The sequence below is a fragment of the Aquimarina sediminis genome, assembly GCF_002895435.1.
GTDB lineage: Bacteria > Bacteroidota > Bacteroidia > Flavobacteriales > Flavobacteriaceae > Aquimarina > Aquimarina sediminis.
Genome location: NZ_POYJ01000013.1, coordinates 1 through 115,343 on the forward strand (window position 1 = coordinate 1; position 115,343 = coordinate 115,343).

General features: G+C 33.7%; 105 protein-coding genes, 2 tRNA genes and 2 pseudogenes (1 of these 109 running past the window's edge). 74 read left to right on the forward strand and 35 right to left on the reverse strand.

Going from position 1 to position 115,343, the window contains the following annotated elements; genetic code table 11:
* Positions 1-1,772 precede the first annotated feature (1,772 nt).
* The 7 genes from C1X07_RS20945 to C1X07_RS20975 all read left to right on the forward strand — a co-directional run bounded on the left by C1X07_RS20945 (position 1,773) and on the right by C1X07_RS20975 (position 12,659).
* Positions 1,773-2,897: an RHS repeat-associated core domain-containing protein gene (locus C1X07_RS20945; RefSeq protein WP_241507310.1), complete on the forward strand. Its 1,125-nt coding sequence runs from the start codon at positions 1,773-1,775 to the stop codon at positions 2,895-2,897.
* Between the two features lie 11 nt (positions 2,898-2,908).
* Positions 2,909-3,292, forward strand: a complete 384-nt coding sequence (locus C1X07_RS20950) for a hypothetical protein (protein ID WP_103072004.1) — start codon at positions 2,909-2,911, stop codon at positions 3,290-3,292.
* Positions 3,293-4,245: 953 nt separating this feature from the next.
* Entirely contained in the window at positions 4,246-4,557 is a 312-nt protein-coding gene (locus C1X07_RS20955) for a DUF6660 family protein (RefSeq protein WP_128755347.1), read from the forward strand.
* 81 nt (positions 4,558-4,638) lie between these two features.
* Positions 4,639-8,973, forward strand: a complete 4,335-nt coding sequence (locus C1X07_RS20960; RefSeq protein ID WP_103072006.1) for a CusA/CzcA family heavy metal efflux RND transporter — start codon at positions 4,639-4,641, stop codon at positions 8,971-8,973.
* 3 nt (positions 8,974-8,976) lie between these two features.
* Positions 8,977-10,200 (forward strand): efflux RND transporter periplasmic adaptor subunit, encoded by a 1,224-nt coding sequence (locus C1X07_RS20965; protein WP_103072007.1) that lies wholly within the window; start codon positions 8,977-8,979, stop codon positions 10,198-10,200.
* 5 nt (positions 10,201-10,205) lie between these two features.
* Positions 10,206-10,619 (forward strand): Fur family transcriptional regulator, encoded by a 414-nt coding sequence (locus C1X07_RS20970; protein WP_103072008.1) that lies wholly within the window; start codon positions 10,206-10,208, stop codon positions 10,617-10,619.
* A 60-nt stretch (positions 10,620-10,679) separates the two neighbouring features.
* The gene (locus C1X07_RS20975; RefSeq protein WP_103072009.1) at positions 10,680-12,659 is read left to right on the forward strand and encodes a heavy metal translocating P-type ATPase; all 1,980 of its coding nucleotides are present in this window, start codon (positions 10,680-10,682) and stop codon (positions 12,657-12,659) included.
* 23 nt (positions 12,660-12,682) lie between these two features.
* On the opposite strand, the gene C1X07_RS20980 is transcribed toward C1X07_RS20975, so the two are convergent.
* A complete protein-coding gene (locus C1X07_RS20980; protein ID WP_103072010.1) occupies positions 12,683-13,564 on the reverse strand; it encodes an AraC family transcriptional regulator in 882 nt (293 codons plus the stop codon).
* Positions 13,565-13,666: 102 nt separating this feature from the next.
* Between C1X07_RS20980 and C1X07_RS20985 the strand changes: the two genes are divergently transcribed.
* From C1X07_RS20985 to C1X07_RS20995, 3 genes are all read left to right on the forward strand, one after another.
* Positions 13,667-14,032: a DUF983 domain-containing protein gene (locus C1X07_RS20985; RefSeq protein WP_103072011.1), complete on the forward strand. Its 366-nt coding sequence runs from the start codon at positions 13,667-13,669 to the stop codon at positions 14,030-14,032.
* A gap of 32 nt (positions 14,033-14,064) precedes the next feature.
* Positions 14,065-14,889, forward strand: coding sequence for a helix-turn-helix domain-containing protein (locus C1X07_RS20990; protein ID WP_103072012.1), 825 nt, complete (start codon positions 14,065-14,067; stop codon positions 14,887-14,889).
* A gap of 101 nt (positions 14,890-14,990) precedes the next feature.
* The gene (locus C1X07_RS20995) at positions 14,991-15,722 is read left to right on the forward strand and encodes a cysteine hydrolase family protein (RefSeq protein ID WP_103072013.1); all 732 of its coding nucleotides are present in this window, start codon (positions 14,991-14,993) and stop codon (positions 15,720-15,722) included.
* Positions 15,723-15,975: 253 nt separating this feature from the next.
* On the opposite strand, the gene C1X07_RS21000 is transcribed toward C1X07_RS20995, so the two are convergent.
* Positions 15,976-16,048: transfer RNA gene (locus C1X07_RS21000), tRNA-Phe, on the reverse strand.
* A 99-nt stretch (positions 16,049-16,147) separates the two neighbouring features.
* Between C1X07_RS21000 and C1X07_RS21005 the strand changes: the two genes are divergently transcribed.
* The 8 genes from C1X07_RS21005 to C1X07_RS21040 all read left to right on the forward strand — a co-directional run bounded on the left by C1X07_RS21005 (position 16,148) and on the right by C1X07_RS21040 (position 24,546).
* Positions 16,148-16,879, forward strand: a complete 732-nt coding sequence (locus C1X07_RS21005; RefSeq protein ID WP_103072014.1) for a type III pantothenate kinase — start codon at positions 16,148-16,150, stop codon at positions 16,877-16,879.
* Positions 16,876-18,120 carry a hypothetical protein gene (locus C1X07_RS21010; RefSeq protein ID WP_103072015.1) on the forward strand — a complete coding sequence of 415 codons (1,245 nt, stop codon included), beginning with the start codon at positions 16,876-16,878 and terminating at the stop codon, positions 18,118-18,120. The genes C1X07_RS21005 and C1X07_RS21010 overlap by 4 nt, the downstream gene beginning before the upstream one ends.
* 20 nt (positions 18,121-18,140) lie before the next feature.
* Positions 18,141-19,511: a tetratricopeptide repeat protein gene (locus tag C1X07_RS21015; protein ID WP_103072016.1), complete on the forward strand. Its 1,371-nt coding sequence runs from the start codon at positions 18,141-18,143 to the stop codon at positions 19,509-19,511.
* Positions 19,511-20,071, forward strand: coding sequence for an LPS export ABC transporter periplasmic protein LptC (gene lptC / locus C1X07_RS21020; protein ID WP_103072017.1), 561 nt, complete (start codon positions 19,511-19,513; stop codon positions 20,069-20,071). The genes C1X07_RS21015 and lptC overlap by 1 nt, the downstream gene beginning before the upstream one ends.
* Positions 20,072-20,080: 9 nt before the next feature.
* A complete protein-coding gene (locus C1X07_RS21025) occupies positions 20,081-20,275 on the forward strand; it encodes a hypothetical protein (RefSeq protein ID WP_317046141.1) in 195 nt (64 codons plus the stop codon).
* A gap of 3 nt (positions 20,276-20,278) precedes the next feature.
* Positions 20,279-21,568, forward strand: a complete 1,290-nt coding sequence (locus C1X07_RS21030) for a hemolysin family protein (RefSeq protein WP_103072019.1) — start codon at positions 20,279-20,281, stop codon at positions 21,566-21,568.
* A gap of 16 nt (positions 21,569-21,584) precedes the next feature.
* Positions 21,585-22,283: a lysoplasmalogenase gene (locus tag C1X07_RS21035; protein ID WP_164914216.1), complete on the forward strand. Its 699-nt coding sequence runs from the start codon at positions 21,585-21,587 to the stop codon at positions 22,281-22,283.
* Between the two features lie 142 nt (positions 22,284-22,425).
* A complete protein-coding gene (locus C1X07_RS21040; RefSeq protein WP_103072021.1) occupies positions 22,426-24,546 on the forward strand; it encodes a peptidylprolyl isomerase in 2,121 nt (706 codons plus the stop codon).
* 106 nt (positions 24,547-24,652) lie between these two features.
* On the opposite strand, the gene galE is transcribed toward C1X07_RS21040, so the two are convergent.
* Together galE and C1X07_RS21050 are read right to left on the reverse strand one after the other, a co-directional pair.
* Positions 24,653-25,669 (reverse strand): UDP-glucose 4-epimerase GalE, encoded by a 1,017-nt coding sequence (galE, locus tag C1X07_RS21045; RefSeq protein ID WP_103072022.1) that lies wholly within the window; start codon positions 25,667-25,669, stop codon positions 24,653-24,655.
* A 40-nt stretch (positions 25,670-25,709) separates the two neighbouring features.
* Positions 25,710-26,165 (reverse strand): GAF domain-containing protein, encoded by a 456-nt coding sequence (locus C1X07_RS21050; RefSeq protein WP_103072023.1) that lies wholly within the window; start codon positions 26,163-26,165, stop codon positions 25,710-25,712.
* 442 nt (positions 26,166-26,607) lie between these two features.
* Between C1X07_RS21050 and C1X07_RS21055 the strand changes: the two genes are divergently transcribed.
* Positions 26,608-27,372 (forward strand): M15 family metallopeptidase, encoded by a 765-nt coding sequence (locus C1X07_RS21055; protein ID WP_241507305.1) that lies wholly within the window; start codon positions 26,608-26,610, stop codon positions 27,370-27,372.
* Positions 27,373-27,469: 97 nt separating this feature from the next.
* Here C1X07_RS21055 and aceA read toward each other — a convergent pair whose 3' ends face one another.
* Together aceA and aceB are read right to left on the reverse strand one after the other, a co-directional pair.
* Complete coding sequence (gene aceA / locus C1X07_RS21060; protein ID WP_103072024.1) at positions 27,470-28,747, reverse strand: isocitrate lyase; 1,278 nt, start codon at positions 28,745-28,747, stop codon at positions 27,470-27,472.
* Positions 28,748-28,838: 91 nt separating this feature from the next.
* Entirely contained in the window at positions 28,839-30,437 is a 1,599-nt protein-coding gene (gene aceB, locus C1X07_RS21065) for a malate synthase A (RefSeq protein ID WP_103072025.1), read from the reverse strand.
* 119 nt (positions 30,438-30,556) lie between these two features.
* Between aceB and C1X07_RS21070 the strand changes: the two genes are divergently transcribed.
* On the forward strand, positions 30,557-32,038 hold the full coding sequence (locus tag C1X07_RS21070; protein ID WP_103072026.1) for a helix-turn-helix domain-containing protein: 1,482 nt from the start codon (positions 30,557-30,559) through the stop codon (positions 32,036-32,038).
* A 120-nt stretch (positions 32,039-32,158) separates the two neighbouring features.
* On the opposite strand, the gene groL is transcribed toward C1X07_RS21070, so the two are convergent.
* The 7 genes from groL to miaB form a co-directional block, all read right to left on the reverse strand.
* On the reverse strand, positions 32,159-33,799 hold the full coding sequence (gene groL / locus C1X07_RS21075; protein ID WP_103072027.1) for a chaperonin GroEL: 1,641 nt from the start codon (positions 33,797-33,799) through the stop codon (positions 32,159-32,161).
* A gap of 81 nt (positions 33,800-33,880) precedes the next feature.
* Positions 33,881-34,156: a co-chaperone GroES gene (locus tag C1X07_RS21080; RefSeq protein WP_103072028.1), complete on the reverse strand. Its 276-nt coding sequence runs from the start codon at positions 34,154-34,156 to the stop codon at positions 33,881-33,883.
* A gap of 156 nt (positions 34,157-34,312) precedes the next feature.
* Positions 34,313-34,642 (reverse strand): preprotein translocase subunit SecG, encoded by a 330-nt coding sequence (gene secG, locus C1X07_RS21085; RefSeq protein WP_103072029.1) that lies wholly within the window; start codon positions 34,640-34,642, stop codon positions 34,313-34,315.
* Positions 34,643-34,649: 7 nt separating this feature from the next.
* On the reverse strand, positions 34,650-35,615 hold the full coding sequence (locus tag C1X07_RS21090) for a hypothetical protein (protein WP_103072030.1): 966 nt from the start codon (positions 35,613-35,615) through the stop codon (positions 34,650-34,652).
* A gap of 131 nt (positions 35,616-35,746) precedes the next feature.
* A complete protein-coding gene (lptE, locus tag C1X07_RS21095; RefSeq protein ID WP_103072031.1) occupies positions 35,747-36,253 on the reverse strand; it encodes an LPS assembly lipoprotein LptE in 507 nt (168 codons plus the stop codon).
* 4 nt (positions 36,254-36,257) lie between these two features.
* On the reverse strand, positions 36,258-37,520 hold the full coding sequence (locus tag C1X07_RS21100; protein WP_103072032.1) for a sigma-54 interaction domain-containing protein: 1,263 nt from the start codon (positions 37,518-37,520) through the stop codon (positions 36,258-36,260).
* Positions 37,521-37,573: 53 nt separating this feature from the next.
* Complete coding sequence (miaB, locus tag C1X07_RS21105) at positions 37,574-39,019, reverse strand: tRNA (N6-isopentenyl adenosine(37)-C2)-methylthiotransferase MiaB (protein WP_103072033.1); 1,446 nt, start codon at positions 39,017-39,019, stop codon at positions 37,574-37,576.
* Between the two features lie 131 nt (positions 39,020-39,150).
* On the opposite strand from miaB, the gene C1X07_RS21110 reads away from it, so the two are divergent.
* The 8 genes from C1X07_RS21110 (at position 39,151) to C1X07_RS21145 (ending at position 49,540) form a co-directional block, all read left to right on the forward strand.
* Positions 39,151-39,930, forward strand: a complete 780-nt coding sequence (locus C1X07_RS21110) for a hypothetical protein (protein WP_103072131.1) — start codon at positions 39,151-39,153, stop codon at positions 39,928-39,930.
* A 108-nt stretch (positions 39,931-40,038) separates the two neighbouring features.
* Complete coding sequence (gene topA, locus C1X07_RS21115) at positions 40,039-42,555, forward strand: type I DNA topoisomerase (RefSeq protein ID WP_103072034.1); 2,517 nt, start codon at positions 40,039-40,041, stop codon at positions 42,553-42,555.
* A 9-nt stretch (positions 42,556-42,564) separates the two neighbouring features.
* Positions 42,565-43,728 carry a formimidoylglutamase gene (locus C1X07_RS21120; RefSeq protein ID WP_103072035.1) on the forward strand — a complete coding sequence of 388 codons (1,164 nt, stop codon included), beginning with the start codon at positions 42,565-42,567 and terminating at the stop codon, positions 43,726-43,728.
* A gap of 110 nt (positions 43,729-43,838) precedes the next feature.
* Complete coding sequence (gene porK, locus C1X07_RS21125; protein ID WP_103072036.1) at positions 43,839-45,212, forward strand: T9SS ring complex lipoprotein PorK/GldK; 1,374 nt, start codon at positions 43,839-43,841, stop codon at positions 45,210-45,212.
* A gap of 77 nt (positions 45,213-45,289) precedes the next feature.
* Complete coding sequence (gene porL, locus C1X07_RS21130; RefSeq protein WP_103072037.1) at positions 45,290-45,919, forward strand: type IX secretion system motor protein PorL/GldL; 630 nt, start codon at positions 45,290-45,292, stop codon at positions 45,917-45,919.
* Positions 45,920-45,967: 48 nt separating this feature from the next.
* A complete protein-coding gene (gene porM / locus C1X07_RS21135) occupies positions 45,968-47,515 on the forward strand; it encodes a type IX secretion system motor protein PorM/GldM (protein WP_103072038.1) in 1,548 nt (515 codons plus the stop codon).
* Positions 47,516-47,534: 19 nt separating this feature from the next.
* A complete protein-coding gene (gene porN / locus C1X07_RS21140) occupies positions 47,535-48,425 on the forward strand; it encodes a type IX secretion system ring subunit PorN/GldN (protein WP_103072039.1) in 891 nt (296 codons plus the stop codon).
* A gap of 68 nt (positions 48,426-48,493) precedes the next feature.
* On the forward strand, positions 48,494-49,540 hold the full coding sequence (locus tag C1X07_RS21145; protein WP_103072040.1) for an NAD(P)/FAD-dependent oxidoreductase: 1,047 nt from the start codon (positions 48,494-48,496) through the stop codon (positions 49,538-49,540).
* On the opposite strand, the gene C1X07_RS21150 is transcribed toward C1X07_RS21145, so the two are convergent.
* Positions 49,532-49,918, reverse strand: a complete 387-nt coding sequence (locus C1X07_RS21150; RefSeq protein ID WP_103072041.1) for a DUF983 domain-containing protein — start codon at positions 49,916-49,918, stop codon at positions 49,532-49,534. The two genes, C1X07_RS21145 and C1X07_RS21150, sit on opposite strands and share 9 nt — an antisense overlap.
* Positions 49,919-49,975: 57 nt before the next feature.
* On the opposite strand from C1X07_RS21150, the gene C1X07_RS21155 reads away from it, so the two are divergent.
* The 7 genes from C1X07_RS21155 to C1X07_RS21185 all read left to right on the forward strand — a co-directional run bounded on the left by C1X07_RS21155 (position 49,976) and on the right by C1X07_RS21185 (position 59,019).
* Positions 49,976-51,898 carry an ABC-F family ATP-binding cassette domain-containing protein gene (locus C1X07_RS21155; protein WP_103072042.1) on the forward strand — a complete coding sequence of 641 codons (1,923 nt, stop codon included), beginning with the start codon at positions 49,976-49,978 and terminating at the stop codon, positions 51,896-51,898.
* Between the two features lie 217 nt (positions 51,899-52,115).
* Positions 52,116-52,574 carry a MarR family winged helix-turn-helix transcriptional regulator gene (locus C1X07_RS21160; RefSeq protein WP_103072043.1) on the forward strand — a complete coding sequence of 153 codons (459 nt, stop codon included), beginning with the start codon at positions 52,116-52,118 and terminating at the stop codon, positions 52,572-52,574.
* A 166-nt stretch (positions 52,575-52,740) separates the two neighbouring features.
* A complete protein-coding gene (locus C1X07_RS21165; protein WP_103072132.1) occupies positions 52,741-53,907 on the forward strand; it encodes an efflux RND transporter periplasmic adaptor subunit in 1,167 nt (388 codons plus the stop codon).
* A 2-nt stretch (positions 53,908-53,909) separates the two neighbouring features.
* Positions 53,910-57,140: an efflux RND transporter permease subunit gene (locus tag C1X07_RS21170; protein ID WP_103072133.1), complete on the forward strand. Its 3,231-nt coding sequence runs from the start codon at positions 53,910-53,912 to the stop codon at positions 57,138-57,140.
* Positions 57,109-58,476, forward strand: coding sequence for a TolC family protein (locus C1X07_RS21175; protein WP_103072044.1), 1,368 nt, complete (start codon positions 57,109-57,111; stop codon positions 58,474-58,476). Before C1X07_RS21170 ends, C1X07_RS21175 begins: the two co-directional genes overlap by 32 nt.
* Positions 58,477-58,571: 95 nt before the next feature.
* Positions 58,572-58,754 (forward strand): CPXCG motif-containing cysteine-rich protein, encoded by a 183-nt coding sequence (locus tag C1X07_RS21180; protein ID WP_103072045.1) that lies wholly within the window; start codon positions 58,572-58,574, stop codon positions 58,752-58,754.
* A gap of 192 nt (positions 58,755-58,946) precedes the next feature.
* Positions 58,947-59,019 (forward strand) — tRNA-Met (locus tag C1X07_RS21185).
* Positions 59,020-59,436: 417 nt separating this feature from the next.
* On the opposite strand, the gene C1X07_RS21190 is transcribed toward C1X07_RS21185, so the two are convergent.
* The gene (locus tag C1X07_RS21190) at positions 59,437-60,258 is read right to left on the reverse strand and encodes an IS982 family transposase (RefSeq protein WP_103072046.1); all 822 of its coding nucleotides are present in this window, start codon (positions 60,256-60,258) and stop codon (positions 59,437-59,439) included.
* A 495-nt stretch (positions 60,259-60,753) separates the two neighbouring features.
* On the opposite strand from C1X07_RS21190, the gene C1X07_RS21195 reads away from it, so the two are divergent.
* The 14 genes from C1X07_RS21195 (at position 60,754) to C1X07_RS21250 (ending at position 68,745) form a co-directional block, all read left to right on the forward strand.
* Positions 60,754-60,936 carry a hypothetical protein gene (locus C1X07_RS21195; protein WP_128755348.1) on the forward strand — a complete coding sequence of 61 codons (183 nt, stop codon included), beginning with the start codon at positions 60,754-60,756 and terminating at the stop codon, positions 60,934-60,936.
* Between the two features lie 59 nt (positions 60,937-60,995).
* Complete coding sequence (locus tag C1X07_RS21200; RefSeq protein ID WP_103072048.1) at positions 60,996-61,178, forward strand: hypothetical protein; 183 nt, start codon at positions 60,996-60,998, stop codon at positions 61,176-61,178.
* Positions 61,179-61,199: 21 nt separating this feature from the next.
* Positions 61,200-61,325 carry a hypothetical protein gene (locus tag C1X07_RS25410; RefSeq protein WP_262494925.1) on the forward strand — a complete coding sequence of 42 codons (126 nt, stop codon included), beginning with the start codon at positions 61,200-61,202 and terminating at the stop codon, positions 61,323-61,325.
* 161 nt (positions 61,326-61,486) lie between these two features.
* Positions 61,487-61,699, forward strand: coding sequence for a hypothetical protein (locus C1X07_RS21205; protein ID WP_103072049.1), 213 nt, complete (start codon positions 61,487-61,489; stop codon positions 61,697-61,699).
* Positions 61,700-61,957: 258 nt separating this feature from the next.
* Complete coding sequence (locus C1X07_RS21210; RefSeq protein ID WP_103072050.1) at positions 61,958-62,716, forward strand: hypothetical protein; 759 nt, start codon at positions 61,958-61,960, stop codon at positions 62,714-62,716.
* 35 nt (positions 62,717-62,751) lie between these two features.
* On the forward strand, positions 62,752-63,045 hold the full coding sequence (locus C1X07_RS21215; protein ID WP_103072051.1) for a hypothetical protein: 294 nt from the start codon (positions 62,752-62,754) through the stop codon (positions 63,043-63,045).
* 166 nt (positions 63,046-63,211) lie between these two features.
* Entirely contained in the window at positions 63,212-63,493 is a 282-nt protein-coding gene (locus C1X07_RS21220; RefSeq protein WP_206604263.1) for a helix-turn-helix domain-containing protein, read from the forward strand.
* Positions 63,494-63,886: 393 nt separating this feature from the next.
* Positions 63,887-64,975, forward strand: coding sequence for a hypothetical protein (locus C1X07_RS21225; protein ID WP_103072052.1), 1,089 nt, complete (start codon positions 63,887-63,889; stop codon positions 64,973-64,975).
* Between the two features lie 92 nt (positions 64,976-65,067).
* Positions 65,068-65,505, forward strand: a complete 438-nt coding sequence (locus tag C1X07_RS21230) for a hypothetical protein (RefSeq protein ID WP_128755349.1) — start codon at positions 65,068-65,070, stop codon at positions 65,503-65,505.
* A gap of 9 nt (positions 65,506-65,514) precedes the next feature.
* Positions 65,515-65,715: a hypothetical protein gene (locus tag C1X07_RS24800; protein WP_128755350.1), complete on the forward strand. Its 201-nt coding sequence runs from the start codon at positions 65,515-65,517 to the stop codon at positions 65,713-65,715.
* A gap of 34 nt (positions 65,716-65,749) precedes the next feature.
* Positions 65,750-66,028: a hypothetical protein gene (locus C1X07_RS21235; RefSeq protein WP_103072054.1), complete on the forward strand. Its 279-nt coding sequence runs from the start codon at positions 65,750-65,752 to the stop codon at positions 66,026-66,028.
* 3 nt (positions 66,029-66,031) lie between these two features.
* Positions 66,032-66,412: a hypothetical protein gene (locus C1X07_RS21240; protein WP_103072055.1), complete on the forward strand. Its 381-nt coding sequence runs from the start codon at positions 66,032-66,034 to the stop codon at positions 66,410-66,412.
* A 715-nt stretch (positions 66,413-67,127) separates the two neighbouring features.
* The gene (locus C1X07_RS21245; protein WP_103072056.1) at positions 67,128-68,378 is read left to right on the forward strand and encodes a WG repeat-containing protein; all 1,251 of its coding nucleotides are present in this window, start codon (positions 67,128-67,130) and stop codon (positions 68,376-68,378) included.
* A gap of 112 nt (positions 68,379-68,490) precedes the next feature.
* Positions 68,491-68,745 (forward strand): hypothetical protein, encoded by a 255-nt coding sequence (locus C1X07_RS21250; RefSeq protein WP_103072057.1) that lies wholly within the window; start codon positions 68,491-68,493, stop codon positions 68,743-68,745.
* Positions 68,746-69,427: 682 nt separating this feature from the next.
* Here the strand turns inward: C1X07_RS21250 and C1X07_RS21255 are convergent.
* The 13 genes and pseudogenes from C1X07_RS21255 to C1X07_RS25110 all read right to left on the reverse strand — a co-directional run bounded on the left by C1X07_RS21255 (position 69,428) and on the right by C1X07_RS25110 (position 81,555).
* Entirely contained in the window at positions 69,428-71,431 is a 2,004-nt protein-coding gene (locus tag C1X07_RS21255; protein WP_103072058.1) for a flavohemoglobin expression-modulating QEGLA motif protein, read from the reverse strand.
* Positions 71,412-72,458 (reverse strand): glutathione synthase, encoded by a 1,047-nt coding sequence (gene gshB, locus C1X07_RS21260; RefSeq protein WP_103072059.1) that lies wholly within the window; start codon positions 72,456-72,458, stop codon positions 71,412-71,414. The genes C1X07_RS21255 and gshB overlap by 20 nt, the downstream gene beginning before the upstream one ends.
* A gap of 259 nt (positions 72,459-72,717) precedes the next feature.
* Positions 72,718-72,867 (reverse strand): hypothetical protein, encoded by a 150-nt coding sequence (locus C1X07_RS25100; RefSeq protein ID WP_164914217.1) that lies wholly within the window; start codon positions 72,865-72,867, stop codon positions 72,718-72,720.
* Positions 72,868-73,097: 230 nt separating this feature from the next.
* Positions 73,098-73,274 (reverse strand): hypothetical protein, encoded by a 177-nt coding sequence (locus C1X07_RS25105; RefSeq protein WP_164914218.1) that lies wholly within the window; start codon positions 73,272-73,274, stop codon positions 73,098-73,100.
* A gap of 89 nt (positions 73,275-73,363) precedes the next feature.
* Positions 73,364-73,780 carry an NUDIX hydrolase gene (locus C1X07_RS21270; protein ID WP_103072061.1) on the reverse strand — a complete coding sequence of 139 codons (417 nt, stop codon included), beginning with the start codon at positions 73,778-73,780 and terminating at the stop codon, positions 73,364-73,366.
* Positions 73,781-74,042: 262 nt separating this feature from the next.
* Positions 74,043-74,825: an RMD1 family protein gene (locus tag C1X07_RS21275; protein ID WP_164914219.1), complete on the reverse strand. Its 783-nt coding sequence runs from the start codon at positions 74,823-74,825 to the stop codon at positions 74,043-74,045.
* 10 nt (positions 74,826-74,835) lie between these two features.
* Positions 74,836-76,179: an NADP-specific glutamate dehydrogenase gene (gdhA, locus tag C1X07_RS21280; protein ID WP_103072063.1), complete on the reverse strand. Its 1,344-nt coding sequence runs from the start codon at positions 76,177-76,179 to the stop codon at positions 74,836-74,838.
* Between the two features lie 80 nt (positions 76,180-76,259).
* Positions 76,260-76,565 (reverse strand): hypothetical protein, encoded by a 306-nt coding sequence (locus C1X07_RS21285; protein ID WP_103072064.1) that lies wholly within the window; start codon positions 76,563-76,565, stop codon positions 76,260-76,262.
* Between the two features lie 5 nt (positions 76,566-76,570).
* The gene (locus C1X07_RS21290) at positions 76,571-77,545 is read right to left on the reverse strand and encodes a deoxyhypusine synthase family protein (protein ID WP_103072065.1); all 975 of its coding nucleotides are present in this window, start codon (positions 77,543-77,545) and stop codon (positions 76,571-76,573) included.
* Positions 77,535-78,482, reverse strand: coding sequence for an agmatinase (speB, locus tag C1X07_RS21295; protein WP_103072066.1), 948 nt, complete (start codon positions 78,480-78,482; stop codon positions 77,535-77,537). Before speB ends, C1X07_RS21290 begins: the two co-directional genes overlap by 11 nt.
* 19 nt (positions 78,483-78,501) lie before the next feature.
* Positions 78,502-79,953 carry an arginine decarboxylase gene (locus C1X07_RS21300; protein ID WP_103072067.1) on the reverse strand — a complete coding sequence of 484 codons (1,452 nt, stop codon included), beginning with the start codon at positions 79,951-79,953 and terminating at the stop codon, positions 78,502-78,504.
* 1,233 nt (positions 79,954-81,186) lie between these two features.
* Positions 81,187-81,336 (reverse strand): annotated as a pseudogene (locus C1X07_RS21305) (transposase); the annotation flags it as partial.
* A gap of 54 nt (positions 81,337-81,390) precedes the next feature.
* Entirely contained in the window at positions 81,391-81,555 is a 165-nt protein-coding gene (locus C1X07_RS25110) for a hypothetical protein (RefSeq protein WP_164914220.1), read from the reverse strand.
* 507 nt (positions 81,556-82,062) lie between these two features.
* Between C1X07_RS25110 and C1X07_RS21315 the strand changes: the two genes are divergently transcribed.
* The 3 genes from C1X07_RS21315 to C1X07_RS21325 all read left to right on the forward strand — a co-directional run bounded on the left by C1X07_RS21315 (position 82,063) and on the right by C1X07_RS21325 (position 83,416).
* Positions 82,063-82,257 carry a cold-shock protein gene (locus C1X07_RS21315; protein WP_103072069.1) on the forward strand — a complete coding sequence of 65 codons (195 nt, stop codon included), beginning with the start codon at positions 82,063-82,065 and terminating at the stop codon, positions 82,255-82,257.
* Between the two features lie 201 nt (positions 82,258-82,458).
* The gene (locus C1X07_RS21320; RefSeq protein ID WP_103072070.1) at positions 82,459-82,803 is read left to right on the forward strand and encodes a hypothetical protein; all 345 of its coding nucleotides are present in this window, start codon (positions 82,459-82,461) and stop codon (positions 82,801-82,803) included.
* Between the two features lie 73 nt (positions 82,804-82,876).
* Positions 82,877-83,416 (forward strand): helix-turn-helix domain-containing protein, encoded by a 540-nt coding sequence (locus tag C1X07_RS21325; RefSeq protein WP_103072071.1) that lies wholly within the window; start codon positions 82,877-82,879, stop codon positions 83,414-83,416.
* Here the strand turns inward: C1X07_RS21325 and C1X07_RS21330 are convergent.
* Complete coding sequence (locus C1X07_RS21330) at positions 83,411-83,617, reverse strand: hypothetical protein (RefSeq protein WP_128755351.1); 207 nt, start codon at positions 83,615-83,617, stop codon at positions 83,411-83,413. The genes C1X07_RS21325 and C1X07_RS21330 overlap by 6 nt on opposite strands.
* Before the next feature lie 202 nt (positions 83,618-83,819).
* Between C1X07_RS21330 and C1X07_RS21335 the strand changes: the two genes are divergently transcribed.
* From C1X07_RS21335 to C1X07_RS21360, 7 genes and pseudogenes are all read left to right on the forward strand, one after another.
* On the forward strand, positions 83,820-84,674 hold the full coding sequence (locus C1X07_RS21335; RefSeq protein ID WP_103072073.1) for a prohibitin family protein: 855 nt from the start codon (positions 83,820-83,822) through the stop codon (positions 84,672-84,674).
* 166 nt (positions 84,675-84,840) lie between these two features.
* Complete coding sequence (locus C1X07_RS21340) at positions 84,841-85,731, forward strand: mechanosensitive ion channel family protein (protein WP_103072074.1); 891 nt, start codon at positions 84,841-84,843, stop codon at positions 85,729-85,731.
* A 419-nt stretch (positions 85,732-86,150) separates the two neighbouring features.
* Positions 86,151-86,501, forward strand: a complete 351-nt coding sequence (locus C1X07_RS21345; RefSeq protein WP_103072075.1) for a cupin domain-containing protein — start codon at positions 86,151-86,153, stop codon at positions 86,499-86,501.
* Positions 86,502-86,519: 18 nt separating this feature from the next.
* Entirely contained in the window at positions 86,520-86,687 is a 168-nt protein-coding gene (locus tag C1X07_RS25115) for a hypothetical protein (protein ID WP_164914221.1), read from the forward strand.
* 49 nt (positions 86,688-86,736) lie between these two features.
* Entirely contained in the window at positions 86,737-87,783 is a 1,047-nt protein-coding gene (locus tag C1X07_RS21350) for a beta-1,6-N-acetylglucosaminyltransferase (RefSeq protein ID WP_103072076.1), read from the forward strand.
* An 8-nt stretch (positions 87,784-87,791) separates the two neighbouring features.
* Positions 87,792-87,986, forward strand: coding sequence for a general stress protein CsbD (locus C1X07_RS21355; RefSeq protein ID WP_103072077.1), 195 nt, complete (start codon positions 87,792-87,794; stop codon positions 87,984-87,986).
* Positions 87,987-88,029: 43 nt separating this feature from the next.
* Positions 88,030-88,311: pseudogene (locus tag C1X07_RS21360) on the forward strand (co-chaperone GroES); the annotation flags it as partial.
* Between the two features lie 148 nt (positions 88,312-88,459).
* On the opposite strand, the gene C1X07_RS21365 reads toward C1X07_RS21360, so the two are convergent.
* The 6 genes from C1X07_RS21365 to C1X07_RS21390 form a co-directional block, all read right to left on the reverse strand.
* Positions 88,460-89,581 carry a sensor histidine kinase gene (locus tag C1X07_RS21365; RefSeq protein WP_103072078.1) on the reverse strand — a complete coding sequence of 374 codons (1,122 nt, stop codon included), beginning with the start codon at positions 89,579-89,581 and terminating at the stop codon, positions 88,460-88,462.
* A gap of 41 nt (positions 89,582-89,622) precedes the next feature.
* Complete coding sequence (locus C1X07_RS21370) at positions 89,623-91,416, reverse strand: alanine racemase (RefSeq protein WP_103072079.1); 1,794 nt, start codon at positions 91,414-91,416, stop codon at positions 89,623-89,625.
* Positions 91,398-92,489 (reverse strand): DUF1611 domain-containing protein, encoded by a 1,092-nt coding sequence (locus C1X07_RS21375; RefSeq protein WP_103072080.1) that lies wholly within the window; start codon positions 92,487-92,489, stop codon positions 91,398-91,400. The genes C1X07_RS21370 and C1X07_RS21375 overlap by 19 nt, the downstream gene beginning before the upstream one ends.
* Positions 92,490-92,534: 45 nt before the next feature.
* Positions 92,535-92,717 (reverse strand): hypothetical protein, encoded by a 183-nt coding sequence (locus C1X07_RS21380; RefSeq protein ID WP_103072081.1) that lies wholly within the window; start codon positions 92,715-92,717, stop codon positions 92,535-92,537.
* Positions 92,718-93,745: 1,028 nt separating this feature from the next.
* Positions 93,746-94,978, reverse strand: coding sequence for a type II toxin-antitoxin system HipA family toxin (locus C1X07_RS21385; RefSeq protein ID WP_103072082.1), 1,233 nt, complete (start codon positions 94,976-94,978; stop codon positions 93,746-93,748).
* Positions 94,975-95,283, reverse strand: coding sequence for a helix-turn-helix domain-containing protein (locus C1X07_RS21390; protein WP_103072083.1), 309 nt, complete (start codon positions 95,281-95,283; stop codon positions 94,975-94,977). Before C1X07_RS21390 ends, C1X07_RS21385 begins: the two co-directional genes overlap by 4 nt.
* A 350-nt stretch (positions 95,284-95,633) precedes the next feature.
* Between C1X07_RS21390 and C1X07_RS21395 the strand changes: the two genes are divergently transcribed.
* The 15 genes from C1X07_RS21395 to C1X07_RS21465 all read left to right on the forward strand — a co-directional run.
* Positions 95,634-97,037, forward strand: a complete 1,404-nt coding sequence (locus C1X07_RS21395; protein WP_103072084.1) for an FAD binding domain-containing protein — start codon at positions 95,634-95,636, stop codon at positions 97,035-97,037.
* Complete coding sequence (locus C1X07_RS21400; protein ID WP_103072085.1) at positions 97,034-99,289, forward strand: xanthine dehydrogenase molybdopterin binding subunit; 2,256 nt, start codon at positions 97,034-97,036, stop codon at positions 99,287-99,289. Before C1X07_RS21395 ends, C1X07_RS21400 begins: the two co-directional genes overlap by 4 nt.
* Positions 99,286-99,774 (forward strand): hypothetical protein, encoded by a 489-nt coding sequence (locus C1X07_RS21405; RefSeq protein ID WP_103072086.1) that lies wholly within the window; start codon positions 99,286-99,288, stop codon positions 99,772-99,774. Before C1X07_RS21400 ends, C1X07_RS21405 begins: the two co-directional genes overlap by 4 nt.
* A 6-nt stretch (positions 99,775-99,780) precedes the next feature.
* Positions 99,781-100,731 carry an XdhC family protein gene (locus C1X07_RS21410; protein ID WP_103072087.1) on the forward strand — a complete coding sequence of 317 codons (951 nt, stop codon included), beginning with the start codon at positions 99,781-99,783 and terminating at the stop codon, positions 100,729-100,731.
* Positions 100,732-100,959: 228 nt separating this feature from the next.
* Positions 100,960-101,523: an RNA polymerase sigma factor gene (locus C1X07_RS21415; protein WP_103072088.1), complete on the forward strand. Its 564-nt coding sequence runs from the start codon at positions 100,960-100,962 to the stop codon at positions 101,521-101,523.
* Between the two features lie 44 nt (positions 101,524-101,567).
* Entirely contained in the window at positions 101,568-102,503 is a 936-nt protein-coding gene (locus C1X07_RS21420; protein ID WP_103072089.1) for a FecR family protein, read from the forward strand.
* A gap of 892 nt (positions 102,504-103,395) precedes the next feature.
* Complete coding sequence (locus C1X07_RS21425) at positions 103,396-104,862, forward strand: CoA-acylating methylmalonate-semialdehyde dehydrogenase (RefSeq protein WP_103072090.1); 1,467 nt, start codon at positions 103,396-103,398, stop codon at positions 104,860-104,862.
* 10 nt (positions 104,863-104,872) lie between these two features.
* Complete coding sequence (locus C1X07_RS21430) at positions 104,873-106,219, forward strand: aminotransferase class III-fold pyridoxal phosphate-dependent enzyme (protein ID WP_241507308.1); 1,347 nt, start codon at positions 104,873-104,875, stop codon at positions 106,217-106,219.
* A 3-nt stretch (positions 106,220-106,222) separates the two neighbouring features.
* Complete coding sequence (locus C1X07_RS21435; protein ID WP_103072092.1) at positions 106,223-107,959, forward strand: NCS1 family nucleobase:cation symporter-1; 1,737 nt, start codon at positions 106,223-106,225, stop codon at positions 107,957-107,959.
* 13 nt (positions 107,960-107,972) lie between these two features.
* The gene (hydA, locus tag C1X07_RS21440) at positions 107,973-109,355 is read left to right on the forward strand and encodes a dihydropyrimidinase (protein WP_103072135.1); all 1,383 of its coding nucleotides are present in this window, start codon (positions 107,973-107,975) and stop codon (positions 109,353-109,355) included.
* 4 nt (positions 109,356-109,359) lie between these two features.
* Positions 109,360-110,226 carry a nitrilase-related carbon-nitrogen hydrolase gene (locus C1X07_RS21445; RefSeq protein ID WP_241507309.1) on the forward strand — a complete coding sequence of 289 codons (867 nt, stop codon included), beginning with the start codon at positions 109,360-109,362 and terminating at the stop codon, positions 110,224-110,226.
* 31 nt (positions 110,227-110,257) lie between these two features.
* A complete protein-coding gene (locus C1X07_RS21450) occupies positions 110,258-111,583 on the forward strand; it encodes an NAD(P)-dependent oxidoreductase (protein ID WP_103072093.1) in 1,326 nt (441 codons plus the stop codon).
* Positions 111,584-111,592: 9 nt separating this feature from the next.
* Positions 111,593-112,945 carry an NAD-dependent dihydropyrimidine dehydrogenase subunit PreA gene (gene preA / locus C1X07_RS21455; RefSeq protein WP_103072094.1) on the forward strand — a complete coding sequence of 451 codons (1,353 nt, stop codon included), beginning with the start codon at positions 111,593-111,595 and terminating at the stop codon, positions 112,943-112,945.
* Positions 112,933-114,267 carry a NupC/NupG family nucleoside CNT transporter gene (locus C1X07_RS21460; protein ID WP_103072095.1) on the forward strand — a complete coding sequence of 445 codons (1,335 nt, stop codon included), beginning with the start codon at positions 112,933-112,935 and terminating at the stop codon, positions 114,265-114,267. The genes preA and C1X07_RS21460 overlap by 13 nt, the downstream gene beginning before the upstream one ends.
* 191 nt (positions 114,268-114,458) lie before the next feature.
* Positions 114,459-115,343, forward strand: the 5' portion of a protein-coding gene (locus tag C1X07_RS21465; protein ID WP_103072096.1) for a phosphopentomutase. 285 nt of this gene lie beyond the right edge of the window; the window shows 885 of its 1,170 coding nt (coding positions 1-885); the start codon lies at positions 114,459-114,461; its stop codon lies beyond the right edge, outside the window.

The window sequence follows — 115,343 nt, forward strand, 5'->3', positions numbered from 1 at the left end:
ACGTTCGGGTTTTTTGTTGTCTAGATAAATAGCCAGGTGTCTCCCTACGGTCGGCGAGTTATTATGAGCGCACCGCCGAAAAGGCGTTTTGCCCATAAGCTGCAATAAGGAGTTCCTTCGTCACGCCACAAGCTATTTTTTGTTATTCCACAAGTGCAGAAAAAAGCACTTGTTCCATACCGCTGCGACTCCCTCGCCTTCGGTCGGTAGTCTTCGCTACAAACAAATAGCCTTGTTCTGTTCCTCTATCACCCGTAGCTACTCTTGCACCCAAGCCCAATAAGGATAGCCTACGGCAGTTAATTAATTGGGTACAACCGCTACTACATGGGCTCCGCCGCTAAGTCGCAACCTAGCCAATTTTTTTATGGAAGTTATTATTGTTAAAGTAATGTCATAAAAAATCGTCTGGCGCACAATCGCCCTACGGGACTCCTTTTGTGCGTCGGTTGCTCCCCCTTCGCTATGGCTACGCCTTTGTTTTTGCGTGCAACGCAGCTTCGTTCAATCGCCACTGGGCTAGGATTAATCTTGAAGTTGAAGCACAACAACTTCAGCCGTTGCGCTCTTCAGCTTCAAGATCAATCGTTACTTACTCTTGCTCAAAAAAACGATAGATTGTTAATTTATTCATAATTATCTGCACGCTTTTGTCCAGATTTTTGTACCGATTTGTCCAGTGAAAAAACACAAAGCAAATAAACTTATTAATAAACAAAAATAACTTCAAGATATTGGTAATCATGTTTTTATATTTTATATCTTTTAATAAGACGGTAATGTTAATCAATCAACATTAAGTGTTTATACAAAAAACGGAATTATACAAACAGCTGAATATCCGTTGTTTGCAAAACAAATCATTGTCCTTTTTTCATAACTATAAGAATCCGAAGTTTGAATCAGAAATAAACCTCATTTACTATGATACATATTAAAGAAATCAAAATAAAACTTCCTAACTGGAAATGGTGGCAATATAGCATCATTATCGTGATGATAATTTTAGCATTAACACAACCAGATAATGTCATAACTATTTTAATAGAAAGTGGAATGCGGTGGCTGATGTGATAGGTCTTCCACTTTTTATTAAAATATTAGCCTTAATGGCGATTGAATGACCCCACAACGGGTAATAGACCGTCGATATACTACCTACAGGCAGTAAATAATGATCAAAAGGGCGTTATCCTACGGGTTACAGGGTGTTCCAGACGACCAATAGCCCGTTAATAACGACCTATAGGGGGTGTCTGAACACCCTATCGGGGGTCTTGCTACGACCTAAAACCCGTTCGGAACTACCTAAAGGGCGTTAAAACCTCCTAAACCAGACATCTTCAAAATCTTCAATGGTAGCAGTAGGTGCGCGGCTATTTTATATAATTGCGTTATAGTCCCTGACTGTAAGGAAGTGCGGGTATAACTATCAATTATGTAAAGATAGCTTGGGGTCATGCGGCTGGCTTTAGAAGCAGGAGTACTAATAAATACAGAATCCTGTAATGCAGCTACAATGTAAATTATTATTTTAGCTGAGTATAAGGATAGATGATAGTAGGGACGTTCTTTTTTTTAGAGATATTGTAGATAAGGTAGCAAAAAAAGGGTACCGAAAACTTTTTTTTGGTGTATACACAGACCATTTAGGAAACGTTCGACTGTCCTACACAGACCGCGACAACAGTGGTACCATCACCAATGATGAGATCGTAGAGGAGAATAACTACTACCCCTTTGGATTACAACAAAAAGGATACAATACTGCCATAACGGGCAGAAAACATAATTACAAATACAACAATACAGAGCTAGAAGAAGGACTGGGGCTTAATTGGTATGAAATGCCATTACGTTCCTACGATCCTACCATAGCTAGATGGAATCGTCTTGATCCTGTAACTCACTTTTCTTTATCAACCTATAATGCGTTTGATAATAACCCGATTGTCTTTGCTGATCCTAGTGGAGGGAACAGCGGGTATGCTGTATCTGATGGTCAATATCATAATGGAAAACTCGTACTATCCGAAAGAGAGGCAGGACATCTAAGAGGTGACTATGCCTCAATGGCTTCTTCCGGACTACATGATAATAACAGGCATGTTAATCAAAGCGAGATTACTAGCTATGGGAATAATGTTCTTGAAGCATTAGCATCATTTGGAATTCGTTCTAATTGTGATGATTGTAGAGAAGGGCAAAAAAAACTGTTTCCTGGACCTCAATTGGGAGTTGATGGTCCTTTAGGTTCAGAAACTAAATATTATCATGCAGGAGGTTTAGGAGAAGAAGCTGGGTGGTATTCTGAAAGTGATTATTTTGAATTGTTCAGAACGACCATTAGGGCTATAGGTCGAGGAAACACCTCCTTTGAAACCTTAAATAATTTTGGTTTCACAGAAGATATGCATTTAGCTATGGTAGGCTGGGCTGTGCAAGCCTATAACTATTACGGAGGAGAATCTTACCAAGAAATGGGGAATATCACCGCTATGGATTTTGATTCTCCAATATTTATATTAGCCTCTTTAAGAACTATTGGAGCTGCATTTTTAAGAACTGGCTCTACTAGGGGTAGTATTCAACTTACAAAAGCTCGTTTTGGGCATACATTCAAAAATCATGGAGAAGACGCTACTAATTTTATAATTAACAGAGCAAAAGGTTCGGGACAAGTTCAGGGTCAGTTCTTGAATAATCAGAAAGCAGCACAGTTTATTCTAAATAATTTGGAAAAGACAGCAAATGGCGCTGTGACTATACCTCTTCCAAAAAGATTTCCTGCACGTGTGATAATGCCTAATGGGACTTTTAAACCCGCTACGCATATTCGTCTTGTCCCTAGCGGTAATGGAGTTAAAACCGCTTACCCATTAATTCCAGGAATATAAATTATACTAATATGATTTTAAAAAAAGAAGCAATAGAGTCCATTAATAAGAAATTATCTTTGCCGTATACTGGTGTCGAACAAGATTGGGATATAGAATTAGCAGACTCTCAACGAGTAAATGAATTTGTATTTTTCTACAAGAATACAATGTTATCATTAGATGAGAAGAAAGCTTTAATGTCTCTCATATTTGCATCTTATGATGACTTTTTAAATGAATGTGGTATTGATAAAAATGAAATTTGGACTGAAATAGTTCTTTTGGTTCAATCTAACATAAACCTTTTTAAAGAGCTACTCAATTATTGGAGTTTGGAAGAAGAAACTTCTCCTGAGAATTATTTCAAGATTACTCCTTTAGTTCGTGATATTCCCTCGCTGCCGCAAGAGTGATACTCCCGCTAGTTTCCAAAACTAGTGGCGATGATGAGTAATCGTTAAGAGTGAGATATATAGATAAGAAACAGTTACAGGCGTGAGCTTGTAGCTGTTTTTTGTTTTATGAGGAGTATGTTTTTTGGCTACAAAAAAGCTAATCCAATTGTTAAAGATAGTTTTGCGATGCCCTGAGCGTAGTCAAAGGGGGTATGCGGCTGGTTTTAGAAACAGGAATACTTAACAAATACAGTATTCTGTAATACAGCTATAGTGTAAATTATTACTTTAGCCATAGCAGACAGATAGATGATACTAAGGGATGTTCTTTTTTTTAGAGATATTGTAGATGAGGTGGTAAAAAAAGGTGCTGAAAACTTTTTTTTAGGATGAGACAACTTTTAACTCCGCTCGGGCATAGTATGTGCTAGTGCTAGTTTGCGCTGCCCCGCTCGGGCATAGTATGTGCTAGTGCTAGTTTGCAACTAGTACCGTGTATGAGTGAGCGGTAGGAGTAAATAAATGATAAAATCCACAGCAGTAATGTTGTGGATTTTTTTAATCCATATCCCAGATGGAATCGTGTTGATCCTGTAACTCACTTTTCTTTATCAACCTATAATGCTTTTGATAATAACCCCCGCTCGGGTATAGTATGTGCTAGTGCTAGTTTGCGCTGCTCCCCTCGCTACCGCAAGAGTGCTGCTCCCGCTAGAATTTTTCTAGTGGCGATTATGAGTGAGCGATAAGAGTGAGACATATAGATAAGAAACAGTTACAGGTGTGAGCTTGTAGCTGTTTTTTTATGTTTTATGAGGAGTATGCTTTTTTGGTTACGAAAAGAAAAAAAAACAAAAACAGGACCGAAGACCACAAGTTTTTAGCAAATCGAAAAAGCTTAAATAACTTTGGGATATCAAACAAATTAGTTTTGCACTCCTATTGCATTAATTATTCTTTACCTTTGTAATGTGAAATTTTTTGTGACCATATTATCTATTTACTTCTTGGGGCTTTCCTTTGCACCGTGTGAAGATGCTGTAGTGAATTATGATTCTGATGCAGATCAAATCGGGCATTTTTCAGAGCAGGATAGTGATAATCATGGTGAGGATTTATGCTCTCCTTTCTGTTCTTGCCAATGTTGTCATGTGAATGTGGTAGATATTGGTCTATACCCTTATGAAATTATTTTACTTGAAATATCAAAATCACCTAATGCTCGATTAGTTAGTTCTAAGCAAGAGGTAAATTATTCTATTCTACATCCTCCGAGGGTTTAATTCTTTTTTTTCAGGGATACCTATGCCTTTTTTGGTCCTGCCAAAGGGCAAAATGTTTTAAATTGAATTAAACTTTATTCTATGATTAATAGACTTATTGAGTTTTCAATCAATAACAAATTTGTTATTGGATTGTTTACGCTTGCATTAATTGTTGCAGGAATATATAGCATCAAAAAAGTACCGGTAGATGCAGTTCCTGATATTACTAATAATCAAGTACAAATTATTACCCAGGCACCTAACCTGGGGACAGAAGATATAGAACAATTTGTTACGTATCCGGTAGAGGTCGCCGTTGCCAACTTGCCAGAAGTAACAGAGATTCGATCTATTTCTCGTTTTGGCTTATCGGTTGTCACCATTGTTTTTAGCGATGATTTAGATACGTATTTACCACGACAATTAGTAGCCGAAAAATTAAACGAAATTAAATCAAATATTCCCAAAGGTTTTGGCGAACCTTTTATGGGACCAATCTCCACAGGATTAGGAGAAATTTATCAATATACGCTGGAGGTTACTCCGGAGTTTAAAAATGAATATGACGCAACCCAATTACGAACTATTCAGGATTGGATTATTCGCAGGCAAATGGCAATGGTTCCGGGTGTTGTCGAAGTAAATGCCTTTGGTGGAAGCGCAAAACAATATGAGGTTTCTATTGATCCAAATGAGCTCAAGGCCATTAATTTAACTATTAATGATGTATATAAAGCTTTAGAAAATAATAACCAAAATACCGGGGGAGCCTATATTGAAAAAAACCACCAAGCCAATTTTATTAGAGGAGAAGGTCTGGCGAGATCACTAGATGATATTAAAAATATTGTCGTTGCCAATAGAGGAGGTGTTCCTATTCTTATTAAAGATATTGGTATTGTAAAATTTGGAAATGCTACGCGTTATGGAGCTCTAACCAAAAATGGCGAAGGTGAAGCAGTCGGAGGAATGATATTAATGCTAAAAGGAGCTAGTACAAATGCAGTTATTAAAAGTGTTACCAAGAGAATAGATGAGATCCAAAAATCATTACCAGAAGGAGTTGTTATAAAACCATTTTTGGATAGAAGTAAATTAATAGCCAGTACAACTTCTACCGTAACAAAAAACCTGGTTGAAGGCGCACTTATTGTCATTTTTATTCTTGTATTTTTTCTGGGAAATTGGCGGGGAGGTCTGGTGGTAGCATCAACAATTCCTTTGTCATTGCTATTTGCCTTTATTTTAATGAACATTTTTGATGTCTGGGCAAACCTTATGAGTTTGGGTGCGATTGATTTTGGGATTATAGTAGATGGAGCCGTAATCATTGTAGAAAGTACTGTATTTCTCTTGTATCAACGAATGAAAAAAGGAGAAAGCATTACTGCCAAAACAAGAGATGAAGTAACCAAAAATGCTTCTTCAAAAATGATGAACACCGCTTTTTTTGGGCAATTTATTATTTTGATAGTTTTCTTCCCTATCCTGGCGTTAGAGGGAGTAGAAGGCAAAATGTTTATCCCAATGGCATTGACGTTTAGTTTTGCGATGTTAGGAGCAATGATACTCTGTTTGACTTATGTGCCTATGGTTACTTCTTTATTTTTGAGAGTTCCAAAAACAGAAAAAAGGTATTGGGGAGATAGTATAGTACTCTGGTTAGAAGACAAGTATCAAAATGGATTACTAAAAGCTTTAAAAAGAGGAAAAGTAGTTATCATTTCTGCTATCATATTACTAGCCGTTTCAATAGTCGCTTTTACTAAAATGGGAGGTGAATTTATCCCCCAGCTGGATGAAGGAGACTTAGCTTTTCACGCTATTTTAAAACCAGGAAGCTCATTGTCTGAAACAATAGCAACTACTACCAGAATAGAGAAAATTGTAAAAGATGGTTTTCCTGAAGTTAAAGATGTTATTAGTAGGATAGGGGTGGCTGATGTACCAACAGATCCAATGCCGATGGATATTGCTGATGTTTTTGTGATCTTAAAACCCATTTCTGAATGGACAAGTGCCACATCAAAAGAAGAATTGATAGACAAAATAAAAGAAAAAATAGAGCAAATACCTGGAGTAAATTATGAATTCACGCAGCCTATAGAAATGCGATTTAATGAGCTTATTACTGGCGTACGTGAAGATATTGCAGTAAAACTATATGGCGAAGATTTAACTATTTTGACACAAAAAGCAGAAGAAATGGGAAAGGCAATTGCCACGGTAGATGGGGTGGCAGATATGAAAGTAGAAGCTACTTCTGGGCAACCACAAATAACGATTCAATATAATAGAAGCAAAATTGCACAATATGGCTTACAAATAAATGAGCTGAATAGCTTAATAGAAACCGCTTTTGCAGGAGGTGTTGCCGGTACTATTTTTGAAGGCGAAAAACGCTTTGATTTGGTCGTTCGTCTTAAAGAAGAATTACGCCAGGATGTAAGTAATGTAAAGAACTTATATGTTACACTACCTAATGGCGCACAAATTCCATTAAAAGAAGTAGCAGAGATAAGTTACAAACCAGGACCAATGCAAATAAGTCGTGATAATACAAATAGACGTGTATATGTAGGGATTAATGTAAGAGGACGGGATATTAAATCATTGGTAGAAGAAATCCAGCAAAAAATTGAAGCTAATGTAAAACTACCATCAGGATATTATATTCGTTATGGAGGCGCTTTTGAGAATCTAGAGCGTGCTACCAGTAAACTAAAAACGGTGGTGCCAATTGCTTTGGGACTGATATTTATTCTCATCTTTTTTGCATTAAAATCCATTAAGCAAACGTTAATGATCTATATGGCGATTCCGTTGGCAACCATTGGAGGAATTTTTTCTTTAATGCTTCGGGATATGCCTTTTAGTATCTCTGCAGGTGTTGGATTTATCGTATTATTTGGTGTGGCAGTATTAAATGGGCTTGTGTTGGTTAGTGGATTTAATGAGCTCAAAGAAGAAGGTGTTACCGATGTTAATGAGCGTATTAGAATAGGAACCAGAAGACGTATTCGTCCTATTTTATTGACAGCTTTAACCGATATGCTAGGGTTTTTGCCCATGGCACTATCAACATCTTCTGGAGCCGAAGTGCAACGCCCTTTGGCAACTGTTGTAATTGGTGGGCTATTAACGGCTACTTTGTTAACATTGTTTGTTATCCCTGTATTATACAGATGGATAGAAAACTATAAGCCAAAAAAAATGAAAGTGATACAACCAAATGCTACTAAAGCAACAATAGTATTGCTACTATGTTTTGGAGTAACACGCGCGCAACAATCTTCTGTTTCTATGGAGGAAGCCGTTGCCATAGCAATAGAAAATTACCCTTCGCTTAAAGTTGCTAAACTTTCTGTCGAAAAAGAAAAGGTCTTAAAAACGACTGCCTGGGATTTGGGGACAACCAGACTCTTTACTGCCGGAGAAGAAATAGGTAACAATAGTGATGATGCAGCTTATACCACCATCGGGATTGGGCAAAATAATATAGATGTTTTCGGAATTGCTCCAAAAAATAAATTAGCAAAGGAGAATATCAAATTAGCCGAAACCAATATCGAACTTAGTATGCTGGATCTAAAACGAAAAGTGCAAACAGCGTGGGTTAAAGCCTATACCGTAAAACGAATATATGAATCATATACAGAAATAGATGAAGTATTTTCGGGATTGAACAAAGCAATTGATGTAAGATATGAAACGGAAGCGATTTCTAAACTAGAATACAGTGTAACCGCTAATCGGGGAAAATTAATAAGTTTGCAAAAAGAGCAGGCATATGTGGCTTATCAAATGGCTTTGCAAGAATTAAACCAATGGTTGCAAGATGATAAGAAGTATGATGTTGCTGCAATAGATATTAATACTTTTGAGGATGATATATTAGTCTATGAAGGTATAGAAAATCACCCTTTATTAACATATTGGCATACACAACAAGAAATTGCACAAGCAAAACATAAAGTAGCAAGTTCACAATTTCTGCCAAAATTATCTGCACAATATGGGTTTCAGAAAGTTGGCGATCAATCAGGGTTTAATAGTTATCAGATAGGAGTGCAAATTCCATTAATTTTTAATAAAACCAGAGGAAAAGCCAAGGCGTTAAAAATTAATGCACAAATTATTGAGCAGGAAAATATAGCTAAAGAAACCCAGCTAAAAAGCTCATTTGGTGCCATTGCTACAAAGTATAAGCAATCACAAAAAAGTTGGATGTATTATAAAAATGAAGCCTTGCCTCTAGCCAGAGAGCAACGCAATGGGGCGACCTTATCATATAAAGAAGGTGCTATGGATTATATTGCTTTTCTTCAAAATATGAAAGATGCTATTCAGTTAGAAATAAATACATGGAAAATGCTTCAGGATTATTTAAGTAATAAGATACAATTAGCATATTTCTTAACTTCAAAACAGTAAAAAATGACAAAGATCAATTTATATATAGCAGTAGTTTTTATCACTTTAGTAACATTAACAAGCTGCAGTAATACATCAGGAAAAGAAAAATCTTCAAGTGATATTAATGATGATCATGGGGCTACAGAACAAAACTCAGGAAAAACTGAAGATGAACATGGACATGGAGAAGAACTAACTCTAACCCAGAAACAAGTAGATGTGTTAAATATTAAAATAGATACTATTTCTAAACGTAATATGAGCGGTTTTATCGAGGTAAATGGAGAGCTAGGTGTGCCTCCACAAAACGAAGCCGTAGTAACAAGTATTTTGGGAGCAAATATGAGCAGTATCAAGGCTATTGAAGGAGATAAAGTGGGTAAAGGAGAAATTCTGGCATACATTAGTCATCCCGATATTATAACCATGCAAACCAATTATTTGCAAACCTATAATAAGCTTACATTTTTAGAACAAGATTATAATCGACAAAAGAAAATGTATGATGAAGGAGTGGGATCAGGACGTGATTATCAGCAAGCAGAATCATCATTTTCGAGCGTTAAAGGGTTAACCAAAGGGTATGAAAGTCAGCTGAGGTTATTAGGAATATCTCCACAAAATGTAAGAGAAGGTAATATTATACAAACAGCACCTATACGAAGCCCAATAGATGGGTATATAGAAAAAGTACAGGTGAAATCTGGTCAATACGTACAACCACAAACACCGATGTTTGAAATTGTAAATACAGAACATATCCATGCAGATTTGATGGTTTTTGAAAAAGATATTAGTAAGGTGAAAAATGGGCAGATGGTTATCTTTAATATAGAGGCATTGCAGGATACAGAATTAACGGCAAAAATCTATTCTGTAGGGAAATCTTTTGAAGAAGGTCCAAAAGCGCTGCACGTACATGCAGAAATAGAAAATAAAGACAAAAATCTAATCCCGGGAATGTATGTAAGTGCGAGAATTATCACAGAAAACAATTTAGAACAAGCATTGCCAGAAGATGCTGTTTTTCAAGAAGGAGAAGCCTTTTATGTGTTTGTAGCCAAAAAAACAAATAATGGGACATGGGGATTTGTGCCTAAAGAGGTTATTGTAAAAAATACTAGTGCTGGATATACAGCTTTTGATTTTAAAGAAGAAATTGAAGAGAATGTTTTAATTGCGCATAGCGGAGCTTATTATTTAATGGCCGAAATGAAAAAAAGCGAAGCAGAACATTCGCATTAATCAATATGAAAAAAATAGAAGAGCAATTACAGCAACATAATATTAGACCAACGGCTATGCGTATGTTGGTGTATCAGTTTATAAAGTCAATAACTTCGGCAGTAAGTCTAACAGTTGTAGAAAATTACTTTGAAAAATCTGATCGAACAACTTTGTATAGAACCTTAAAAACTTTTGAAGAAAAAGGAGTCGTACATCAAATTGATGATGGTACCGGGATTCCTAAATATGCGTTATGTCAACACGAGCATTACTTAGAGAAGCATAATGATTTGCATTTGCATTTTCATTGTACCAAGTGTAATGAGACGGTTTGTTTGACGGATTATCAAATCCCACAGATTAGTTTGCCAGATAACTTTATTCCCGAAGATATTAATATGTTGGTTAAAGGAATTTGTGATCAGTGTAATATATAATGCATATACATTGCAATATTGTTCTGGGTATCTTTGTGATATCAAAACAAACGAATTAGGATGAAACATAAGCATTCGCATGACCATGGACACAATCACGATCATGATGGTGTTTTTGGCGAAAAAACAGAACTTTATTTTGCGATACTAAGCGGTGTCTTCTTTTTTATCGGATTATTTATTGAGAAGTTTACCAGTTTATCAGAGTGGGTACCGCTAACAAATTTTATAATTGCTTATTTCTTTGGGGGATATTATACAATTCTTGAAGCAATTGGCAAAATTAGAAAAGGTGAGTTCGAGATCGACTTCCTGATGATCGTAGCTGCCATTGGTGCTGCATATATTGGTAGTTGGGGAGAAGGAGCTCTTTTACTTTTCTTATTTAGTTTGGGGCATGCTCTAGAAAGTTATGCCATGAATAAGGCTAAAAAATCTATTGAAGCATTGGGCGAACTATCACCAAAAATGGCTTTAGTAAAAAAAGAGAAAGATATTGTTGAAATTCCTATAGAAGATCTAAAGCTTAATGATATCATTGTGGTTAAACCAAATGCTAAGATTTCGGCAGATGGAGTTGTTATAAAAGGAAGTAGTAGTGTTAATCAGGCTGCAATAACAGGAGAAAGTATTCCGGTAGATAAAAATGCAATCTCCAGTACTGTTGATCTTCCTGATTTTAATGATATTAGTGAAAATAATGTTGTCTTTACAGGAACTCTAAATGGAGATAATATAATTGAAGTACAAGTTCTGAAATTGAATAAAGATTCTACAATTTCGAGACTCATTAGGATGGTGAATGAGGTAGAAACTCAAAAATCACCGACACAGCTATTGACTAAAAAATTTGAAAAATGGTTTGTCCCCACAGTTGTTGTTTTGGTAATAACCTTGTGTTTTGCATATTTAGCGATTGATGAAACACCAAAAGAAAGTCTGTATAGAGCAATAAGTGTGTTAGTATCTGCTAGTCCATGTGCTTTGGCTATTTCAACACCAAGTGCAGTGCTAAGTGGTATTGCCAGAGCCGCAAAAAGGGGAGTGCTTATAAAAGGTGGTCGTCCTTTAGAAGATTTAGGTAGCCTAACCACAATTGCTTTTGATAAAACAGGAACCCTAACCGAAGGAAAACCAAGGTTAACAAATGCTTTTACACTAGATGGGTTTGATAAAAAAGCTTTTTTATCAATGGTGTTAGATGTAGAGAGCTTAAGTAATCATCCTCTGGCCAAAGCAATTTCAAAAGATATTAAAACTCAATATGATATTAAAGGAAATAATTTAGCTTCAGAGATACAAGCGATCCAGGGAAAAGGAATTAAAGCAAGGTATGACAATGGAGATGTTTATATTGGAAATGAAGAGCTAATGAGAAGCCAGAACATTGTTATTTCTCAAGAAATTACCTCACAGGTAAATGAATTATTGCAAGATGGGCATACAGTGATGTTAGTAGCCTTTAATAATAAATTAGTAGGCATGTTAAGTGTAATGGATGTACCTAGAGAAGCTGCTAAAAATACACTAAAGCGTTTAAAAAATATTGGTATTGAAAAAATGATAATGCTCACTGGTGATCATCAAAATGTTGGAGATTCGATTGCCAAACAAATAGGGCTTACAGAAGTCAAGGGTAATTTATTACCAGAGGATAAGGTGTTGGCAGTCCAGATATTAAAACAAGAATATTCTAAAATAGCAATGGTTGGTGATGGTGTAAATGATGCCCCGGCAATGGCAAATAGTACAGTCGGCATTGCGATGGGAGTAGCCGGAAGTGATGTAGCTCTAGAAACGGCAGATATTGCATTGATGTCTGATAAAATAGAGAGCCTTCCTTTTGTAATAGGATTAAGTAGAAAATCTAAGTCTATAATCAAGCAGAACCTTTGGATAAGTTTAGGAATTGTAGCTTTTTTAATACCAACCACCCTATTGGGTCTGGCTAGTATTGGTGGAGCTGTGGCAATTCATGAAGGATCGACTTTACTTGTAGTTATTAATGCATTACGGCTATTGCGATATAGGGAGATTTAAATTAATCACAGCTTTCTGTCAAATTATTCTTTTTTTAGATACACTTTTTGAAATTGAGATGGAGATATTTTACTTTTTTGCTTAAACAGCTTCGAAAAATGAGAGTAGTCATTATATCCAAGATCCCAGGCAATTTCTGTCAAATTGTTATCTGAATACAAGATTAACCTTTTGGCTTCTAAGATGACCCTTTCAAGAATGACATCTGTGGTTGTTTTTCCTATGGTTTTTTGGCATATCCGATTTAAATGTTTTACACTCAGATTCATATCTTTAGCATAGGCAATAGCAGATTTCTGTGTTTTGTATTTTTCTTCTACTAACTGCTCAAACTTATATAATTTCATACTTTGATTTTTTGAACTTATCAAATCTTCAAAATTATCTTGTACAATAAGACGCGATAACTCTATATATATCAAATCGATAAGGTTGATTAGCTTTTGCTTTTTGAGTATTGCTTTGGAGTAAGACTCTTTTAAAATTGCACTAAAAAGAGGTTCTACGAGACCCATGGTTTTTTTATTCAGATAGATACAAGGAGAATTTTGATTGGAGAAAAAGAATGGAAATATATTAAGGTTTTTATTCTGATGGGTAGCCTCATAAAATTCTTTAGAATGAAAAAAAATGTACCCTTCTCCTTTTGTAGTGAATTTCCAGAAATGTGTTTGTCCTGGTCTTAAAAGAAAAACACTTCCTGGTTTAATGTGATAAGATTCAAAATCTATTTCATGTATTCCAGTACCTTTTGTAAACAAAACAGAGAGGTAGAAGTTATGCTTATGAGGATGTGATATTATATGCTTATTGTTTGATATATGAGTAGCAAAATCATTAGCATAAAAACTTTCAATATTTCCTGTGTTGTGAAATTGTGTAATATCTAGAATAGGAAGATTCATATCAATACGATCAAAAAGTCTTTATTATACAAATAAAGGTGTAAATAATAAAACAGACAAATACCTTTCTATACTTATTTTTGTATCAAAACTGTTACTTTTATGAGAAAGCTGATAAGTATTCTAAAGGGAAAATGTTCAAAGTGTGAAGAAGGAGATATTTTTGTCAAAGAAAGTAGTGGGCTAAAATTTGGATTGCCTAAAATGAACGAAAAGTGTCCTAGTTGTAATCATAAGTTTATGATAGAGCCTGGGTATTTTTATGGAGCAATGTATGTGAGTTATGGTCTAACGGTAGCAGAAGGAATTGTTATTTATTTGATAAGTAGTTTTTTTATAGTAAAACCCATGCACTTTTTTATCATCCTAGCCATTAGTGCAATCCTATTAAGTACTACCAACTATAAATATGCCCGCATATTGTGGATATATTTATTCACTAAAAAAACCAAAAAGGTGTATAGTTGATCATTGGTATGAATATAACCCGTTTTTGAAGTATGATTTTTTTAGGAAATGTTAAAGAGTACTTACGCTTAGAAACTGTCAATAAAAATAATGGTGAAATACTAAAAGAAGTTGTTGATAGTAGTTTGACGGTTTTGTGGTTTGAATCAGATTGTAACGAACTCATTATTGATGGAAAGAAGCAAATCTTTTCTAGAAACCAAATCGTATTTCTTACAGAATTTCATAATGTTGTTATAGAGGATATAAAACAAGCTAGGTTTTTGAGATTTAATAGACCTTTTTATTGTATTCTTGATCATGATACCGAAATCGGTTGTAAAGGGATTTTGTTTTTTGGTGCATCACAATTACCCGTTATTAAAATACCGCAAGAAGAGATTGATATATTTGAAACACTATGGAAAATGTTTACCATAGAGATGCAATCTAATGATAGTCTGCAGATAGAAATGCTTCAAATGATGTTAAAAAGATATTTGATCTTATGTGCCAGAGTGTACAAATTGCAAGAAAATTATCCAAGCAGTAAAGCAGATTCTGATATCATAAGAGAGTTTAATTTTTTGGTAGAACAACATTTTAAGGCAAAACATAGTGTAGCAGAATATGCAGAATTATTACATAAATCTCCCAAAACATTGTCTAATGTTTTTTCAAAAATAGGTTCAAAAACCCCTTCTCAATATATACAAGATCGAATAATGCTAGAGGCAAGGAGACTATTGTACTATACCGATATGCAAATAAAGGAAATAGCATACGAAGTAGGGTATGAGGATATTCAGGCTTTTAGTCGATTTTTTAAAAAACAAGAAGGTGTTTCTCCATCAGAATTCAAAGAAAACATGAGATAGGAAAAAATGCCAACACTTCGGGAATACTTACCTAACTAAACCCAGGTTCTCTACACCATCTTTGCATTGTCAAATTAAGTATTAACATAAAAAAAAAGACAATGAAAAACTTACTAATAACACTAGTTTTAATGATATCAGGATTAACAACTGTGAGCGCACAGTTACCAGATCCAGGATTTGTTGTAGATGAAAATACAGCGATCGTAATTACAGATCCGCAAAATGATTTTTTAAGCCCTAATGGAGTGGCATGGGGAGTTGTAGGAGAAAGTGTCACGGCAAATAATACCGTCGATAATCTAGAAGCGTTGTTTAAGGTAGCCGATAAAAAGAATATTGCTGTTTTTGTATCCCCTCACTATTATTATCCCCATGATCATACTTGGAAAATAGAAGGAGCGTTAGAAGCGCTGATGCATAAGATCAACATGTTTGATAGAAAAGATGCATTGTCTCTTGAAGGATTTGAAGATTCGGGTGCAGATTGGTTAGATAGATATAAAAAGTATATTAAGAAAGACAATGTTATTGTAACAAGTCCGCATAAAGTATATGGACCAGAATCCAATGATTTGGCATTACAACTACGCAAGCACGGTTATAGTAAAGTAGTATTGGCAGGGATGTCTGCAAACCTATGTACAGAATCTCATATGAGAGATTTGATAGAGTCTGGTTTCGATGTAGCTATAGTAAAAGATGCAACAGCTGGAGCAATTTTGCCTGAGATGAATGCCTATGAAGCTGCAGTAGTGAATTTTCATATGATCGCTAGTCATGTTTTTACAACCAAAGAAATTGTAAAAGAAATAAAGGACTTCAAAAACTAAGAAGTGGGATTGAAAAAAATTATGGAGGATAAGCATTTCATAATTTGAGAATTGATGTTTTTATGATGGAAAAACCTTGTGAGTAGATACTTGCGAGGTTTTTTTTATTGAGATCTATTTAAGCTCTGGACTACTATTTTTGTAGATTATGATGTGTTAATTTAGAATAAAAGCTTTTGTAATAAGTATAATTGATTGAATTGAAGAGTTTTAAAAAACAAAAAGCCCAAACAATTTGTTTGGGCTTTTAAGGTGGTGCCTCCAGGAATCGAACCAGGGACACAAGGATTTTCAGTCCTTTGCTCTACCAACTGAGCTAAGGCACCTTGTTGTAAGCGGATGCAAATATAGAACGCTTTTTTTAATCCACAAAAGAAAAAATTAAAAAAATCGTTTTGTATGTTTGTAAGATATAAATATAAGGGATGAATCTTGTAATTGACGTAGGGAATACATACACAAAGATTGGGGTTTTCGAGCTGTCAAAAATTATATATCAAAATAGAATTGATCAAGATAATTTTAAAGAGGAGATAGAAAAAGTTAAAAAAGAGTATCCCTTGGTTGCAAATGCTATAATTTCTTCGGTATCATATTTGAATGATGAGTTTGTTCAATACGTTAAAATCAATTTTAATACACTTGTATTGGATCATCTGGTAAAAATGCCATTTAAGAATTTATATGAAACACCAGAAACACTTGGAATTGATAGATTGGCGCTAGTTGCTGGAGCAGTAAATCAGTTCTCAAACAAAGATGTTTTGATTATAGATGCTGGAACCTGTGTGACCTATGATTTTAAAAATAAAGAAGAAGAGTATCTTGGAGGGGCAATATCACCAGGAATACGATTAAGATATCAAAGTTTGCACGATTTCACAGCAAAACTACCTCTATTACAGTTAACAACCCCAAGAAATCATGTAGGAAAAACAACAAAAGACGCCATACATTCGGGTGTAGTTTTTGGAATTTTGCATGAAATTAATGGAGTAATTGAAGAATATTGCAACATTTACCCTGATTTAACAGTTATTTTAACCGGTGGAGATGCACATTTTTTGTCTAAAAGATTAAAAAATGGCATATTTGCGACTTCTAATTTTTTGTTGGAGGGATTAAACTACATTTTAGCTTTTAATAATAATAAATGATAAAAAAGATTTTAGTGATCATATTGGCACATTTTGCCATTACATCTTACGCTCAGGAAGGGACTTCTTCTCCTTATTCATTTTATGGAATAGGAATACCGAAGTTTAAAGGAACGGTAGAAAATAGATCGATGGGGGGATTGAGTGTGATTTCAGATAGTATTCATTTGAATCTTCAAAATCCTGCAGCTTATGGTGAGCTTGCTCTTACGGCTTATACCGTAGGTACATCGTATCGCAATTTTAAAATTAGTAATGCAAATGAATCATCATCTGGTGATAATGCTTCATTAGATTATTTAGCAGTAGGTATTCCGGCAGGTAAGTTTGGCTTTGGCTTTGGGATTATTCCTCTTACCTCTGTAGGGTATGAGCTTAATAGTATAGATGCTGATGGAAGAGAACTCCGATTTGATGGTAGTGGAGGATTAAATAAGGTTTTTCTGGCGGCAGGAGTTAAACTTAACAAGAATCTGAGTATAGGTTTGGATTTAAATTATAACTTTGGAAACATTGAGAATAAAACAATATTAAGAAGACCTGATGTTCAGTTCGATACTAGAGAAGTCACTAGTTCGGATTTATCATCTTTTAGTATGTCTTTTGGTGTGAATTTTAAAACTATGATTTCAGAAAGTTTGGAGTTGTCTGCTTCTGTTGTATCAAAACCTTCTTTCGGATTAGAAACAGATAGTACTAGAGAACTTGCAACTGTAGTGATAAGCGATAGTGGGCAAGAAGCAGTGATTGAAAGACAAGATGTGAAGGTAGAAGATCAGGAAATAGATCTTCCGGCAGAATTTAAGTTCGGAACAGGAATTGGTAAACCTAGAAAATGGTTTGTAGGTGGGGAGTATGTATATATGGATTCTGGAAAATTTATCAATATAATATCTACACAGGATGATGTTAAATACGAAGAAGGTTCAAAATATAAACTAGGAGGGTATTATATTCCTAAATATAATTCCCTAACAAGCTATTTTAGTAGAGTGGTGTATAGAGCTGGATTTCGCTATGAAGAGACTGGTTTAAACGTTAATGGTAATTCGATTGATGAGTTTGGCATGTCTTTTGGAGTAGGATTACCAGTTGGAAGATTATTCTCTAATGCTAATATAGGTTTTGAGTATGGTCAACGAGGAACAACGGATTTTGGGTTAGTTAAAGAAGAATTCTTTAATGTGTCAGTGAGTTTATCATTAAATGATAAATGGTTTAGAAAAATAAAATTTAATTAAATACAATAATTACTACAGCTATGAATACTAAAGTTTTATTTACGATAGCAACAGGGTTGGTTTTAAGTACTACAAACATTAGTGCTCAGGCTACAGATTGCGCAACTACGGCTTCTATTGCTTATGAGCACGCTAAAGTAAAAAATTATGCCTCTGCAGAAGAGCCATTATGGAAAGTAAGAAAAGAATGTCCTACATATAGTGTGGCAACATATCAGTTTGGGCAAAAATTATTAGTGGATAAATATAAAAAGGCAACAGGAGCAGCTAAAGTAGCTCTGGCAAATGATATAATTACCTTGTGGAAAGAGCGTTTTCAATATTTTCCAGGTAAAACAAAATTAGGAGATATGCATTCTGATATAGGTCAGCTAATGTATGATAATAAAATAGGCAACTTAGAAAGTCAGTTTGCAGAATTTGACAAAGCTTATACAGAAGATAAAGGTAATTTTAAAAGACCAAAGAAATTATATACTTACTTTTCTCTTTTTGTAGACTTGCATGGAGAAGGTAAAAAAGAACTTCAAGGAGTTTTTGATCTATATGATGATATTACTGAGAAGATCGAAAATGAAGAGAGTAGATTGGCAAAGAAGATTGCAACTCTTACTGAAAAGGAAGAAGCAGGAACTGTCTTAACGTCTAAAGAGAAAAGAAAGCTTAAGAACTCTGGTATAAATTTAACTGCTTTTAGTAAAGTAAAAGCTGGTATTAATCAGAAACTAGGAGAACTTGCTGATTGTAAAAACTTGATTCCTTTATATAATGGGCAATTTGATGCTAAAAAAGCAGATGTTGCTTGGTTAAAGAGCGCAGCAGGAAGAATGTCTTCAAAAGAATGTACAGATGATCCATTATTCTTTAAGTTAGTAGAGTCATTACACAAGGCAGAGCCTTCTTCTAAGTCAGCTTATTATTTAGGGATCTTAGCATTAAAAGACAAAAAAACAACTACTGCACTTAAATATTTTAATCAATCTGCAGAGTTAGAAACCAAAGCAAGTGATAAAGCTAAGGTGTATTTCAAGATTGGTGAAATAATGAAAAAACAAGGAAGTAAAGGGAAGGCTAGATCATATTACAGAAAAGCACTTGCTCAAAAACCATCAATGGGAGTTTGTTACCTAAGAATAGCATCAATGATAGCTAGTAGTGCGAATAGTTGTGGAGAGGATGTGTTTAGTAAAAGAGCAGTATATTGGTTGGCTGAGAATTATGCAAGAAGAGCAGGAAAAGTAGATCCTAGTTTACGATCAACAGCGTCTAAATTTGCAGCTAATTATAAAGCAAAAGCTCCTTCAAAGACAGATATTTTTAACAATCCAGGTAAAAAATCTGTAAGCATAGGATGTTGGATTGGTGAGACTGTTAGAGTGCCAAAACTATAATGCAGAATAAAAAAAAACATAAAATATTAGTAAACATTGTCACGGCATTTGCTGTGACAATGTTTTTTTCATGCCAATCTGTAATAAAAAAGGATCAAGGATATTCAATTTCTGAGGACGCACCTATTGCAGAAGCCTATGAAATAAATCTAAAATACACAGATTCCGGAAGGCTCACGGCAGTGCTTAAAACACCAAAAGTATTGGATTTTTCAAACAAATCTTTCGCTTATCATGAGTTTCCAGAGGGGATCGTATTAGATATTATTGATAAAGAAGGAAAAGTAAGTGTAGTGACTTCTGACTACGCAATTTCTTATCAGAGTACGGGTATAATAGATATGAGAGGAAATGTGGATATTCAAACTGCAGATAGTACACATTTGCAGGCAAAGCAACTATATTGGGATCAGAAGATTAATTGGATATTTACAGATCAGCCCTATAAAAGTTATCTGCCTGATGGTACAATTAATGAAGCTGATGGTTTTGATGCTAATCAAGATTTTACTATCTTGAATTCACGAATTAATGACGGAGTAATGTTTATAGAGGAGTAATCCAGTACTATGATGAAAGTATTTAGATTTTTTGAGTATGCCTATCTGGCTATAATGTGTTTTTTTATCTACGAAGCGTATATAGAGTGGGGAAAAGAAGGAGGAAGAAGTATGCTTTACCTGTTTTTTGCTGTAGTAGCTGTTTTTATGTTTTTCTTTAAAAGAAATTTCCGGAAACGTTTTGAAGCTAATAACAAAGACTAATTCATGGAATTAGATGTCCTTGTTATTATATTTTCCTTAATTCTTTCAGCCTTTTTTTCAGGAATGGAAATAGCCTATGTTTCTTCCAATAAAATCTATATTGAGATTGAGAAAAAACAAGGAGGATTTATTTCTAATGTCCTTTCTCGATTAACAAAAAAACCTTCCAAATTCATAGCTACAATGCTTGTTGGTAATAATATAGCATTAGTGATTTATGGGTTTTATATGGGAGAGATGTTGATGAGGTTGTTTCAATCTTTAGTACCTACAGGTTTTGGGTTTTGGGATTACCTTTTTGCAGATCTAAACCTTTTAACGCAAACCATTATCTCTACATTAGTTATTTTGATAACGGCAGAGTTTTTACCAAAGGTTTTTTTTCAAATTTATTCTAATATATTACTTAAGGCGTTTTCTTTTCCGGCGTATGTCTTCTATATTCTGTTTTCACCCATTTCCTCATTTGTAATATGGGTGTCAGATTTTGTGCTAAAAAAATTCTTAAAAACAGATGGTGACCAAATTCAACTAGCATTTAGCAAAACAGAACTTGGCGATTATATTAGTGAACAAATGGAGACCGTTGAAGAAGACGATGAAATTGATAGCGAAATTCAGATTTTTCAAAATGCTTTGGACTTTTCGGATGTAAAATCACGTGAAGTAATGATTCCCAGAACAGAGATAGTAGGTGTAGAAAAATCGCAATCTATAGAAGAAGTAAGTAAACTGTTTATAGACACAGGGTTGTCTAAAATTATAGTTTATAATAATACTGTTGATGATATTATAGGGTATGTGCATTCCTTTGAATTATTCAAAAAACCTAAATCCCTAAGAGCAATTCTTCTTCCTGTAATTTTTGTTCCAGAAACCATGTTTGTAAAAGATGTGCTTAATCAATTAACCAAAAAGCGTAAAAGTATTGCAGTGGTTATCGATGAATATGGCGGCACTAGTGGGATTATAACCGTAGAGGATATTGTAGAGGAGCTTTTTGGTGAAATTGAAGATGAACACGATTCTGGAGCCCTTATGGAAGAACAACTATCAGAAAATCAATATCGATTTTCTGCTCGAATAGAGGTAGATCATATTAATGAATCATACAAACTGGATCTTCCTGAAGATGAAACATACGAAACTCTGGGAGGGATGATAGTAAATCATACAGAAGAAATCCCAAAAGAAGGAGATGAAGTAGTGATAGATTCTTTTAAGATTAAAATTATAGAGACTTCTAATACTAAAATCGAAATTATCGAACTTCATGTGCTTTCGGAAAGTTGATTAAATCATGCTCAAAATGAATAAAAAAATACTTAATTCTGGAGTTGTAGTGTTTGTTTTGATTTATGTTGTTATTGTGGCTTGTGATATGGTTTGTAGTAGTAATGAACTGTATGCGCATTTAAGATATTATACAAAACCTTCAATTCTGGGGGCATTGATTACCTTTTTTTTGCTACAGAGAAAAGGGCTAAATGTGTTGACCTTTAGATTAATGATTTTAGCATTGATATTTTCTTTGGCTGGGGATATTCTGCTATTATTTGTTGATCGATCTCAATTTTTTTTCATCGCAGGTCTGATTATGTTTTTGTTGGCTCACGTGATGTATATTTTGATTTTCCTTAGAAAACGAGATAATAAAAAGAAAGTAGGCTTCTTTCTTTTGTTAACTGTTCTTTATGGGATGAGTCTGCTTTATTTGTTATATCCTGGTCTTGGGAATATGCTAATTCCAGTAATAATGTATATGGTTGTAATCTTATTAATGTCTAATACAGCATATTTTAGAGGAAGGGATGTTTCTCGAGTAAGTTATCTTTTGGTCTTTCTGGGATCATTGTTTTTTATGTTGTCTGATAGTCTTTTGGCTTTTGCTATGTTTTATAAACCTATACCCTTAGAGAATGTATGGATCATGGTTACCTATGCATCGGCACAGTTTTTAATAGTGTATGGAGTTTTGGAACAAAAAAATAATACTTTATTAAAGTAAAATAAGTAAGTAAAAACCAGATTATTCTTTGTGAATTGCAAGAAGCAATAAAACTTCATAAGACTTTCAGATTTTTTAATTGGTATTATTACAATAAAATAGTACTTTCGCCCACTATATTTTGAATAAATTATAACATATCATGGCAGTTTTAAATAAAATCAGACAACGTTCGGTTTTTCTAATTGTAATTATTGCATTAGCACTTTTCTCTTTTGTATTGGCAGATTTAATCCGTAATGGAGGAGCTATTTCACAAAAAGCAGAAAATACGATCGCTACGATAAATGGAAAAGAGATTGATAGAACTGACTTTGCTAGAAAAGTGGAGTTAGCATCAAGAAGCTTTGGAGGAGGGGCTTCTAGTATTCAAGCAGTGAATTATGTATGGAATCAGGAGCTAAGAGAGACTGTTTTTGAAGAGCAATTCGAGGAGCTTGATATTAGAGTTGGAGAAGATCAGGTAAATGAGTTGCTTGAAGAATCATTGGCAAATAATCCTACTTTTCAAAATGAAGCTGGGGTTTTTGATAAAGCTAAGATGCAGGAGTATGTTGCAAATGTAAAAGCTACTTCACCACAAGCATACCAACAATGGTTGGATTTTGAAGCATCTGTGAGCAAAGGAGCTAGAGAGCAGACGTATTTAAACATGATCAAAGCAGGTGTAGGATCTACATTAAAAGAAGGAGAATTAGTATATAAAATGGAAAATGACAATGTAGATATTAAATATGTACAATTGCCTTTTTCAGGGATCGAAGATGCTGAAGTAAATGTAACTGATACTGAAATCCAGGCTTATATTAAAGAAAACGCTGATCAATACCAGTCAGAAGCAACTAGAAATATTCAGTATGTATTATTTAATGAGATTGCAAGTGAAGAGGATGTTAGCCAAGTAAAAACAGATGTGGCTGCGTTGTTAAATGACAGAGTAGAGTTTAATAAAGCAACCGAAACAAATGATTCTGTAGTAGGGTTTAAAAACACAAAGAATGCAGAAGAGTTTGTAAATCAAAATTCTGCAATAAAATTTGATGATAGTTTTAAATTTAAAAAAGACTTACCAAGTACTGTAGCTGATACGCTTTATAATATTGAGATTGGTGGTGTGTATGGGCCATATAAAGATGGTGATTTTATAAAAATATCAAAGGTAATTGCTCAAAAACAGATGGCAGACTCTGTTAAAGCGAATCATATTTTAGTTTCCTGGGAAGGATTAGGTACTGCAGGTGATACAAAACGTACTAAAGAAGATGCGAAAAAGTTGGCAGATAGTATTATTGCATTGACTAGAGCAGATAAAACGAGATTCTCTGATCTTGCAGCAGAGTTTTCTGCAGATAATTCTAATAAGGACAAAGGAGGAGATCTAGGTTATTTTACACCGGGAAGAATGGTTCCTGCTTTTAACGATTACTGTTTCGAGAATAAAGTTGGAGATCAAGGAATTGTTGAAACACAATTTGGGTATCATGTAATAAGTATCGAGGATCAAAAAAATGAGCAAAAAGCTATAAAAGTGGCTACTGTAGCTCAGAAAATTGAGCCAAGTGAAAAAACAATTAATGCTATTTTTACAGAAACGACCAAATTCCAGATTTCTGCGAAAGACAAAGATTTCGAAGAAGTTTCTAAAGAGGCTGAATTAGCAGTTCGACCTGTAAATAGTATCAAAGAACTTGATGAAACGATTCCTGGATTAGGAGCTAGAAGAGCGATTGTACAGTGGGCTTTTAATGAAGAGTCTAAAATAGGAGAGATAAAGCGTTTTGATATCCCAGAGGGATATGCAGTGGTGCAATTAACAGCAAAGGCAAATAAAGGATTAATGAATGTTGAAGATGCAAGCCTTACTATAAAGCCAATATTGATAAAAGAAAAGAAAGCAGAAATATTAAAAAATAAGATTTCTGGTAGCACACTTGATGCTATTGCTCAAAAACAAGGGCAGACTGTTAAGGTTGCTTCTGCAGTAAATATGAAAACACCAACAATTAGTGGTGCAGGAACAGAACCAAAAGTGGTTGGAGCTGCTTTTGCTTTAGAATTAGGCAAGATATCAGCTCCTATTATCGGTAATAATGGGGTGTATGTTGTAGAGGTTACAAAGAAAACACCAGCCAGTGGTTTGGATACTTATATGAGTTATGCATCTCAGGTAGCTAAAACACAAGCAGGAGCGGTAAATACAAAAGTGTTTGAAGCACTTAAAGAAGCAGCAGAAATTGAAGATAAAAGATCTAAATTTTACTAAGATATAGTAGGTAATAGATAGTCTTATAAAAAAAATCCTGAAGATTATTCTTCAGGATTTTTTATTTACGTATTGTTCTAAAAAATGATGCTTTTGTTGTGATAAGTTAGTTTCTAACTTTTTGTTCCCACTTCCAGGCAGAGCTTAAAGAGTCATCAAGACTGCTACTTGCTTTCCATCCTAATTCGTTATTGGCTTTAGAAGTATCGGCAAAAGCTGCAGTGATATCTCCCTCTCTTCTGTCAACAATTTTGTAATTTAATTTTTGATTAGAAACTTTTTCAAACGATTGTATAACTTCTAGAACAGAGCTTCCTGTTCCTGTGCCTACATTAAATACTTCGTAGTTTGTACTATTTTTGTTCTCTAATAATCGTTGTAAAGCCACTACATGAGCTTTTGCTAGGTCAACGACATGTATGTAGTCTCTAATGCAAGTTCCGTCTGCCGTGGGGTAGTCATCGCCAAACACAGATAATTGTTCCCTTAGTCCGATTGCAGTCTGAGTGATAAAAGGCACTAGGTTTTGAGGAACCCCAATTGGGAGTTCTCCTATTTCTGCAGATGGGTGCGCTCCTATAGGGTTAAAATACCTAAGTGCTATAGCTTTTAAGCCTAGAGAAACTTTACAAGAGTCTCTTATGATTTCTTCTCCAATTTGTTTTGTGTTGCCATAAGGAGATTCTGCTACTTTAACAGGAGCATTTTCTGTAATAGGTAATTCGTCTGCCTGACCATATACAGTACATGAAGAGCTAAAAATAAAATTAGCAGAGGCTTTGTCGGTTAATTGTTGTAAAATGTATACAAGTGTAGAGAGATTGTTTTCATAGTATAGTAAAGGTTTTTCTACACTTTCTCCCACCGCTTTTGAAGCTGCAAAATGAATAACACCTTCGATGTCATTATGACGAGTAAAAAAATCCTGAACTTTCTCTTTTTCTCTAAGGTCAAATTGCTCAAAAATAGGTTGTTTTCCTGTTACGGTTGTTATACCTTTAATAACATCTGGAGATGAGTTAGAGCAATTGTCTACAATTACTACTTCATACCCTTTGTTTTGTAATTCTACAACGGTGTGAGAACCAATAAATCCCAATCCTCCGGTGACTAAGATTTTCATATGTAAGATGATTTAATATTAACTAACGAAGGAACGATATTTAAAGGATTTTAGCAACTTCTTGATTTACAAATTCTAAAAATCTTTCATCTTTCTCAGTAAAAGGATCTGGAGTTTCAGAATCAATATCAATCTGACCAATATTTTCTTTATTCTTAAATAAAGGGATTACTATTTCTGATTTAACAGTAAAGCTACATGCGATATAGTTGTCCTGAGCCTGTACATCAGGAACTATAAAATTTTCATTTGAAACAGCAACCTGACCACAAATTCCTTTTCCAAAAGGAATAATCTCATGGTCTGTTTTTTCGCCTACATAGGTGCTAAGTTTTAATTCTTCTTTGTCTCCGTTTTTAAAATAAAAGCCAACCCAATCATAATAGTCAATACTATCCTTGAGTAGTTGGCAAATCATATTAAGTCTGTCTGTAACAGATTTATCCTCTTTTTTAAGTATGTTAATTACTTGAGGTTTTAAATTTTCAAAAAGCATTCCTTACAATTTTTCTCGGTAAAAATATCTAAAATATTTATAAAAGCCCGCTATTTGTTGTGGTATTGTTTTGTTAAAAAAAGTATGCAAAAAGAAATGATAACCTTGGTAATTGTTATAAGTATAATGTATTTTTGGTGCCTTAATCAGGATTTTTGATTATTAAATAAGTGTTTGATTTTAAGGCTTTATTGTTGAATGTATGTTGATGCCATAGCTAAAAAAATGAATAAGAATAGTTTCTGGATGTGATAATATTTGATTCTTTTCTGGGTATGAAGTCATATATGTATATTAATAGTAAGAACGTAAGAAAACACTGATAATAAAATATTGATTATATTTAATGTAGTTAAGAGTGTACTTAATCTGATTTTGAGGGAAGTTCGGGTTGTAAGGTGTTCTAAACTATGATTGTGATTTGGATAAAACAAAAAGGGATATGATAAAAAGAGAATTAATCATGTTGATTTTTTCTATGATGTTTTTCTGTTGTAGTGAAGCAAAAGTAGTTCGCGAACCTACGGTTCAAACGATGGCACTTTTAGAAAAATCTAAGGCATTGCAATTACGAGGAGAGAGAGTAGAGCAAAGTATGCTTAGAAAAAAGGATTCTATAGAAATGCTTATTGGAGAAACTGATAGTCATGATGTTTTGGGTGATGGAGATTTTGTAAATCTTGAAGAAATTTCTAAGGATTTTGTTTTGGATATGAAATATGCTACTGCGGATAACTTTTTGAAAGAAAAAGTGTATTCATGTGCTAAATGTTATGTGAGAGAGGTAGTAGCAAAGGCATTGGTAAAAGCAAACGCCGATTTGATTAAGCAGGGGTATAAAATAAAACTATTTGATTGCTATCGCCCACATAGTGTTCAGAAAAAAATGTGGAAGATCTTTCCAAATCCTGGGTATGTTGCTGACCCTAAAGGAGGATCCATTCATAATAGGGGAGCTGCTGTTGATATTACTTTAGTAAAATTAGATGGTAGTTCGGTGGATATGGGTACAGAGTTTGATCATTTTGGAAAAGAAGCTCATCATGCATATACCAATCTTTCGCAAGCAGTGCTTGGTCACCGTAGATTATTGCGAGAAACTATGGTGAAACATGGGTTTAAAACAATAAGAACTGAGTGGTGGCACTATAATTTTAGGGCTAATGTGAGATTTAAAGTCTCGGATTTTAGATGGGAATGTGGTTGATCTAGAAAAAGACGATATTTTAAAAAAACGACATCCATCGTAATGAATGCCGTTTTGGAGCACAATTGTAATAAATCGGAAAAAATTATGCTTGTCCCTAAAACTGTTCTACTTCTGTACTACCTTCCATAGCTACAGTAGAAGATTTACCTGATGTTACCGTGTTTTGTATCGCATCAAAATATGTGGTTCCTACAAAACCTTGGTGTTTTACTGCTCTAAAACCATCTTTTTGTAGTGCGAATTCTCTTTCTTGTAATTCAGAATAACCTGCCATTCCTCTTTCTTTGTAAGCTTTTGATAATTCAAACATGCTAGTGTTTAGTGCATGGAAACCTGCTAACGTAATAAACTGGAATTTGTATCCCATAGCAGCTAGTTCTTCTCTAAACGTTTCCATCTCTTTAACAGAAAGCTTTGATGCCCAATTGAATGAAGGAGAGCAGTTATATGCTAACATTTGATCAGGATATTTGGCATGAATGGCTTCAGCAAATCTACGTGCTTGTTCTAGATCAGGATTACTTGTTTCCATCCAGATTAGATCTGCATATGGAGCATATGACAATCCTCTGTCAATTCCTTGCTCGATTCCGTTATTTACATGAAAAAAACCTTCATCAGTACGTTCTCCAGTTATAAACTTTTTGTCGCGTTCATCTACATCGCTGGTTAATAAGTTTGCAGCATCTGCATCGGTACGAGCAATGATAATTGCAGGTACGCCCATTACATCTGCGGCTAGACGAGCAGCAACTAGTTTGTTAATTGCTTCTTGAGTAGGAACCAATACTTTGCCTCCAAGGTGCCCACATTTTTTAGCAGAACTTAACTGATCTTCAAAATGAACTCCACTGGCTCCTGATTCGATCATGGATTTCATTAACTCAAAAGCGTTTAGATTACCTCCAAACCCAGCTTCTGCGTCGGCAACAATCGGTACTAGGTAATCTTTTTTGTTTTTTTCGCCATTGACGATTTGAATTTGATCTGACCTCAGTAAAGCGTTGTTGATTCTTTTTACCACCTGAGGCACACTATTTACAGGATATAGAGATTGATCAGGATACATTTGTCCTGCAAGGTTGGCATCTGCCGCTACTTGCCATCCGCTTAGGTAGATAGCTTCTAATCCTGCTTCAACTTCTTGTACAGCCTGATTACCGGTTAATGCTCCTAATCCTGCTACAAAATTCTGAGTTTTTAGTTTGATCCATAATTTTTCTGAACCTAGTTTAGCAATGCTATGCTCGATTTTGTAGGATCCTTGTAGTTTTACCACATCTTCAGCTGTGTATGGGCGTTCTACATTCTTCCATCTTGGATTTGTAGTCCAGTCGATGATCAATTCTTCTACTCTCTGTTCTGTGTTCATGACATATTGATTTTAGCTATATTAATTTGTTTTTGGTGTCTCAAAACTTAAGGTTTGAGCTGTCTTTTTTATACTTTCGGATATAATTATGTTATACATATTGATATGCTCTGGTTGTAAGAAATTCTTCAAACTCTTCTGCTGTTACCAGTTGATAGAAGATATCGATAGCATTTTGGTAATTTGCGGTCTCAAAAAGAGAGTCTCCAACTTGGTTTTTAATCACTTCGAGCTCATCGTCAAAAAGAAGGTGAAACAATGTGTTATTAAATGTTCTGTTGTCATCTAATAAGACTTGATTTTTTAACCACTGCCATATTTGAGTTCTACTGATTTCTGCGGTAGCTGCATCTTCCATAAGATGATATAATGCAACCGCTCCGTTGCCTCCTAGCCAAGTTGCTATATAATGTATCCCTACATTAATGTTTTCTCGAATTCCTTTTTCGGTTATCGTTCCTTTTGGGATTTCTAACAGGTCACTCTCGGTAATTTTTAGATCATTTAGTTTTACATCTACCTGATTTGGAGTAGGCATGTAGGTATCAAATACTTGTAGGGCTAATTTTACCATACCCGGATGTGCTACCCATGTGCCATCATGACCATTCTTTACTTCTCGTTCTTTATCAGCTTGTACTTTTGCAAAGGCAATTGTGTTTTTGCTGTCATCATTTTTAATAGGTATTTGGGCAGCCATACCTCCGATAGCCAGAATATTTCTTTTATGACATCTTTGGATAACTAATTTGCTGTAGGAGTCCATAAATGGACTAGCCATTGTTACCTGAGCACGATCAGGAACTACAAAACTTTGATGATTTCTTAGTTTTTTGATATAGCTAAAGATGTAATCCCATCTTCCACAATTAAGCCCTACGATATGATCTTTTAATGCATAAATAATTTCATCTAGTTGAAAACTTGCTGTAATGGTTTCAATTAATACGGTAACTTTTACTGTTCCATGTTCGATTCCAAGATATTCTTCAGAAAAATCGATTACATCGTTCCACCAGATAGCTTCTGTAAAATGTTCTAGTTTAGGGATGTAATAGTATGGTCCTGTACCATTTTCTTTAAGCTGCTCATTGTTATGAAATAAGTACAGTGCAAAATCAAACAGTGAAGCACACATTTCCTGATTTTTGATCAAAAGATGTTTCTCATTGAGGTGTAATCCTCTGGGTCTTACAATTAAAGTAGCAGTTGTTTCTTCTAGTCGATAGGTTTTATCTCTTTTTGGATTATAAAACGAAATAGTTTTATCAACGGCATCTTTTAGGTTCTTTTGCCCTTGAAGACAATTTTCCCAAAGAGGAGCATTGCTATCTTCAAAATCTGCCATAAATGTTTTGGCACCTGAGTTTAGAGCATTAATAACCATTTTTCTATCGACGGGACCTGTAATTTCTACTCTGCGATCTTGTAGGTCGGTAGGAATTGGTGAGGCTGCCCATTCACTATTGCGAATCTCTTTGGTGTTTTCTGGAAAAGAAGGATGAGTTCCCAAATCAAACAACTGTTGTTGACACTCACGATTTTTTAAAAGGACCAATCGTCTTTCGTTAAAACGATTTTGCAGTGCCTCTAAAAAGGTCAGTGCGCCATCGGTTAAAATTTCTGGATGGTAGTTTTTAACTTCTTTAGTAAAGCTAATTTTCTGACTAAGGTTTGTCTGTGTTTCCATAACTATTATCGTTTGAGTGAACAATATTAAAAAAAAGTTTTTTATAAAACAAGCGAACGTTCGCTAAATGTGAACTTTTGCTTTTTGAGCAATTACGCAAAAATGGTTACTTTTGGCACATGGCAATAGCAGAAGAATATATTAGATTGATTTTTGGTCTGAAAATCAGACAGATACGAACTGAGAAGGATTTGTCTCTTTTTGGGTTATCTAAGTTGTGTGGACTTTCTAAGTCGTACTTAAATGAAATAGAAAAAGGGAAGAAATATCCCAAAACAGATAAAATTATCAAACTGGCAGAAACGTTTGATGTGGCATATGATGATCTGGTGTCTTTAAAATTAGATAAGAACCTGGCTCCGATAGGTGAAATTTTGCAATCAGGTATATTAGACGAAATCCCGTTAGAGTTATTCGGGATACAACAGAGTGATTTAATTGATATTATAGCAAATGCGCCATCAAAGGTTAATGCTTTTATAAGTACTATCATCGAGATTGCTCAGCATTATAATATGAGCCGAGAAAGTTTTTATCTCGCTTCTTTGCGATCCTATCAAGAAGCACATAATAACTTTTTTAAGGATCTTGAAGATAAAGTTGTAAAATTTGCTAATTCATATCAATTGGATTTTAATGGTAAGATTACTTCGGGTGAATTAGAAGAAATTTTAAAAGAAGAATATGGATATGTAATTAATGAGGCTGGGATTCCGAAACAAGAAGAATTGGATAATTTAAGATCGGTTTTTGTGCCGTCTACAAAAACCCTTTTATTATCTGATCGAGTAGATGAGGCACAAAAAACCTTTATTTATGCAAAGGAATTGGGGTATCAGTATTTAGAGATAATAGAGAGACCTTATACTTTTTCGTGGATAAAGTATGATAATTTTGAAGAAGTACTACATAATTTTTATGCATCGTATTTTGCAGGAGCATTAATTATTCCTAGAGCTCATTTAAAAGAACATCTTAAAGAATTGTTCTCTGCAAAAAAGTTTTCTGAGAAGTCTTTTCATAAAATTATGAAGCTTTATAATGCTTCTCCAGAATCTTTTTATCAACGTCTTACTAATATATTGCCAAAGGATTTTGGAATGCAAAATGTGTTCTTTCTTCGGTTCACTCATAAATTGGGAGCAGAGAAGTTTAATTTGGTTAAAGAATTACATATTACGCATCAGCAACAACCTCATGCCAATGAGGTTAATGAGCACTACTGTAGGAGGTGGATGGCTATAAAAATATTACAACATGTGGCAAACAAAGATTTGGACTATGCATTTAACATTCAGATTTCTGATTATGTAGATACCGATCAACAATATTTGGTGTTTACTTCGGCGACCAAAGATCCTTTTAGAAAAGATTATTATCGCAGTATTGGAATTGGCTTTTTGCATTCACCTACTTTAGAGAAAAAGATAAACTTTGTTAATGATTCAAAAATACTGAAAGAAAAAGTAGGAGTTACCTGTGAGTCTTGTTCACTGGCAGATTGTGATGTTAGGATGGCTCCTCCAAAGCATTTGTTAACCAAAGAGAAACATAGAAAAACCGCAGCGTTGGTGGCTGATATCATGAAGGAGTATTCTTAGATTTTTGTAAAAATGAAGTTTCAAAATAATAAAACCATCTCGAATCATCGAGATGGTTTTATATTCTTAGCAAAATTTATATTCATAAACTTGCTACATAATTTTATTGTCGCTAGACCACTACATCATTCCTGGCATACCTCCGCCCATTGGTGGCATTCCGCCTCCAGCTGCAGGAGTATCCTCCTTGATATCTGTCAATGCACATTCTGTAGTAAGGATCATACCTGATACAGATGCGGCATTCTCAAGAGCGATACGAGTTACTTTCTTAGGATCGATAATTCCTGCTTTTAGCATATCTACATACGCTTCAGATTTGGCATCATAACCAAAGTTATCTTTTCCTTCTAGTACCTTAGAAATTACGACAGAGCCTTCACCTCCAGCATTTTCAACAATTGTTCTAAGTGGAGATTCGATAGCGCGGTTTACGATTTGTATTCCAGTTGCTTCATCAGCATTTTCGGTTTTTACTTTATCTAATACAGATTTAGCTCTTACCAAAGCAACACCACCACCGGCAACGATACCTTCTTCGACTGCAGCACGAGTTGCATGAAGAGCATCGTCTACACGATCTTTCTTTTCTTTCATCTCTACTTCAGATGCAGCGCCTACATATAGTACAGCTACACCACCTGCTAATTTAGCCAAACGCTCCTGTAGTTTCTCTCTGTCATAGTCAGAAGTAGTAGTTTCTATTTGAGCTTTGATCTGATTTACTCTGTTTTTGATTAAATCTTCTCCACCTGCTCCATTAACAACTGTAGTGTTGTCTTTGTCGATGGCAACTTTTTCTGCGGTTCCCAGGTGTTCTATAGTTGTGTTTTCTAATGTAAATCCACGTTCTTCAGAGATTACTGTACCTCCTGTTAAGATAGCGATATCTTCTAGCATTGCTTTACGTCTGTCTCCAAAACCAGGAGCTTTTACAGCTGCTATTTTAAGTGCACCACGCAGTTTGTTTACAACTAATGTTGCTAATGCTTCTCCGTCTACATCTTCAGCAATGATTAGAAGTGGTTTTCCAGTTTGAGCAACGGGCTCTAAAACAGGAAGAAGGTCTTTCATAGCAGATATTTTCTTGTCGTATAATAAGATATACGGGTTTTCAAGATCTGCAGTCATTTTTTCGCTGTTGGTTACAAAGTATGGAGAAAGATATCCTCTGTCAAATTGCATTCCCTCTACGATATCTACTGTAGTATCAGTTCCTTTTGCTTCCTCTACAGTGATCACACCTTCTTTGCCAACTTTTTCGAAAGCTTGAGCGATAAGATCACCTATGGTTTCGTCGTTGTTAGCAGATATAGCAGCAACTTGTTTGATTTTATCAGAAGAGTCCCCAACTTCTTTTGTTTGTTTAGCAAGATCGTCGGTAATTGCTTTTACAGCTTTATCAATACCTCTTTTAAGGTCCATTGGGTTAGCGCCAGCAGCAACATTTTTAAGTCCTTCTTTTACAATGGCTTGCGCTAATACGGTAGCAGTGGTTGTACCATCACCTGCAAGATCATTTGTTTTAGAAGCTACTTCTTTTACCATTTGTGCTCCCATATTTTCAAGAGCATCTTCAAGTTCAACTTCTTTTGCTACAGAAACTCCATCTTTAGTAACTGTAGGAGCTCCAAAAGATTTACTTATAATTACATTACGACCTTTGGGTCCTAAAGTTACTTTTACTGCATTGGCTAATGCATCCACACCACGTTTGATACCGTCACGTGCTTCTATGTCAAATTTTATGTCTTTTGCCATGATATGTATTTGTTTTGATTTTTTTGAATCCTGAGAAAAAAATTAGGATTCGGAATTTGTGTTTTTAAGAATAGACGGTTCTTAAACTATTGCAAGGATATCATCCTCACGCATAATTAAATAATCATTTCCATCTAATTTTAACTCGGTACCGGCATATTTACCGTAAAGTACAGTATCACCAACTTTGACAGTCATATCGTGATCTTTTTTACCACTGCCTACAGCGGCAACTTTACCTTTTTGTTGTTTTTCCTGAGCTGAGTCAGGAATAAATAGTCCTGATGCGGTTTGCGTCTCTGCAGGAAGTGGCTCTACAACCACACGGTCTGAAAGAGGTTTGATATTTACTCCCATTATGATTTGTTTTTTATTATTTAAAGTTAAAATGAAATCTTCGATGCTACTTATTTCAGAAATTATGCCAGTGGTACGATACTGACAAATTGAAATAAAAAAATGTCGACCGTATGACAAGTCGACATTTTTTTTAATCTGTTTTATATAAAGATGCTAATTTTTGTCATCATCTGTTGTTGCGGGAGGGGTTACAGGAGTTTCAATTTGAACATTATCAGTATTTACTTTTGATTCCTGAACAGTGTTTCCACCCATTAAATCTATATTAGATAATAAAATCAATACTAACAATAGAGTTGCTAAAGTCCAAGTACTTTTATCTAAAAAGTCTGTAGTCTTTTTTACTCCACCCAATTGTTGTGTTCCACCTCCACCAAAAGAAGAAGATAATCCACCTCCTTTAGGGTTTTGTACCATAATTACTATTACAAGTAAAAACGATACGATAACGATTAGTATTAAAAAGATTGAAAACGTTGTCATTATATTGTTATTTATTTTCGTGTAATTTCTTTATTGCTCGAATTTGGTCTGCAAAGAAACCACTTTTTTCGGGATTTTTCAAAATTAATATGTTATAAGCTTGAATTGCCTTCTTATAGTTTTTCTGAGCCAGATACACTCGAGCTAAAGTTTCGGTCATTAATTCATCAGAAGGGACTATGCTTTGGTTTGCTAAATTGCGCGTTGGTGCATTTTTGTTAGCAGGTTGAATCTTAGGGTTATTGGCAATAAATTCATCGATCAAATCGAATTTGTTCTTTTTTTCTAATAGTTTATCCTGATTTTTATCTTCTGTCTCAGGAGATGTAATTGCAGGTTTTTGGTCAGTGTTTCGGTCGATTGGCGTTAAGGAGGTCAGTTTTAACCATTCTGCAAAAGAGTGTGTTCCTTTTTTGTCAAAATCCAAAGGCTTGTCAATTTGTAAAATCTCTTCTGGGGTCTGATCGTCGTTTTCGAGGGAAGCTAAACCGTCTTCTTTTGTTTCAAGAATATCATCAGAAGTAAAAGGTGTGGCAATTTTAATTTGTTTGAGGGTGTTGTTTTCTTTTCTTTCTGAGAATAAATCAGGATCCAGAACATCTTCAGCCTCTTCGATTTTCATTCTAACGGCTTTATTCATAGCCATTCTAGGAAGTGTCTTGACTTCTTGAGGGTCAACAACCTCAATTTCAGATTTATTTTTCTTTATTATTTCATGCTGATTTTTATTTTCTTTAAAAAGCTCAGAAGTAATAAAGTCAAATAAGACACTGCGATCCGTAGTGTAGGCAGCTGTTATTTTTAATTCTTGGTTATATCTAAAACTTTCCTGATCCTTTAAAGATTTCAAAAATAATGACCTTGCAGATTGAAAATAGGGAAATGCTCTGGTGATTTTCTCCAGAGAGTATGCTTGATCCTTTTTTAGTTGAGTGGGGTCTTGAAGCAGATATGTAAACTCCGTTGTATTCAAAATAGCGTCAATTATTATTTGATGTTCTTGTTTTTATAATGGTTTAAGATAGGTAATTATTTAGTAATGTACTGTTGGCTAATTATGGAAACTAATTTTTTTCGACTTCGATTAGTTTCTAAAACAACTATTTACCATCTTGCTAATGTGGCATTAAACATATCTTGCGTGATTCTTTCAAAAATTACTTGCATTGCTTCATCTCTTATTGCGTTTTCTGATGCAGAGGCAGGATAATCAAAGAAGAACGAAAAGCGTTGTTCTAGATCTTGATCAGGATCTTTAGCGTCATAAAATCGCATATTAACAGCGATAGTTAGCCTGTTTTGAGCTGCCGTTATTTGCGAAGTAGCTGTATTTGGTGAGACATAATCCTGAACAATTTCTCCTTCATAAAGAATATCTCCTCCCGATGTAGTTAGGCTAAGATTAGTCTGGTTAAGAATTAAATCTTGTAATTGATTTGTAAAAGTTTGATCGGCACCAGGAAAAACTCTGGGAGATTGATTTTGAAAGAAATTAACTTGAAATGTCTTTGTGTCGGGTGAAATGTTTGTTCCGGTAAATGAATAAATACCGCATGCTTGTAACAAGACTAATGAGGTGAATGCAATTAGTATATATTTTAGTTTCTTCATCGATTTATAGATCGTATTGTTTTATTTTTCTGTATAAAGTTCGTTCGCTAATTCCTAATTCTTCTGCAGCAGCTTTACGTTTGCCTCTATGTCTTTCTAATGATTTTTTTATCAATTCTAACTCTTTGTCGTGCAATGATAATGTTTCTTCTTCTTCTATTTCTTCGGCAAAATGGTATTTGTCTTCTTCTTTAGGTTGTAATGTGCTCTGCGAAGGTATTTCTAGGAGTTCAGAAGGTGTTTGTCTTATGGGTTCTTCAAAACGTATATCTTCCTCTTTATCCTGATAAATTTTCTGAATTAGTCCTTCATTGTCTTTTTGTACCTGCTGAGTATTGCCACTTTGCATAAGTTCCATGGTTAACTTTTTGAGATCATTAAGGTCGCTTTTCATGTCAAAAAGGACTTTGTATAAGATTTCTCTTTCATTGCTAAAATCACTTTCGTTTTTATCAGCAGAAACTACGGCTGGTAAATTACTTCCAATGTTTGGTAAGTATCCTCGCAAAGTAATTGCCGATATAGTTCTGTTTTGTTCAAGGACTGAAATTTGCTCTGCAATGTTGCGTAGCTGTCTTATATTGCCACTCCAATGATACTTTTCTAATAGTATAATCGCATCACTATCTAAGCGGATGGTTGGCATTTTGTATTTGGTAGCAAAATCAGAAGCAAATTTTCTAAACAAAAGATGAATATCTTCTTTTCGATCTCTAAGAGGGGGTAAAAGAATTTCTACAGTGCTAAGGCGATAGTATAGATCTTCTCTAAATTTTCCTTTTTTAATAGCTTCAAACATGTTTACGTTGGTAGCGGCAACGATACGTACATCCGTTTTTTGAACTTTTGAAGATCCAACTTTAATAAATTCACCATTTTCTAGTACTCTTAGTAAGCGTACTTGGGTGGTGAGTGGTAATTCACCTACTTCATCAAGAAAAATGGTTCCTCCACTGGCTACTTCAAAATAACCATTTCGGGTTTGTGTAGCTCCTGTGAATGCTCCTTTTTCATGACCAAAAAGCTCACTATCTATTGTCCCTTCGGGGATTGCTCCACAGTTTACAGCGATGTACTTGCCATGTTTACGATGGGACAGAGAATGTATGATTTTAGGAATACTTTCCTTTCCTACGCCACTTTCTCCAGTTACTAGCACCGAGATATCGGTTGGAGCAACTTGGATAGCTTTTTCTACTGCACGATTTAGTTTTGGATCATTTCCGATGATTCCGAATCGTTGTTTTGTAGCTTGAACTGATTCCATATTTATAGTAAACTGTTATTAGTTTAATTCAATTATATTGTCTGTTGGCTCAATTAGTTATTGTCAGAATATCCAATTGCTTTACCTAATAATGTTGCACTGGTGCATTGATCAATTTGAACCATCACAAAATCACCGATTTTGTACTCTTCTTTAGGGAATATGGCTACAATATTTTTTGTAGTTCTTCCGCTCCAGTGTTGATCAGATTTTTTGGACTCTTTTTCGATTAAGACTTCAAAGGTTTTGCCTAAATAGGTTTGATGTCTGTATGCACTGTGACTACGTTGTGCTTTTATGACTTCTGCAAGCCTTCTTTTTTTAGTTTCTTCAGGAACATCATCTTCTAGTTTGCGCTCTGCTAATGTTCCGGGTCTTTCAGAATAGGCATACATGTATCCATGTTCATATTTTACGTATTCTAATAAAGATAGTGTGTCTTGGTGATCTTCTTCTGTTTCTGTAGGGAAACCTATAATCATATCCTGTGTTATTGCACAGTCTGGGATTATTCTTTTGATGTTATCGACTAGATTCATGTACTCTTGTCGGGTATGTAGGCGGTTCATTTCTTTGAGTATACGATCACTCCCGCTTTGTATAGGTAGATGTATGTGTTTACATATGTTTTTGTGTTTAGCCATAATTTCTATTACATCTAATGTCATATCCTGAGGATTAGATGTAGAAAATCGGATGCGCAATTTGGGATGCCTTTCTGCGGTCATATCCAGCAGTTTTGCAAAGTCTACCGCTGTAGCTTTTTGAAAATCAGTTGCTTTATCGAAATCTTTTTTCAAACCACCGCCATACCATAAATAGCTATCTACATTTTGCCCGAGCAAGGTAATTTCTTTAAATTTTTGGGATACCAGATCGTCAATTTCTTTTAAGATGCTTTGAGGTTCTCGGCTGCGCTCTCTTCCTCTAGTAAATGGGACAACACAAAAAGTACACATATTATCACAACCACGGGTAATAGATACAAAAGCTGATACACCATTACTTTGTAAGCGAACAGGAGCGATGTCGCCGTAGGTTTCTTCTTTAGAAAGGATTACATTAACAGCATTACGACCAGCGTCTACTTTTTCAATAAGGTTAGGGAGGTCTTTGTATGCGTCTGGTCCAACAACGAGGTCGACTATTTTTTCTTCTTCAAGAAATTTACTTTTTAGACGCTCGGCCATACAGCCAAGAACTCCAACCTTCATTCGTGGATTGATCCTCTTTACAGCATTGTATTTCTCTAGTCTTTTTCTAACTGTTTGTTCCGCTTTTTCTCTAATAGAACAAGTATTCACTAAAACAAGATCTGCATCTTCGAGATTTTGTGTAGTGTTAAACCCTTCTTTTGCTAGAATAGATGCAACGATTTCACTATCACTAAAATTCATCTGGCAACCGTAGCTTTCTATAAAGAGCTTACGTTGGTTTTCTTTGTTCTGATCAAGAGCAAGTGGTTGTCCCTGTTTGCTTTCGTCAATAATCTTCTCCATAAAATAATTCCTTATCGATTGGGGTCAAATAGTGTGCAAAGATACTTTTAAATGTTATTTATGACAAAGTGTCAGGGGTTTATTTTCTAAAAAATCTATATTTGATTACTTCAATCAATAAAATGTGTCCTATGACGTTAAACAGACTTCTTGAAAAGATAGAAAATAATAAGGCTTTAGACTTTGGCGATATCTTCAGTAAAAGTATAGAACTATTTAAAAAAGTATGGCTGCAAGGTATGGTCCATATGCTTATCCTTATGGTAGTGGTGATTCCTCTTATTGTTGTGATGTATATTCCTATGTTTGTTTTTATAGGGATGGCCGAGTATGATGGTTATGGTGATTATGGGGGGCTTGGAGAAGAACTGTCGATAGGTCTTGTATTTCTTTTTGCTTTTCTTGTTTTGGTTTTGATAATGCTGGCATCTGCACTCCAATTGGGGGTTGTGGCGCATTTTTACAGAGTTTGTAAGCAGGTAGATTTGGGGCATGCGGAGACATCATCGTATTTTATGTTTCTTAAAGGGAAATATATAGGAAAAGTCATTACTTTGTCTATTGCAAAATTTGGGATTATAGTCTTGGCTGCATTGTTGTGTTACCTTCCTATTTTCTATGTAATGGTTCCCTTACAACTACTTGTAGTAATATTCGCATTCAACCCTGATCTTAGTGTTTCCGATTTGATAAATGTTAGCTTTAAGTTAGGGAATAAGAAGTGGATTCTAATTTTTGGATTAATGATGATTTCTTCAATGTTAGCTACTACTGTAGGGTATATTATGTGTGTGATAGGTTTGATTGCAACAACTTCTTTTGCATTGCTACCTGTGTATTATGTGTATAAGGATACTATAGGTTTTGACGATGATGAATTAGAAAGAGAAGAGATACTCTTTGTTAAATAAAAAAAAAGTGAAACTTGGCTGTGGGTAGTTTTTTTTAACTAATTTTTTGATAAAGAATCTTGAAATCAAAAAATTGATATACTTTTGTTGTCAGAAATTAAAAGGATTATGGCTAAGAATTTAGTGATTGTCGAGTCACCAGCTAAGGCTAAAACAATAGAAAAATTTCTTGGAAAAGATTTTACAGTTGCATCCAGTTTTGGACATATTGCAGACCTCCCGTCTAAAGAGTTAGGGGTTGATGTTGATGGAGATTTTAAACCTAAGTATATTGTCTCCAAAGATAAAAAGGATGTAGTTAAGAAACTCAAAGATCTTTCTAAGAAAGCAGAGATGGTATGGTTAGCCAGTGATGAGGATCGAGAGGGAGAAGCAATAGCTTGGCATCTTGCAGAGACTTTAAAATTAGATAAAGATAGAACCCGCCGCATTGTTTTTCATGAAATCACAAAGAATGCAATTCTTAAGGCAATCGAAAATCCACGCAGTATTGATTACAACCTTGTGAATGCACAACAAGCTAGGCGAGTGTTGGATCGTTTAGTGGGGTATGAATTGTCTCCTGTGTTATGGAGAAAAGTTAAAGGAGGATTATCAGCAGGGAGAGTGCAATCAGTATCTGTGCGATTGATTGTAGAACGAGAGCGAGATATACTAGGTTTTAAACCAGAAGCTTCTTATCGAATAGATGCAGAATTTTCTAATCAGGAAGGGAAATCCTTTAAGGCTAAAATTCCTAAGAATTTTAAAACAAAAGAAGAAGCTAAGGCATTTTTAGAAAAAAACTTAGATGCGTCATTTAAAGTAGCAGATCTTTCTACAAAACCAGCAAAAAAATCACCAGCACCACCGTTTACAACCTCTACTTTGCAACAAGAGGCATCTAGAAAATTGTATTTCTCAGTGAGTAAAACAATGACGATGGCTCAAAGGTTGTATGAAGCGGGATTGATTACTTATATGAGAACTGATAGTGTGAATTTGTCTGAAGAAGCTCAAAAAGGAGCAAAAGCAGAGATAGATTCGGCATATGGAAATGAGTATAGTAATCCAAGACAATACAAAGGTAAATCAAAAGGCGCACAAGAAGCTCACGAGGCAATACGTCCAACAGATTTTTCTAGACATAGTGTGAATGTAGAATATGATCAACAGCGATTATATGAATTAATCTGGAAACGTGCTATCGCTTCGCAAATGAGTGACGCCAGATTAGAAAGAACAAATGTAAAGATTGATGCAAATACGCATAAAGAACAGTTTACTGCAAATGGAGAAGTCATCAAATTTGAAGGCTTTTTAAAGGTGTATTTAGAAGGTAATGATGATGAAGATGAAGAGCAAGAAGGGATTCTTCCTGCAATGAAAGTGCAAGAAAACCTGTTTAATAATTATATTTCTGCAACAGAGCGATTTACAAGAGCACCAGGACGATATACAGAAGCTTCATTGGTTAAAAAATTAGAGGAGTTAGGTATTGGTAGACCGTCAACATATGCTCCTACGATTTCTACAATTCAAAATAGAAATTATGTAGAGAAAGGAGCCAAAGAAGGAGAAGTACGTGAGTACGTTCAGATGGTGCTTTCTGGAGATTCTGTTAATGAAAAAAAGCTATCCGAAAAAGTAGGTAGCGATAAGGGGAAACTAATTCCAACAGATGTAGGAATGGTGGTGAATGATTTCTTGGTAAATCATTTTTCGGCAATTCTTGATTATAACTTTACGGCAAAAGTAGAGCAGGATTTTGATGAAATTGCTGATGGACAAGAGGACTGGACTCAGGTGATGAAAGAATTTTACCAGGAGTTTCATCCAAGAGTAGAAGATGTTGCCCAGAATGCGGAGAGAGAAGTTGGTGAGCGTATTTTGGGAGAAGACCCTGCTACAGGTAAGGTAGTGAGTGTGCGATTAGGTAAATTTGGGCCAATGGTTCAAATCGGTACAGCAGAAGACGAGGATAAGCCAAAGTTTGCTAGTTTGCCTCCAGGACAGACATTAAGTGGAATTACTTTTGAAGAGGCTATGGATTTGTTTCAATTGCCAAAAGAACTTGGTGTTTATAAAGGAGAAACTATCATAGTGAACAATGGTCGATTTGGTCCATATGTGCGTTTTGGTGAAAAATTTGTTTCATTAGAAAAAGGAGAAGATCCACTAAGTACTACTTTGGATAGGGCTATGGAGCTGATAGACGCAAAAGAAAAAGCAGACGCTCCTATATATGAATATGAAAACCTTCCTGTTCAGAAAGGGAAAGGGCGATTTGGTCCTTTTATAAAGTGGAACGGAATGTTTATTAATGTGAATAAGAAGTACGATTTTGATAACTTATCAGATCAAGATATTGTAAATCTTATCGAAGAGAAAAAGCAGAAAGAAATTGATAAAGTTATTCATAATTGGGAAGAAGAAGGAATCAGGGTTGAAAAAGCAAGGTGGGGAAGAAGTAATATTATAAAAGGTAAAGTTAAAATAGAATTGCCTAAAACTGTTGATGCCTCAAAGCTAACTCTTGATAAGGTCAAAGATCTGATTGAGAAAAATGCTCCCAAGAAAAAAACAGCTGCCAAAAAGAAAACTACCAAAAAAGCTAGTGCCAAAAAGACTACTAAAAAGAAATAAACCTATTATATGTCTTTCGAATTTCTTGTACCTGTTAGTGATCTGGTTGTTGCACATGCAAAGCTGCTTTCTGAAAACGCGTTAGGAAAACACATTAATATTCATACGATAGATGGTGGAATTCCAAATCTTGAAAAGGTGGATATTGCTATTCTTGGTATTAGGGAAAATAGGAATGATGTTGATTTTCTAGGAGAACATCTTAGTTTTGATGCTATTCGTAAATCATTGTATGAGCTTTTTCCTGGAAATTGGAGTGCTAATATAGTAGATCTTGGCGATATTACTCCAGGTAATGAAGTTAGTGATACATATTATTTGGCTCAAGAGGTATTGTCTACTTTGTTGCAGAAAAATATTATTCCGGTCATTTTAGGAGGTAGTCAGGATTTGGTATATGCTCAATACAGGTCGTTTGATATTTTGGAACGAATGGTAAATCTGGTAAATGTAGATGGTAAATTTGATTTAGGTAATTCTTCTTTGCCGATCACTAATACATCTTTTGTTGGAAAAATCATAGTAGAGCAGCCATATAATTTATTTAATTATAGTAATATAGGATATCAAACTTATTTTAATTCTCAAGAAGAAATAGATCTTATAGAAAAATTATATTTTGATGCGTATCGTTTAGGTGAGGTTATCTCTGATGTAACGATTGTTGAGCCAATTATGAGAGATGCAGATATTGTCTCTGTAGATCTAGGAGTAATGAATTCTACGAGTATAAGTGGATCTTTTGCTTCTCCAAATGGTTTTGATGGTAGAGAGATTTGTGCAATTTCGAGATATGCAGGAATTAGTGATAAGGTTAAAAGTTTTGGGATTTACGAGTTTAAAAACTTTAATAATCAAGAAACAACAGCTCTATTAGTAGCTCAAATAATATGGTATTTTATAGAAGGAGTTAATTATCGATCTAATGAATTGAATATAAGAGGGTTGAAAAACACACTGCATTATAATGTGCCAGTTGAGGATGAAATATTGTCATTTTATAAGAGTATTATGACCGGAAGATGGTGGATAGAAATACCTTTTATTTCATCAGGTAATAATAAATTGGAAAGACATACGTTATTACCTTGCACATACAACGATTATGAGCGTGCTTGTAATCAAGAAATACCTGAAAGATGGTATAAGGCAAAACAAAAAAACGAAGTTTAACATTTTTATTAGGCAGATTTAAGGTTTTTTTTAGAAAAAAATTGTTTTTCTGGAAATAAATAAATAGGTTTACGTCCTTAAATCTAGAAGATCTTAACCTAAAACACGTTATGAAGAAATTTGTATCACTCTTTGCTATTTTAGCAATGCTCTACAGTTGTGGTGGTGGAAGCCGAGGAGAACTGGTAGGAGCACAAGGAAAAAAATGGCACCCGCAAAAACCATATGGCATGGCTCTCATCCCCGGAGGATCGTTCATTATGGGTAAGTCGGATGATGATAAAGCCGCTCTGGCAAATGCCCCTACAAGAATGGTTACGGTTCGATCCTTCTACATGGATGAAACCGAAATCACTAATAGTGAGTATAGACAATTTGTGAGCTGGGTTCGCGATTCTGTTATTAGAATGAGACTTGCGATAATGGCTGATGAACTGGGAAAAGCTCCTGGTGATGATGGTATTGGAGAATATGCATTCTTAGATGCCGATACCGAAAACATGTCTGTGTACGAAAAATACATGTACGATAATTACAGTGGAACAGGAGAAACTGGTTACGAAGGTAGGAAACTTAATAAGGATGTTGATATCGAATGGGATATCGATGATTATCCAGATGAGTTTTATGCTGAAGTAATGGATACCATGTATATTCCATTAGAAGAATCGTATAATGGTAGACGTACATTAGATGTTAGTAAATACGAATTCAGATTTACCTGGATGGACATTCAGGCAGCTGCACGAGCTAAAAAGGGTGGGAGAAAAGATTTCGTAAAAGAAGAAGTAATCAAAGTCTACCCTGATACTACAGTGTGGATTAAGGATTTTAATTACTCATATAATGAGCCTATGCACAATGACTACTTTTGGCATAGCGCATACGATGATTATCCGGTAGTTGGTGTATCTTGGGAACAAGCTAAAGCCTTCTGTCGATGGAGAACCATCGAGAAAAACACCTTTCAGAAGAAGAAGGGTAAAGAATTTGTAAACTATTTCAGACTGCCAACTGAGGCAGAATGGGAATATGCTGCTAGAGGAGGTCTCGAATCTGCTACGTATCCATGGGGAGGTCCATATGCGTTAAATGATAGAGGTTGTTTTCTGGCAAACTTTAAGCCTCTTAGAGGAAACTACGCAGCTGATAACTTTTTATATACTGTAGAAGCCAAAACATTTGATCCCAACGATTATAACCTATACAATATGGCGGGTAATGTTTCTGAGTGGGTACAGTCATCCTATGATCCAGCAGCTTACGAATACGTTTCATCAATGAACCCAAATGTTAATGATGATGAAAATAAACGTAAAGTCGTACGTGGTGGATCCTGGAAAGATGTTGCTTACTTCCTACAGGTAAGTACCAGAGATTATGAATACGCTGATTCTGCGAGGAGTTATATTGGATTTAGAACCGTTCAGGACTATATGGGTACTGACGTGACTGGAGAAGATAATACTCAGAATCAAAAATAAGTCCCAAAATTTTCTATCAACTTAATTACTAACCCTTTTTTAAAACTTTGATTTAAAAAAAACAAAACAAATTTATTATGGCAAATTCAAAAGCAAGCAAGAAGTTAATGAACATGGTATACGGTCTCGGAGCAGCCGTTGTAATATTAGGTGCACTATTTAAAATTATGCACTGGCCATTTGGTAATTTAATGCTTATTATCGGTTTGGTTACAGAAGCATTAGTATTTACGGTTTCTGCATTCGAACCTGTTGACAATGATTTAGATTGGTCTTTGGTATACCCTGAATTAGCAGGAGGGAATAAAAAAGATAAAAAAGAAAAAGAAGCAACTCCAGAAGGATTATTATCTCAGAAATTGGATGATATGCTTAAAGAAGCAAGACTTGATACTAACCTAATGAGTAGTCTTGGTGATAGTATCCGTAACTTTGAAGGAGCAGCAAGAAACCTTGGTCCTACAACTGATGCTATTGCTGGAACGCAAAAATATAGTGAAGAGATGGCAAGTGCAGCTTCACATCTTGAATCTTTAAACAGTTTGTATAAAGTTCAGTTAGAGTCTTCTGCACGTCAAGCTGAAGCTAATCAAGCTATTGCTGAAAATGCAACTAAGCTTCAAGAACAAATGACAAGCCTTGCTAGTAACCTTTCTTCTCTTAATGGAGTATATGGTGGTATGTTAACTGCAATGAATAGAAGTTAACATTTTTAATAAAATATTTTATAATAACTACCAAAATCTAAAAAGAATATGGCAGGAGGAAAACTATCCCCAAGGCAGAAGATGATTAACCTGATGTATCTGGTTTTCATCGCAATGTTGGCATTAAATATGTCGAAAGAAGTATTGTCGGCGTTCGGTTTGATGAACGAAAAGTTGACAGAATCTAATACGATTGCAACTGCACGTAATGGTGCATTTATGACTGGTCTTGCTGAAAAAGTTGCAGAACAACCAGAAAAGTACACCCCCCTAAAAGCAAAAGCTGATCAGATTAGTACTTTATCTAATGAGTTTAACACATATTTAGACGGGCTAAAAGCCGAATTGGTTGCTGATAGAGAAGATCCTACAGATTATGAAACAATGGATCGACCTGATAAGTTGAATCAGAAATTTTTTGAAGGTGGTAAAGTTACTGCTGGAGCACAAGAGTTTCTTGATAATATCACAAAATATAGAGAAGGTGTATCTGCAGCAATAAAAGAAGTGAAAGAAGTTGATGCTTCTGTTGCTGATGATGTAATTAAAACTTTTTCTACTGAGGATGTAAAAGACAGATCTGGAGTAACTAAAAAGTGGTTAAATTATAACTTTGAAGGATTCCCATTAGTAGCTTCTTTAACGAAGCTTACTCAAATGCAAGCTGATGTAAAAACTACAGAAAGTAAAGTACTTTCTGCTTTATTAGCAGGACAACAAGCTTCTGAACTTTCGTTTAGTAACTATGAGGCAATTGTAGTTGCGGATAAAACTGCTTTCTTTAGTGGAGAGAGTTTCAAGGGTAGAATAGTTCTTGGACGTTTTGATGCGACGCTTAAACCAACCAAAGTTATGGTTAATGGTAAAGAGCAAACAGAAGTAAATAACGGACAAATTATGCTTGATTTCCCTGCAGGTAATGTTGGAGAAAGAGACGTAGCTGGAGAACTTCAATTTAAAGAAGGAGATTCTACTGTAACTATTCCTATTAAAAGTTCATATACTGTAATCCCTAGACCAAATTCTGCTGTAATTTCTGCAGATAAAATGAATGTGGTATATCGTGGAGTAAATAACCCAATGACAATTTCTATCCCTGGTGTACCAGCTGTAAATGCTTCTGCTCCTGGATTGAAAAAAGTTGGAGGTGCAGGAAAATATATGATGAATGTTACTGCTGTAAAAGCACGTGAAGTAAACATAAAAGTAAGTGGTAAACTTGCAAATGGTACAACAGTAAGCGACAGTAAGAAATTTAGAATTAAAGGTATACCAAGACCTGTAGGAACAGTTCGTGGAGAAGATGGTTCTATCAAAATGGCAAGAAATGCCCTGGAAATATCTTCTATTGGAGCAATCTTACCAGATTTTGATTTTGATATCAAACTAAAAGTTACTGGATTTAAATTTAAAGTAGAAGGACAGCCAACAGTAAGTGTTCCTGGAGGAAGACTTAATGCTAAAGCTAAATCAGCTTTGCGTAAAGCTAAAAGAGGTTCTTCTGTTCAAATTATTGATATTAAGGCACAGTTAACTACTAACTCTGGATATAAATTGAAAAAAATATCTCCAGTGGTTATCGAGTTAACAAATTAAAAAATAAACTTACGAAGTTATGAATTTGAGAAATTTTATATTAACCGTTTTTGGTCTATTGGTTTCTTCTATTTCTTTCGGGCAAGCAAATGTTTTAAATGCTAGTAATCCTGATGAGATTGGAAAGAAAACACAAGAGCAAATCTTATATGATAATGATCGTCCGTTAGAATACGGTTATGTAGATAAGCGTGATGTACTATGGGCAAAGACAACTTGGGAGACTATTGATCTTGATGAGCGAATAAATTTCCCTTTGTATTACCCTATAGATACATTTAATATTGGTGCTAACCGCCGTTCTTTATATGATGTATTAGTATCGAATATAAGAAATGGAAAAATTAAGAATATTTATTCAGATTCATATTTTACCGAAACTCGTACATTCGAAGATCTTCAGTCTACAATGTCTAAAATCGATACTACTGATTTAGGGTATGAGCAATATAATGCTGGAGAACAAGTAGATCCTCAATATATCAACAGAAGAGATATTACCTCTGCTGATATTGCAGAATATAAGATTAGAGGATACTGGTATTTTGATAAAAGATTAGGTGAGTTAAGATACAGATTGCTAGGGATAGCACCTGTAGCTCCCGATGTGAACTTTATCGATGATGATGAGCCAGATATGGTTGCATTATTTTGGATATGGTATCCTGATGCAAGAGAAATGCTTCATAATGCAAAGGCGTTTAATAGAAAAAACACTTCTATGCCATTTACCTATGATCATATTCTTAATGCAAGACGTTTTAATTCTGTGATCTATAAAGAAGATAACATACAAGGTGACCGTGAAATTAAGGATTATGTTGTAGATAACGCTTTGATGCAGCTTCTGGAAAGTGAAAGAATTAAAGAGAGTATTCGAAACTTCGAAATGGATATGTGGAGTTATTAATAGCTTCAAAAATCTATAAATGATAAATAAAACGCCCAGCTTGCTGGGCGTTTTATTATTTTTGACACATGTTAGATTATATCGTTGTTGGTTTCGGATTATCTGGATTGTCTTTTGTAGAGCAATTAGAGAATAAAGGCAAATCTTTTAAAGTGTATGAAAACTTTTCTCAAAAGTCTTCACGAGTTGCAGGAGGTATCTTTAATCCTGTTATTTTAAAGCGTTTTACATTAGCATGGAAGGCATCAGAACAAAGTAAAATTGCAAGTTCTTTTTATGCCCATATAGAATCTAAACTGCAGAAATCATTGGTTTCTGAGCTTCCGATATTACGCAGATTTAATGACGTAGAAGAGCAAAATAATTGGTTTGAAGCATGTGATAAACCTGTTTTAGGTGAGTTCCTTTCCCCAAAATTGATTCGAAACACAAATGCCGCACTAGATATACCTTTTCATTATGGAAAGGTAAAACATACCGGTAAAATCGAAATTAACAATATGCTATCTGCATATGCAGATTATCTTAAAGGAAAAAAAGCCTTTGCCGAAGAACCTTTTGAGTATGATAGGGTAATAATCCAGAAAGGTTTTGTTCAGTATAAAGATGTTAAAAGTAGAAATATTGTATTTGCTGAAGGTTTTGGAGTTAAAGACAATCCTTTTTTTAATTATTTGCCACTACAAGGTAATAAAGGTGAATATGTTATCATTAAATCCGAGAACCTTAAACTGAAAGAGATTGTAAAGTCTTCAATTTTTATTATCCCATTAGGAGATGATATGTATAAGGTAGGGGCGACGTATAATAATCAAGATAAGTCACCCCAAACGACTATCGATTCACGTGAAGAAATAGAAAAAAAATTAAAACGGTTCTTAAATGCACCTTATCAGATTGTAGATCAGGTAGCCGGAATTCGACCTACAGTTAGAGATAGAAAGCCGTTAATAGGAACACATGATAGCTATCCAAATATTCATATTTTAAACGGTATGGGAAGTAGAGGGATTTTATTGGCTCCTACTATGGCGCAAAATTTATATAATTGTATCGAAGAAGAAACTCCCTTAGATCAGGAAATCGATATCAAACGTTTTAAAAAATTACGATAGTTTTTTCTCTTTTTTATAATGTTTAAAAAAGTTGATCCAGATATTGCGTGATATCCTCATAATCACAGGTAAAAAGACAATCATCGTCCCTACGATTATTATAAAGGTAGTTACTAGATTTAGCTTAAAGAAAAGGTTGCTAATAACAAAAGCAGCAACAGCAAAAGCAATGCCAACGGGATAGCTAACATACATTGCGCCATAAAAAAAAGAAGGCTCTATTTTGTACTTGGTATTACAATGACTGCAGCGTTCGTGCATTTTTAAGGTCTGACTGAGTTTGTACGGATTAGACTCCTTATACATACTTTCTTCGTGGCATACAGGGCAACTACCTGTAAGAATGCTATAAATTTTGGTTCCTTTTAAGAAGTTCATGAGCGTTTTTATTCTAAGACAAAATTAATCATCTTTGCACAAAATATTCAAAAGCAGATGTTAAACATACATAACTTATCGATTTCGTTTGGAGGGGAGTATCTTTTTGAAGAAATAAGCTTCAGATTAAATGCAGGGGATCGAGTAGGATTAATTGGTAAGAATGGTGCAGGGAAGTCTACCATGCTAAAGATTTTATCCAAAGAGCAAGAGCCGGATTCTGGCCAGATTGCTATGGATAAAGAAGTTAAGATTGGTTTCTTAAAACAAGATATAGATTTTATACAAGGGCGTAGTGTTTTGGATGAAGCCTATGAAGCTTTTATCGAAATAAAAAAAATAGAAAGAGATATTGATGCCATCAATACGCAATTGGCAGAACGTACCGATTATGAAAGTGAGGGCTATAATCAACTTATAACCGATTTAAGCGACCTTACGCATCATTATGAGGTTTTGGGAGGGTATAACTATAAAGGCGAAACAGAAAGAGTATTACAAGGTCTAGGATTTAATAGAGAAGATTTTGATAAGTTAACAGATACATTTTCTGGTGGATGGCGTATGCGGATTGAGTTGGCTAAACTATTATTGCAGAATAATGATATTCTGTTGCTTGATGAGCCTACCAACCATCTGGATATAGAATCTATTATTTGGTTAGAGAATTTTTTAAAAAATTACCCTGGAGTTGTGGTTATCGTTTCTCACGATAAAATGTTTTTGGATAATGTTACCAATAGAACTATTGAAATATCCTTGGGTCGAATCTATGATTATAATAAGCCGTACTCAAAATACTTGGTATTGCGTAAAGAAATCAGAGAGCAACAATTAGCAACACAAAAAAACCAATCCAAGCAAATAGAACAAACTGAGAAGCTGATAGAAAAATTTAGAGCAAAAGCCTCTAAGGCTTCTATGGCGCAATCACTAATCAAAAAGCTGGATAAGATTGATAGGATTGAGGTAGACGAAGATGATAATGCCGTGATGACTATTAATTTTCCGATTAGTGTACAACCGGGAAAAGTAGTGATTGAAGCAGATAGTGTGGGCAAAAGTTATGGAGATAAAGAAATTCTTAAAGATGTCAATCTACTTGTAGAAAGAGGATCAAAAATAGCATTTGTAGGGCAGAATGGTCAAGGTAAGTCAACACTCGCCAAGATTATTATTGATGAGATTTCCTATTCAGGAGATTTTAAACTGGGACATAATGTACAGATAGGATATTTTGCTCAGAATCAATCAGAGTATCTGGATGGAGAATTAACCGTTCATGATACTATGATACATGCAGCAGACGAAAAAACACGAAGCAAAGTTCGCGATATGCTAGGAGCTTTCCTTTTTAGAGGTGATGAAGTAGATAAAAAGGTAAAAGTGCTTTCTGGAGGAGAACGAAACCGATTAGCATTATGTAAAATGCTCTTACAGCCTTTTAACGTGCTGGTAATGGATGAACCTACCAATCACCTTGATATCAAATCTAAAAATGTATTAAAAGAAGCATTAAAAAGCTTCGAAGGAACCTTGATTTTAGTGTCTCATGATAGAGATTTTTTGCAAGGGCTTAGCAATACAGTTTACGAATTTAAAAACAAAAATATCAAAGAATATCTCGGGGATATAGATTTTTATCTAGAAGAACGTAGAATCAGTGATCTAAGAGATGTAGAAAAGAAAGACAAACAAGAAAAGGTAATTACCAATACCAAAGAAACCGCGAAGCAATCCTATCAGGATCAGAAAAAAATTAAATCATTAGGAAATAAACTGAGTAATGTAGAGTCAAAAATTAATAAACTAGAGAGAGAAATTAAGGAGATTGATGTCGAGCTAGCCATTAATTATGATGAGACTATTGCGAAACCAGATTTTTTTGATAACTATCAGGCAAAAAAAGATCTTTTAGCTTCATTGATGGAAGATTGGGAAGTATTGCAAGAAGAAATTGATGAATTAAACAATGGTTAATACATTATGGTTTTTCTAGAGTTTGTAAAAACTGTTATAGGTAGATTAGATTGTAGATATGTTGTAGCACGTTAGTTTTAAAATAATAAATATAGTTATCCGTTATCTTTAAAGTGATTTAAAAAGCTATGTTATTTTTATGATATTTTTATTGGAAGTAACAAGTGCAACTAGATTTTTATAGATATTTTTACATTTAATTAAAAAAATAGTATATATGAATGATTTAAAAGCCATAGACTTAAATGCTCATGCATTGTCTTGGGTAGGTAAGATTCACTATGATTTTGGATTTTTGGTTCAAAAAGCATTTCAAGAAAATGGATTAGACCTTTCTAAAGAACAATGGAGTGTCCTGAAGCGTCTACATGTAAATGATGGACAACCTCAAAACGACCTGGCTTTTATAACGCATAGAGATAAAACCTCAATGACACGCTTGGTGAATACTATGGAAAGTAAAGATTTGGTGGTACGCAGAAGTGATGAGAATGATAGGAGAGTGAATCGTATCTTTCTTACCGACTATGCCAAAGAAGTGATTCAAAAAGTGCAGCCTATCATGTATGATCTTATTCCTGCGGTACAAGAAACTCTTAGTGAAAACGAAATAGAAGTATTGATTACAGCATTAAAAAAAGTAAAAACAAAAATAGCAGAAATTGCTGAAGAATAGTATTTTGAAGCATTTTTTTAAAAGATATAGGCATCTACTTAGTAGATGCTTTTTTTATGGAAACAACTGGATATTTTAACTTTTATGAGTTTTTTAACTGGAATACAAGACAATGCTTGATAGTTTTGTAGGCGATTCTACACTAAGTAGTGGTTGCCACTATCATATGAGAAAAATTATACTTGCAGTACTAGGAGTACTTTTAATTGCCGCCGCGCTATTTATTACTAAAAAAATTATAGACAATAAAAAACGACCTCAGCCCAAAGCCGCTAAGGTGATTAAGACAGTTTTTGTAGATACGGTTCAAAACAAAACTGTTCCTATTAAGATAGCAGCAAATGGAAACCTAACAGCAAAAAGGAGGTTAGAGTTGTATGCAGAGGTTCAGGGAATTTTTAAAGGAAGTGCTCAGCTTTTTAAAACAGGTCAAAAATATAAACGAGGACAAGCGTTAATTAGAATAGATGCGTCAGAGTATTATGCCAGTGTACAATCTGCCAAAAGTAATTTATACAATCTGGTTACTTCTATTATGCCTGATTTGAGATTGGATTATCCGGATATTTATGAGAAATGGCAAGGGTATCTCAATACCTTTGATATGAGTAAAGCAACTCCCAAATTGCCAGAGGTTACTTCAGAAAAAGAAAAATATTTTATTACCGGACGAAACATATATACTACATATTACAATGTAAAAAATCTAGAACAGAGATTAGCAAAATATACCATTTCGGCCCCTTTTGTAGGAGTACTTACCGAAGCATTGGTAACCGAAGGAACCCTAATACGACAAGGGCAGAAACTAGGGGAATTTATCGATACCAGTACATATGAAATGCAGGTTGCAATAGGAAAAGAGTATGGAGACCTACTTCAAGTAGGAGAATCTGTAGAGCTCTCTAATCTTAACAAAACAAAAACATATACAGGTACTGTGTCCAGAATTAACAGTAGTGTAGACCAAGCCACTCAAACCATAACTACTTTTATAGAAGTACAAGAGCCTACATTAAGAGAAGGGATGTATCTCGAAGCTAACTTAGATGCCAAAAAAGAGGAAAATGCAATAGAAGTAGACAGAGGGTTACTACAGGAAGGAAATAAAATATTTGTAGTACGAGATAGTATTCTTGATATTATTGATGTAAACCCAGTATTCTTCTCTGATAAAAAAGTGGTGCTCAAAGGAGTTCCTGATAATACTATTGTTTTGTCTAAAAATGTCCCAGGAGCTTATGCCGGAATGCTTATTAAAGTATATCAGGAAAAAACGAAAAATAGTAATGTGAGTAGTGATACATCTGCTAGTACAACCAAAAAACAATAATGATGCGTAAAATTATTGCTTTTTTTATTAAGTATCACGTTGCTGTAAATGTGATTGTACTGGCCTTTTTTGCATTTGGTATTGTAGGAGCACTCTCGCTTAAGTCATCCTTCTTTCCACTAATTGATTCTAAAGATATTAGTATTAGTATTACATATCCTGGAGCATCTCCACTAGAAGTAGAAGAAGGGATTGTGCTTAAGATAGAAGATAACCTTAAAGGATTAGATGGGGTAGAGCGAGTAACATCTACATCCAGAGAAAATAGCGGAACAATAAATGTTGAAATCGAAAAAGGAAAAAATATCGATTTTATGTTGCTTGAGGTTAAGAATGCTGTAGATAGGGTACCTTCATTTCCTGTAGGAATGGAGCCCCTAATTGTAGCAAAACGTGAAGCTATTCGCCCAACAATTAGTTTTTCGATAAGTGGAAATGAGATTCCTCTTGCAACCCTCAAACAAATTGCGCGCGAGGTAGAAAATGACCTTCGCGGTATAGATGGGATTTCTCAAATTTCTATAAATGGATACCCTGCAGAAGAAATTGAAATTGCTATCAATGAAAAAAACTTACTGGCATTTAATTTAAGTTTTAATGAAGTAGCTCAGGCGGTTAGTCGTGCAAATATATTGACGACAGGAGGAACCATAAAAACAGATACAGAAGAATATCTGATCAGGGCTAATAACCGTTCATATTACGGTAATGAACTTTCTAATTTGATAGTACGTGCTGATGCTACAGGTAGGGTTATACGTCTTAAGGATGTAGCAGAGATTCGTGATCGCTTTGCTGAAACACCTAATGCTACTTTTTTTAATGGTGACCTTGCAGTAAATGTTGTTATCACAAGTACCAATACAGAAGATCTTATTTCTTCGGCAGAAAAAACAAAAGAATATATTGCTGCATTTAATGAGAAGTATAATAATGTGCAGCTCAATGTGATTAGTGATCGATCAATAACGCTTGTGCAACGTACAGATCTTCTAACAGAAAATGCGATAATAGGAATGCTTTTGGTACTTGCGTTTTTATCCTTATTCCTCAATACACGTTTAGCGTTTTGGGTAGCTTTTGGACTCCCCGTAGCTTTTTTAGGGATGTTTATTTTTGCTGGGCAATTTGATGTTACGATTAATGTATTATCCCTGTTTGGGATGATCATTGTTATTGGTATTCTAGTAGATGATGGAATTGTGATTGCCGAAAATATCTATCAGCATTTCGAAAAAGGAAAAACCCCCGTTCAGGCAGCAATAGATGGTACAATGGAGGTGATCCCTCCAATTATATCTGCCATTATCACTACAATACTAGCTTTTGGAATTTTCTTGTTTCTAGATGGTCGTATAGGAGAGTTTTTTGGTGAAGTTTCGGTAGTTGTAATCCTTACATTAACCGTGTCTTTGGTTGAGGCTTTGATAATTCTTCCAGCGCATTTGGCACATTCTAAGGCGCTTCAACCACATGATTCAAAACCTAAAACAGGAATAGGGCAACTCTTTGCAAAGTTACGATATATCAATACTCTCGGAGATGCCATTATGAGCTGGTTACGAGATAAAATCTATAGCCCGTTGTTGCGTTTTTCGTTACAAAATAAACTATTTACCTTTTCGATCTTTGCAGTTATGCTTATTCTTACTGTAGGAAGTGTAGGAGGAGGGATTGTTCGAACTTCATTTTTCCCTCAAATAGCAAGTGATCAGATATCTATAAATCTTACTATGCCTAATGGGACTAATGAGAAAGTAACAGATAGTATAATTTCTTTGATAGCAAAAAGAGCTTGGGAAACTAATGATGAGTTAACAGAGAAATATCTAGGAGGATCAGAGTATGAAGGAAAGAAGCTATTCAAGAATGTAATTACTAATTTAGGTCCGGGATCTGCTTCGGCATCACTGGTTGTTAATCTGTTACCAGGAGAAGAACGCCCCGATGCAGTAGCCTCTGCAATGGTTACCGATCTTATTAGTAAAAAAATGGGAGAAGTTGCAGGAGTAGAAAGTTTGGTATATGGTAGTGGAGGTAATTTTGGAGGAAGACCAGTTTCAGTTTCACTATTAGGGAATAATATTGAAGAACTCAAAGCTGCAAAAGCCGAATTAAAAGAGATAATGGTAAATAATACTTTGCTTAAAGATGTTACAGATAATGACCCTGCTGGTATCAAAGAGATTCGTATCGAGTTAAAAGAGAATGCATACTTGTTAGGGTTAAATTTGCGTGATATAATGACACAAGTGCGTGCTGGTTTTTTTGGAGTACAGGCGCAGCGTTTTCAGAGAGGTCAGGATGAGATTAGAGTTTGGGTGAGATATGATCGCGATAATCGTTCTTCGATCTCTAATCTAGATGATATGCGTATTACTACAATTAGTGGAGATCGGATACCACTTCATGAGATTGCAAATTATAGTATAGAAAGAGGAGATGTGGCTGTTAATCATTTGGATGGGCGTCGTGAAATACAGATTTCAGCAGATTTGAAAAATGTAGAAACAACTAGTGCTACTGATCTTTTGCAAGAAATACGTACGTTAGTAATGCCAGAAATTTTATCCAAATACCCTACTGTAACACCTTCTTATGAGGGGCAAAACAGAGAAGCAGGTAAGCTTTTAGGATCTCTTGGGCCTGTTGGACTTACCGTGTTGGCTTTGATTTATATAACCATAGCATTTACCTTCCGAAGTTATAGTCAGCCGTTATTACTATTATTACTTATACCATTAAGCTTGCCGGCAGTTGCTTTAGGGCATTGGATGCACAATTTTTCTATCAATATATTATCAATGCTTGGTATTATTGCTTTGATTGGTATTATGGTTAATGATGGCTTGGTGCTTATCGGAAAATTTAACAGTAACCTTAGAGATGGTTTAAGCTTTGATAAAGCAATCTACGAAGCAGGTCGTTCTCGTTTTAGAGCTATATTCTTAACCTCATTAACTACCATAGCAGGATTAGCACCTTTGCTACTAGAGAAGAGCAGGCAAGCTCAGTTTTTAAAACCAATGGCAATTTCTATAGCATATGGAATAGGTTTTGCAACTGTGTTAACCCTATTAGTATTGCCTTTATTTTTATCATTTAGCAATAGTGTAAAAGTAGGGAGTAAATGGTTAATTACAGGAAATAAGATTACAAAAGAAGAAGTAGAACGTGCGATTAAAGAACAAAAAGAAGAAAATGAAGAGCATCATCAATTGCAAAAGAAGTAATATACTAGTAGGTTTCTTTCTTTTTTTAATTTCTGGAACTATAATCGGTCAGCAATTAACAAAGCAAGAAGCAATACGACTCACGTTAGAGAATAATTTTGGTATCTTGATTGCCACTAATACTATCGAAGTAGCCAGTAATAATAAGGGAATTTTGAATTCTGGATACTTACCCACATTAACGGGTAATGCGGGAGCAAATTATCAATCTGCAACTACCAATACATCTTTTCCAGGAGCCATAGATCAAAATACTGGGCAGCCACGTGCTGATATAGAGATAAAAGATGCAGAGACGCAGCGGTATAATGCAGGAGTAAACCTTAACTATACTTTATTTGATGGTCTGGGTCGGTTTTATAATTATAAAAGACTAAAGGAGCAATATAACCTTACAGAATTGCAAGCTAGAGAAACAATAGAAAATACCATATTACAATTGTTTACAGTATATTATGAGGTAGCCAGATTATCAGAAAACAAAGAGATTCTAGAGGAAACACTACGCATTTCTAAAGAACGTGTATTACGTTCTAATTATCAATTTGAGTATGGGCAGAATACAAAACTCAATGTTCTTAATGCAGAAGTAGATGTAGCAAACGATAGTATTAACTTGTTGAACACAAGACAGCAATTGGCAAATACCAAAAGAGACCTAAATGTAATTTTAGATAGTGAGTTAGATAAGGAATTTGATGTCGATACCATTATTAAGTTTATTCCTAGGTTTCAATTGGAAGAATATTTATCGACAGCGACAGAGAACAATGTTACACTTTTACAAAATGAGAGTAATCTGCGTATTAGTGACTATGATATTAAAGTAAGTAAATCAGGATATTTACCCTCAGTTGGATTAACAGGTTCTTATGGCTGGAATCAAAATAGAAACCCTCCTTCTACATTCTTTCCTGGTAATATCTCCGATACATATACTTTGGCCGCAGGAGTAAGTCTAACCTGGAACCTTTTTGATGGTGGGGGTACTATCACAAGGGTGAAAAATGCCAAAATTGCATTAGATAATCAAGAGATTGTAAAGAATCAGGTGAAAAAAGAGGTAGAAAGGAATATAGCCAATGCATTGGGTAATTATAGAAACCGATTAAATGTCTATAAGATCCAACAGCAGAATGTGATCACAAATCAAAATAATTTTGAGCGCTCGCAAGAGCGGTTTAAACTTGGTCAAATCACTTCTATAGAATTCAGACAAGCGCAGATCAACTTGATTTTGGCAGAGACGAATAAAAATTCTGCAAAGTATGATGCTAAGATTGCAGAGTTACAACTATTACAATTAACAGGACAGTTACTTAATATAGAGTTTTAACCAAATATTACAGAGCGTTGTGTATTTCCTGTGTTATTCATGTTAAAACTAAGATTTTGATACAGAGGAAGCAAAAGAGATGTTATATTTAGTTTATGTTTGAACATTATTTTCAATGCCCTTACTGCTGGGAGGAAATTTCGATGCTCTTGGATCCTTCGGTACCCTATCAGGTATATGTAGAAGACTGCGAGGTGTGTTGTAACCCTATAGAGCTTCACCCTCGGTTTGAAGATCAGGAATTGATATCTTTTGAAGCAATTAGTATTGAACAATAGTAAAAACGTAATAGGCTTGTTGTAAAGCAGTTATGTTTTTTTTTTGTTTTTTTACCATAAATAGTATTGTTTAAACAAAAAAGGATTGTATATTTGCACTCCGATTGCAGCAAGGGATATTAACCCTTAACAATCGAAAGTTCTTGAAAAAATGACATTTACAAATCAGATTACTGATTTTACAATATATATCGCGGGATAGAGCAGTAGGCAGCTCGTCGGGCTCATAACCCGAAGGTCACAGGTTCGAGTCCTGTTCCCGCTACTAATAAAAGCTAAAACGTTGAATTTTAATGTTTTAGCTTTTTTGTTTTATAAGAATTTGTCCATTTTCTTCCTTGAAAATTGTGAACTTATCGTGCCATCCACCCAAAGGTCTCAAATACGTTTTTTAGATAATTTATAAGTATAAATAGTTGAAAATAAGCAAGTTGAATTTCATGAAAGTGTTTTTAAAAATAAAAGTACTTTTTGAAGTACCTAAACGAAGTACCTATTTGTGCAGTTTTTGTATCTGAAAAAGACTCTCTGAATTGTGAAGATAGTTTAAAAGCACCTACAAAAGTATATTTAATACCGCTCTTACTATAATCTATTATGGTTTATTGTTTTATATAGAATTATTGGTAACAATTTTTATTGAGTTTTTCATTTTCTAAATAAATAATCCGAGTTTCCAATTTTAAATTATATGTTTGATCTGAAAAGCCATCACAAATAAGATAAGTTTCAGTAAGAATCCATTTGTGGTTACCGCATTGATATGTCTTGGCATCAATCTAGTAATTTGACTAATTGATGTTTCAATTATTTTCCTCATAGATTCTTTGATAAAAGCTGTGTAAGGTTTGTCTTTTCTTTTGGAATTGGATTTTCTACAAATTTGCAGGTCTACCAACTCTGTTTCAGAGAAAAAGTCTTCTATTTCATAATCTGTATATCCACTATCTCCATATAAAATACTCTCCGGAGGTAAATCGTGATGCATTCTTTGAAGAATTTGAGAATCATGTTCTCTGCCTTCTACCAGATACATTTCTACAGGAATTCCATCCGTTGTGGTAATCAATTGTATTTTTACTCCATAAAAATATTCTCGCTTGGAAGCATTATAGCCTCTGTATTGCTCTCCTTTTAATAGCTTACATCTATTAATACGGATATTATGACAAACTTTAATAGGAAATGAATCAATGACGTATTCCATCTCACAACGTAAGTATTTAAAGAGTCTTCCAATACTTAGAAACAGAAATAACAATAACTCTTTGAGTTTGTGTAGGCGTTTTGTAAAACCACTCTTATTAATCGTATCGGCAAAGAAATGGCTCTTCATATAAAATAATGCTAAGGTTTGATTCCCTTGAAAATAAAGTGCAGAAACGATAGAAGTAGTCAGTACTTGACTATCTGAAAATCTACGATTGCTATGTTCTTTGTGGTTCATTTCTTTCAACAAATCATCTATTACACAATAAATTGATATAACTTTGTCTTGGAGCATGTTGAGTTCTTTTTTGAAGTTAGATAATCAAAAATAATGAACTTATCTGCTCCTTCTTTTTTGGAAACTCGGGTTAAATAGTAGCTCTCAATAGGAGTGCATTTTAGTTGTGGTTTTATTGAACTTTTGGTTTGAAATCTAGTAATACAACCTATCAAGTTCAATAAAGCGGTTCATTTTAGAAGTTCAGCAATTAACATTTAAATGAATTGATATGTTATTTGGATATGCACGAATTAGTACTCCTTCTCACAATTTGATATGCAAAAGGGGAATTACAAGAAATACATCAAATCCAGACAAAGCGTATCGCAAAAAGAACAGAAAAACAGAAATGAAAAGCTAAGGGAGATTAAATAAAAATTTCTATCTTAGAACCAACGTAAAAAAACTAATTACCCCATATCTGGATCAACTCCGGGTATGGGGTATTTTATTTAATTGATAGTATGTATCATGATAAAGTATAGTGATTTAATAAAAAACATTGAAAAAGTGAGGAAAAAAACTGGATTAAAAGATCCAATGATAAGTATTTCTACATTCATTAATGAATCAGAATTTATACATGGAGATGATATTGAAATTAATACTACCAGTACTTTCAGTGAAAAATCAATAAAAGGAATTGACATTTCAATAAATTATAAAGAAACTAGAAACCAAAAGCCCAAATAAAGGATCGATTTCAAACTAAACTCGATCGTGAAAATAAAGTCTAAATCACCAATTATAATATGGAAAAAGAATTTAAAATTTTTGCTGTGAAATTTAATCCAAAAAGCTCTGGAGAAGAAAATTATTCTTTTAAACTTTCAGCAAAGGATATATCAGAATCATATATAAAAGCCAGAGAATTACTTAAAAACTCTTATCAAATTGATTCCTCTTTATACCATATAAATTCAACTGAAATTTAAAGTTTAAATAAACGATTAATTATGACAAAAGAAGAGTTTTTAAACAATCATTGGTTTAATTTTCCTTTACCTAAAGGAACTGCGTATACATTAGAATATGCGCCAAAAGATGATTCAAATGTAGATGCTATAAGAAAACTACATTAAATAATGCCGCAGATGTAAGTGAATTAGATATGAGAATCGCTTTATCGCGAAAATTAATTATTGACAACGATTATGAATATAGCCAAAATGATTCTGAATCAATTATTAATGCACATCAAGATTATAATCTCAAGCATCCTAGAATTATAAAGTTTAAATAAATGATGAGTACACTAGATAGTAAAAAAATAAAGCCAGGAACCAAATTATATGCTTCAATAGAAAAGAAATTCTATATAGTTGATGAAATTATTGAAAAGAATGAGTTCAACGAAAAGATGTACAATCTTTCTCCTTCAGAAGAAAATCCCGAAGATCGAGGATTTACTTTGGATTTAGATGGTATGATAAAATTAAAATATAAAATCATTTAAAAGTTTAATAAAACGATGAACAATATACAAATGAATGAAGCTAATAAACGCAACGAAAGTTTTATTAGATCAGGCGAAATTTGCGATCATCAACATAGTAAATTAAAGGAATATTATTTAGGAACCGCTACAGGTGATTATAGATGTTCTAATTGTTTCGCTGAACTATAAAGTTTTAACAAACTATAGATTACGCAAAATGGTTGCGTATGAAGTAATTAGTTTAGCCACCTCAAACAATAATGTAATTATAAAACTATGTCAACTAATAAAATACAATTAAATATTGATTTAGATCATTTTGCTAATCAACTCCAATATCTAATATTTAGTGATTTGATGACAGTAGATATTGTTTATAAAAAAACATCCGAGCCTAATTTTTCATCTCAGGAATATTTTTTAGAAAAAGGTTTTGTAAAAATAGAGCTTCCAAAAACACCAATAAACGTAATTCGGAATAGAGAAATCAATAAATGTTTTAAATCAATAATGGGGGAATTTCAGAATTACATGGACAATTTAATAACTTGTTTAAAATTGAAGTCTACCGAACTGCATTTAGAACCTCCTATATCTGATGAGAGTGTTAACATATTTTTAAAGGAGAAATTTCAAGAAGTATTGTTAGATGTTTCAACAGACAGATCATTGAATGTTCCAAAAAAATTAAATCTTTTGCTTGATGAAAATGTTTTATATAAAGAAGTAGTTCAAAGTTTCTTTAATATTCGTAATGGGTTTGAACACCATAAAAGTAAGTCTAAAAAACACAATAAAATTTGTTATAAACGTCTTGGTTTTGCCTCAACTTCCGGATACGAAGTGACTCAACCTGGACCATTAGGTGTTAATGAGGGGTTAGTAATAAGAGTTTTTAATGAAGAATTAATATACGATCAAGGAAGTTTAATAGTTATTACAAAGGATCAACTAAATGATATTGCGTTTAATTTTGTTCATTTTATTATACCATATTTTCAAAAAACTATCAAAGAGGAATTTCAAAAAACATAAAGTTAAATAAACCAATGAATTTTAGATAAATAGTTATGAATGAGTTTAATTATATAATATCAGAATTAGAAGTTGATTTTTATAAAGATTCTAAAGTTGAAGTATCTAAAGATGATGAATTGCTGCTCGAAGTTGATAAAATAGATGATTCCTTGTGGCTAGTTCAAACATCATGGGTTGAAGATAATTTAATTCTAATTAGGAAAGAGTTAGCGGATGAATTAGTCAAATTTTTAGAGTATAAGATTAATGAAAGACATAATACTGAGTTACCAGTCATCTTACATCCAAACTTTTTTATGTCAATAGATGCATCTAACTCTAATTAAACAACATTAAACTCTAAGGATAATAAATTAAAAGTTCAATAAAACGATGAAGCAAACTAAAATCAAATTTAACCCTAACAAAGAAGGTGAATTAAGAAAAGTTTTTAAGTAGAATAAAAAGTTTAAATAGATGAATTAATAATTAATTTACTAAATAAAGCATATCATGAATATAGAAGTTATTTGTCTTGATTCAGAAGCGTTATTTCATCTGATAGATAGAGTTGTAGATTATTTGAAGGAAAAAGAAAATAAGACCAATGGTAGCTTCCCTTGGATACCAATAAAAGAAGCAAAGAAAATGCTAGGTGTTAAAAGTGATACTACTATGCAAAAACTTAGAGATGAAGGAGAAATAAGGTACTCTCAACCCTCTCGAAAAATTATTTTATATGATTTGAATTCGATTAATGCTTATTTAGAGAAACATGCAAGAAACACATTCTAAAAAACAACTATCTAAATGGTATAAATAAATTACGAGTAGTAATAAAGAAAAAACCTGGACAAAGTAGTGAAGGGAATCAACAATTCTTTCTTCGTCTGAACAAAGAAAGAAGCAAACTATATATCCTGTAACAAATATGTTGGAATTCGATAAAGCTGATACAGGATAAAATAGAATGTCATGTATTGGAATATAAAGAGAAATCGATCAATTAGTGCTTGTGGAAAAATCCAGATATGTTTACTTATATAGAAAAATATTTACTTCAAGGGATAATTCCTTGATTAGATGAAAAGTTCAATAAAACGATGGAAATATAAGGGCCATATGTCATTTATTTCATTGTTGCGTGCCATTAGGAGAGACTGTTTACACATCATAAGGATATGAAAAATGTTTAGACTAGGAAGAAAACAACTTGATATTAAAGAAAAGAACAAAACATCTGTTGAGACAGAAAATGCTCGATTAAAAGACGCCACAAATCCCAATAATGGGACACTTAGATTTTCTGCTATAGAACTACATATAGCTATTGCTCGTTGCATATTATCAAGAGATTTAACCAATTTAGACTTAGTTTTTGAATCCATTTCAAGCTTCTTCCGATATCAAACTATCATTAACACAGCAAAGATGAATTTGACCCTAAATAAATCTAATTTTGAGTTGCTTCGTGATTTTTCTAAAAAAACAAGAATAGGAGAACTGGCTCAAGGAATTACATATTTATTAGCTCAAGAGCATTTAAACTTCCCGATTGTTGTAGATTTTGAAGGATTTGTAAAATACAAAAACTCAAATGCTTCAATAAATGGAAAAACCCCAGATTTTATTTTACAAAAAGCAACAGATTTCAACTATTCATTAATTGAGTCAAAAGGACATTATGTTTCCACAAGTGGTTCAACTAAAGGAAAATTGAATAAAGCCTTACAACAATGTGATAGTGGAGAGCAGATTTTAAATACTGAAATTCCAAAGTACTCTTTAAATAAGTCTTTTGGAGTTTGTTTAAAATTATTCAACGAACAAGATTCTAATAAAAGTGAGATTCAATTTGTTGACCCCACAAGAAATAGCAGGAATGATAATTTTAATATTGAAATAATCAGATACCATTATGCTTCTTGGTTTCTTTTAATGGGTAATATGCAGATTTATGAAAAACTTTTAGGACAAAAGGATTTGGACGAAAAGGATTTGAGAGAAACCAACATCAAAGAAATAAACGGAACGAAATATTATATGTTCGACATATTTTCATCACGATTCTTCTTTCAGTTCGACTTTTTATTTCATATGCACTATAGACGTGAGTTTCGGAACTATGGAATAAGAGAGGATATTGTACGTTTGCTGATGGGAAAATCTAAAGAATTGCCAAAAATGAATGACTATGAATCTAAAAATAATGAGAACAAAAAGTTTGAAATATTTAATGATGGAACAATAATTAACGGCACACAACAATTTGTGTAATGCATATGCTTCCTTCGGGCAGCAAACGCACCATAAAAGAGACGTTATAAAAATTTAATAAAAATATGGGTTGTTTTTTAATGAAAATAAAGATGCGTACTAAACAAATCATTCAAATAATTGGAGTAATAGGTTCAATAGTGGCTATTCTGACATATCTCTACGAAATTTATCCTTGGCCATTTGTGTTGAATCCAGATTTTGTAAAAAAAATAGATGATCGAACAACCTGGACTCAACATGGTAGCATTGATCCTGGGACTTACAAAGGAAAACAAAAGAAAGGAGGAAACTATAAAGGAAGTCTTGCAACAATTGTTAAAATCGATAGTGGAATTGTTTATTTCAGTAATAACGGAGGCTCTAGATATTTTTTTAATGAAACCGTAAAGCTAAACACCTTCAAGAACGATTCACTTGGAGAACTAATAGAATTTGTATCGGTGAAAAAAGCGTTTCAGAAATATTGTAGTGATTCATCACTAAAGTGTGGTGATCGTGGAACTCTTACATTAAAAAAAGTTGATTAAAATGATGGAATGAGTAAACCGAAAAGTAATAAGGGATGTTTAATTCTGTTCTTGGCAATAGGAGTTCTTATTATGTGGGGATTACCAGAAGTATTAAGAGGAGGAAACTTTTTTGATGCGATTGAAGGAAGTATTAAAGCTATTCCTTACGTGTTAGGAGTTGTTGCCGTGGGGTATTTGATAATAAAATATTTAGATAATCAAAACTAATTAATAGTTCAATAAAACGATAAGTTAAGTAAATATGACTGATGAAGAATTCGAGTTAGAAGCATTAAATTTTTTCAGAGAAAATGCAAAATATTATTCTGCGAGCTATCCAATAGATTTTAAATCTGACGCTCTTAATTATGTAAAAAAAAGCCGCTCCTTTAAATATAAAGATGATGTTGAAGCCGGAGTTTTAGTAACTTGTTTAGTCGACTTAGGTTACATAGAATTTGTGAAAAAGGAAAATAATATTAGATATCACTCCTTAACAGAAAAAGGGCAAGGTTTTATCAATAAGCTAAAGTTCAGATAAACGATGAGAACAAGTGGTATTGAAATATTAGAAGCTTATGGCTTTGAAAAAAAACTGGATAAAATAGGTCGATATTGTAATAAGAATAGGTGGGTGTATTTCCTTGAATCAAGGAACAAAGGTGAATATCTTGTTTTCAGCTCCAATTGTTTTGATAAGAAATTACAACCCAAAAACTTTGATTCTTGGATTGATACGTATAACAGTGTGAAACAAATAGGCACTACTCCACCTTTAAAAAGTAAAATATTAAAGTTTAGTTTTAATTTTTGTGAGGATATTGATCTTTTGAAAAAAATAATGCCAATCAAATCACCAAAAAAGATATCTCGGAAATTGGGACTATCTTTAAAAGATATAAAAGAAAAACATAAATCTGAATAAAGTTCAAATAAACGATGAATTGTAATAAGTAAATGGTCATATTAGAAAAAATAACTTTTGTCCTCATATTCACTAATTTTATATATTTCTGGAATAAATATGTAGTAACAAAGTTGATTCAGAGTGTTGTAAAAAAAATCAAATAATAAATGGTTATCAAGGAATCAAGAGACAATTATTAAGATATATCAAGGTTTCTTTCGGTCATCACTTTTATTGTTAATTATTAGCTTGTTATTTAGTAATTAATCTTAGGTTTCTTAAAAATTTAAATAATCGATGGAAAACTATATTCAATACGCTGGAGGATATCAAAAAGATAATATCGATTTATCTGATATCAAAAGCCATAAAAGATGTTCAGCAAGCAGATGATGAGCACGGTGCTTTTTGGGTTTCTGTAATAATAGAAAATGAAAATATAATTGAAACCAATAAAGATTTAAATCTTTCAATTATTCTGGATGAAGAACAAATGAAGTTTCAAGCTACCAACTGGACAGAAGTTGAGGAGCTTTTCATATTATTATTGGATGAAAAATTCATCGATATAAAAAATAAAATAAAAGTTCAATAAACTGATACATAAAGTACTTTTCTAATTTGGAATAGTGAATTCTTTAAAAAATAAGAAGTTATAAAAAAATGGAGGTAACATTTTCTTGTTTTAAGACATAGACCTTAAAGCATTAACGATACTCTAAAAACAAGCCTAATGAAAAAACAAATTCTATTAATACTTACATTAACTATTTTTTATAATTATTATACTTTTTCCCAAGATAAAATTAAGGCAGATATAAAAACAATGTTATTCCTGGGAAGAATTCCCGAAAAGACAAAGAGCAATACTTTATCTGATAATTTATTGAGGGTTTTATACTATAATATTCAATCTAATAATAGCCAAAAAATTGGATATATGAATAAAAAAGGAAAAATTTTGATAAAACCAAAGTATTCCATGTGTTCTGATTTTTATGGTAATTATGCTAATATAATTAGGGACTCAATATTTGGATATATAAATAAAGAAGGTGAAGAGGTTTTGTTAAAACAATATGATACTACTTTTTTCTATTATGGGGATACAGGGGTTGCCAAAAAAAATGGTAAATATGGTTTGATCAATAGAAAAGGAGATTCTTTAACTGGTTTTAACTATACAATGATAGATTTTTTCGGATTTAACTATTTTAAAGGCCATACAGAGGATAGAAAAAGTCAAATTTTGGATGAAAAAGGAAATATTATTTTCAATAAAAATTTAGTTTTCAATATAAGAAGTGATTATTTTGAATCAGAATCAGTATTTGTTTATCAAGAAATAATTGAAGGTAAGGAACTTAAAGGCCTTGTGAATTTAGACGGAAAAATTATACTTAAGCCTACATATCAAGAGATATACTTTATCGATGATAAAGATTATTATGTGGTAAAGCATGAAAATAAATGGGGATTTATTAATAAAACAGGGGATGAAGCAATTCCGTTAATTTATGATGAAGTTAGTTTTAATATTAATGATGATTTAATTCCTGTTAAGAAAAAAGATAAATGGGGGTATGTTAACAGAAAAAATGAAGTAGAAATTCCATTTATCTATGATAAAGCTTATGCTTTTTTGGAAGACTTGGCTTTTGTTAAAAAAGGAAACTACTATAAGTGTATAGATAAGCATAATAAGATCAAAGTCAATACTGATCTGAAAACAACCGATTTCCCATTCTTCGTAAATAGTTTGGCATTATTTAAAAAAGAAAATAAATATGGTTTTTTGAATAAAAAAGGAAAAATTAAAATCCCTGCTATGTATGACTTAGCTTATCCATTCATTAATGGATTGGCATATGTGGAATTAAATGGAAAAGTTGGCTATATTAATACTAAAGGTAATGAGGTAATACCTATTAAATATGGACAACTTTGGTTTGAAAGTGAGGGAATAATAAGGTTTGTAGAATAGAATTATATTTTATGGAAAAGTTAAAGATAAATTTTCGGAAAGTTATGTCTGAAAATTAGAAATAAACTCTTAAAATAATAAACTATTTTTGCACTTTTTTACTAATTTAGAAATGAGACTACAAAGAAGTATTCTAATATTATTGATATCGATATTTTCAGCTCAAGCTTATTCTCAAAAAGAAAGATTAATCTGGTATTTTGGTAGATTTTCTGACCTAGATTTTGGAGCAGGAACTCCAACTTTACTTAATGATGGACAAATGCGTACAACCGAAGGTTGTTCTTCAATTGCCGATTCTGATGGAAATTTATTGTTTTATACAAATGGAAATAAAGCCTGGAATAAAAACCATCATTTTTTATAAACACTAGAGCAAAGTAAATAGTAGTTTTTAAATAGGTACTTCATAAAAAAGTACCTATTTTAAGTACCCATTTGTAGGTATTTGCAAGTTTTTAGGTACTTCAAAAAAGTTAAGTAATTGATAATCAATAGGTGTTAAGATGTACCGAATTGGCTCATAACCCGAAGGTCACAGGTTCGAGTCCTGTTCCCGCTACTGGGTAACCTCTTCATTTTGAAGGGGTTATTTTTATTTATAGACGTTTTTTCTTCTCGAAAATTGTCAGTTTTTCCACTTAGAGTACTGTTTGGAGTACTGAGTTTTGGATTTTTTTTGTCTGAAAGCTATAAATTACTCTCCTTTTTACTTCAAATATATTATTCAATAAAATTCTTTTTTAGTTAAGTATCCCTTGTATATACTAATGTTTTTAATGGTTTTGTGAGTTCTAAGAAAATTATATTCTCAAAGCTGTATGAAATTGAGCTCTTCGGGTGAGATACCCGAGAGGACTCTGGGAATTATTTTTACAGACAAATTTTGAATGTTTTTATGCTTATTAGGTAATAAGTATGGAAATATTGAATTTGTAAGACAAACTTCCAATATATTCTCAGTTAATTTGATAGTCTCAATTTGTATTCTGGTGTTACTTTAGTTTGTTTATAGATTTATTAATTAACTTTTTAGTACTATTTAAGTGCTAACTTAGCCCACTAATGATGTACTCATAAATCTCATTATTTTGATAATCAGTAGGGTGTTCAAAACTTTTCGTTATGTACTTTGGTTTTGCTATAATTTCTCTTTCAATCATTTCATTGATGGTATTGTAGAAATCCATAGAGGTTTTACCAATCAATAGAGGAGAAAGATTTACATCCGCTTTCCATAGTTTCAAAATTTTCTCAAATCCACTTAAGTATAGATAGTCTTTGGTAAATCCACCACCCCTAAATATCCTTGTCACAATTGTATATGCATCATTAGTTGAAACACCATGTCGATTAACTAGGAAATTGAAGCATTCAATGAAATCAGCTCCATTACACATCATATCTGTAATAACTACTCTGAATGCTATTTTTTTTAATCTTTTCAAGGTAATGTTTCCACTCAGGTATTCTGATAAAATTGCTAATCCTTCTTGAGTCAAGGTATTCACGGGCAGGCCAAGATTGAAAATATTCAGTTTCTCATCTGAGGAATTTTGTGTGGTAACCATGTGTACACCGATTTCATGTTCTATGAGTGCATTGGCTTCTTTTCTCGTAAATTTTGCATCTGGCCGAATTAAAATTGTTTTCTTTGAGTTGAGTACCATTACTTGAGAAATCACTCGCTTACTCAATTCGATTTTACAATCGATTCCGTATTCATCCAATGCATTTCTAAATCTACCCATAGCATCATCCATAGACAGAAATGGTACTCTTTTCGGTTCACTTGGGATAGCTGGTAAGTGAAGAATATATTGAGCATTGGTTAAGTCTTTCTTACTTGGTCTTCCGAAATATCGGAGGGAGTTGTATAAAAACTTCTTTGTACCTAGTGCTGATAATAGATCAATCTTATCAAAGTAACTATTGATTACAGATTCATATAATTGACGAATAGAAACATCTGATATATCTTGTGTTCTTAGTGTGCTTAATTGCTGTTTTAGCTCAAATGGATTAATCTTAATGGGTGCATATTTGAACTTAGGAGGTTTAGCGTATTTATTTTTAATAAACCGCTTTTGTTCAGAGTTCGTATTTATTGGGTTGACATAAGCTAATAATTCAAATCCTTTTAACAATTTGAAAAGCTTTTTATCTACAGAAACAATAGCTGGATCGGTTTTTTTATCTAATAGATGTACCCTGTTTTTCGATCTCCAATTGGTGTTTTCCTCACTGAAATATTGCGCATTATTAAGAATAGCTCGTTTTAGTTTTTGCTGTAGTTCTCGTATCAATTTAGGATAATCTTCACCTGTTAATTCATTACTATAGACTTTTTTAATTTCTGTAGCTAACACAAGTGTATTGGAAAAGTTCTGGGTAATAAATTCAAGATTATAACCTCTACCAAAGAAAACATCATTGATTGTCGTCTGATTCTCTATACCTGTTAACGAAATAGCACTTAATTCGGTTACCCAGTTTTCAATAAATTTTTCATATTTCGAACTATCAATGCGCTCTGTACCTATATTAAAAAGTGGCACAATTCTATCCCAACGTTGGTAATTATAAGAGTGTAAATCATAAACGATGCAAGAGTCATACAGCTCTTCTAGCTTCTGAATCAATGCATGGACGACTTTGTAAAAGTTATGATGTTTTTGAAGGCTTGCTTGTTTTTCTGCAGGCGTAAGTGGACGTTTCCATACTTTTTTGCCCCATGCTTCGTCATAGATGCAATCTTCTGCCTTTCTATTGAGGTCATACTCAAAACGGGAGTCCAATCCAACTAATGTAATAGGTAAAGAGTCTATAAATTCACCTGTATGTGGATCTTCTTCATACCATCGGTTATAATCATCGATGGCAATTTTGTTTTTTAACCGATCTCGAAGGTTACCGCCATCATGAATGGCCATGCAGCAATATGGCACATACTTATTGATTTTTATGCTGAAAGAATTATCCGAAACTATAGCTTCAAAGGTCTTCTTTTGCTCTATTAACTTAATTATCTCACTAATTTTTAACTGCTGCATTTTCTACTAGTGTTTCAGGTCTAAATTCCTCTTTTAATTCGTTGCTACTTTTTACTACTTTTTCCAAATAGTCCAAAATCTTTTCTTGCAATTTAACTTTATTAAGTCTATTTATATCTGTGATAGTGCCTGGACTCATTACATTGACCTCGATCAATTTACCATTAATCAAATCAAGCCCTGCAAAGTAAATACCATCTCTAACTAATTTTTCACCAATCTTCCTGCACAATATTTTGTCTGCTTTTGTCAATTTGTATTTTTCGATTGCCCCTCCTGCTGAAATATTAGACCTTACATCACCTTGTACAGGTCTTCTTCTTAATGCTCCAATAGGCTTTCCGTTTAACATCAAAATCCGAACATCACCCTCTTCAGCACCTTCAACGTATTCTTGAAGAATTACATAGTTGGAGTGATCCTTGCCATGATTAATATAAAAGTCTAACAAAGAACGAATGTTTTGCATAGCAGCCCTTTCAATAATGATAACGCCACTACCTCCATAACCATCCAATGGCTTCATAATCATCTTGTCATTCTCTGATTCTTTGATTATACTTAAGAGATAATCAATATTTTTAGAGACATATGTAGCTGGTATAAGCTCATGATCCGGATCGAAGTAGGCAGCTGTATAAATCTTATTATTGGCCTCTCGTAATCCATCAATTGCATTGATAATAAAAACGTCATCTTTTATGGAGTCCAGGAAATTCAGAACTAATCCGTCCAATGGAGGGTTATCACGCATAAATATTACATCAAACTCGCTTAACGCTCTCATTTCAGACTCAAATTCTACCGTCTTATAAAAAGAAGTCATACTTTTAGAGAGTTTTTCCTTGAGTGATATGTTCTTACAGAAACTAAGAGTAATACTATTTCTAATAGTCAAGTTAGAAGAGTCGGTAATTGAAACATCATGGCCTCTTTTAACAGCTTCATGTATGATTCTTAGTGTAGAATCTTGAGCTGGACGTACTTCTTTCCAAGGGTACATGATGAAGCATATTTTTATTTTCATATTTTTTTGTGATTAAAGAAGCAAATTTTGCCTTTTATAAAAGTATTTTACATTTACTGTTCTAACAATTCTAAACCAATAATAGTTCTAATTATATACTCTTGTTCGTCACCATCTTTCTCAATTTCGATTTTAGAATTAAAAACAATGTTAAAGGTTTTTCCCACATATTTATTATTACATAAGTTATATTTTTTAAGCATTTTAAGGGATAATTCTAGGAAAAGAAATGGTATCTTCTTTATTATGTCCATTTAGATTAGGTAAAAGTGAAATTTTCCTCATCAAAATTATCAAAAAAATCTTTAATAGTTTCAGTGCCTTTGTCAATATCTTTTTGTGCTTGTACTGTATATATGCCAAGAAGCATTGTAAATATTACGAACCCTACTTTTTTTAAGTTTTCCATTGTATTAAATTATAAGTTTTTAATCATTTTGTAGTCCAAAATTTTAACCTCCTATCTAGATAAAAATCTTGTTTAATACGTCTATTATTTTTGGGGCAATACCAACTAAAACTTATAATGTCGCGCATCATCTTGTTCTTTTTTAGCCTAAATTCTTTATTCATATTTAGCATAGCTATAGCTATGCTAAATAATCACAGCCTTATCAATTCAAATTGGTATAATAAACTTTAAGCCAGTTCTAATTTTTCAATCGTATATGTGATAAAATCGTCATCGTCATCATTTCTATATTCTGAATAGGTGATTTCAAAACTTTTACCATGAAATTTATCTGTTTTTAGATCGAATTTGTTAATCGCAAACTTTGTTATTTCTTCAAATATTAAAATATCTCCATTATCCATTATAAATTGATAATAACCGTTATAGTATTTTTTAAATACACCATACTCAACACTTTGATTAATAATAGAGTTTTTTATCTACACGTTTTTTAGTGATTAAGTTTACAAGGGTTAAAAAGTTCTTTTACTACCTTCTTATCTGATTTACCAAGAAATTTAGCAGCTTCTTTCCAATGTACCCATTTTATATTTTTAAACTTATGGGGTTCTGCAAGTGCAAATGGTTTATAATAATCGTCGCAAATGAAATAATGTTTGGAGACTCTTTTCATATCCTTTAAGTCAATTGTGACTGAACAATGATATATCAAATCTTCTTCAGCTAATTCAACAGCAGTTTCTTCAAGTGTTTCTCTAATAAGTGCTGCTTCTGGTGATTCTTTACCTTTTAAAAATCCACCAATAAGTCCGTATTCTAACTTGTCTTTAAGTTTTTGGAAAACCAGAATTTTTTCTCCTTGAAACACGATTAATCTGGATTTCTCTTTATGCTTTTTTATACGCATATCTGGTTATTTAATCTTTGTTAATTTTAAAAATAATTTACTTTCTCTTTAACCATATGATAATTCGTTAAAACGGAATCCACTTCTTTTTCTCTTTTTTCAATTTGCAACGTAAATTGTCATAGATCTTCGTCAATTAATTGAAAATAAGGTTTAGATGCTTTTTGTATTTTAATTTTTTACAATTGACAAATCCGGAATATTTTTTGCTTTAGCTAGTTTACGTTCTTCACTTCTTATTATTCTTAATTTGTTGAATGTGCTATTTTATAAATTTGAGTATGAATAAAACTAAGATCACGATGACTATAATAATCCATATAAGTTTACTACTTTTTCTATGTACCATAATATGCTTAAAGAATTCTAGGTTTTCTTTTACAATGTTTAGTTTCTGGCTTATAGTTTTATGCTTATCATTTACCTCAAATTTTTTCTTGAGTTCAGTATTTAGCTTAGTAAGCGTTTCATCATCCGAAACAGCACTAGGAGAATCAAATATGTAAAGATTTTCAGAAATCTTATTTTTAGAATTTAAAACCTTTTCAACGAAATGTTTATGTTTTTTATCATCTGTATATAGTCTTGTCCCTTTTGCCTCTATAAAATTAGTGTATTGTGCTGTGTCTTCAATAAGTTGCTCTGCAATGCCTGTATAATAGTCTAATAGTACTGATTGCGATACATTATACATTACCAAGCGTATTTTTTCAATATTATTATCTATTAGATGAACACTTTCAAAATCTATACGAAAGGACTCGGCATCTATAATTATATCTATAGATTGGGTTAAAGAACTATCTATAAGCTTAGCATGTGTAGTAAATTTAAATAACTGTTGTCTCAGCTGATCCAGTTCGTTTGAAGCGAAATTAAAAACACAAAGAATACCATATTTAAAAATATAAGCATATTTCTGGTTTTCAAAATCGAAAAACAATTCATCTCTATTAGAAAATAAAAGTGTTTGTTTAAAGTGATTTTTGCAGGCACTTATGTCTATGCTTTCGGAAATTTGTAGCGCAAAGGTGTTTTTTTTCATGATAAATATTTTATATAACTCCTTGAGCAAGCATTGCATCTGCCACTTTTACAAATCCAGCAATATTTGCACCTTTTACATAGTCTACATATCCTGTATCATCCATTCCATATTCCAAACAAGAAGCATGAATACTAGACATTATTTGTTGTAGTTTTTGATCAACCTCCTTACGAGTCCAATTGTAGCGTAATGAATTCTGAGTCATTTCTAATCCAGAAGTTGCTACTCCTCCTGCATTAGATGCTTTACCCGGTGCAAAAAGAATTTTTGCCTTATGAAACTCAGCAATAGCCTCTGGAGTACTTGGCATATTTGCACCTTCACTTATACAAATACAACCGTTTTTGATTAAAGCTTTAGCGTCTTTGCCATTAAGTTCATTTTGGGTTGCACAAGGTAGAGCAATATCACAAGGAGTATTCCAGGGTGTTTCACCTTCAAAGAATGTAGCAGAAGGGTATTTTTTGACATATTCATTGATCCTGCCTCTGACAACATTTTTAAGATGCATTACATATTTTAGTTTTTCCAAATCGATACCATTTTCATCATAAATGTATCCTGAAGAGTCAGATATAGTTACCACTTTTCCACCTAACTGAATTACTTTTTCGGCTGCGTACTGAGCTACATTACCCGAACCAGAAATAGAAATTATTTTTCCTTTAATAGAATCTTTTTTAGTGGTTAACATGTTTTCGGCAAAATATACGATTCCGTATCCTGTTGCTTCTGGTCGAATTAATGAGCCACCCCAGCTTAATCCTTTTCCAGTTAAAACTCCAGTAAATTCATTTCTAATTTTACGGTACATACCAAATAAGAACCCAATTTCACGACTTCCTACGCCTATATCTCCAGCAGGCACATCTGTATTTGATCCTATATGTCTATAAAGTTCTGCCATAAAGTTGTGACAAAATCTCATAATTTCTGCATCAGATTTGCCTTTGGGATCAAAGTCAGATCCTCCTTTTCCTCCACCCATTGGTAATGTAGTCAAACTATTTTTGAATACCTGTTCGAACGCCAAAAATTTCAGAATACTCAGATTTACAGTAGGATGAAAACGTAGTCCTCCTTTATATGGTCCAATAGCAGAATTCATTTGAATACGATATCCTCTGTTTACGTGAATTTCTCCATGATCATCTACCCAAGAAATACGAAAAGTAATTACTCTCTCTGGCTCTATCATTCTAAGAAGGATATTTTTACCATTGTAAATCTCCTGAGATGAAATAAATGGGATTACAGTTTCTGCAACTTCTTGTACGGCTTGTATGAACTCAGGCTCGTATGTATTTCGAGCTCTTACTTCTGCCATAAATGTTTCTATCTTTTCTTTCATTTAATATTTAATATTAAAATAAACGTAAAAAGAGTATCCACATTATTGTGCAGGTACTCTAACCCCAAGTTGAGTTTGAATTATTCTTCTAGAGATAGTTTATCTGTTTCTTCTTTGAATTTTTCAATTTCAATTTCTTTATCTTGGTCATCGTGATCTTCCATTGCACCAATTAAGCGTTTACTTACTTTAACCAGATATAAGGTATCCTCAGTTTTTACTTCTACACATTCTACGATTTCGTTTTGTGCATTTCTAAACGTAATAATATCTTTATCATCATATCCATCAGGATACTTTATTATCAATAAATCTAGAATAGTATTGGTTAACTTTTTAAAGTCAACAAGAACCTTTTTTAAATGGTTGTTTTTTGAAGTTTTCATATCTTTTACATATCTAATAAATAAGCAAATATTAATGGTGCTACAATGGTGGCATCTGACTCAATAATAAATTTCGGGGTATCAATATCTAACTTACCCCAAGTGATTTTTTCATTAGGTACCGCTCCGGAATAAGATCCATAACTTGTGGTTGAGTCACTTATCTGACAGAAATAATTCCAGAATGGAGTATCTGTACGCTCCATATCCTGATACAACATTGGTACAACACAAATAGGAAAATCTCCTGCAATACCACCACCTATCTGGAAGAATCCAATACCATTTTCAGAATTATCAGTATACCAATCTGCTAAAAATGTCATATATTCTATGCCAGATTTCATAGTACTGGCTTTAAGCTCTCCTTTCATTACATAGCTAGCAAAGATGTTTCCCATGGTACTATCTTCCCATCCTGGGACTACCATTGGCAAGTTGGCTTTTGCCGCAGCGTACATCCAACTATCCTTAATATCAATTTCATAGTACTGTTCTAATACACCAGATAACAACATTTTGTACATAAACTCGTGTGGAAAATAACGCTCTCCTTTTTCTTCGGCATCTTTCCAGATCTTAAAAATATGTTGCTGTAGTCTTCTAAAAGCTTCTTCTTCTGGGATACACGTATCTGTAACTCGATTTAACCCTTGTTCTAATAGATCCCACTCTTCTTTTGGGGTTAGATCACGATAATTAGGCACACGTTTATAGTGGTTATGTGCTACTAAATTCATAATATCTTCTTCTAAGTTTGCTCCTGTACAAGAGATAATATGTACTTTGTTTTGGCGTATGATTTCCGAAAAAATCTTACCTAACTCGGCAGTACTCATTGCTCCAGCGAGAGATACTAACATTTTTGAGCCATTATTAATTTGGGCTTCATACTCTTTGGCTGCATCTACCACAGAAGCAGCATTAAAATGTAAATAATACTTCTCTATAAATTGTGAGATAGTTCCTTTATCCTTCATACTCATCGTCAGAAAATTTTAAGTGGCTAGTTTTATCATTGCCTTTAAGGGTATATAAATTTTCATTTGCGTCATCAACATCTAGTTCAGTAAATTTGTAACTCAACATTTTATAGTAGAGTTTAGCAGCAGCAAAATCAGAAGATTTATCATCTTTATTTGGACATAATTCTACAATATCAAATCCAACTACATTTTTTTCTTCAAATATTTTCTTAAGAAATTCAAGTGTTTCATACCATAACAATCCTCCCGGTTCTGGTGTTCCAGTTGAAGGTAAAATAGAAGGGTCTAAAGCATCCAGGTCAAAAGTGATATAGACATTATCAGTCATTAATTCGGTTGCATTGTCCATCCAATAATTATCGGTTGCCATTTCATGAGCGAAAAAGACATTTTCTTTGTTCATTACTAATTGTTCTGAAGCATCCATGCTGCGAACCCCAACTTGAATAAGATTGGTATTTTGATTGGCTTCGTATAATGCACAAGCGTGATTGTATTTAGAACCTTCATATTCTCTTCTGAGATCCGCATGAGCATCTATTTGAACTACTGTTAAATCATTAAAACACTCATCAAAAGCACGTATGGCTCCTATAGAAATGGAATGCTCACCACCAAAAAGAGTTACAAATTTGTTACGCTTAATATTGGATTTAACAATATCATGTACGGCGGTAACCATAGCTTCTGGAGAGGTATTTTCGTTCACAGGTTCTGTAAGGTAAATACCTTGCTTGTATACTTCACTATCGGTTTCTATGTCATAGAATTCCATATTTTCAGAAGCATGTAAAAATGCTTCAGGTCCTTTATCAGCCCCCTTACCCCAAGTACTTGTCCCATCATAAGGAACAGGGATCAATACTACTTTTGATGTATCATAGCCAGCATATTGTTCTGGGATTCCGGCATATGTTTTAACGGTTTTCATTTTAAAAGATATTAATGGTTTAAATTGTGTTTTCTAAAGTTTGAGTTTCAAAGGGTTCAGATGCTCTTTCAGACTTTTTTTGATATCCTAGAATTGATAATAACTGTTCTGAAGTTTGCTGTTCTGCAAAAACAGAAGTGATTAGATTACTTTCTTCATCCTGGTCAATTATTATATGTTTGGGCTGTGGAATCAGGCAATGCTGTAACCCTCCAAAACCACCAATAGTTTCTTGGTACGCACCAGTATTGAAAAAACCAATATATAATGGTTTGTCTTTTTTGTATTTTGGTAGATATATGGCATTCATATGTTGTTCGGAGTTGTAATAATCATCACTATCACAGGTTAATCCACCAAGTAGTACGCGCTCATACTCATCATCCCATCTGTTTACGGGCAACATCACAAAACGTTTGTTTATTGCCCATGTATCTGGCATTGTTGTAATGAAAGATGAATTGATCATATTCCATTTTTCACGATCGTTTTGTTGTTTTTGATATAGTACTTCGTAAATAGCACCGCCACTTTCACCAACTGTAAAACTGCCAAATTCTGTAAAGATATTAGGTGCGTCAACTCTTGCTTCTTCGCAAGCAATTTGGATTTGATTAATAATTTCATTGATTATATACTGATAGTCATAATCAAAGGCCAGAGAGTTTTTTATCGGGAAACCTCCACCTATATTTAAGCTATCTAATGATGGGCATATTTTCTTAAGATTTATGTATACTTTTAGACATTTTTGTAATTCATTCCAATAGTAAGCAGTATCACGAATGCCCGTGTTGATAAAGAAGTGAAGCATTTTTAGTTTCACTTTTGGGTTATTCTTGATCTGATTATTATAAAAAGGTACAATATTACGATACCCGATTCCTAATCGAGAAGTATAAAACTCAAACTTTGGTTCTTCTTCAGAAGCAATGCGGATACCCACCTGAAAATCTTTATCAATTACATCACTTAATAGATTCAGTTCTTCGTAATTATCAATGATAGGAATACAATTATGATGTCCATTATTGATTAATCGGGCAATATTTTGTATGTATTGATCACGTTTAAAGCCATTACTAATCACATAGGTGTCGTTAGTGATTTTACCCTGCATCTTTAGATTTTCAACAATATCAATATCAAAAGCTGATGAAGTCTCAATATGGATATGATTCTTTAGAGCTTCATTTAATACGTGTTTAAAGTGTGAGCTTTTAGTACAATAACAATAGTTGTAGTTACCTGCATAGTTATTTTCTTTTATAGCATTGTCAAACCACCCTTTAGCTCTATTGATGTTTTCAGATATTTTGGGTAGGTACGTGAATTTTAAAGGTGCGCCATATTGAGCAATCAATTTCATAAGGTCAATGCCGTGAAACTGTAATTGGCTATTCTGGAGCGAAAACTCTTCCTGTGGAAAATGGAAGGTTTGCTCGATCAAATCGATATATTTTGTTTTCATTATAATATGCTTGAAAAATTAGAAATTGATACATAAGAAATTGCGAAAGCAATTAGTTTCAATCTAATCTCATACACGAAAAATAAAAACAGTGTAGGGCGCGAACTGTATTCGTTCCAATAATCTAAGTGTTGTATATACTTTAGAAGTCAGCCTGAGAATTCGGTTCCCCATCCCTGAGGCAGCTTTTGGAGTAGACTTCTTTATGCTCCTAAGCCCGAATCTGAAAAACGTTTTCATTTATATAGGCAATACGTTCTTTATATAAAACGCATTATTATTTAATCAAATGTAATAAAAAAATGATATTAAATGTTTTTTTTAATTTTTTCCATGGTTTTATTATTAAGAATAACTTAATTTAATTATAGAAAACAAAAAAATATGATACTATTCTTCTAAGGATATTATTACAAATTACAAGAAGATATTATCTAGTGCAGGAACCAGTTATAAAGATCTGCAAAATTACTTTTTAGCTATTGTCTTTAATTACTGGTGAGAGTTGGTAACCAGCACACACACAAGCCCTTTTAAAACTTTTATAGTTTTTTGAAGATAGAGGAGGAGTCTCTGTCTTTCTTTTTTTATTATAAATTGGATTATTCTTTTTCATGAAAATTTATAAATCAGTACTCCACCGCAGAGTACTGATTTTAAGTACTGAAATGCACGAAATGCACGTATTTATGTACTCCGTAAATTAATAAATCCCTTATAAACAAAGGGTTATGTTGTTGCTCATTTAGCCTCATAACCCGAAGGTCACAGGTTCGAGTCCTGTTCCCGCTACTAATAAAGGCTAAAACATTGAATTTTAATGTTTTAGCTTTTTTTTGTTTTATAAGAATTTCTATGCTTTTCTACCCTAGGGTTCCCTACAATCATTCTTGCAATTTATTTTTAATGATTTGATTTTTAGGTGTTTATGAATATTGAAATTCCCTATTTTAATCTGAAGTATCTTTTGGAGTATCTTTTTGAACTTGATAGCTATGCTCTCAGATTATTTTTTTGAGAAGGAATTGTTCAATAAACTACAGAAAGTATACCTTGTCAATGCAAGAAAGCGAAAAAAACTTCTAGGGAGATCAAAAGATCCTAAAAAAAGAAACCATAGAAAAATACCAATACACCAAACATCTCTATGATAATATGAATATTCCTATAGATCAAGCCTGTAAAAGGACAGGGGTGATCAAGGCTACTTTGGATCAAGATCAATTGTTGTGTTTATGCAAATATTCTAGTTAATCTAAACAAGAAGAATTCTACATTTTTGACTCCTCTGAATTGTGCTCTAAAGGCTTTTATTTTTGCATTAAATGATTCTGCTGAAGCGTTTGTGCTTCTATTGATAAAGTAGTTTAAGATAGATCTGTAGGGTTCTGTCGCATTAATCCCTTCACCAATCAAATCATTATCAGTTTAGAAATTCTAAGCAGCCAGAGAGCAGAAGGTTTTAAATGCAGAATTCTTAGAATTCAATATTTGCCCTTTTCTAATAATATTTATGATTTCTATTCCTGCTAGTGTTCTTTGTGCTGATTCAAATTCTTTAAAATCTGCTGTAATTGTAATTTTTTGAATTGCAAACTTCAAAATATTTAAAAGAAAAGAATTAATGCGATAGAGCCATTTTAAGTTGATATATGGGTTTGTTTTAAATTACGAAATACTGTATCTCGGTATTTAACATATGATTTGGGAATAGCAATCAAATTAAAGGTATCTTTATCATGTTAAAATTCTGAAAGCTCCAATTTAATCTTGTTTTCTCGGATTCAATTTTCTTTTTCTGCTCTCTTTTTTTCTCGGCAATAGTGCAAAAAACATTTTTAAGCTAAATGTAAGGATAGCAACATCAGTTTGGACGCTGTTTTCAATGTAGAACAAGTCCTCGCAATTGAATATTTCTGTTTGTTTCTCAATCTTTTTATGCTTATACATCGTCCTCAAATTATACCTGGACAGGCTTAAAACAAAAAGCTGGTAGTATCAAAAATCTATTTTTTTTCGAAAGAACAAATTCTAACTTCTCAAAAAAAACGCTAAGAAGCGGAGTGAATAATTATAACAAACATTAAATAGAATAATAAATACAAAGTAATGAAAGAAGGAACAGTAAAATTTTTCAATAGTGCCAAAGGATTTGGCTTTATTAAACTCAAGGATTCCGATGAGGATGTCTTTGTACATCAAAGCGGTATTATAGATGAAATTCGTGAGAACGACAACGTAAAGTTTACGATGGAAATAGGTCAGAAGGGAATGAACGCGGTCAATGTTGAATTGGTCAAATAATGAGTCACGTATTTTTAAAACTGTTGAAAAGCCATCTATTGAAGATGGCTTTTTATGTCTTATTTCCTATACTGATGATATACTTAAACTTTAATTAGCTAAAATCCAAGTTCAAGGATAATTGAAATATTTAGATTGTCTGAGGATACTTAAATATAAATTCTTAAAGTAAAACTCCTTACAAAGGACAAAAAAAGAACAATGAGAATAAAATTATTCCTAATGATGCTAATTTCATATGTTATTTCCCCTTCCCAAGAAATAAATCAGATAAGACAATTAGATGGGGTTTATCAAGGACAGGTTGAGGGCGGTTATTCGTTTTGTTATAAAACTGCACCTGGATTTGAAAGAATATTGGTTTTTAACGAAATTTTTTCCGTTATACTTGAAAAATATCCATTACATATTGATAAACATGTCGGAGAAAATTTTATCATATCGTTTATTAAGAATATAATTATTGAGGGAAGAAGAATAGAGAAGTGTCAACCGTACTACGCTTACAGAAGCTTGTGCCTGGACAGTATCTTCGGAATGATATAAAATTCTAATTCTTAACAAAAAACAAATACTTCGTCAAAATATAGACATGAGTACAAAATTATTCATTAAATACATGGTCAGTTTACGATGCAAACTCATGGTGAAAGAAGAGTTAAAAAAACTTGGATTGCATTATGTCGTTTTGGAGTTAGGTGTTATAGAACTCTTGGAAGATATAACTAAAGAGCAACATATTCAACTGAAGAAAAATCTAAGTAAATCTGGCTTAGAATTATTAGATGATAAGAAGAGCATTCTAATTGAAAAAATCAAAAATATCATTATAGAAATGATCCATTACACAGATGAATTGCCTTTAGTGAATTACTCAGATTATATCAGTAAAAAGGCAGATTATAACTATACATATCTGGCTAATATATTTTCAGAAGTGAAGGGGATTACTATTCAGCAATTTATTATTATTCATAAAATTGAAAGAGTCAAAGAATTGCTTATTTATGACGAATTAAACCTTACAGAGATTGCTTATAGACTGCACTACAGCAGTGTTGCTCATTTATCTAATCAATTCAAAAAAGTTACAGGTTTGACACCTACATTTTATAAAAAATTGAAAGAAAAGCGCAAAAAGAACCTGGAAGATTTATAACCAATTATATCCTGTTAGCCTGATCTTAAACATATAAACCAATCTTTTATACCAATTTACAGGATACCACTTTTTCAATTTTGCATCATTTAGATAAACAGATATATTGTTTTGATACTTACATACCACAAAATGCCCTGCATTAAGCTCAATGATAGCTGTTTTACTAGTCACATTTCTTATCCTAATAGGTAAACCCATTGATAAAATTATTTTTTTATTCATAACCATAAAGGTGACCTGTTTTTTGCCAGAAACCATGCTTATTGAAGGTTATTTTTATACTAAATAATCTTTTGCTGTATTGATATTTGAGAATGTGTGATATATGTAATATGGATTTAATGTAGTATAACACAATGTATATTTAATTATCCCATTTTTGTAGTAAAATAAAAGTAAAATGGATGATCAAGATATAAATCAAATAAAGAATGCATTGAAAAATGGCAAATGGAAGAAATTATTCATTTTGGCATTTGTATTTATACTACTAATAGCATTTAAGCCATGGGCTCAAGTAGGAGCAGGTGAAAGAGGAATTGTTCAAAATTTTGGGGCAGTTCAAGATGTTGTACTAGGGGAAGGGATTCACTTTAAAGTACCAATAATGCAAACAGTGATTCTAATGGATGTAAAAATCCAAAAAACAATGACTGATGCTGCATCCTCTTCCTCAGACCTTCAGGATGTAGATTTATCAGTAGCCTTGAATTATCATATTATACCGGATAAAGCAAATTTAGTGTACCAAACCATTGGAGTAGAATTTAAAGAGCGTATTATTGATCCAGCCATTCAAGAGGTAATGAAAGCTGTTTCAGCCAGATATACTGCAGAAGAATTAATTACCAAAAGACCAGCCGTTAGCACCGAAATGCAACAAGCACTTACCTCAAGATTACTTGCATCAAATATATCAGTTGATGCATTCTCTATTATCTCTTTCAGCTTTTCCCAAACTTTTACTGATGCTATTGAGGCAAAACAAACTGCAGAACAAAATGCATTAAAGGCAAAACGAGATTTGGACCGTATAAAAGTAGAAGCAGAACAAACAATCACCGCTGCGAAAGCTGAAGCTGAGGCATTGCGTTTACAAAAAATGAATATTTCACCCGATCTAATCGAACTCAGAAAGATAGAAGCAAACCTTAAAGCTATAGAAAAATGGAATGGAGTTTTACCACAAGTAACAGGCGCAGGTGCTATACCCTTTATCGGAGTAAGTGATGTTGCTAAAAAGCTAAAACAATGATAGGGTAATCTTATGGGATCAATCTTTAGCTTATGATAATTTTATTTGTAATGATTCATTTGATTTCTTTTAAAACAAAAAAAAAAGTTAACATATAACTGTTTTTAATATAATCAAAATTAGTATTTAGCTTCATATTGGGTTTGATAAAAACAGGTCATTGCCTATGAAAATAATAGATTTCATAACTAAATGGAGCAACAATTACATCATAATTGTTGTTTTAGTCATTTTGGTGACAATGGCACTTATCAAAGTATCAATATGGGTACTCAATAAGTACATTCTGCATACTTCAAAAAAATCTCAAATAGCTCCTACGCATTATCATTTTTTAAAAAACGCTGTTGCTTTTCTATTTTGGCTAATTGCCTTGGTTACTATTACTTTTCTAATTCCTCCCCTTAAAGCCTATGCTCTTACGGTTTTTGCAAGCGCGGGTATTTTTCTAGCTATTCTTGGATTAGCTGCACAACAAGCCTTATCTAATATTGTTAGTGGAACTTTTATTGTTATTTTCAAGCCATTTAGAGTTGGTGATTTTATCACAATTGCTAATCAATATACAGGGACAGTAGAAGATATTACTTTAAGACACACAGTAATTGTCAATTTTGAAAATAGAAGGATCATTATCCCAAACTCAATAATAAGTGGTGAAACAGTTATCAATAGTAGTATTGCAAATGAAAAAATATGTCAATCAATTGAGATTGGAATAAGTTATGAAAGCAATATTGATACCGCCAAAACCATTATGAGAGAGGAGGCAGAAAAACACCCTTTTTGTATTGACAACCGATCTAAGAAGGAAAAAAATAAAGACCTAGAAATTGTTCGGGTTTTTCTTATTGGTTTTGGTGAGAGTAGTGTAAACCTGAAAGCTAGAGTATGGTGTGATAATCCATACAAAGCTTTTGATATGCACTATGATATTAATCAATCTATTAAAAAAAGGTTTGATAAAGAAAGTATTGAAATCCCATATCCACACCGTACAATTGTTTATAAGGAGCCTTTTAAAAAGGGGAGTGATATAATGCCTTCTTCTTTATAATTAGACTCTTTTGTTTATGATTAATAAGAAAAACCTCAAAAGGAGAATTACTATCTAATCATATCCTAATAAATTATTAATCTGACAAATAGGCTGTTTAATATTCAAAAGTGTGATATATGTAATGTAGACCTAAACTAGTGTAACGCATTAAAGTATTAATTAACTGATTTTTGTATACGTATCAAACTCTTTTTTATACTTGAAAGGGTGTTAATAATCTAAAAATAGAAAATCATGTCAAAAGAAAAAGAAGGTAAATCCAAGTCAGGTAAAAAAGCACCTGCAAAAAATTTGAAAGAAAAAAGGGCCGCAAAAGCTGCAAAAAGAAAGGAGAAAAGGAGTGGTGAATGAACGTTATGTAAAAAATCGTGATCATCTTATTCTAGTTTAGCATTAATCTTCTATCCTATTTATCCATGAAAAACCAAGAATTAGAAAAATCCTTTAAACTTAAGTTGGTTGATACTATTGATTATGAACCTAGATCTGTGATTATGAAAGCTATCCTGAAGAAAAAAACAGGAACTGTAACTATATTATCATTTGATAGTGGAGAAGCGTTGCCCTCTAAAATATCTCCTTTTGACAATCTTATTCAGATTATAGACGGAGAAGCTGAAATTATTATTAATGAAGAATCAAATACGATTGAAACTGGTCACGTAATCATTATCCCAGCTCATACAAGAAATGTAGTAAAGGCTAATAAACGGTTTAAAATGATGTCGATCATCATTAAAAGCGGTTATGAAGATGTGAGCATTTAGAATTTAAATATAAAGGATATGGAAGGACAAGAAAATAAATTCAAACTAGGTGATACTGTTTACGCCAAAGCAAATCCTGAAGTTAAATTGATTGTACGATTATACTACCGCCGAATCTATTACTGTACGTTTGCAGAAGATCCTAAGAAAAAGGAAGTAGTGTTTTTTGAAAGAGAGCTTTTATAATGATTACTTAAAATGACTAAAGTTAAGAACAAGATAACACATCCATAAAATGACACAAGAATTAGGCATAACAAAAAAGCAAAGTTTTCATTTTAACATTCCAAAAAAGAAGCCGAAGATTGCCTACTTCATATTGGTTCACCGTTTTCCTGAACAGTTCAAACGATTGTTTAAAGCTATTTACCATCCAGAAAACCACTACTTAATACAGATCGATCAAGAGATTGATATAAACACTGAAAAGAGCGTTAAAACATTTTTGGCAGATTACTCCAGCGTTTATCTTTTAAAAAGTAAAAATGTAGAGAGGAGAGGATATAGTATGGTACAGTCTCAAATTAATGGGATGAAATACCTTCTAAATCGTTGTCTTAAATGGGATTTTTTTATTAATCTAAGCGATCAGGATTTTCCTTTGAAATCTCAAGATTTTATTTTTGATTTTTTGAGCAGGAATAAAGAAAAAAACTTCATAAAAATAGTCAATCAAATTGAGAAGAAACCTGATACGCTAAACCGCTTTGAAAACCATTTTCAGGAGATAGATATTGGCTTTTCGGGCATACCCTATAAAAGATCTTTCATGAAAAATATGACTTGGTATGTCGGCGGGCAATGGATGATCTTGACCAGAGCATGCTGTGAATTTATTTGTTACAGTCCCGAAATGAAAAAGTTTGAAGATTTCTATCGTAAGATCCTATTTGCTGATAAATCATTTTTTCAAACTGCATTAATGAATACTTCATTCAAAGAAACGATTATAAACGATGATAAGAGAGTTGTTGTAAGGGTAGTTGATGGTGATATAACATTGAAACCAGAAACTTTGACAAGAGCGGATATCGATTTCTTAACACTAGGAGACAACTTATTCGCCAGAAAATTCGACGAAAGGGTTGATGAATCTATATTGGGTATTTTGGAGGAAGCTTTAAGAAGACCATATCAAATAACAAATAATGCTAATAATATTGATTTTAACCTTCTTCCAACGCTTAGTATTAATGCGAAAAAAAGTCTCCTATTAGATCCAGAAACAATCATAAATCCTCCAACTCAATTAACTAAACAAATGCTTAATGGAAACAAATAAATAGTAAAATGGCTAAAACAAATATTACAAGAAGTTGGAGAGAGCAAAAGGTAATGCTCAAACGGAGATTCACTTTTTTATCTGATAAAGATTTTGAATTTGAAAATGATCAAAAAGAAATGATGCTTGATAATCTTGCTATTAAACTTAAGAAAACCAGAGCAGAGTTAGAGTTGCTTTTCATTGAGCTACAAACCTATTGAACTACACTTAACAAAAATAATCATGCATAAATCTAAAATATAACCACTTGCTGATAGAGTACTGGTAAAAGTTGACATTGAAGAAGAAAAATCAAAAGGAGGTATTATTATACCAGATACAGCTAAGGAGAAACCTCAAAAAGGTGTCGTATTGGCTGTAGGAAAGGGTAAGAAAAATGAACCCATGACTGTAAAGGTTGGTGATGCCGTATTATATGAAAAATATTCTGGAACAGAAATTACTATTGAGGGTATTGATGCACTTATTATGAAAGAGTCGGATATCTTTGGCATTATTCGAGCAGTCAGCTTAGAACGTATATAAAAATGTAAAAACAAGAGGGATTAAATGGCTGTAGCGATTACTTCTAAGATTGCTAACCTTTTTTTTGGGAGGGTAACAGAATTATTATTGTTATGAGTGCTAGCATAGGCAAACTACAAAGTGTGACAGCAAATATAAAATCTATGAATTACAGTTTAATTCTTTTTTTTCCCGGTTTATTGATTGACTTCTTCATCAAAATAGTGAATCGGGTACCATTTATTGTATCACTTTCTAAGTTAACATAACCTCCATGGGCTTCTGCCACAATCTTAACTAATGTAAGTCCCATTCCCCAACTATTTAATTGAATAGAATCATTATCTTTCTTTAGGAATTGAAAAATTTGACCTTGTCGTTCCTTGGGAATTGGCTTTCCATAGTTATGGATGGATAACTCCACAGCTTCACCTAGATCTTTAATATTAATAGTGATGGGTGATTTGTATAATCCATATTTAACTGCATTGGATATAAGGTTTTCTATTAATCTTCGAATAGCAGTTCCATCAAATATTCCCACTATATTATCTGAAGTGTATTTAAATTCAAATTCATTAAAATAAATTGTTTCAGAATCTTTGTATATCTCATTAATAATTTTAAAGATATTGATTTCAGCAAACTCCAACATTATACCTTGACCTGCCTTTACTGTAATTGCATCCATCAAACTTTCTATAAGTCCAAGTGATTTGGTGACACTTTTTATTGCAATGTATTTCATTGTACTTACTAAATCTTCCCCTTCTTGACAATCTAATAATTCTAAGGAGGTTTTAGCAGTAGAAAGGGGGTTACGGATATCATGTGCTAATGTGCCCACAAGTTTTTCTTGCATATCCTGAATAGATTTCGAAAATGCTTCCACAGATTTAAGTGTAGCCATTTCCATAAAGTATTTTAATAATTCACCTACATCCAATGTATATACATTGTTTAAGATTAAAACCTCTGTTAAGACTCTATTAAAAATAATATACTCCAGAATGATCTGGTCTACAGTATAATTGGAAGATAAAGCTCTGTGTTTTCCATGTTGTGAACAGTTTTCAAAAATTTCGATGTATTTTTCATCAGGACAAGCATATATAGGATTACTATATCTTGTCATCACATCCGAAATATCTTTTGTAAAATAGCGTAAATGATCCTGTAAGATAACAACATCCATGTTTTTTGAAGAGAGAATTTCTTTTTTAACTTGTTCCTCCCAGGTTTTGATTATTAAACTAATATTCTGAGCTATAATTTGACCTGTCTTCTTCATCGTAGTTATTCTAATCCGATAGCTAAAATTTATTAATTCATTTACAGATAAAAGAACACTTTATTCGGATAATTAAGAGCTGCTGACTGTACAAACGATTCCTTTAAAACACCATAGTTAGCATATTCCTTATTCTTTTCTACTGCCCAACCAATATTGCCATAGTCAAAATGCCAATACTCTTTATGATCACACACAAAATCTTCATCCTCGAAAAGTTTTATCAGAAGTTTGCGATTTTTCTTTGCTTCTTCACTAATGTCAGGATGTTTAGGGTAGCATTTTTCATTTAGATCAATATGTAGCCCATCATTGGTTCCAAAATCAAGTACACATTTCTTTCGCAAATCATAAATCAGGGCATCAACAGCACCTCCTGTCGAATGGGTAGATTTTCTTTTGGGAGCAACAAAATTTGATAAAATTTTATTTATTTCTTCTATTGATTTTTTCGGATATTTATTTTTCAAAAAACTGGCCTTTTGTTCTAATAGTTTTTGCTGATGCTTAAATGACCTCCAGGCTGATCTAATAATTAGTTTTTTGCCCTGATTATTCAGAAGTTCACTAATTCGCCCTATTTTTTTATACACTTCTTCTCTAACCAAATAACGATAGTTTTTTTGAATGGACTTTTCAAATATTAGATTAAAATCCGAATCCTGAAGACTTATCAATGGAGAGTGATCTTCCTTGACAGTCATAACTGCTGTTTTCTTTTTGTGCAAGCTGTCTTTTTCTTCTACAATAGCACAATACTCTTCCCCATTGATAGGAGTAATGATATTTTTAAAAATGTAGGATGAGTTCATGGCTGTAACCAACGCCCCATATTTTAATGTAAATGATACATCACTACCAACTTTTAAGTTCTCTTTTTTGGCGTTTATAATAATGTGATCGCCACCTGCTCCCAAAATTTCAATATCCAATTTAGGAGTTAATCCAGCCACCATTACATCCTGAACACCCATAGCTAGGATAGCTCGCCGTATTATGCCTTGGTCTTTGAATTTTGGTTTGTTACCAAAGGCGTTTAGACCAATCTCGCCATCTGGCATCGATGATTTGTTTTTCAATTCTATAACTTCAGCTACGAGCATAAAAGCGTCTTGATAAAGTTTTGGAATCGGTTTTCCTGTTAAGGGTTCATAACCCAAAAATATAGATTCTCCTAATCTCAAATTATTTATCCTGCCAACATCTTTTGTAGTGCTGAACCAATTATAATTAGCCGAATTTCCTCCTGAAATTACAGATAGTTTGATATGAAATTTTTTTTCAATACTAACAGCAATAGTAGAGAGCATGTTCATCTTTTCTGTTGTGGGTTTAACTCCGGAAAAACAAGCAAGATTTGTGCCTATCCCTTTAAGCTCAATGCCTTTAAGTATTAGCACCTTTTTGATAGTGTTTTCTAATTGTGATGGGAGAATACCTTCGCGCAAATCTCCTAATTCTACCATAATTATGATTTTATGGATCTTACCATGTAAGACAGCAAATTCTGAAAGTTTTTTTATGACAGATAACTCCGAATTTAGACTCATATCGGTATCTAACACTACTGATTCTGCCTGACTTATCATAGGTGTCCTAATCAATAAAAAAGTAGCTTTCACCCCAGCGTTACGCATTTTTTTGATATTTGCTATTCTTGAGTCAGCAAGAATTTTTACTCCGCTCTTTACCAAAATATTAGCAATATGCGGATGCGCACAAACTCCTTTCGTAACAACGATTATATTGATGCCTTTTGACTTAAAAAGGGAGCTTAAAACCTTAACGTTATGAGCAATTTTTTTAAGATTAATATCTATTCTTGGGGTTGGCATAGTAATGGATTGACACGAATTAAATCGGGGAATATTTTATAAAGTTTTTCTATCAGCTTGCTGCAATCATTTTTTAAGACATCAGTGACAGGTAATTGGTACTTTTCTTCATAAATCTTTGTTATACTTTCAACTTCTTGGTCATTCATCTCTTCATGATTGATTGTAATTGCAATTACTTTGGATCCAGAGAAGGCTTCTAACATTTTTATTTCACTCTCAAGTGTTGGCATGGGGATTTTGGGAAAATCACATCTGTTACGCCTTTTTGGCGGATGCTGAAGAATAATTGCCTTAGGCATTGCACCTCTAATGATTGCACTCGATGAGGTAAATGCCGGATGACTAAGTGCGCCCTGTCCCTCTACTACAATAATATCGGGTTTTTCTTTGAGTGCTTCCATAATAGCATTTTCAACTTCTCCAGTCGCAAAGCCAGAACTGAGAACATCTATCGCAATACCATATTTAGAACCCTGAAGTATCCCTGTCTGACCTGTAGTTATAAAGATAGCTTTCAAACCTTCTTTTTGCAGAGCTTCTACCAATTTAAGTGCTGTAGTTCGTTTACCAACAGCACAATCTGTACCTGATACTGTTATGATAGGAGTTTGAACATCTCTTATCTTGCCGGTGTAGTGGTGAAGATTTTCTTTTAGAGGTGGTTTTCTTACATCAAATATGGATACATTGTATTTTTTTGCGAGGTTCATACAAACTTCATCATCAGAAAGAAACTCCGGAAGCCCATTTACAATATGAATTCCGGCTTTAATGGCAGTGTAAATGATTTTTTTCTCCTCATCGCTAAGTAACGGCTCGAGAGGAGCAATGCCGTAGATAAAATATTCTGGAATACTATCCAACATTTCGATAGCTTGATTAAAATTTCGGAATATGGGTATCCCATTTTTGATTCCATCTAAATATTCTCCTGCATCAAGACCTGATTTTGTACTATCAATAATACCAACAATTTTATACTTGTCAGAATGCCTTACAAGACCGTTTGCTGTTTTACCATCCAGTTTGCCATATTCATTTTCGCAGTAGACAATTGCTGATGTTTTCATATTTTTAGTGATTTTAGATAAAAAGAAATTGATTTTAGAAAGGGTTTAACTTCCTACCAATGCTCTTGCAGACAAACCCAATTCCCATCTGTCTGGATCATTTTGAAATCCACAGTAGTAGATTCCATCAATATATCGCTTTACTATCAGCGAAATGCTGGGGTTTATTTTAGTAAATACCGTATCCCCTACTTCATATTTTAGAATTACATTTTTATTTAGTTTCATAATTAATATTAGAAGAGGTTTGTTTTTTTTATTTTTTTTTGACCCCAGAGAATTAGTTAATAAGTAAATAACCTCTGAGGATAAAAAGAATCAGCAAGAAAAATGACGATTTTAAAAAATCTATTCGAATGGCTTTAAGAGTTAGACTAATTATGTGTCGTCATTTTATATTAAAATTGATCTATTAATATTGATTTGTGTATTGTTTTAATACTTGCTTACTAAAGAATATTTGTTTTGTAAGGTTTTATTCAACTTTATTAAAAAAGGCAGAGTTTTGAATTTCTGCCTTTTTTTTACCTGAAAATGTTTTGTAGTATATATCAAATACTCCGCATGCATTATCATTTTGGTAATTCTAGGTCGTTCAAGATTCATTTTTTGAAAACGATTATATTCTCATTTTATAATATTTATTACAAAGATCTTTATAATTAATCGATGCAAGGTTATACAATAGGAATTCAATGTTACATAAATCATAGGTTTTAGGTTTTTACGGAAAATCTATTCTAAACATTTGGTTATCTACAAGTAATTTTTTGAATATGATAATAATTTAATGAATCATTAAAAGGAAAAAGCTAAAAACTGTATGCAGCAATTGTGTACAGTTTTTACGTATTTGTTTGTTTCTATATGTTGGTGTTTGCATACGTTAAATAGGTACTTCATAAAAAAGTACCTGTTTTAAGTACCCATTTGTAGGTATTTGCAAGTTTATAGGTACTTCAAAAAAAATAAAGTACTGACATTCAGTATGGTTATAGTGCGACCGAAATGGCTCATAACCCGAAGGTCACAGGTTCGAGTCCAGTTCCCGCTACTACGATAACCACTTCATTTTGAAGTGGTTATTTTTGTTTATAAACGTTTTTTCTTCTTTAAAATTATCAATTTGTCCACTTAGAGTACTGATTTTTTTTCAAGTAAAATCTTCTGATCTATAGCTATTTATAATCTATGAACTGATAATGATTTGGTTGTTGTAGGGTGATGAGACAGAACCAAATAAATATATTAAGGAGCTAAAGCATTCTAGATTTTATGAGTTTAATATTTGCTTTTGTTACCCCATAATTTATTGCTAAGTTTTCCCATTGGGCAAGAGCATGACTAGTTTGTTCAATGATTTCATTAATTTGAGGGCGTTTTAAATTGGCTTCCTTACCAAGTTTGATAAGATGTTCTATAGAAGGAGATTGCCCTTCTCCCATCACCATCATACTTTGATGCCCTCTAGGGCCAGAAGAAAATGTTAAATCATACGCAGGAGAAAGTGCCCATTCGCCAGTCTCGTTCATAAGAAATGAAAAGTTCTTAGCATGATCATCACGATTATGAGACAATATATTAAAGACGGCAAGACGATACATTTTCTCCACTTCTCGAATATCTTGTGTTAAAGCTCCTGTAAGTGTAATTAAATCTTCATAGTCTAATGAAGGCATTCTAAAATCGGAATGTAATAATCCGCTTGCTGTATGCATGTGTAATCTTTGATTTTTGTTTCTATCAAAACGCTTTGTAGCAAAATATCCAGCACCTTTTGAAGCTTCAAATAGATGTACAGGCATCATTTCAAGATTTGCCTCTTTTGCCATAAGTGCGTATACATATTCAATAGCTCCTGCATCCATACCATCTGAGCCGTTGGCAAATTTCACTAGCCAATGTTCATAACCTTCAGCAAGTGTATCAGTTCCTGAAATAATATGATTTTTACTCTCATTGATACCAATTAGTGCTTTTGGGCGTGCACCAGCAGAAGAACCGTTTAGGTCAATAAGTTCTTGTAAAACCTCATTCGCCTCTCCATCCAATACGTCTTGTGTCTGCTGCGAAAGTATATCGAGATTGATATCTTCTTGTTGTGTTCCCACATCGCTATAATCAGGTTCATAAACCAGAGCGCCAAGTCCTGTCATACCAATATGAGCTAAACGGTCTAAAGGAGAAAAATCTTCTGGCAATAAATTCTGACTTCTTACATATCGATCAAAGAGTAGTCTTCCCCAACCATCAGGGAGACTGTCATTAAAAACACCAGGCAATCCTTCAAACGGTCGGTAGTCAAACACCTGTAGTCCTGTAGTTAAAGGAAGCTTTATAGGAGATATTTCTAATCCTCTGCTGATAAAATTTTGTTCATATTCAAAATAGATGCGATTATCTCGGGTTGCTAAACGCCCAACAGGGATAATTTCTTCATTAAAACTTATCCCAACTTTTAATTCGTTTATAGAAATGTAATTACTCATTTACGCCAACCTCTTTTCCGTTTTTTATCTTCTTTACTTTTTAATACATCATCTATGGATGAAAAATTATTTTCCAAAGGCTTTGTTGCTTCAATGAGTTTTTCGAGACACCCCAATGCCATTGCTAACTTGAAAAAAGATTCAAGTGAAAGCACTCCTTTTTGTTCAAATTTTCGCAAAGAAGATAAGCTTACGCCTGAACGTTCAGACAATCCTGTTTGAGTAAGCCCTTTCTCAAGACGCAATGCTCTCATATTTTGCGCTACTATCTTTTGAGCTTTTATCGATGTAATAAGTGATACCATAATGATAATTAAATACAAATATAATAAATAATTACTACTATAGTGGTACTTAAATTGATATGTCTGATTAATTCTTTTCTTTTACATATTTTTAAATTCACAGTTTGCAAAATTAGTTCATCTACAAACATTGTTGGTATCTAAAGATCATCATACAACAAACGATATAGAGATGTAGAAAGAAGATATCATTCTGATTATCAGTAAAAATAAAGATTACGTCTTGATACTGTATACGAAGGTTTATGTAGAGTTACCCTCTCTAGGATAAATCAAAAAAACTCAATTAAATAGCCAAAACTAATTAAGTATTAAATTTTTAGTATATTTCTATTAAACCATTTAGTTATATGATCCAATTTATTTTAAATAACCAGATTATAAGAACTGCTGTAAACTCTGGTGTTACGTTGCTGGATTTTGTGAGAGATCACAACCAGCTAAAAGGAACAAAAATTGGTTGTAGAGAGGGAGATTGCGGTGCTTGTACCGTATTAGTTGGAGAATTAAAAAACGATGCAGTATCCTATAAAAGTATTACTTCCTGTATTTATCCACTAGGAAATGCTAACGGAAAACATATTGTAACTATAGAGGGCATTAATTTATCAAAAGAACTTAATATAGCCCAGAAAAGTATGAGTGAGAGCTATGCAACCCAGTGTGGATTTTGTACTCCTGGTTTTGTAGTATCTCTAACGGGGTATACATTACAAAAAACAGCAGGAGCAAATACGGTTACTGATGCTATAAGTGGAAATATTTGTAGGTGCACAGGGTATAAGTCTATAGAAAAGGCAGCTAAACTAGTTGATGATAGGCTAGCTAATAATAAAGAGGTCAATAAACTTGGTTGGCTAATAAAAGAAAAATTTATACCTAATTATTTTAAGCACATTCCCGAAAAACTAAAAACACTGGAATTAAAAACTTTGAAAAAGGAAGGAGTAATAGTTGCTAATGGTACAGATATTTATGTGAGACACGCTGATAGGTTATCAGAAGTTGCGGTACATTTAATAGTCGAAGATGAGTCATTAAAAGGAATTGAAATGAACGAAGATATATGTACGGTTGGAGCAAATACTACAGTTTCAGAAATCTTAGATAATTCACAAATAAGATCTTTTTTTCCAAAGCTAAAATCTTTTTTAAAATTAGTATCCTCAGAACAGATAAGGAACATGGGGACATTAGGTGGAAATTTTGTTAATGCTTCACCTATTGGAGACATGTCGGTGTTTTTTCTAGCCTTGGATAGCACTCTGGTGATAAAGAATAAAGCAGGGATCAAACGAAGCATTCAATTTAAATCCTTTCATTTAGATTATAAAAAATACGATTTAAAAGAAGATGAGCTAATTGAGTCTATCTCATTTAAGATACCTCTAAAGGACACCAGGTTCAATTTTGAAAAAGTTAGTAAGAGAACACATTTGGACATTGCAAGTGTTAATTCGGCATGTAAAATTACTATGAAAAAAGATGTGATTTCTGAGGCTTGTATTGCTATTGGAGGCGTTGCTCCAATACCTAAGTATTTATCTAAAACTAGTAGTTTTTTGAGTGGAAAAATAATGAGTACAGAAATCATTAAGCAAGCAGAAGCGATTTTACAATCAGAAATAACTCCAATTAGTGATGTTAGAGGTGCATCAGGATACAAGCGATTATTGGCAAGACAGTTATTTTTTACTCATTTTATAGAATTATTTCCGACCAAAATTAAACCAGAAACTCTTTTAGACTTATGAGAAATATAGATTCTTATGGACATGTAAGAGGGGAGTCTCTTTTCGTAGACGATATCATCGTAAGACAAGACACATTATATGGGTTGACATTTGATTCTCCTATAGCACATGGAAAAATTAAGAATATTAATTATGATAAAGCAGCCCAGGTAGATGGTGTCATTAAAATATTTACTCATAAAGATATAAATGGCGAAAATCAGATTGGAGGGATACTTCCAGATGAACCATTATGGGCAGAGGATGAGGTGCATTTTATGGGGCAGCCTATTGCCTTTATTGTTGCGATCTCAGAAAGTATTGCAAAAAAAGCAAGAGCTTTAATAACTATTGAAATTGATGAATTACCCGTCATAACAACAGCAAAAGAGGCAAAAGAAAAAGGTAGTTATATAAATGCGCCACGCTCTTTTATGTTAGGAGATACCGAAAAGGCATTTACAAATTGCGATTATGTCTTTGAGGGAGAATCTTTTTCTAATGGGCAAGAACATTTGTATTTAGAAACTCAAGGTTGTTATGCCGTTCCTATGGAAAATGGAAATATTAAAATCACGTCATCAACACAGGGACCAACTGCCGTTCAGAAAATTGTAGCACGTGTTTTAGGTGTTGCGATGCATACAATAGAAATAGATGTTATTAGATTAGGAGGTGGTTTTGGCGGAAAAGAAGATCAAGCTACCCCGTGGGCAGTAATGGCAGCAGTAGCCGTACAACATCTTAAAAAACCAGTTAAATATATTTTAAATAGACATGATGATTTGAGGATGACAGGTAAACGCCATCCTTACGAATCAACCTTTAAAATAGGATTAACAAAGGATTTAAAAATAAAAGCTTTTGATGTAGAGTTTTTGCAAAATTCTGGAGCCGCAGCAGACTTATCCCCTGCTGTTGCAGAACGAACATTGTTTCATGCTACCAATAGTTATTTTATTCCCAACGTATCATCAATAATACGTAGTTGTAAAACAAATTTACCTCCAAACACAGCTTTTAGAGGATTCGGAGGACCCCAAGGTATGTTTGTCATAGAATCTGCTATTGCTCATGCAGCATATAAATTGGGGGTAGATAAAAGTGAAATTCAAGAAGCAAATTTATTAACAGAAGGTGATGAGTTTTCATATGGTCAAATAGCAACTCAGGTAGAAGCAAAAGCATGCTGGCGTATGACCAAAGAAGCATTTCAATTTGATAAACTACAAAAGGAAGTAGCATTGTTTAACAAAGAAAATACTGTTCTCAAAAAAGGATTGTCTTTAATGCCCATTGCTTTTGGGATATCATTTACCAATACACAAATGAATCATGCAAGGGCATTAATACATATATACCAAGACGGTAGTGTTGGAGTTAGTACAGGCGCCGTAGAAATGGGACAAAGTGTCAACACCAAAATGTTGCAAATAACTGCAAATACACTCGGTATTCATCCCTCAAAAGTAAAACTAGAAACAACAAATACCACACGGGTAGCAAATACATCACCATCTGCAGCAAGTTCAACAGCAGATTTAAATGGGAATGCTGTTTTAAAGGCCTGTAGTGCTCTGATTAAGAGATTAACCAAAGTCGCAGCAACCATGCTTTCTGTTGAAGAAGAGATTATATCTTTTAAAGATGATAAAGTTTTTGTGAATAATAATAAATCAGACCTGTTTTGGGAAAAGGTTGTGGAGCAAGCTATGAGCCAACGTGTTGCTTTGTCTGAAAATGGACACTATGCAACACCAGTAATTCATTTTGATAAAACAAAGGAGAAAGGGCATCCATTTGCATACCATGTGTATGGTACAGCTATAACAATGGTGACCGTAGATTGTTTACGAGGAACTTACAAGTTTGATGCCGTAAAAATAGTTCATGATTTTGGAAAAAGTATGAACTTAGGTATTGATATTGGTCAGGTTGAAGGGGCATTGGCTCAAGGAATAGGTTGGATGACAATGGAAGAAATAGCATTTAATGAAAAAGGGAAATTACTTTCTAATACATTATCAAGTTATAAAGTTCCAGACATTTTTTCTGTACCAAAAGAAATTGATATTATTCCATTAGAAACATTAGGAAACCACATGGCTGTTTTAAAATCTAAAGCTGTAGGAGAGCCTCCGTTAATGTATGGTATTGGGGCTTATTTTGCGATACAAGACGCTGTTAAAGCATTTAATAAAAATTATCAACCAAAATTTCATGCACCATTTACTCCAGAGAAAGTTTTAATGAGTTTATATGCTGATAAATGAAATTAAAATATACAAAATCAAATATCATTAGAGGAGCTATTATCTATAGTATCGGAGATACAATAGCTGCAATAATTTTAAATGAATTTTTATGGACAAGAATAGTAGGAATTGTTTTTATTGGAGCGACTGTTTATGCTTTCGAAATACCAAATTATTTTAGTTGGATCGATAGAAAAACAAAAGCACTAAAAAAATCTAAATTGACTTTAACCAAAACCGCTTTAGCTATTTTGTATTTTAACCCTTTTTGGATTGCACGTCATTTATTATTCATTAAACTGTTTTCGGGTAATGTAAACCATATAGGCTGGCAATTAGTATACATCTCTTTTTGGTCGTTTTTGGTGAATATTCCGATCTCATTTGTGGCAAATTACGTTATTCAAAATAGAATTCATCTTAATTGGCGTTTTTTGGCAAGCGCGATTTTTTCTGCAATAATGGCTATTTATTATGCGCTAAGCGAAACCATTTTTAAGTAATGTTTTATGAAATTTTGGAAGCAAATATTACAAAAACTAAAAGAAAATAAAAAAGTATGTCTTCTTACTGTGGTACAACATTATGGGAGCTCCCCGGGGAGAAAAGGATTTAAAATGTTTGTATCTGAAGATGATTTTATATATGGCTCTATTGGAGGCGGTATTATGGAGTTTAATTTAATAGAAGAAGCAAAAATTCTATTAAAACAGAAAACCCAATCAATATGTATAAAAAAGCAAATTCACAAAGGAAAGATCGAACAGGGATCAGGTATGATATGTTCTGGAGAACAAACAGTTGTATTTCATCCTTTATGCAATCAAAATATATTATTGATAGAAAGGATAGTCACTAGCTTAGGTAACAATAAAAAAGGGGTTTTAACCTTGTCTTCTAACGCAATCAAGTTTGAGCAGAATTTAATGAACTCAAAATACCAATTTGATTTATATGATTTTGAAAATTGGTGCTTTAAAGAGCAGTTGGGTAATGCAGAAACCATATATATTGTTGGTGGCGGACATGTTGGGTTGGCTGTTTCTAAACTATTTAACATGCTTAACTTTTATGTTGTAGTTTTTGATGATAGAGACAACTTGAACACATTTGAAGACAATGAATTTGCAAATGAAAAACATACAATAAACTATTCTAAAATTTCTGAATACATTCCGCCTGGTAGTGATAGCTATGTGGCTATTATGACAAATAAGTATACCGATGATAAATTGGTTTTAAGCACATTAATTGAAAATCAATATAGGTTTTTAGGAGTCTTAGGAAGCAAGGCTAAATTAGAAACAATGTATAAGGTTTTAGAAGAACAGGATGGGATTTCTAGAGAAAAACTCAGCAAAATTAAAGCACCTATTGGCGTACCTATTTCTAGTCAAACTCCCGAAGAAATAGCTGTAAGTATTGCTGCTCAAATAATAGAAATTAAGAATAGAGTATAGCCTAAATTGCTTAGGCACTCCTTTCTAGAAGGAGGTGAATGATTTTTCATTTAATTCATTTAATTCTTTTTGTTTTCCTAAAAAACACTTCTGTTAAAGAGCATTTGAAATATGAAAAAATTGATGTTATAAGCAAGGTGTATTTTGATGATTGTTGTTAAATAATTAGATATTCACTTTGTGTATCAGGTTTTTTTAGCTGTATATTTGTTGTAAAAATGTTAAAATTTGAATATTTCTAGAATTTCAAGACTTTCTGTTAAAATTAAAAAAGGGTCAGAAAAGCATTTTAAACTTTTTTTTGATGATACTCATGCAATGGTTTATAAAACCTGTGTGAAGATGGGACTTACCCAAGAAGATGCAGAAGAAATAGTGCAAGATACCTATGTGCAGTTTTGGAAACAACGGGATGCTATTGATGAAAATAAAGGAGTTCTAGGATTGTTAAAGCTAATTGCAAAACGATTAGTTCTAAAAAAAATAAATAAGAAGGATGTATCATTTGTATCCGGAGATCAAGATAAAACAACTGAAGACGCAAAAGAACAACCTCAGAAGTTAAATTCTGATCTTTTATTAAAAAATATAGAAAAATTACCCTTTTCTCAGCAGCAAATCATTAAGCTTTTTTATCTTGAAGGGCTCTCTACTATAGAAATATCTGATTTTCTAGAGGTTTCAGGAAGAACAGTAGAGAATAATTTGTATCGGGCAAAAAAAAACCTGAAACAAATACTGGAGCAACAAAATATAACAAAAGGAACGTTTTATGATTTTTTTAATGAGTAGTTAACTTATTAATTAGTAATATCTTAAAAAGAAGAACAGTCATAATGTCAAAAACAGAAAAAGACATATTATTAGAACAAAAATTTGATCAACTCTGGGATGAAACAACAGAGCTGGATAAATTGGATGAAAAAAAGTCTGAGAAAATATATAAAGGAATTGCAGAAGAATTAGAGTTTAAAACAAATACTTCTGATAAAACAATTACTCTAAGAGAGGTGTTGAAGTATGCTGCAGTTTTTTTAATATTGTTTTCAGGGGTAGCTTATATGTTTTGGGATAAAGGGAAACAGCCTACGATTCACACAGAAGAAAGTGCTTTGATATCTCTTAAAGCCGAGATCGAACCTCAGCACGTAACTCTGGATGATAAGTCCAAAGTAGCCCTGTTTTCGCATAGCACATTGACATATCCCAATGTTTTTAATGACAGTATAAGAGAAGTGTATTTAGATGGATCTGCAAAGTTTACTATTTCTGAAAATAAGGAAAAGGCCTTTTTGGTTCATGTCGATGAACTTACCACAGAAGTATTAGGTACTTCCTTTACAATTAAAGAAGACACCATATCTAAACAGATAAGAGTGTATCTCCATACAGGGAAAATAGCCATCTATAATAAAACAAAAAGTTTCAGTAAAATCTTATACCCAGGAGATTCATTGGTATATAATGGTCTAAAAGGAAAAGAGATCAAAGAAGAGATTATTACAGAAAAAGCTGTTAAAATTGATGCTAATACAGCCATTGATAATCGGATCTCTATGACTTTTGTCAATGTTAAAATTAAAGATGCTTACCAACGAATACAGAACCAAACTGGAATACCTATAGACTATACAAACATTGGTATTGGAGGGGATTTGATTATTACACTAGATTATACAGATCAAACAGTTGATAAAATATTAACGGACCTCAACTCTTTTAGTGGGTATTCTTATGAAATCAAAAACAACAAGGTCTACATTAATAAATAAAAGTATAACACAAATACTAAGTTTGTTATAGTATATTAAATATCGCATCAAAGAAATAAAAATGTTGTTTATAATTTTTGATCTGGTATCTGTAGAGGTAGTTAATCATAAAAACTTTCTAGGTTACTTGTTGAGTCTTGTTAATAATTCATTGCATATCCTGTTTGGGTAAATATTTCCTTATTTTTAGTGGTTATATAAGTGGTATGTATTGTTTTTTAACTTTTTTTATAAAAATATGGCGATTGTTGTGAGTAGTTCTGGATGTTTTTGTCAATATATGAATGTGTGATAAAAACGATACATCATGAAGCTACTAGATTCGAGATTTTTTTTAGAAAGAAAAACGTCTTTAATTACCTATTTTAGACTATTATTTATGAACTGGAGATATTCTTTCTTTTCCAGCAATATGATTTATTTAATCATCAGTATTCATCATATCCTACTAGGATATAAAAAGAACACCTTTTTAATAACTACTTCTGAGATTAAAAAAAGGTAAAACAGTAGATGAAACATGGAATAAACTTGAAGTATATTTTGTTTTAATATAAAAAAGATGAGAAATAATCATTTTTAGTTTATTTTATTAACTTTAATGGTGACTTATTAACATAAAACGTTGTAAATCCTTAGGTGGTTAGGATGTTTTGTTGAATACTTATAGATTTAAATGTTTGTTAGTAAGTGATATGTCTACGTTACAGGTAGTTATAATTTATTACAATATCCCCAAAATATTTTGAAGTAGTACACTTCAGCTTTTTTAGTAAATGACCTTCTCTATTTCGAGTTAAATTTCGAAATATTAACTCAATAGCACAAGTAAAATAAGCAGTATACACTGGTCAGTAGTGATAACAAGCGAAAAACAACAACAATATAAATTATGGAATTAGTAAAATCTCAATCAAACGTTCAAAACTTCATTAATGGAAGTTTTGCAAATGGAGAACAAGAATCATTGGATGTGATTAGTCCAATAGATGGAAGTGTGATCTCCAAGGTGCCTTTATCTACTTCTCAGGATCTTAACAATGCCGTTATTTCTGCAAAAGAAGCATTTGTAGATTGGTCAAGCACGACCATAAAAGAAAGAGTTCAGGTTTTCTTTAGATACCGATCTCTTTTAGAAAAAAATATAGATGAGTTATCTAAGTTGGTTCAAGCAGAAAATGGTAAAACCTATGGAGAAGCCAAAGCTGAAGTAGAAAAAGGAATAGAGTTATGTGAATTTGCAGTATCGCTTCCTCAGATTATCGCTAATGAAATTCAGGAGGTTAGTAAAGGTGTAGAGTGTAGAACAGAACGAAAGCCTCTGGGAGTGGTAGCTTCAATTACCCCATTTAATTTTCCAAATATGGTACCGCACTGGACCATTCCCAACGCATTAGTCCTAGGAAATACAATGGTAATGAAACCATCAGAAGTAGTGCCATTGAGTGTAGTAAGAATAGCAGAACTACTCAAAGAAGCAGGACTCCCTGATGGAGTATTTAATGTGGTCAATGGAGGAAAAGAAGTCGTAGAGGCAATCTGTGATCATCCAGATATAGCAGCAGTCTCTTTTGTAGGGTCTACCAAAGTAGCCAAGATTGTATATAAACGAGCAACATCTACTTTGAAAAGATGCGTAGCATTAGGAGGAGCAAAAAATCATTTGATAGTACTACCAGATGCTAATTTGCAAATGACAGCTTCTAATGTAGTAGCGTCAATGTCTGGTTGTGCTGGGCAGCGTTGTATGGCAGCTTCAGTAATGGTAGGAGTGGATAAAGTAGATCCTATTATCGAAAGAATGGTGGAAGAAGCAAAAAAAATTACGCCAGGAGATAATCTGGGAACCGTTATTAGTGCTGAAGCAAAACAGCGAATAGAAGGATATATTGATCAGGCAGAAGCTGCCGGAGCCAAAATTATTTTGGATGGAAGAAATACTACCGTAAAAGGAAAAGAAGGAGGTTTCTATGTTGGCCCCACAATTATTGATTATGTAACACCAGATATGTCAGTTGCCAAAGAAGAAATTTTTGGTCCCGTAATTAGTATCATTAGAGCCAAAGATGTAAATGAAGCTATTGCCATAGAAAATGGCTCAAACTACGGAAATGCAGCAGCAGTATTTACACAAAGCGGTGGATTTGCCAAAAAAGTGATGGAAGAAGCTAGCGCAGGAATGATAGGAGTAAATATTGGAGTTCCAGTGCCAAGAGAGCCATTCTCTTTCGGTGGGTGGAATGAATCCAAATTTGGAGTAGGAGATATTACTGGAAAAAGCTCGATAGAATTCTGGACACAGATAAAGAAAACAACTACCAAATGGAATCCAGAAGCGCAAGTAAATTGGATGAGTTAATACTGAAAGAATGATGATTACAGAAACAAAAGACGAAATCGTAAAAAATAATCTAGAGTATACCTTGTTTTCCTGGGCAAAACAAGGAGGGTTAAATCCCATAAATGCATCCCATGCAAAAGGATCATATCTCTACGATAGAGAAGGAAAAAAATACCTCGATTTTTCTTCTCAATTGATGAATGTTAATATCGGTCATGGTGATCAACGAATTACCAAAGCGGTTACCCGGCAGATGGAAGCAATGAGTTATGTCTATCCCGGGATGGCTACTGAAGTAAGAGGAGCCTTGGGAGAAAAAATAGCAGCAATTACACCAGGAAACCTCACAAAGTCATTTTTTACATTAGGAGGAGCCGAAGCCGTAGAAAATGCTATGAAATTAGCGAGAATATATACAGGTAGGCATAAGATAATAACGCATTATCGTTCCTATCATGGAGCTACCTATGGTGCTATTTCTGCAGGAGGAGATCCTAGAAAATTTCCTGTAGACGTACAAGGAGTTCCAAATATTGTACATGTAGAGAATCCATATGCCTATCGTTGCCCATGGAATTCCTCCTCTCCAGAGGAGTGTGGAGAACGTGCCTTGGCTCATCTGGAGCGTGTTGTGCAATTTGAAAACCCAGAAGCCATAGCCGCTATTTTATTTGAAGGAGAATCTGGATCCTCAGGCTGTATTAAATACCCTCCCATGTATTTAAAAAAAGTACGGAAATTGTGTAACAAATACGGGATATTACTCATTGATGATGAAACCATGAGCGGTTTTGGAAGAACAGGAAAAATGTTTGGAATTGATCATCATGATGTGACTCCGGATATTATGTGTATGGCCAAAGGATTGACCTCGGGATATCTGCCTTTGGGAGCGATGGTAGTTACAGATACTATAGCAAACTATTTTAATGACAAACCGATGCTACTAGGGCTCACATATTCTGCTCATCCAGTGTCTTGTGCCGCAGCATTAGAGAATATAAAAATTATAGAAGAAGAAGGTTTGGTAGAAAGAGCTGCCAAAATGGGAGAGTATATCGAGCAGGAAGTAGAAAAATTAAAAGAAAAACACCCTTCAATAGGAGATTTTAGAAACACAGGGTTATTAGGGTGTATCGAGTTAGTAACCAATAGAAAAAGTAAGAACCCGGTAACTCCATGGAACGCAAAACCCGAAGATATGCAGGTTACTAATCAAATGGCAGCAAAAATCAGAGCCTTGGGGATGTTCACCTTTGTCCGATGGAACTGGATTTTTATAGCGCCTCCATTAACTGTTACCAAAGAAGAAATAGACGAGGGATTAGCCATAATTTCTCAGGCAATTGCAATTGCAGATCAACAGTACAGCTAATCTATGAATAAGAATCGTGTGACTAAGAAAGATACCATTGCTAAGTCGTCTCTGTATAGCGAAGACTTAGCGCCGATTCCTGGAGCAAAAAGAAACTGGAATCAATGGCACCTGGCAGCTATTTGGGTTGGGATGGCAGTGTGTATTCCAACCTATTTATTAGCCTCTTATATGATCAAAACAGGGTTAAACTGGTATGAAGCCTTAATGATTATTGGAATTGCCAATTTGTTGATTACAATTCCAATGGTAATAAATGGACATGCCGGGGTAAAATATGGACTTCCTTTTCCAGTAATCGGAAGAACAGCTTTTGGGATTAAAGGGGTGCATCTCGCTTCAGTTACACGTGGAATTATTGCTTGCGGATGGTTTGGCATACAAACCTGGGTTGGGGGTCTTGCCGTTTATGCCATTTTTAATGCACTTGCAGGGGTAGAAGGAACTGTAGGGTTGTCTGTAGGGAAATTTGTAGGATTTGGAGTGTTTTGGTTGATCAATATGTATTTTATATGGAAAGGTACAGATAGTATTAAATGGCTAGAAACCTATTCTGCACCGATTCTGATTCTAATGGGAATTGTTCTTATCGGGTGGGGATATACTAAAGCAGGTGGATTTGGAATCGTATTAGAACAAAGCGACCAATTAAAAAAAGTTGCCGCTACAGTTTCTACTGAAGGAGCTGAACAAATACTGACGCTTCAGGTGCTTCATAATAAAGAAGGCGAACCAAAAGCGAATCAATACAAGATGATACATGCCAATGGAGAGACTGAATGGACTAATATACCTAGAAATGGTGAAGTAAATATTACCAATTTTATTGTAGAAAAAAAAGCTACAACCATATCTGATATCAGTATACAGTTTAGAAATACAACTGGAGATAAAATAAGTCTGTCCAGTGTAGTAAAGGCTTCTCCCGCATCATTACCAGGTAAAAAAGAATCTAAAGTATGGAAGTATATCGTATGGCTGACTGCAATGGTTGGTTTTTGGGCTACGATGGCTATTAGCATTGCCGATATTACCCGATATGCCACCAGCCAAAAGGCACAAGTGTCAGGTCAGTTTATGGGGCTTCCCGGAACGATGATGTTGTATTCTTTTGTAGGGATTTTTGTTACCTGTGCAGCACTTTTAAATTTTGAAGATATTTTAATTGCCGAAGATGCTCCCTGGGATCCAGTGTCGTTATTGGCAAAATTCAAAAACCCATGGGTAGTTGTTGTAGCTCAGGTATTTATGCTGATAGCTACATTGAGTACCAATATCGCTGCCAATGTGATTGCACCAGCAAATGCATTTTCTAATATGATCCCTAACAAAATAAACTTTAGAACAGGGGGGATGATTACAGGTATTTTGGGGATTGTAATAGCTCCCTGGTGGCTACTTGATGAAATTTCGGGAGTATTAATCTTTGTAAGTGGGCTATTAGGACCTGTATTAGGAATATCTATTGCAGATTATTTTCTGGTTCGAAAAAAAGAATTGAACCTAGAAGAATTGTATAAAGAAAAGGGGAAATACTTCTACTCTAGAGGATTCAATAAAGAAGCAATGATTGCTTTATTTGTAGGAGTTTTTGTGGCACTAGTAGGATATTGGGTTCCGCAGTTACACTTTTTATATGCGCTATCCTGGTTTTCTGGATTTGCAACCTCACTGCTTTTATACTATTTGTTGATGAAAAAACCAGCAATTCCTCTAGAAGGAAATGATACTACGAATTGATAAAAACACAGATATGTCGATACTCATAAAAAATGGAACAGTAGTTACTGCTGCTGAAACCTATATAGCAGATGTCTATGTAGAAGAAGAGAAAATTGTAGCCATAGGAAAAGCTTTATCATATACAGCAGATATAATCATAGATGCAACCGGTAAGATGATTTTCCCGGGGGGAATAGATCCTCATGTACATCTGGATATGCCGTTTATGGGAACCTATTCCAGTGATGATTATGAAACAGGAACCAGAGCGGCTCTATTCGGTGGGACGACAATGGTTATTGATTTTATTTTGCAAACCCAGGGAGATACCTTGTATAATGCGCTAAACACCTGGCAGAAAAAATCAAAAGGAAAAGCAGTAGGGGACTATTCTTATCACATGGCTGTTACAGATTTTAATGATGATGTAGCAAAAGAAGTAGTGCAATTTATTACCGAAGAAGGAATATCATCTTTTAAAACATTTATGGCTTACAAAGGAGCTTTGATGATAGATGATGGGCAGATGGTACAATTGATGAAAGTAGTCAAAGAACATGGCGGTTTGGTAACAGTACATGCTACAAATGGAGATATGATTGATTCGCTAGTTGCCAAAAATAAAGCATTGGGGAATACAGCTCCTTTATATCATTATTTATCACAGCCAGAGGTTACAGAGGCAGAGGCATCAGCCCGGTTTACCGATATGTTAGCGTATACTGATTGCCCAGGCTATATTGTACATATGACTTGTGAAGGAGCACTCAATGCTGTTCGCAGATCCACACTGCGCAATCAAAAAATATTTGTAGAAACCTGCATACAATATCTGATGTTAGATGCTTCTTTATATGAGAATGATTTTGAAGGAGCAAAATGGGTGATGAGCCCTCCATTAAGAGAAAAAAAAGATCAGGAAGCATTATGGTCAGGAATTAATCAGGGATTAATACAAACCGTGGGGACAGATCATTGTCCGTTTATGTGGGAACAGAAAAAAATGGGAAAAAATGATTTTTCAAAAATTCCAAATGGTCACCCGGCGATCGAACATCGAATGGAATTGTTGTTTTCTGAAGGAGTACATAAAGGAAAAATATCCCTCAATAAATTTGTAGAAGTAAGTGCTACCAATGCTGCAAAAATATTTGGAATGTATCCGAAAAAAGGAACTATAGCGATTGGCTCTGATGCCGATTTGGTCATTTTTGACCCTCAAAAAGAACATGAGATATCTTCAAAAACACATCACATGAATTGTGATTATTCTGGATATGAAGGACAAAAGGTAACAGGAAAAGTAAGTACTGTTTTACTTAGAGGGAAAATAGCAATACAAGATGAGAAATGTCACTTAAAACCTGGCTTTGGAAAATTTATTAAGAGAAAAACAACAACTAAAATAATTTAAGAAAATGGCGAGAAAAATTAAATCAGGATTGATTCAGATGAGCCTTCCGATGACAGAAGGAGAAGGGACAATTCAGGAAATCATGGATGCAATGTATGATAAACATCTCCCGTATATTGAAAAGGCAGGAAAGCAAGGAGTGCAGATTTTATGTCTACAAGAGATTTTTAATACCCCATATTTTTGCCCCGGACAGGATAAAAAATGGTATGAATCGGCAGAAGCTGTTCCCGGTCCCACAGTAGCAAAACTACAAAAGATTGCTCAGAAATATGATATGGTTATTATCGCTCCTATCTATGAGAGAGAACAAGCAGGAGTTTTTTATAATACCGCCGCAGTAATAGATGCAGATGGTAAATATCTCGGGAAATATAGAAAAAATCATATCCCGCATACCAGTGGGTTCTGGGAAAAATTCTTCTTCAAGCCAGGAAATATGGGATATCCGGTTTTTCAGACCAAATATGCTAAGATCGGAGTATATATCTGCTACGATAGACATTTTCCTGATGGAGCCAGAATATTAGGAATAAACGGAGCAGAGATCGTGTACAACCCTTCTGCTACAGTAGCTGGATTGAGTGAGTATTTATGGAAACTAGAACAACCAGCACACGCAGCAGCTAATGGATATTTTATGGGATGTATTAATAGAGTCGGAGAAGAGAAACCTTGGGATTTAGGGAAGTTTTATGGGCAATCTTATTTTGTAGATCCCAGAGGGAAAATATTTGCAGAAGCTTCTCGTGATAATGATGAATTACTAGTATCAGAATTTGACTTAGATCTTATTGAAGAAGTAAGAGCAACATGGCAGTTTTATAGAGATAGAAGACCAGAAACGTATGGAAAATTAACAGAATTATAAAATATCCTTTTTTAAGACTAAAAGATAAGATATGGGAGAATATAAAAGACCAGTTACAGAAGAGGATTTTGAGAAAAATTTTAAGCTCAAAAAGCCCTTGATGAATGCTACAGAAGTATATTACGAAAGTTCAAGATGCTTATATTGCTATGATGCGCCCTGTATTCAAGCATGTCCTACAGGAATTGATATTCCATTGTTTATAAAACAACTCCAGACTAAAAATACCGAAGGAGCAGCAAAGACAATTTATGACTCTAATTGGTTAGGAAACGCATGTGGAACCGTATGTCCTACAGGAGTGTTGTGCGAAGGGGCTTGTGTATATAATCATCAGGATGTGCCTCCTTTGCAGATAGGGAGATTGCAAAATTATGCCACTACCCAGGTAATTTCGAAAGAGAAACAGTTGTATACTCCTGGAGATGATAATGGAAAGAAAATAGCAATAATTGGTGCAGGACCAGCAGGAATTGCCTGCGCTTGCGAATTGAGGGTATTAGGATATCAAGTAACTGTTTATGAAGCCAAAGAGAAACCTTCGGGATTAACAGTATATGGGATTGCTCCCTATAAAATAACTAATGAAGAGGTATTAGAAGAAATAAATTACCTGCAGAACCAATTAGGATTTGTTGTTAAATACAATTCTCCGATAACCAAAAAAGAACAATTAGAACTCCTTGAAAGAAGCTATGATGCGATTTTTTTGGGAGTGGGATTGGGGAAAACTTCAGTGTTAGGACTACCGGGAGAAGATAAAAAAAATGTTATTGGAGCGGTAGAGTTTATAGAAGAATTACGGATGAAACACCACTTGTTAAAAGTCCCTAATAAAGTGATCGTTATTGGAGGAGGAAATACAGCGATGGATGCAGCCTCTGAAGCCGCTAGAATGGGAGCAGATGAAGTAATATTGGCGTATAGAAGATCTAAAGAAGAAAAAGGAGCCTATACATTCGAGTATGATTTGGCATTAAGTGCCGGAGTAAAAGGTATGTTTAATATAGCTCCGGTAGAAATCACTGGAGAAGAAAGTGCCACGGGAGTAAAATTTAGCAAAACACACGTAGTTAATGGAAAACTTGAAGAAATTGAGGAGAGCGAATTTGTTATCTCTTGCGATTTAGTAATAAAAGCAACTGGTCAGGCAAAGCAAAAATCATTTTTTGATCTCATACCTGATTTAGAGATAGATGCTAAATCTAGAATTATAGTAAAAGAAGATACTAACCAAACCAGTAACCCAAAATATTTTGCAGGGGGTGATGCTATTAATGGAGGAGCAGAAGTAGTAAATGGAGCTTATGACGGAAAACTTGCCGCCAAAGGAATTCATCAATGGTTAACAAAATAAGAAAAAAACATGGCAGATTTATCAGTAAACTTTGCAGGAATAAAAGCACCTAATCCATTTTGGCTGGCGTCGGCACCACCTACAAACTCAGGTTATCAGATTATGAAAGCATTTGAAGCAGGATGGGGAGGTGCTGTATGGAAAACACTAGGAGTACCTGTAATTAATGTATCCAGTCGATATGGAGCAATAAACTACAGAGATACCAGGATGGCTGGTTTTAGTAATATAGAGTTGATTACCGATCGCCCACTGGAAGATAACCTTAGAGAAATGGAAGAGGTTAAAAAATATTTTCCTGATCATGCAGTAATTGCTTCGCTAATGGTAAACTCTAAAGACGAGTGGCATCAGATTATTAAAGATGTAGAAAATGCAGGAGCAGACGGGATAGAGTTAAATTTTGGTTGCCCGCATGGGATGTGTGAACGTGGTATGGGATCAGCAGTAGGACAAGAACCAGCAGTGTTAAAAACCATTGTAGAATGGGTGATGGAAGTCGCTAAAATTCCGGTTATTACTAAGTTGTCTCCGAATATTACACATATTGTAGACCCTGGAGTAGCAGCTGTACAGGGAGGAACAGATGCAATTTCGTTAGTAAATACCTTTAAAAGTATTGTTGGGATTGATCTCGATCAATATGCCCCGTATCCAGTAGTAGATGGAAAAGGATCTAATGGAGGGTATTGTGGTCCAGCCGTAAAACCGATTGCCTTACATATGCTCAAAGACTTGGCTCAGCATGAAGATATTTCAAAAACTCCCTTGTGTGGGATCGGCGGAATAGAAACATGGAGAGATGTGGTAGAGTTTATTTTACTGGGAGCAACTTCTGTACAGGTATGTACTGCAGTGATGCATTATGGTTTTGGAATTGTACGTGAGATGGAAGCTGGCTTAACAAGATTTATGGATGATAGAGGATATAAAACCATCTATGACTTTGCAGGAAAAGCACTCCCTAATGTGACAGAATGGAAAAATCTAAACCTGAAGTATGATGTAAAAGCTACAATAGATGAAGACAAATGTGTTGGTTGTGATTTGTGCTATATTGCTTGTGATGATGGAGCACATCAAGCAATTGCATTACCTGAAGATGGAAGTAGAATCCCTAGTATTATAGAAAAGAATTGTGTCGGTTGTAATCTGTGTTCTCTGGTATGCCCGGTAGAAGATTGTATTACAATGGTACGCAAGGATGAAGGGAAAGAGCATGTAACTTGGCAGGAAAAAACAGAAGCATATGAAATTCCAGTGGCTTTTAATGATGAAAGAGCAGGAGGAAGAGGACATTATGTGCCAAATCCGTTTGAAGCCGTTAAACATTTCAAAGACCAAAAGAAATGGCAGGAATAGCATTGGAGATTATTCCGAGTGGCGGTTTCACGCTAACCTCTTTATATCGAGGAGGGATCGGAATGATATGCTTGATCTTTATCTGCTATATATTTAGTTCTAATAAAAAGGCTATTCGTTGGAAAACGGTAGGCATTGGACTCGCAGCACAATTACTGGTAGCGGTGGGAGTATTAAAGGTTCCTATGGTGCAAAAGGTAGTAGAATTTTTTGGAAGCCTGTTTGTTAAAGTATTGGATTTTACAAGAGTGGGAAGCGAGTTTTTATTAGGAGGCATGATGAGTGTAGAGAATTATGGGTTTATTTTTTTATTTCAAGTATTACCTACGATTATCTTTTTTTCTGCTTTGACCTCGGTATTGTTTTATTTGGGAATTATTCAAATTGTCGTTAAAGGAATGGCTTGGATATTAACCAAACTTCTGGGAATATCAGGAGCAGAAAGCTTATCTGTTGCCGGAAATATTTTTCTGGGGCAAACAGAAGCTCCCTTAATGATAAAAGCATATTTGGAGCAAATGACCCGTTCAGAAATGTTATTAGTAATGATCGGAGGAATGGCTACCGTATCTGGAGGAGTATTAGCTGCATACATTGGTTTTTTAGGAGGTGAAGATCCGGTGTTGCGATTGCAATTTGCTAAGCATTTGCTAACAGCCTCTGTAATGGCTGCTCCGGGAGCCATTGTAGTTTCTAAAATACTATACCCTCAGCAAGAACCTATCGATAATAATATCTCTGTTTCTAAGGAAAAAATAGGAGAAAATATATTAGATGCCATTGCAAATGGAACAACAGAAGGTTTAAAACTAGCAGCAAATGTAGCAGCAATGTTACTGGTGTTTATTGCCTTTATTGCGATGATTAATTTTGGGTTTTCAAAAATAGGACACTACATGGGACTTAACGAAAGTATTGCAATGAATACTCCTTACAAAAGCCTATCCTTAGAATTTTTATTAGGGTATATTTTTGCTCCTGTGATGTGGCTTATTGGAGTAGCAAAAGAAGATGTTGCCCTAATGGGACAACTGGTAGGAATAAAATTGGTAGCTAGCGAGTTTGTAGGATATATACAACTGGCAGAATTGAAAAACCCTGAAAAAACAATTCATTTTATGTATAACAAATCCATTATTATGGCAACATACATGTTATGTGGTTTTGCAAATTTTGCTTCTATCGGAATTCAAATAGGAGGAATAGGTTCTCTGGCACCCAAGCAACGTAAAACACTTTCAGAATTAGGAATGAAAGCATTATTGGGAGGAACTATTGCATCCTTACTTTCTGCAACCATTGCCGGTATGATCATAGGATAGCTTTGTAGAAGATAATTCTTTGAGCTGAACGGTTTCAAAAAAGAGAAAAATAATAATTAGATGAAAACTTGATGTATCGTCAGGTTCAGAGTTGTATTGCTTTAAAATCAAAGTGTAAATGGTAATAGAAATATAATTGAAATACAAACGATCTGAACATGCATGTAAAAAACTAAACACAAAAAAAGTATATGAAAGTAGTAATATTGGTTTTAGATAGTGTAGGTATTGGAGAGCTACCAGACGCACATTTATATAATGATACAGGTAGTAACACTTTAGGAAATATTGTAAAAGCATTACCAGATTTAAAACTTCCGAATATATCCCGATTAGGAATGGGAAATATTGATAAGAATATAGGTTTACGCCCAGATAGTGATCCTTTGGGAGCATATGGCAAAGCTATAGAAATGTCTAAAGGAAAAGATACAACAACCGGACATTGGGAGATAAGCGGTATTGTTTTGGATAAACCATTTCCCACATTCCCCAAAGGATTTTCAAAGGAACTAATTGAAATAATAGAAAGAAAAATAGGGGTTTCTATAATAGGAAATGTTGTAGGTTCAGGAACTAAGATTATAGAAAACTACGGAGAGGAACATCTACAAACTGGAAAACCTATTGTATATACTTCTGCAGACAGTGTTTTTCAGATTGCAATGCATGAAGACGTAATCCCTATTGCCCGACAATATGAAATTTGTGAAGATATCAGATCGCTGCTAAAAGATCCTTATGAGGTAGGTAGAGTTATAGCAAGACCTTTTGTGGGAACTAAAGATAATTTTACTCGAACGGCAAATAGAAAAGATTTTTCGATTAAACCAATCTACAATACGATTCTTGATAATGTAAAAAATGAAGGTAAAGAGGTAGTAGCTATTGGAAAAATTAATGACATTTTTTCTGGTTCCGGGATTACCCAGTGGAAGAAAACAACAGATAACAATCACGGAATACAAGAAACTATCACTTATATAAAACAAGATTTTGATGGATTGATTTTTACTAATCTGATAGATTTTGATATGCATTATGGGCATAGAAGAGATGTAGAGGGATATGGGAAG

Coding starts and splice junctions, on each gene's coding strand:
- C1X07_RS21145 (WP_103072040.1), top strand. CDS start 48,494: ATGTTAGATTATATCGTTGTTGGTTTCGGATTATCTGGATTGTCTTTT.
- C1X07_RS21175 (WP_103072044.1), top strand. CDS start 57,109: ATGAAGAGCATCATCAATTGCAAAAGAAGTAATATACTAGTAGGTTTC.
- C1X07_RS21380 (WP_103072081.1), bottom strand. CDS start 92,717: ATGAAACTAAATAAAAATGTAATTCTAAAATATGAAGTAGGGGATACG.
- C1X07_RS21155 (WP_103072042.1), top strand. CDS start 49,976: ATGTTAAACATACATAACTTATCGATTTCGTTTGGAGGGGAGTATCTT.
- C1X07_RS21300 (WP_103072067.1), bottom strand. CDS start 79,953: ATGAAAACAAAATATATCGATTTGATCGAGCAAACCTTCCATTTTCCA.
- C1X07_RS21370 (WP_103072079.1), bottom strand. CDS start 91,416: ATGCCAACCCCAAGAATAGATATTAATCTTAAAAAAATTGCTCATAAC.
- C1X07_RS21390 (WP_103072083.1), bottom strand. CDS start 95,283: ATGGTATCACTTATTACATCGATAAAAGCTCAAAAGATAGTAGCGCAA.
- gdhA (WP_103072063.1), bottom strand. CDS start 76,179: ATGAAAGAAAAGATAGAAACATTTATGGCAGAAGTAAGAGCTCGAAAT.
- C1X07_RS21460 (WP_103072095.1), top strand. CDS start 112,933: ATGGCAGGAATAGCATTGGAGATTATTCCGAGTGGCGGTTTCACGCTA.
- C1X07_RS21160 (WP_103072043.1), top strand. CDS start 52,116: ATGAATGATTTAAAAGCCATAGACTTAAATGCTCATGCATTGTCTTGG.
- C1X07_RS20990 (WP_103072012.1), top strand. CDS start 14,065: ATGATTTTTTTAGGAAATGTTAAAGAGTACTTACGCTTAGAAACTGTC.
- C1X07_RS24800 (WP_128755350.1), top strand. CDS start 65,515: ATGAGTAAACCGAAAAGTAATAAGGGATGTTTAATTCTGTTCTTGGCA.
- C1X07_RS21015 (WP_103072016.1), top strand. CDS start 18,141: ATGAATACTAAAGTTTTATTTACGATAGCAACAGGGTTGGTTTTAAGT.
- C1X07_RS21375 (WP_103072080.1), bottom strand. CDS start 92,489: ATGAAAACATCAGCAATTGTCTACTGCGAAAATGAATATGGCAAACTG.
- C1X07_RS21275 (WP_164914219.1), bottom strand. CDS start 74,825: ATGAAAAAAAACACCTTTGCGCTACAAATTTCCGAAAGCATAGACATA.
- aceA (WP_103072024.1), bottom strand. CDS start 28,747: ATGAACACAGAACAGAGAGTAGAAGAATTGATCATCGACTGGACTACA.
- C1X07_RS21350 (WP_103072076.1), top strand. CDS start 86,737: ATGACACAAGAATTAGGCATAACAAAAAAGCAAAGTTTTCATTTTAAC.
- C1X07_RS21080 (WP_103072028.1), bottom strand. CDS start 34,156: ATGGGAGTAAATATCAAACCTCTTTCAGACCGTGTGGTTGTAGAGCCA.
- C1X07_RS20980 (WP_103072010.1), bottom strand. CDS start 13,564: ATGAATCTTCCTATTCTAGATATTACACAATTTCACAACACAGGAAAT.
- C1X07_RS21425 (WP_103072090.1), top strand. CDS start 103,396: ATGGAATTAGTAAAATCTCAATCAAACGTTCAAAACTTCATTAATGGA.
- C1X07_RS21030 (WP_103072019.1), top strand. CDS start 20,279: ATGGAATTAGATGTCCTTGTTATTATATTTTCCTTAATTCTTTCAGCC.
- topA (WP_103072034.1), top strand. CDS start 40,039: ATGGCTAAGAATTTAGTGATTGTCGAGTCACCAGCTAAGGCTAAAACA.
- porM (WP_103072038.1), top strand. CDS start 45,968: ATGGCAGGAGGAAAACTATCCCCAAGGCAGAAGATGATTAACCTGATG.
- C1X07_RS21100 (WP_103072032.1), bottom strand. CDS start 37,520: ATGGAATCAGTTCAAGCTACAAAACAACGATTCGGAATCATCGGAAAT.
- C1X07_RS20965 (WP_103072007.1), top strand. CDS start 8,977: ATGACAAAGATCAATTTATATATAGCAGTAGTTTTTATCACTTTAGTA.
- C1X07_RS25410 (WP_262494925.1), top strand. CDS start 61,200: ATGACAAAAGAAGAGTTTTTAAACAATCATTGGTTTAATTTTCCTTTA.
- C1X07_RS21245 (WP_103072056.1), top strand. CDS start 67,128: ATGAAAAAACAAATTCTATTAATACTTACATTAACTATTTTTTATAAT.
- C1X07_RS21330 (WP_128755351.1), bottom strand. CDS start 83,617: ATGGGTTTACCTATTAGGATAAGAAATGTGACTAGTAAAACAGCTATC.
- porN (WP_103072039.1), top strand. CDS start 47,535: ATGAATTTGAGAAATTTTATATTAACCGTTTTTGGTCTATTGGTTTCT.
- C1X07_RS21365 (WP_103072078.1), bottom strand. CDS start 89,581: ATGAAGAAGACAGGTCAAATTATAGCTCAGAATATTAGTTTAATAATC.
- C1X07_RS21435 (WP_103072092.1), top strand. CDS start 106,223: ATGAATAAGAATCGTGTGACTAAGAAAGATACCATTGCTAAGTCGTCT.
- C1X07_RS21215 (WP_103072051.1), top strand. CDS start 62,752: ATGAATGAGTTTAATTATATAATATCAGAATTAGAAGTTGATTTTTAT.
- C1X07_RS20960 (WP_103072006.1), top strand. CDS start 4,639: ATGATTAATAGACTTATTGAGTTTTCAATCAATAACAAATTTGTTATT.
- C1X07_RS21395 (WP_103072084.1), top strand. CDS start 95,634: ATGATCCAATTTATTTTAAATAACCAGATTATAAGAACTGCTGTAAAC.
- gshB (WP_103072059.1), bottom strand. CDS start 72,458: ATGAAAATAAAAATATGCTTCATCATGTACCCTTGGAAAGAAGTACGT.
- preA (WP_103072094.1), top strand. CDS start 111,593: ATGGCAGATTTATCAGTAAACTTTGCAGGAATAAAAGCACCTAATCCA.
- C1X07_RS21170 (WP_103072133.1), top strand. CDS start 53,910: ATGCGTAAAATTATTGCTTTTTTTATTAAGTATCACGTTGCTGTAAAT.
- C1X07_RS21400 (WP_103072085.1), top strand. CDS start 97,034: ATGAGAAATATAGATTCTTATGGACATGTAAGAGGGGAGTCTCTTTTC.
- C1X07_RS21325 (WP_103072071.1), top strand. CDS start 82,877: ATGGTCAGTTTACGATGCAAACTCATGGTGAAAGAAGAGTTAAAAAAA.
- C1X07_RS21235 (WP_103072054.1), top strand. CDS start 65,750: ATGACTGATGAAGAATTCGAGTTAGAAGCATTAAATTTTTTCAGAGAA.
- C1X07_RS21200 (WP_103072048.1), top strand. CDS start 60,996: ATGGAAAAAGAATTTAAAATTTTTGCTGTGAAATTTAATCCAAAAAGC.
- C1X07_RS21445 (WP_241507309.1), top strand. CDS start 109,360: ATGGCGAGAAAAATTAAATCAGGATTGATTCAGATGAGCCTTCCGATG.
- miaB (WP_103072033.1), bottom strand. CDS start 39,019: ATGGAGAAGATTATTGACGAAAGCAAACAGGGACAACCACTTGCTCTT.
- C1X07_RS21290 (WP_103072065.1), bottom strand. CDS start 77,545: ATGAAGGATAAAGGAACTATCTCACAATTTATAGAGAAGTATTATTTA.
- C1X07_RS21165 (WP_103072132.1), top strand. CDS start 52,741: ATGAGAAAAATTATACTTGCAGTACTAGGAGTACTTTTAATTGCCGCC.
- C1X07_RS21010 (WP_103072015.1), top strand. CDS start 16,876: ATGATAAAAAAGATTTTAGTGATCATATTGGCACATTTTGCCATTACA.
- C1X07_RS21320 (WP_103072070.1), top strand. CDS start 82,459: ATGAGAATAAAATTATTCCTAATGATGCTAATTTCATATGTTATTTCC.
- C1X07_RS20995 (WP_103072013.1), top strand. CDS start 14,991: ATGAAAAACTTACTAATAACACTAGTTTTAATGATATCAGGATTAACA.
- C1X07_RS21040 (WP_103072021.1), top strand. CDS start 22,426: ATGGCAGTTTTAAATAAAATCAGACAACGTTCGGTTTTTCTAATTGTA.
- groL (WP_103072027.1), bottom strand. CDS start 33,799: ATGGCAAAAGACATAAAATTTGACATAGAAGCACGTGACGGTATCAAA.
- C1X07_RS21250 (WP_103072057.1), top strand. CDS start 68,491: ATGAGACTACAAAGAAGTATTCTAATATTATTGATATCGATATTTTCA.
- C1X07_RS21190 (WP_103072046.1), bottom strand. CDS start 60,258: ATGCTCCAAGACAAAGTTATATCAATTTATTGTGTAATAGATGATTTG.
- C1X07_RS21150 (WP_103072041.1), bottom strand. CDS start 49,918: ATGAACTTCTTAAAAGGAACCAAAATTTATAGCATTCTTACAGGTAGT.
- C1X07_RS21050 (WP_103072023.1), bottom strand. CDS start 26,165: ATGCTTTTTGAAAATTTAAAACCTCAAGTAATTAACATACTTAAAAAA.
- lptE (WP_103072031.1), bottom strand. CDS start 36,253: ATGAAGAAACTAAAATATATACTAATTGCATTCACCTCATTAGTCTTG.
- porK (WP_103072036.1), top strand. CDS start 43,839: ATGAAGAAATTTGTATCACTCTTTGCTATTTTAGCAATGCTCTACAGT.
- C1X07_RS21355 (WP_103072077.1), top strand. CDS start 87,792: ATGGCTAAAACAAATATTACAAGAAGTTGGAGAGAGCAAAAGGTAATG.
- C1X07_RS20975 (WP_103072009.1), top strand. CDS start 10,680: ATGAAACATAAGCATTCGCATGACCATGGACACAATCACGATCATGAT.
- C1X07_RS20985 (WP_103072011.1), top strand. CDS start 13,667: ATGAGAAAGCTGATAAGTATTCTAAAGGGAAAATGTTCAAAGTGTGAA.
- C1X07_RS20950 (WP_103072004.1), top strand. CDS start 2,909: ATGATTTTAAAAAAAGAAGCAATAGAGTCCATTAATAAGAAATTATCT.
- C1X07_RS21340 (WP_103072074.1), top strand. CDS start 84,841: ATGAAAATAATAGATTTCATAACTAAATGGAGCAACAATTACATCATA.
- C1X07_RS21335 (WP_103072073.1), top strand. CDS start 83,820: ATGGATGATCAAGATATAAATCAAATAAAGAATGCATTGAAAAATGGC.
- C1X07_RS21430 (WP_241507308.1), top strand. CDS start 104,873: ATGATGATTACAGAAACAAAAGACGAAATCGTAAAAAATAATCTAGAG.
- C1X07_RS21025 (WP_317046141.1), top strand. CDS start 20,081: ATGATGAAAGTATTTAGATTTTTTGAGTATGCCTATCTGGCTATAATG.
- lptC (WP_103072017.1), top strand. CDS start 19,511: ATGCAGAATAAAAAAAAACATAAAATATTAGTAAACATTGTCACGGCA.
- C1X07_RS25115 (WP_164914221.1), top strand. CDS start 86,520: ATGGAAGGACAAGAAAATAAATTCAAACTAGGTGATACTGTTTACGCC.
- C1X07_RS21410 (WP_103072087.1), top strand. CDS start 99,781: ATGAAATTTTGGAAGCAAATATTACAAAAACTAAAAGAAAATAAAAAA.
- C1X07_RS21070 (WP_103072026.1), top strand. CDS start 30,557: ATGGCAATAGCAGAAGAATATATTAGATTGATTTTTGGTCTGAAAATC.
- C1X07_RS25100 (WP_164914217.1), bottom strand. CDS start 72,867: ATGGAAAACTTAAAAAAAGTAGGGTTCGTAATATTTACAATGCTTCTT.
- C1X07_RS21255 (WP_103072058.1), bottom strand. CDS start 71,431: ATGCAGCAGTTAAAAATTAGTGAGATAATTAAGTTAATAGAGCAAAAG.
- C1X07_RS21120 (WP_103072035.1), top strand. CDS start 42,565: ATGTCTTTCGAATTTCTTGTACCTGTTAGTGATCTGGTTGTTGCACAT.
- C1X07_RS21345 (WP_103072075.1), top strand. CDS start 86,151: ATGAAAAACCAAGAATTAGAAAAATCCTTTAAACTTAAGTTGGTTGAT.
- C1X07_RS21230 (WP_128755349.1), top strand. CDS start 65,068: ATGCGTACTAAACAAATCATTCAAATAATTGGAGTAATAGGTTCAATA.
- C1X07_RS20970 (WP_103072008.1), top strand. CDS start 10,206: ATGAAAAAAATAGAAGAGCAATTACAGCAACATAATATTAGACCAACG.
- C1X07_RS21420 (WP_103072089.1), top strand. CDS start 101,568: ATGTCAAAAACAGAAAAAGACATATTATTAGAACAAAAATTTGATCAA.
- porL (WP_103072037.1), top strand. CDS start 45,290: ATGGCAAATTCAAAAGCAAGCAAGAAGTTAATGAACATGGTATACGGT.
- C1X07_RS21225 (WP_103072052.1), top strand. CDS start 63,887: ATGTTTAGACTAGGAAGAAAACAACTTGATATTAAAGAAAAGAACAAA.
- C1X07_RS21240 (WP_103072055.1), top strand. CDS start 66,032: ATGAGAACAAGTGGTATTGAAATATTAGAAGCTTATGGCTTTGAAAAA.
- C1X07_RS25105 (WP_164914218.1), bottom strand. CDS start 73,274: ATGGATAATGGAGATATTTTAATATTTGAAGAAATAACAAAGTTTGCG.
- C1X07_RS21035 (WP_164914216.1), top strand. CDS start 21,585: ATGAATAAAAAAATACTTAATTCTGGAGTTGTAGTGTTTGTTTTGATT.
- C1X07_RS21180 (WP_103072045.1), top strand. CDS start 58,572: ATGTTTGAACATTATTTTCAATGCCCTTACTGCTGGGAGGAAATTTCG.
- C1X07_RS21055 (WP_241507305.1), top strand. CDS start 26,608: ATGATAAAAAGAGAATTAATCATGTTGATTTTTTCTATGATGTTTTTC.
- galE (WP_103072022.1), bottom strand. CDS start 25,669: ATGAAAATCTTAGTCACCGGAGGATTGGGATTTATTGGTTCTCACACC.
- C1X07_RS21405 (WP_103072086.1), top strand. CDS start 99,286: ATGAAATTAAAATATACAAAATCAAATATCATTAGAGGAGCTATTATC.
- hydA (WP_103072135.1), top strand. CDS start 107,973: ATGTCGATACTCATAAAAAATGGAACAGTAGTTACTGCTGCTGAAACC.
- aceB (WP_103072025.1), bottom strand. CDS start 30,437: ATGGAAACACAGACAAACCTTAGTCAGAAAATTAGCTTTACTAAAGAA.
- C1X07_RS21285 (WP_103072064.1), bottom strand. CDS start 76,565: ATGAAAACTTCAAAAAACAACCATTTAAAAAAGGTTCTTGTTGACTTT.
- C1X07_RS21385 (WP_103072082.1), bottom strand. CDS start 94,978: ATGAGTAATTACATTTCTATAAACGAATTAAAAGTTGGGATAAGTTTT.
- C1X07_RS21110 (WP_103072131.1), top strand. CDS start 39,151: ATGACGTTAAACAGACTTCTTGAAAAGATAGAAAATAATAAGGCTTTA.
- C1X07_RS21210 (WP_103072050.1), top strand. CDS start 61,958: ATGTCAACTAATAAAATACAATTAAATATTGATTTAGATCATTTTGCT.
- C1X07_RS21270 (WP_103072061.1), bottom strand. CDS start 73,780: ATGCGTATAAAAAAGCATAAAGAGAAATCCAGATTAATCGTGTTTCAA.
- speB (WP_103072066.1), bottom strand. CDS start 78,482: ATGAAAACCGTTAAAACATATGCCGGAATCCCAGAACAATATGCTGGC.
- C1X07_RS21450 (WP_103072093.1), top strand. CDS start 110,258: ATGGGAGAATATAAAAGACCAGTTACAGAAGAGGATTTTGAGAAAAAT.
- C1X07_RS21205 (WP_103072049.1), top strand. CDS start 61,487: ATGATGAGTACACTAGATAGTAAAAAAATAAAGCCAGGAACCAAATTA.
- C1X07_RS21315 (WP_103072069.1), top strand. CDS start 82,063: ATGAAAGAAGGAACAGTAAAATTTTTCAATAGTGCCAAAGGATTTGGC.
- secG (WP_103072029.1), bottom strand. CDS start 34,642: ATGACAACGTTTTCAATCTTTTTAATACTAATCGTTATCGTATCGTTT.
- C1X07_RS21005 (WP_103072014.1), top strand. CDS start 16,148: ATGAATCTTGTAATTGACGTAGGGAATACATACACAAAGATTGGGGTT.
- C1X07_RS21220 (WP_206604263.1), top strand. CDS start 63,212: ATGAATATAGAAGTTATTTGTCTTGATTCAGAAGCGTTATTTCATCTG.